This is a genomic window from Gracilimonas amylolytica (assembly GCF_002911695.1).
Lineage (GTDB): Bacteria > Bacteroidota > Rhodothermia > Balneolales > Balneolaceae > Gracilimonas > Gracilimonas amylolytica.
The window spans coordinates 1-115,343 of sequence record NZ_PQBS01000027.1 but is presented as its reverse complement, the minus strand read 5'-3'; the positions used below and the strand labels follow the sequence as shown (position 1 = coordinate 115,343).

Genomic DNA, 115,343 nt, shown 5'->3' with positions numbered 1-115,343 from the left:
GGTTGGTATTCTTGTTTGATCCACAACTGATCAAAGCTTCTTCTCAGTTTCCATTTGGTGTAGATGCTGAAAAACCGAATATAAAAGGCAGATTCATTGGCGGGAATAAAATTCAAAGCAATCTTTTTTGGTTATAATAGGGGCTTGCACCTTATCTTTCAATCATGAAGAAGCATAGAAAAAAGCACAGCGTTCAGATAACCGACCCGCAAATTGAGGAGTATGCTCTAAATTTCACTTCTGAAGAGTCCAAAGAGGTAAAAGAGGTGGTAGCTTCATCTGATGAAGAACTCGAGTATATAGACATGTTAAGCGGAAATATGGTCGGTATGCTATTAAAGTTGCTCATCTCAATAAGCGGGGCTCAAAGAATTTTAGAGGTCGGTACCTTTACCGGGTATTCAGCCCTAATGATGGCGGAGGCTTTAGAGGGTAGGGGTCAGATCAAAACCATTGAAATGAATATCAGGTATCAGGAATTGGCTGAGACACATTTTAAAAAATATGATAAACATGGTGTGATCGAACTGATCAAAGGAAACGCGCAGGATATTCTTCCGGAGATTGAAGGGATCTTCGATCTGATCTTCATAGATGCAGATAAGTTGAGGTATGAATTCTATTTTGAAGAATCGATCAATAAGCTAAAAAATGGAGGTTTGATCATTACCGATAATGTGCTTTGGAACGGAACAGTTTTAGAGCCGAATGACCACAAAGCTGAAGCACTTCATGCATTCAATAAAAAAGTAGCTGAAGATAAAAGGGTTGAGCAGGTACTCCTTCCGATACGTGACGGACTTATGATAGCAAGAAAGTTATAACAATGGGAGTGGTTTCTGTCATAATTCATTGAACACCAATCATTAAAAGCGAATATATAATTCATTTATTAGATATAGATCATGCCCACTAAGGTACTAATTATAGGGAAAGTATGGCCGGAACCCGGGTCATCTGCGGCCGGTTCCAGGATGATGCAGATCATAGATCTGTTTCAAAATGAAGGGTGGGATATTACCTTTGTGACGGCTGCAACTCACAGTCAATATGCGGCAGACCTGGAAGCATACGGTGTTCAAGTAGAGTCGATCAAACTTAATGATTCAAGTTTTGATGCTTTCCTAAAAAGGCAGAATCCCAATGTGGTTATGTTTGATCGGTTCATGACTGAAGAGCAATTTGGATGGAGGGTAAGAGATAATGTACCCGAAGCGATGACTATACTTGATACCGAAGATCTGCACTTTTTACGGGAGGGACGCCAAACAGCCTGGAAAGAAGGGCGTGACTTCAGGGAGGAAGATCTGTACAGTGACATGGCCAAGCGGGAGCTGGCCAGCATTCACAGATGTGATATTTCACTGATCATTTCAGAGTTTGAGATGGGAGTCCTGAAAGAAACTTTTGGTGTCAGTTCTGACAAGATCGTTCATGTTCCTTTCTTACTTGATGCCATATCTGAAAATGAGATAAATAATTGGAAACCATATGGTAAAAGAGAACACTTTGTAAGTATTGGCAACTTCTTGCACGAGCCAAACTGGAATGCTGTCCTCTTTTTAAAAGAGGAGATCTGGCACCTGATACGTGAGAGGCTTCCGGATGCTGAACTTCATATTTATGGGGCATATCCTTCACAAAAGGTCAAGCAGCTGCACAATGAAAGTGAGGGTTTCATGATCAAAGGTAGGGCAGATGATGCAAAAAAAGTGGTTGAAGGATCAAGAGTTTTACTGGCACCTTTGCGGTTTGGGGCCGGGCTAAAGGGTAAGCTCATAGAGGCTATGCAATGCGGTACGCCAAGTGTAACAACACCGATAGGAGCTGAAGCTATGCATGGAAAATTAATATGGCCCGGAGCCATCAGTGATGATCCGAAAGATCTTGCAGATCAGGCTGTTGAATTATATACCAATGAAAAAAGATGGCATGAGGCACAATGTTTGGGAACAGATATTATCAACAGATTGTACCAAAAAGAACTACATGGTAAACGACTTATAAAGCGATTAATTCAGACCAAATTAAATCTGTTAGGTCATCGCAGGCATCATTTTACAGGAGAGATCTTACATTACCATACGCTTGGAAGTGCCCGCTATATGAGTAAATGGATAGAGGCTAAAAACAAGGATCAGTAAAGCTCGTACTCAAGGAGTCGGGCATCGATAGTTGAGTTATAGAATTCAATTCTTTGATTGGTTCTCAGTCCGATCTTCTTAGCAAGGTCAAAGTTTCCTGTGAATACATATCCCCAATATCCGGTAGCTTCTTGTTTGAAATAATCTCCAATACCTTCGTAGGTAGATTCAAGTTCTTTCACATTACCGATCCGATCTCCGTAAGGGGGATTCAGCATGATGACACCGGTCTTATCGGATGGAATCTCCGTTTCACTGAATTCACATTTACTTATTTCAATATGATGATCCAATCCAGCTGTCCGGGCATTCTTTCTTGTGGCATTTACGGCCCTTACATCATGATCGGTTGCTATTATCCGGCCGTCAAATGATTTGAGTGTCTTGTTGTTTAAGTCTGAACGAAGATCATTCCAGCGGTCCTCATCAAACCCAAGGATATGTTTGATCCCATAATTAGGTCGCAATAAACCGGGGGCTTTATTTAAAGCCTGAAGCGTTGCTTCTATCGCTATTGTTCCGCTACCGCACATAGGGTTAATAAAATGCTGCCCCGGCTCCCATTTGCTGGCCATGATCAACGCTGCTGCCAGCGTTTCCTGCATAGGTGCTACACTCGTTTGTGTACGATATCCTCTTCGTGAAATGGATTCTCCGGAGGTATCAAGATAGATCTGTGCCCGGTCATTTTTCCAGAATACAAACACAACGGTCTTATTCAGGTTGGAACCTGAATCCGGTCTGATTCCTGTTTTCTTGCGAATTCTATCCACAATGGCATCTTTCACCTTTAAATTCGCAAACTGTGTGTTGGTAACTGTTTTATTCTTAATGAAGGATGTTACACTGACATACCCATGCTTATCGATGTATTCTTCCCACGGAATTTTAACCAGCTCGCTATACAGTTCCTCTGCATTTTTAGGGCGACAATCCTTTAGTCTGTAATGAACCCGGTGTGCCGTCCTAAGGCTTAGATTCAGAAGCATGCAATCGTTTAAGGTCCCTTCCGTTTCAATTCCTGCATGTCTGACCTTGTTGATCGGAAATCCCAGATCTTGTAATTCCTGTTTAAGATAGGGTGTGATCCGTTTAGGGCAGGTAATGGAAATAGTACTTTTGGTATCGAAATTGGCCATGGGATTAGGTGAGGTTCAGAAATAAAAAATGGAGTTCCTCTTTAGAAGAACTCCATATGAAATGTAGTTAAATGAAGATCAGTTTACGATCTCAACCAATTCAATATCAAACACCAGGTTTTTACCTGCAAGTGGGTGATTGGCATCAATTGTGATGTTCTCTTCTTCCACTTGAGTGATCTGAACCGGTACAGGCTGTCCATTTGGCTGATTTAACTGAAGCTGCATGCCTACTTCAGGCTCAATGTCTTCAGGAAGCTGAGTACGCTCTATAGACAATTCAAGGTCTTCTCTGCGCTCGCCGTATGCATCGCCAGATTCAATAGTCGCTGTAGTCTTATCTCCAACTTCTAAACCAACTACGGCCTTTTCAAAACCGGGAATCAATTTTCCTTCCCCGAGTGTAACTTCAAGTGGATCTCTGGATTCTGATGTATCAAATACAGATCCGTCTTCTAATTTTCCTGTGTAGTGAACTTTTACGGTATCACCGTCTTTTACTTTAGACAAAATAACTGTTGTTTTAATTGTGAATATATTGTTCTTGCAAATATACGTAATATTCGAGACAGATGAGGATCGTAAACACCTATAACCATGATCAGTGATAACAAAGACATTAGAGCATTACTAGAAAAGGCAAAAACCATCGCGATGATCGGTTGCTCTCCAAATGAATTCAGAACCAGTAATTATGCTGCAAAATACTTGTCTGAAAAAGGGTACAGGGTGATTCCCATTAATCCTGAAGCCGATGAGATCTACGGTGAAAAAGCTTACGACAGCTTTGTGGAGGTACCTGAAGACATAGAGATCGACATTGTCAACGTGTTCCGGAATTCAAAATATGCAGCTGATGCAGTTCGTGATGCCAGGGACAGAAAAGAGAAGACGGGGCAAAATCCTGTTGTCTGGACCCAGCTGGATGTGTCATCTCCGGAATCGGAAAAGGTAGCCACTGAAAATGAGATACCATATGTAAGAAACCGTTGTATTATGGTTGAATGGGACCGGAATTTTAAATCCTGATGTGGAACTGACTTGAATACCTTAAGTGCACTCACTTCATATTAACGAATTGAAGAGGTACGCCCATATCTTTTGCTTTCAGGTGTTTGATCACAGCCTGTAGTTCGTCGATCTTTTTGCCGGTCACCCGAACCTGATCGTCCTGTATTTGAGGCTGAACTTTCAATTTCATGTTCTTTATCTCTTTGGTGATCTTTTTAGCGGTTTCTTTATCAATGCCTTCCTTTAACAGGACGTCCATCTTAAGGTGTCCCTGGGATGTTCCCTGTGGTTCCTTGAAGTCCAATACTTTAGGACTGATATTTCGTTTGATAAAATTCTTGATCAGCATGTCTTTTACCGCTTCCAGTTTCATACTTTCAGCTGCCACCAAATGGATCCTGTTTTCTTTTTTATGAAATTCGACCTCGGTGTGAAGTCCCCTGAAATCGTACCGGGTATTGATCTCTTTCAGTGTATTATTAATGGCATTATCTACTTCCTGAGTATCTACTTTATTTACAATATCAAATGAGGCCATATTGGTATTTTATAAATTCAAAAATTCTTAGGTGGTGATTGATCCCGGTAAATTCCGTAATTCGATCATACTTCTTCAAATTCGTCATTTTCGAGTTTTTCGGCAATCTTTTTAGAGAGGGTTTTTTCCAAAAAGAGTTCATCTTCTTCTGGAACCATGGTCTTGAAGCTTTTAATGGATCCGTTATGTTTGTATTCGATCTCTATCACCCCTTCAGAATACCAGGAGTAGGCCATAAAATCCTCCCAGCTGATCATCCGGTCAAGCAGTATCAGGCCCTTATCCCTGAACTCGGGGACCAGTCGAATCGTAAGTCCATATAATCCGACAGCAATAATGGATAATCCCGATGTAATACGAATGGGGGTAAAGGGAAGATCTGAGAGTATGGAAGTTCGTTGAATCCCAAACAGGATCACTCCAAGAACTATTACATTGGGTAGGATATCAGTCCAGAAAGATCGATTTACGTACAGGATCTTTCCGGCTTCCTTTTTTTGATTGAATTGCTGTATGGCCGCCCCAAAAAAGAAACCGAATAATGAAGCGTACACATTGGCCATCGTAAAACCGGCGGCTGCTTCCGGAAATAAACCGATCCTGTGCATCCATTGAAGGATCAGGAACACAAATAAAACCAGTAGGAGTGAGATCGATAGTCGCCTTAGGGTAACCTGATCGATGTGTAAAAGGCGGGAATGTCCGGCATAAATACTGATCAAAGAAACGGTAATTGTGGAAACAACTATCCAGAGCATTGGTTAATTTTGGTGCGGTTAAAATTTTAAATACAACGATCGATGGACGAAACAGTAACACCCACAGGTATTGAAGTTAGTAATAAAGATCAGGTTCTGGAAATTACATGGAATGATGGAAAGGTTTCAAGATATCCCTTGTATGGGCTAAGAGCGAATTGTCCGTGCGTGATGTGCCGTGGGGGACATGGAAGTATGGGGGATTTTGAACCGGAGGCCTTCTTTGAGGAGAACCCACCTAGGATAGAGATCCGGAATATTGAGCAGGTCGGTAATCATGCCATAAAAATTACCTGGGGTGACGGACATAATTCCGGTATGTACCAATGGAAGACTCTTAGATGGCTCGATCCGGAAAATCATGTATCATAAAGCATCTGTGGTGTGTTTTACAAATCCGCAAAATTTAATTTAGATTCTATCTAAATAAAGCCTTAGTTTTGAATCATTCTAAACAACGAATGTAATCTAAACTAAAACGTATACCATGAAATCTTTTCTATTTTCGATCATTGCTGTTGCAATGCTCTTTGTTTCTTGTTCAAGCCAACAGGAAGTAAATGTTTATTCAGCCCGTCATTATGATACCGATCAGGCTCTTTACGATCAGTTTACTCAGGAAACCGGGATCGAGGTGAATCTGATCGAAGGAGGATCCGATGAACTCATTGAACGCGTAAAAAGTGAAGGACTCAATTCACCTGCAGATATTCTGATCACTGTGGATGCCGGTCGCTTATGGAGAGCCGAGGAAGCAGAGATTCTTCAACCTTTTGAGTCTGAAACACTGGAAGAACGTGTTCCTTCTTCATTCAGGCATCCTGAGGGACTTTGGGTAGGCCTATCCAAAAGGGTAAGAGGACTTGTTGTAAACCCGGATGCTGTTGATAATTATGAGGAATTGACCTACGAGGATCTTGCTGACCCAAGGTTTGAAGGTCGGGTTTGTATCCGCTCATCCAATAATATTTATAATCAGTCATTGGTAGCCTCCATGGTTGAAACACTTGGGGCTGAGGCAACGGAAGAATGGGCCAAAGGGTTGGTTGCGAATATGGCTCGCGAGCCACAGGGTGGCGACCGTGATCAGATCCGCGCCGTGGCTGCGGGTGTATGTGATGTGGCTGTAGCTAACCATTATTATCTGGCGGTTATGATAACAGGTGATGATGAAGCTGATCAGGAAGCCGCTTCAAACGTTCAGTTTGTGTTTCCAAATCAGGGTGAAGACGGAAGAGGTGCTCACGTTAATATCAGTGGAGCCGGAATTCTTAAAAATGCACCGAACAAAGCTAATGCGGTTCGTTTTCTGGAATACCTGACAACCCCTGAAGCTCAAAAATACTTCATCAGTGGAAACAACGAGTATCCGATCAACGACAATGCTGAGGTTGCTCCGGTACTTCAACAGTTTGGTGAATATAAGAGCGATGCCGTAAATGTATCGGCTCTGGGAAGCAACAATCCTGAAGCTATTCGTATCATGGATCGTGCCGGCTGGAAGTAAAAGACCTGTAATATAATATTTAAGATCAAAGCCTCGGTGAAATGCATCGGGGCTTTTTCTTTGCTTTAATCCTGATACACTCTTTTTGAAGTTACTCGGTTTCCGACTTTCTGGATCGGGCAATGGTTCGGCTGATGATGATGACCGGTATAATTCCAACCAATACGATCATCAATGCGGCTCCTGCTGATTCTGCTAACCGTTCATCAGATGCATACCGATATACCTGTACAGCCAGCGTATCGAAGTTAAAAGGGCGTACAATGAGGGTGGCCGGCAGTTCCTTCATCACATCTACAAATACAAGAAGAGCAGCGGTAAGCAGTCCACCCGACATCATGGGAATATGGATCTTTCTCAAAACCTTAGAAAACCGGTAACCCAATCCGCGTGCAGCTTCATCCATATTAGGCGTGATCTTTTCCATACTAGCTTCAACCCCTCCGTAAGAAACAGACAGAAAGCGAACGAGGTAAGCGAAGATCATTGCAAAGATGGTTCCGCTCAATAAGAGTCCGGTTGAAAAGCCAAATTGCTCTCTGAAGAACCCGTCAATGGTATTATCAAAAAGACCAAAGGGGATAAGAACCCCAACAGCGATCACTGAGCCTGGAATCGCATAACCAAGAGAGCTTATACGGTTGAATATTTTTACGTATCGGTTTGGATTTAATCTGGCTGAATAAGCCATAAGCAGTGCAAGCAGAACTGCCAGAAAACCGGTTATGGCTGAAACAGTAAAAGAATTCAATGCAAGCTCAATGAATTTAAAGTCGAGTACCTCAAGGTTTGAGAAAAACATTTCCAGTAAAAGGATCACAGGAACTACAAAACCTACTAATACAGGAATAAAACAAACTATAAAAGCCAGGGCTGACTGAATGCCTTTTAATTCAAACCGATTGAGTCGTTTGAAGCGTGTGGAATTTGCTTTCTCGTTGCTGATCCTGTTTCGTGACCATCGTTCAAGAATGATTAGAACTACTATGAATGCCAGTAAAAAAGCTGCCAGCTGAGCTGCTGCAGGTCGTTCTCCCAATCCGAACCAGGTTCTGTAGATCCCTGTGGTAAAGGTCTGTACTCCAAAGTACTGTACCGTTCCGAAATCATTCAGGGTTTCCATGAGGGCAAGTGCCAATCCGGCTGCAATACCGGGTCGGGCTACGGGCAAAGCCACTTTAAAGAAACTTTGCCAGGTGGAATACCCCATGATTCTGCTGGCTTCCAGAAGCGTTGTGGATTGTTCCAGAAAAGACGACCTGGCCAACATGTACACATAAGGATAAAACGCCAGTGACATGATGAGAATGGCTCCTTGCACGGATCGAATATTAGGAAACCAGTATTCGTCAATTCCAAGACCAAAGACATTTCGGATCATATTCTGAAGCGGCCCGGTGATGTCCAGAAAATCAGTATAGATGTAAGCAAGCAGATAAGCCGGAATAGCAAAGGGAAGAATGGATGCCCATTCAAATACTTTTCTACCCGGGAATTCGGTCATGGTGATCAGCCAGGCGGATGAAACCCCGATCAGTATTACTCCGGCAGAGACACCTGTGATCAATAACAGGGAGTTTTTGATGTAGTCATCAAGCACGGTGTCAGCTAAGTGACTCCATACATCTCCCGCCGGTGTAAAAACCGAGACCACTACAGTTAGTATCGGAATGGATATCAGTAAAGCGACACCCAAACTCAGATAGGTCCATTTACCGGAGGAGCCCTTAGGGCGGTCAGTATCAGATCTCAGATTTTGAATCGATGTATGCAGCGTTTTTAGCATGCCTGAAGATAAGCTTATATCAATTCAAATTTTAGAGATATGAAACTCATTTTTCAGGACAGATCGAGCCGCATGATACCCGGACATTCCGTGTACTCCACCACCGGGTGGTGTGGAAGAGGAGCAAATGTATAAGCCATCGGAGGGAATTTTGTAAGGGTCCCACTTTAAAACAGGTCGCCCAAAAAGTTGAGTGATCGTTTGTGCCCCTCCGTTAATATCTCCACCGATGTAGTTGAAATTATACTGCTCCATCTCCATGGCATGAATGGTATGTTTACTGATGATCGTGTCTTTGAACCCCGGGGCATAATGCTCGATCTGATCCTCAATGATCCGGCTCATATCTTTCTCTGAACCGTTTGGAACATGACAGTATGCCCACAGTGTGTGTTTACCTTCTGGAGCTCTTGAAGGATCGCAAACAGTGGGTTGCGAGACCAAAACATATGGATGCTCAGAATGCTCTCCGTCCCAAACGGCCTGTTCAGCTTTTGCGATCTGACGAAAATTACCTCCAAGATGCAATGTGCCAGCTTTCCTTGCAGCCTCATTCAGCCATGGAACCGGTTCAGATAAAGCCCAGTCCATTTTAAAAGTACCTGGTCCATATTTGTAGTTTCTGAGCTTGTTGAGATATCCTTTTGGGAGTTCATTACCTGAAATTCGAGCAATTTGATGTGGGGTCAGGTCAAACAGTACGGCTTTTGCTGGAGGTATATCGGATAAGGATGAAACCGTATGGTTCGTAATGATCTCCCCACCAAGTGATCTAAAAAGACCTGCCATAGCTTTGGTGATATTTGCCGACCCACCTTTAGCAACGGGCCAACCAACAGCATGTGCAGACGCACCAAGTACCAGTCCAAATGAAGCTGTGAATGATCGGGTCAAAGGCACAATACTGTGGGCCGCACATCCGGTAAACAACGCTTTCGCCTTTTCGGTTTTAAACAATGAATTTCCCAGAAGTTTGGCAGAGAACATGCCATACCACCCAAATTTGGCCATTAGCAGAGGATGTTTGGGAATGCGTAAGGACCCAAAGATATCCTGTGACAGGTAACTCCAGTCATCTGCAAACTCATTATATAACTTGATATAAGCTTCCTTGTCAACTCCTAAACCTTCGGCTGTTTTTTCGAGCGACCTGAAAGCTAAAGCGGCGTCACCATCTTCAAGAGGATGGGCGTAGGCGATCTCGGGTTGAATGAACTCAAGTCCAAACTTATCAAGCTCTAACGTACTTAAAAACGGAGACCCTACGGCTGTGGGGTGAACCGCTGAACATACATCATGCAAAAAACCCGGTTCGGTCAGTTCGATAGTGCGCGTTCCCCCGCCAATGGTCTCCTTTGCCTCAAGAACCAAGACTTTCAGGCCTTCCTGAGAGAGACGAATGGCAGCACTCAGTCCGTTTGGACCGGATCCTACAACTACCGCATCATAATGATTTGCTGATCCACCCATAGAGTTTGGTTACCTGGTGAGTTCTTCAGCTGTTTGAATAGCGGTATAGGCATTGATGATACCTCCGGTTGAAGACAATTCAGAGAAGGAAACCGGACTCATGTCACCAGGCTTATAAACGGTCAGATCAACTTTACTAACTGAAGTTAAAAGGATGTCTTTGATCTGAGTGGTGGTCAGTTCAGGATAATAGGCCATCATTAAAGCAGCAATACCTGATACAACCGGAGCTGCCATACTTGTACCGCTGTTCATCTCGTAATTATTTTCGGGATAAGTAGAATACACATCTACACCGGGGGCAAAAATGTCAACTGTATTTTTGGCATAGTTGCTGAAACCGGCTACCAAGGTAGAGTCTGTTTTCCAGGAAGTAGCACCAACGCTTAGAAAGTGCGTGGCTCGACCACCATCATTGTAGGATCGGGTGGGGTAGGAGTCAGTTTCGTCAACATTCTCACTGCCATTTCCGGCACCTGAAACCAAAAGTACGCCTTGTTCATCTGCAAACTTAATGGCTGCATCCACATATTCTTTTTCCGGAGAGTAACCTTTACCAAAACTCATATTGATCACCCTGGCTCCATTTTCAGCGGCATAGCGAATAGCGTTGGCAACGTCTTTATCTCTTTCATCGCCATCAGGAACGGTTCTGATGATCATCAATTCGATATGATCTGCTATTCCCTGCGCCCCAAGATCATTATTTCGAATCGCTCCCACAATTCCGGCTACGTGGGTACCGTGATCACTTCTTGGGCCTTTTACATCATTATTACCGTAAAATCGGTCACTCAAATCGTCGTAATCATCGCCCACAATGTGTCGGGGATCAAAATCAGGGTTAAGGCCATATTCAGCCAGATCGTTAAGCTGCTGATTGTATTCTTCCAGATCTTCAAGATCACGTTCTTTCGCCCCGTTCATTTTAAGACTGCTTATGATCTGTTTGGCCTGAAAGGTCTGCTGATCTTCATCACCGGTTAGTTGCAGACTGTCCTGAGTTATATCATCAATACTGTTGATCCCAAGGGTGTTTTTAGCAAACTGAACCGCCATTCTGATCTGAGTTATTTGCTGTAATTCCTGACTGTTTTGATTGACCCGTGTTTGATAGGCTTCTTTAATATCAAGAAAGTACTGATAGTCATCCATTTTGTCTGAAGGAATATCTGATGGTTCTTTGCCTTCAAATTCATCTCTCATCTCAGCATAAAGTCGGGTCACTTCATATGTATCTTTGTCAACATGACTACCGTCCGGACCTCCGATGAAATTCCACCCGTGAATATCATCCACATACCCGTTATTGTCATCATCTTTATTATTCCCTGGAATTTCATCCTCATTGACCCAGATCTTGTCTGCAAGATCCTCATGTTCGATATCTGTTCCTGAATCGATGATCGCAACGATCACTTTTTGTTTTGGGGATCTGTTTGAGAGAATTTCTGTGTAAGCCTGTTCTACACCGGTTCCCGTATAAAACTCATCGGTGGCAGGGGTTAGGTGCCATGTGTCATTTGGCTCATCAACAGTGGGTTTGAATATAGAAATGGTTGTGGTGCTGACTGAAGGCAAATTGTCTGTTTCGCCTGTAACACTTTTTGAATTACTGCAACTAACCGTAAAGATCAGAATGGCTGTTACATACAATGCCCTGTAGAAATATCTCATAATGTTTATATGATAAATTAAGTTAGTAGGTTTTTTTTAACCGGATCAAGGTGACGTCTAGCAAAAGAGTGATTCCAATAATTACAGAAATAACAAGTAAACTGGCTATTGGTTCCCATATGATCAATCCCCCAAAAGTACCCAAAACAGCACCTAAATACTGAATGTATTGGAGCTGATCATTACTGGCGTTTTTTATGAGGGTTTCCAGCTTTTTCTCGTCGTATTGTCTTAGGTTATCTTCCACCAATGCCTGAACATCTAACTGATTAATGAGTTTATACAGCATCTTTGTGACTAACTCTTCGATCACAGAGCCATTTTCATCCAGTTTTTCAGGGAGTTCATCCAGAAAGGTATCCATTTTGTTTAGACTGTTCTCAATACCAGTAGGTAATTTTAACAGAGCGCTTTCTACCAGATCCTGCATTTCCTGTCCTTTAAAAAAACTGTAGGCTTTGAGAGCCACTTTCTCAAACGATTTTTCATCAACCGCCTCATCGATCTGTTCGATCAGTTTTCTGGCAATATTAGACCTGACTTCAGGATCAGCGATCATCTCATCCACATAGCCTACAACGATCTGCTTCAGGTTGAACCGGAATTCAGGATCATCAATGATCTTCTTAATATACACGGTGGCTTTTTCCCGGTATTTGGCAATGGCCTGCGACTCATGGATCTTTTGCTTGATGATCTCCGGATTGATGAGGTCTTCTGATACTGCCCGGGCGAGGCGGTAGGCAATCCGGTCTTTTTGTGCGGGGATCAGTCCCTGACCGAGTATGGGCCGCCGGTGAGTAGGGCGGAAGAGCATGGTAATGGCGATCCAGTTCGTTAAAAAACCGATCAACCCGCTAATACTGACGATCCTAAGAATGCCTTCAAAATAAAAGGTATGATCCAATACAGTGGCTTCGTAACCACTAAAATCCCAGTAAAAAGAGAAAATAAAAATGCCAAGCAACAGGTAGGGAATTACGAAAAGCAGATTCAGTAACCAGCGGTGGTCAGTAGTTTTTCTGGGGGGTACCTCACGATGATGGTCAGGCAGGTCTTTAGCACTGTGTTTATCAACCTGATCCCGCAGCAGATCCCACAGCTGCAATCCAAAAGCCTTGGTCTGATCCTTGATGATATTTGGTTTATTCTCTGTGCTCATTCCATTTTTGGAGTGATGTACGAAAAAGCAGCCTATTTGTTCTCTTGAAACTGACTCAGATACTTATCTTCAAGTTCGGTCATCCGCTTTTTATCTTCGGCGGTCTGATCATCATACCCGATCAAATGAAGTAGGCCGTGGATCAATATTCTTCTGAATTCATTTTCCGTGGTTTCACCAAACTCCTCTGCTTGCTCAGAGATTCGGGGGGCACAGCAAAACAGGGTGCCTTCAATTCCACTATTTCCTTCAGGGCTTTCGTCGTACTTGAATGAAATAATATCGGTGACATAATCCCTGTCAAGGTGGTCCATGTTGATGAGCACGATCTCATCTTCATCCACATAAACAACTTCAACAAATGCAAAGGTGACCTCTTCCTGTTCCTCTATCAAAGAAATGATCTTTCTGGCTGAAGCTTGATCAAGTGGAATACTGACCGAACTCTCATTAAATATTTGCAGAGTCGGTTCATTCATGGGCAAGGAGGGGTAGGTTAGAATGAGAAATCATCGTCCATTGACTCAGTGAGCGATAAAGCAATACCACACATCATAAGGTCTTCCGGAAGTTGGGTAAAATCTCCATTCAGGATGGCTTGATCAACATTAGCGTATAAACTACAGCCGGCCGTCTTTTCAACGATCAGGCCGGAGGTTTTATCACCGGAGCGGCCGAAAAAGGTTACCTGTTGAAGCATGTCACTGGCTACAAAAGCGGTGCAGTTATGAAGCTGCAGGAAAGTATTGAAGGCATAAACGGACACCATGTTCATGGGGTTTCCGTCAACTTCGAGTCCAAGATGAACCTCGAGAGCGAGTTTACGGGGATCGTCCTCATTTTTCACTTCGAATCGAAAAACATCATTTCCAAGTGGTTTAGGAGAGGTGCCAAGAACCTTGGCGATTTCGTCTATATTCTCTTTTGTAAATTTGTGAATCATAACTGCTTGTTAATATGCTTTAAATATAACATACCGTAGTGTTTAATTAAACAGGCCTATTCAATACCTAATCCATAACGGTCTATCTCTGCAATACTCTCTTCTTTCGATGCCGGCATAGCAGGGAAATCGGGTCCCATCAGTGTGTCAATGTCCATGGCCAGCTGTTCTGCTTTTTCCGTTTCATCTGCCATGTAATAGGCGTATTGAACAAGAGTAAGGGATTGCCTGACTGTTCTGACCTGGGTGAGGTATTCCTGAGCATCTTCATTTAACCGATTTAACTCTGAACGAATTTCTCGCTGACGGCTTATATTACCCTGACTTCTTGCACTTTCAAATTCAGTTCGTAATTCGTTGAAATTTGTTTCAACCCGAACAAAATTATTGAGGCTGGTTTCAAGGTCGTTCAGCAGTGCATCATCTGCAGTGTCTGCCAGTCTTGCTGCATCCTCACCGAGTCCAACCTGTGCATATCTTACAGAGTAAAGTAATTTGATCGATTCGTTATTCTCATCAGCCCTGAATGGGATCTTGTCCTCACCCCATTTAAGCCAGTAACCGGCACTGTCAGGTTCTCCTTTTTCCATGAATTTCATAGCCAGTGACATGAAATTGAATCGGTAGTTACTCATCATACGTCTGATGTTCTCATCCAGATATACATCCGGGTTATTCCACTCACGAAACTGGAAATTATTCAGTCGATCAATGAATATCTTAGTATCAATATAACCATCCTGACCGGCTCCAAAGTTTTTGGGAACCACACGGTAGGCTTTCCCTTCGGTTCTGAAATAGTCCTGAAGATTCAGCTGACTTTGTGATGAAACCGTATTGGCAAAATAAACAGGTCGCAGCCATTTATTGGTTCGGAGTATATCAAGGATCAGGTGGTCCTGTGTTTGCAGGTAGTAAATTCGGTTACCTTGCTGATCCTGTCCGTAAAGACGTCCATCCAGCTGCCAACTCATTACGTCATCCAGAGAGTCGACCGGCATTTCAAAATCAATTCCCTTTCTCAATACCTGAAGGGAGGTATCCTGAGGCACACCAATGGATTCCTTGTAGGTTCTGTCATCAGAAAAAGCCTGTTTAAGCATGTCTTTATCAACAGGGATCTGTATCTGCTGTGGCTGCCATTGTGATAGTCCGGCAGTAACGCGTTCGATCTCTTCATCTGACAGTGAAATAGGGAGTGGGGCAGATTCATGCGACCACTGATCCCGTAATTGCTTGATATACCAGTCAGTATTCAGCAAACTCAGACATACGATACGAACATCTGTTCTGACGCCTTCTACTTCCTGAAGATACCACAGAGGGAAGGTATCGTTATCGCCATTGGTAAACAGAATGGAGTTAGGTGCGGTCGATTCCAGAAGATTCCGTGCATAATCGGGAGCAACATATCGTCCACTTCGGTCGTGGTCATCCCAGTTCTGATAACCCATCCAAACAGGGGATGCCAGTAAAGTTAGCATCAAGACACCAATGCCGGCCCATCTGTTTTTGATCGAGTTGGTGACCAGTTCCACTAATCCGGTCACCCCCAAACCGATCCAGATCGAGAAGGCAAAGAATGAACCCACGTAAGCATAATCCCGCTCACGTGGCTGATAGGGGGTTTGATTGAGGAAAACAATGATGGCCAATCCTGTGACTATGAATAAAGCCAGCACAGCAAATGCCCGTTTCCAGTCTGAGTTAAAATGATAGATCATGCCAAACAGACCGAGCAGGAATGGAATAAAGAAATAGGCGTTACTGGCTTTGTTGCTGGGGTACGCCGGGGCGCTGAAACCGGATTGCCAACCGGCATCCTGAACGTCTGCAGATCTACCTACAAAATTCCAGTTGAAATACCGAATGTACATGTGGTTGACCTGATAATCCCAGAAGAAATCCCAGTCAGAATTATAACGTGAATAATAATCAATATGGTTAGGAGCCGGGGAATAACGCCGTGGAAACAGCTTTTCATCGTCTCTGGTGATCTGTCCTGTATTTTCATCGTAGTAATTCCCTTTCAGGATCGGTGTGGCCCCATACTGTTCCCTTTTCAGGTAACTGATAAACGCTTCAGTGGTTTCAGGGTCATTTTCGTCGATGGGGGGATCCGCAATAGAACGGATCATGATCACTGAATACGAAGAAAATCCGATCAGTATCATGGCATAACTGATGGCAATAATGTTAGCCAGGTGCATCTTCTTGATATGGGTGTAGTAGATGCCGATCGCAACCAGGATCATAACAAGGAAGATGAAGGTCATAGGACCGATCAATCCGTAGGTAGCCTCATCCACTCCGTTGGCTATGGTCGGAATATTTAGGATGGTGAACGGATAGATCGCAAAAAATGAGACCACAGAAATGGCACCCATCGTCAAAAATGACTTCCACTCAAATTCATATAATTTGAAGTAGACGATCAGAGCCACAAAGAAAAGTGCCAATAAGTTCAACAAGTGAACACCAATGGCGATCCCAAACATGTAGGCGATCAAGACGAGCCAACGTTCATTGTAATCTTTGTCGTAGTTTTCGGCCCATTTCAGTGCCAGCCAGACTACAATTGCGGTAAAGAACATAGACAAGGCATAAACCTCAGCTTCTACTGCATTGAACCAAAAAGTGTCAGTTACGGCAAAGGTCATAGCGCCTATGAAGGCACCGCCATACATACCGATCTGATCAAAGAAATTCATGGTATCCGGCTCACCTTTCCATTCCCGAACCAAACGAACGATAATAAGGTAAAGCAACATGATGGTAAGGGCAGAAGAGAGTGCACTGATAAAATTAATGCTCACTGCAACATATGCCGTTGGCATAAACATAGAAAAGATCCTTCCCAAAAGTGAGTAGAAGGGAGCTCCCGGCGGGTGATTAACCTGAAGGCCGTGGCCAACCGCAATAAACTCACCTGCATCCCAGAAACTAGCAGTTGGAGCCAGTGTCAGTATGTAGATGATCAGAGAGGCGAGGAATGCTAATAGTGCTAAGTACTTATTCGTTGTCTTGTGATCTGAAAACATAAAAAAGGGTTAACGGCTCAAAAAGGTTTTGGAATATTGTTGAATACACTTTATGATTGGCTCGCAATGATAAGCACAGCCTTATATTAATCAAAATAAGATACATAAGATTTTAGACATCTCGCAGCTAAAACGGATCCTGAAGTTTATGTATTGTAACTGAAAATCAAACTTTTATGCCTTCATCATCGAAAGAACGGTTCTCATCAAAAATGGGGATGATCTTAAGTGTATTGGGAATAGCCGTAGGAACTGGAAATATTTGGCGCTTTCCCCGAATTGCTGCTCAAAATGGTGGAGAAGATGGAGCTGGTGCATTCTTATTTGCGTGGATCTGTTTTCTTTTATTATGGTCCATTCCGCTTATTATTGCCGAATACGGCATGGGACGGCATGGCCGTAAAGGGGTTGTAGGTTCATTTGTAGCTCTCATCGGTGAAAAACGAGGCTGGTTAGGCGGATTTGTTGGCTTTGTTGCCACGGCCATCATGTTTTATTACAGCGTAGTGGCAAGCTGGTGTTTATACTATCTTATTACTTCGATCACCACGGCACTGCCCGGCGACCTTCAACAGGCTAATGCCATCTGGGAAGGATTTCAGGGCTCAAACTGGCCACTCATTGGGCATGCTTTTGTAATGGGAGTGGGAGGATATATTGTTCTGAAGGGGATCTCTTCCATCGAAAAAGTGAATAAAGTATTAATACCATCATTACTATTGGTTCTGGTCATTTCCCTTTTTAAAGCCCTTTCGTTGGAAGGGAGTGGACTTGGTGTTGAGTACCTGTTTACCCCGGATTGGTCAACCCTGAAAAAACCGGGTATCTGGCTGGAAGCGTTGACTCAAAATGCCTGGGATACCGGAGCAGCCTGGGGTTTGATCCTGACCTATGCAGCTTACATGCGAAAAAATGATGATGTGACCGTCAGTGCCTTTCAAACGGGTATTGGGAATAACATAGTCTCACTGGTTGCAGCTATTATTATTTTCTCTACTGTTTTCGGAACCTTAAGTCCGACTATGGGCAGTGGAGAGATCCTTGATGTTATGAAAACTTCAGGACCAGCCTCAACCGGATTAACTTTCATATGGATGCCACAGCTGTTTGCCACCATGGGAGGCGGAGGTATTTTTGCCATCTTGTTCTTCCTGGGGCTTACCTTCGCTGCTTTCAGTTCACTGATCTCCATGATCGAGCTGGCTGTTAAGGTATTCGTGGATATGGGTGCTGTAAGAAAAAGAGCGACGATTGTTATTTGCCTGGCCGGATTTGGTTTCGGGATGCCATCAGCCCTAAACCTGGACTTCTTTGCTAATCAGGATTTTGTTTGGGGACTTGGTCTGTTGGTTTCAGGGGCACTCATATCTTATGCTGTGATTCAATATGGCACTAAAAAATTCCGTGATGAGCTGATCAATACAGAAGAACGTTCAGCCACACTCGGTAAATGGTGGGAGATCATTATCAAATACGTGGTACCGGTTGAGGTTGTAACCCTGCTGGGATGGTGGATGTATCTTTCTGCCGCTGAATATGCCCCGGATACCTGGTACAATCCACTAAGTCCGTTCTCTGTTATGACAGTAATTGTTCAGTTTGGTATTGCCTTGTTCCTCGTTTGGTTCTTTAGAAAGGGATTAATGGGGAAAAATAAGATCAAAAAGGAGACTTCATAAGATACTGTCGAGCTATGAATGTACACACTTGAGTCTAAGGGTACATTGTTAGCACGAACTATCTTTCATAATAAACGTGACTCAATGTTTTGTCTTTTGAGTTATGATACAAGGTGAAGATAAATTGAGTATCACTTTCTATGGTTGTTTTATTATTAGGTGTAAAATAACCGGCGTACCATTCGGCCTCTTTAGATAAGAAATTTATGATCTGATCATCGGTTGTTTCAGAAAACCCATCTAATACTTTGATCTGAGTTACCTGAAGGTCTGTGTTAAAATGGATCAGATAATGAGCCGTTGATTGTTCAAAAGATCTTCCTTCATAGGATTTCAGGAATTCAAAAAGTTTGACCCGATCTGTAGAGATGATCTCCTTTGAGTGAATATCAGGAGCGTGCTCCCTGAAAAACCGCAATTGTTCCATATAGTGTTTAGCAGTTTTGTATCTATGTCCGCGGTTACCCTTTTCATCCAGTAACCTGATCGGTCCATCGCACTGTCCCAGTATGAATGGAGTGTTTGAACGGTCATCTATATAAATAAGCCATTGCTCTCCTTTTCTGACTGGTACTTCGCATTGACTGCTATACGATTCTTTCACTGTACCGCCAATTTTGATTTGAGCGGGAGGGGTTCCTTTAAAAGTTTCTATTTCTCTTAGATTTGCTGTGTAAAATCGTTTGTTTTCTTCGTTGTCGAACAACCCTTCAATTTCAACAACCCCTATAAAATCAGATATTAAATACCGGTTATTGATATCAACATTGGCACATGAGCAGGCAAAAACTGAATTCAAGGGAAGAATTAATAAACAAACAACAAAGAAGAGTTTTTTCATAGGGCCCAGAAACAAATTTAGCGGTCCACAAAACATTAATTATGATGTCACAGTCCCGTCCTTCAGGGCGGGGATCAGGAACCAAGATAAAAAAGCTTCGCCCTTAAACAAGTAAAGGCTGGATGGTATTTCGAAGCTTTGGCTTTGATGCTTTACAAGCATATTGCCTAACCATGCGGTAACCTGATTGGCTAAACACACACCAAGCCTTGGGTTTTATCAGGTACAACTAATTACCCCGCCCTGAAGGACAGGGATATATTTTCGAAATACAAACATAGGGTTCATAAAAATCCTGCCACAATCCTGCAAATCCTGGTTCAAAACCGGAAAGTTGGTATCCCGAGTGCATATTGAATATATAAGGCAAATACATTGTAAATCGAGCCTGCCTGCCGATGAGGTAGGGGGTCTCAAACACTACACTGGGTACTGGATGCGAATGAAAGATCCTTTGCAGTAAGCATAATAACTCCTTATAACCTCAAGTTCACTGAACCTGATCATCTCAAAACTTAAAACAACAGGAAGGGATATGCTTTGGGAACAGAGAAGGTAGCTATAACTTAATTTTTTAGTCGGTTCGATTATGCATCATATAGGATTTCGTACCATAAATTAAAGGTTAGTTTAACAGCTCCTTTCGTATGATGTAATCCTTCTGTCGCTCCGACCCCATTTTAAAATAGTGGTATCCGGTCCTTGTAAATCCCTTGTATTCGTAGAATGCAATAGCATGTTCATTATGCTCCCATACACCCAGCCAGACATATTTTTTGTTCTTGTTTATGGCAATATCGATGGCTTTATCCAACAACGTACTTCCCAATCCATGACCCTGAAATTCCTTTTTGAGATAAATACGCTCGATCTCTAATCCATCCGGATCCTGAAACTCAGACTGCGCTTTATTTTCGTTGAGTTTCAGATATCCGGCAGTTTGGCCTTCAACCATCAAAAATAAAAACAACGAATCGGGATTTGATATCTCCTTTTTGAGTTGCGTTGTATTGAAAGCTTCTTTGAGGTAAGTCGCCATCGTTTCAGCACTATTCATATCAGAAAAGGTTTCTGAATAGGTTTCACGGGCTAACTCAGAAAGTTGGGCAATATCAGAAAGAGTTACCGGTACAAATTCAATATTCATCATGTGTATATCAGTCTGGTGAGGAGAATGTTACATCGAGTTTGGATAATATTCCTCTATGATCTCAGAATAGATCTTAAGCATCTGGCGAAGTTGATTATTGCTCCAGCCATCGTAGGACAAGCTTTCCGTTTCCTCGTCATCATACCTTTTTAATGATAGGAGTGAATCGAACAGTTGAGGATCTGCGTTTGTGTATTCGCGAAGGGCCTGAATGCGTGCTTCACGATTTTCACCAAAAATTTCCATCAGTTCAGCCAGCTCAGTATTCAATAAGAGAAGACAGGCTGAAGCTCCCGTGAGGTATCCATGCTGTAAACAGGCAGCGGCTTCCTCATACAAGTCCTGCAGACTCTCGGGAGCATTATCGCTTATCTTAAATTCTGAAGATGTCATAGAAAAGTTCTTATTCGGTATCCTTTTGTTGACCAAACTCAAACTCTTTTGGCGGATCCACATGCTTCAGATGTTTCACAAAGTAATCCCACCGCTTGCGCATCATGTAATCTTCGCTGTAGTAACCGTGACCCCGATTTGGCAACATGATCATATCAAAATCTTTGTTGGCCTCTATCAAGGCATTTACAACCAATAAGGTGTTATATGGCGGTACGTTACTGTCGAGAGTGCCATGAGTGATCAATAGTTTGCCTTTTAGATTCTCAGCCAAAAGCTGATTAGCCTGATTGTCGTAGTTGGTAGCCTGATCGTCAGCCACTCCATCGTTATTGGTGCCTTTCAGCAATCCCTGCCATTTTTCACCCCAGGCATCGGCATAGTTGCGGTTATCATGGTTTCCGGCACCGGATACGGCCACATCGTAGAAATCAGGATAGGCAAGTAGAGCACGTGTTGAGGCAAATCCACCGCCTGAGTGTCCAAAGATGCCAACCCGTGAAGTATCCATCCAGGAATGATGGCTTCCAAGCTCACGGATCATAGCGATCTGATCCGGAATCCCGTTGTCACCCATGTTTCCATAATAGAAATCATGAAATGCCTTGGAACGGCCTGGAGTACCCTGTGCATCCACTTCCACTACAATAAAACCAAGTTCAGCCAGTGCCTGTTTGTCGGAACGGGAGGTTCTAAATGCACGGCTTCCCACACTGCCTGATTGGGGTCCGGGATACAAATAATTTAGCACCGGATATGATGTTGAGGAATTGAAGTTGGATGGTTTGTACAGGAGCCCATAAAGGTCGGTTTGTCCATCGCGGGCTTTAACGCTAAACGGTTCCGGAGCAACCCATCCGGCTGCTTGCAGGTCGCTAATGTCGGCTTCAGCCAATTCGGTAATGATCTCTCCATCCATCGCTCTTAAAACGGAAACAGGGGGAGTGTTTGGCGTAGAATAGGTATCGACAAAATAATTACCCGATTCAGATATACTTACCTGATGATGAGCGAACTCAGGTGTTAAAAGTTCAAGCCCTGAACCGTCAAAATTGATGCTATACAGGTAATTGAAGTATGGGTCCTCACCATCGCGACCGCCACCGGTGAAATATATTGTGCGGTCATCTTCATCTACTTTTAAGACTTCGAGGACGGTCCAGTTTCCGGAAGTGATCTGATTTTTCAGATCTCCTGTTTCAAGATCATAGAGGTACAGGTGTCCCCAGTTATCGCGCTGAGAGAACCAAATAAATTCATTGGTGTTTTCCAGTAATCTCCAGCTGATGCCATCCACTCCCGATTCAAAGAAAGTGTCCGTTTCTTCCCGATACACAGACCTGACGGATCCGGTATTGGGATTTGCCACAAAGAGTTCTGCATCCTGATGATCTCTTGAAACAGATACAAAGGCAAGCGTACTGCTGTCATCACTCCACTCATTATCCAGGAACCTTCCGGACCAATCAGCTACATGATCTGTGATAGTTGATCTTTGGGAATCAGGACTCTTTTGAAGAGGTACCACTTTTGGTGATGGCTCAAGATTGATCACCACACGATTCAAACGAAAGATGAGGCTATCGCCGGGAAGGGGGTATTTCCACATTTCTAATTCAGGGTGACCAACTTTGGTGGATGCCAGATACATATCCTTGACTCCACGGGCATCCTGTTTGAAAGTTGAAATACGTTTTGAGTCTGGTGACCACAAGACCACCGGGCTGTCTCTTTTTACCCACCCGGCATTATTGGTTGCATACCCAAAGTTTTCTTCGCCATCGTAAGTAAGTTGAGTGACCCTTCCGGTTTCAAGATCTCTCATATAGAGGTTATGATCCTGAATGAAAACGGCCTTAGTGCCATCCGGAGATACAGATTCATTCCAGTTACGCCCATTTACATCCCCATTTGAAGTACATTCATAATCGTTGAGATCACAGGTAAAGGTTTCTCCTTTTGCTGAAAAGCTAATGGATTGTCGGTCATCCACGTAATCGAACGTTCGGAAAGGAAGGTCCAGTGGCTTCACGTCCTCATCCAGAATACCGGACAATACTTTAGCAAGCCGGTCATGGTCGAATGCGCGCTCTGCGGTACCGGTCGCAGGGTCTGCTTTCATGAACTCGGTTCCATCTTTAAGCGTATGCTGGTACAGGAGCACGTCATCATCAGTCCAGCGTTGTCCTGAAATGGTGTTATAAACAAGATCTGAAGTGTAAGAGGAGAGAGCCCGTTCTGCTCTTAGATAATCCTCTTCGGTGACTTTCTCAGTGTTAAAGGAGCACGCGGTAAGTATAACTGACATGACCGCGAAAATGAAAATGTTGGATATCCTGAAATTCATATACGTTAGATTAATTATCGACTTGGTGCGAATATATAGATTAGTGAGATTGAAACAAGTAAAATAGTGTCACTAATTAAAACGGAACACAACCCACAGCTTTATGATCATGTCATAAAATCATGGTAAATTCAGCCTTCCGGATGAACTATCTTATGCCATCATTTATTCTGTTTGGTAAAATACATTATGAAAAAACTATTTCAATTCTACATTCAAAGCAGTATTCATGTGGCATTAGCTGTCGTAGCTCTAACCGCAGTAACTTACGCGGAGTTTAACCTGAAAGCAGATGCCTGGGTGTATGCTTTTGTAGGATTGGGGACCATTGTGGGGTATAACTTCGTGAAATATGAAGGCGTTGGAAACCGGCATCACCTTTCAATTACCGCTAATATTAGAGGTCTTAGAGTTTTCACCTATCTGGCTTTGGCGGGACTGATCTATGTAGCAACACAAGTTCCTCAAAAAGTAATTTACTATGGAATCGGTTTTGGCTTATTAACTCTATTCTATGCCATACCGGCTTTTAAAGGTAAGAATCTGAGGATGGTAAGAGGATGGAAGATCTTTGTGATCGCTGCAGCATGGTCAGGGGTTTCGGTGTTATTTCCTTTGGTAGACACAATTGATTTAGTTCAACCATCGGTGATCCTTGAAATGATTTCAAGGTTCGCATTCGTGCTCGCATTGACGATCCCTTTTGAGATCAGAGACCTGAAATATGATGAAAAGGAGTTAGGAACTCTGCCACAGATATTAGGCGTAAAAGAAAGCAGGTTACTTGGTTCAGGCCTGTTGCTTGTATTTATATCGCTGCAATTTCTGAACCCAAAAATATCTGAAGCTGAGATGTCGTACACGGCTTTGATCGCTGTGGTCACGCTGTGGGCGATCTGGAAAGCCAAAGAAGATCAGCATCCTTACTATGCTTCTTTTTGGGTGGAAAGCATTCCGATAGTGTGGTACGGACTGTTTTTGTATAACAGCTTTTAGTCTTTGAGTGTCAGCTTGGCAACGGCTTCAATGTGGTAGGTCTGTGGGAACATATCCACAGGTTGTACCATCTCGATGTCATAAACTTCCTTCAGCTCTTTCAGGTCCCTGGCCATGGTTGAGCTGTTGCAGCTCACATACACTATTCTGGGTACTTTGAGCTCACAGAGCCGCTTCACTACATCCGGATGCATACCTGCCCGGGGTGGATCTGTGATCAGGACATTAGGGGCTCCGTACTCATCTACAACCTCTTGTGTAAATACGTCTTTCATGTCTCCCTTGATAAAAGAGACATTATCTACTTCATTTTCTTTAGCATTGAAGCGTGCATTTTGAACGGCAACGTCCACAAGTTCGATACCGAGTACATGTTGGGCTTTACGGCTCATGTACAAACTAAGGGTTCCCACACCGCAGTACAGGTCATATACAATGTCATTTTCCTTGATCTCAGCAAAATCCTTAGCTACATCGTATAGTTTTTCGGCCTGAGCGGTATTGGTCTGAAAGAATGCGTTCGGATGAATTTTAAAGGTGAATTCACCAATCTTATCAACAATAAAGCCGGGTCCGTGCAATACTTTTTCGTAGCGGCCTTCTGCGGTCGGACTTTTAGTATCGTTTACGTTATTAACGATGGTGGTAATGAATGGGAATTCAATGAGCAGGGCATCTTTCAGTTTTTCCATCACCGACTGATCATCCTGATAAGTCACCAGGTTCACCATGAAATCATCCGTGTAATGGGAATTTCGGATCATAATGTGTCGCATAAATCCGGTGTTTTCAAGTGTATCGTACGGTTCTATGCCGTGCTCAATGCAGTAATTACGAATGAAGTCCAGGATCTGATACGACTCAGGAACTTGTAAATGGCATTCTTTTAAATTCAGGATCTTATCAAATCTTCCGGGAGCATGGAGTCCGGCCGCAAATGCTGAGTCATCCACATAGGCATCACTTTTGATCTCTTCCTCAGTCAGCCATCGCCGTGAACTGATACTGTATTCCATCTTATTCCGGTAGTAGAACTCTTCATCTGAAGCAATGGCCGGCTTAACGATCTCTCCATCCAGGTGGCCGATCCGTGCGATATGATCCTTGACCTGTTGCCCCTTATATTCCACTTGTTTTGAGTAGGGGATGTGCTGCCAGCTGCAACCACCACATACATTGGCATGCTGGCATTTAGGGTCGATACGATGTTCACTGGGTTCAAGGATCTCCAGTAATTTGGCTTCCCGGTGTTTCTTTTTCTTTTTGATGATACGGGCTTTGACCTTATCGCCGGGGGTGGTTCCGGGAACAAAGACGGCGAGACCATCCACCTTGGCTAAACCTTTTCCTTTAAATGCGGCGTCAATGATATCTAATTCTACTTCCTGACCTTTTTTTAGTGCCATAAATTAAACTGATTCCTCTGAGGTATCTTCGTAATAGGATTGAATTTGTAAATTAAGTGCGGTCTGTTCGTCGGCTACTTCCGATAGTTTTTTGGTGGTTACTTCAAGTTGTTTGAGAGCTTTGTTCGTGAGGGTTTGCAGAAATTTTACTGCAATTTTGGGGTGCCGATCTCTCAGTACTTCAAAATCTGGCTTAAAAAAACCGAGGAGCTCACAATCGGTCATGCACCTGGCTGAGGTCTTTCTTCTGAGGTTGTAGCCTATCGACAAGGCCCCAAAGCTATCCGGGGAGTAAAGTTCAAGGGAATTCGGTTTATCTTCATCATTAGAACTGCTTTCCGGTTCACCAACCGTCAGTTCAATGGTGCCGTCTTCTATGAAATACATGCCGGTTCCGGGGTCATTCTTATAAAACACATATTCTCCTTCCTTATAGCTTCTTCGATGACAAAGTTGCAGAAATTCATAGCGCTCTGCCGGATTCAGGTTCGCCAGGAATTTAGATTTAAAAACAATGTTGGACTGATCTTTCAGTCGTTTTAATTTGTCGAACATGGCTTCTGGATTGAGTTTAGAAGGAGTGACCGATACCGAAGTTAAAATATACTTGCTTATTGTTTAACCAACCAGACTGAAGGTCGTGCAGCCTGAAGGCAAAATCAAACCGAACCACAACGTATTCCCAGTCAAGGCGCAGGCCGGGGCCACCTGCAACGGCAATCTGATTATAGAAATTATCAAACCGGAAACGGCCTCGATCCAGCCTGTCCTGATTGTTTTCATCCCTGAAATCGTTTCTGGGTCCATACCAGATGTTACCGGCATCCGCAAAAAGAGCGGCAAACCAGTTTGCTCCGAGAAAATCACGAATAAAAGTTTGCCGTACTTCTGTAAAGGCAGCCAGTTTAATTTCACCACCAGGAATATTCACGTTGTCAGTGGAGATATCTCCGGGACCAAGCTGAAAAGGGGCCCAACCGCGAATATCGTTACTGCCACCGGCAAAGAAACGCCGGTTCAAAGGAATAGAGGTGGAGTTCCCGTAAGGATGGGCAAAGCCACCGTACAGTCTCCATGCAAACACCCCGACGGCTGAGATGGGATAATATTTTCGGTAGTCAGCCGATAGTTTTATATATCGGCTGTAACTGAGACTGTTGTCGCTCAACCCAAACAGAGAGGGAAGATTGCCTTCCAAAGTGCCCGGTGTGGTTAAATAATTATCGATGAGGTAGGGAATGTTACCACCAACGGCTACAGAATATTCACTGAAATAGCCTCTGTTCCTTTTGATGAGGTCAGTATTTTGACTTCGGAACGTATATCTGATAGTAGAAGAGATCTGCGGATTGAAATCCTCCAGGATTCGCTGTAATTCAAAAGCATCCACGATGGTGCCATCGTTCAGTGTATCTGTCCCGAATTCATTTCGGAGATTCCGGATATATGCGGAAGATGGGTTCGTATCCACCAGGTCAAGCTCGATGAGATCAAGAAAACTGGAATAATTAGGGGTATGATTCACCTCATACCGCATGTTGAAACCCACATCAGAATTGATATCGAACAGAAGCTGATCGGAGCGGCTGTAGCTGAGCAGGTAGCGGGTCACCCCACTGGTAAAACCGGGCCTGTTATCCAGAAAGGAAAAGGGGAAATTCAATCGTGGAACCGAATAATCAGCGGTTAATTCATAGCTTCTGAACACCGACGATTGAGTAGCGGTGGTGTCGATCTCTTCCAAAACCGAGGGACTTACAAACTCAAAGCTGGCATTGGCACCAATACTCAGGTTCTCAGCATTGCCAAATACGTTGTTATTGGTGTAGTCTATGCCGATACCGGTACCGTAACCATACCTTTTCATTCCAAACAGTTCTGTGGATACACTATGCTTGGTCAGGGTTTGCAGGTCAAAATAAGTCGGTATTTCCTCCCTGGTAAAATCGGGTTGAACCTGATCTTCATTCTGACTGAATCGCTGAATGTAAAGCATCCCCAGGTTCTGAAACTCATTGACGGTTTCCAGATAAAGTGAGTGATTGTATAGTTCTCCGGGTTTGAACAGTAACTGATCCGATAATAAGCGGAACTTGGATTGTGCACCGGATTCCTTAAAAAGAGAGATAGTGTAAGTGGAATCCGTGGTGTGTGGCGGTCCGCTTAACGTGTCAGTTTCATCATAATTGACAGGCGGTTCGGTGTCACTTAGCCTCACCCTGATATCCCCAAATTTGTACTGTCCCCCGGGTTTGATACGGTACATGACATCCAGTGAATTTGAAGATGTGGTATCTTCTTTTACCAATGCGATCACTGAATCTCTTTGTACTGAAGCATACCCATTGTCTTTTAGGAATGTTATGAGCCGTTGTTGTTCGGTACTCAGTGCCTGAGAGCTGTATGGCCGGTTTACCGTGAAGGTGGTATCATTGATCCTGCCACGGGAGAAGGCACCTTCCTGTAGAAATTCGAATCGCTTATTAGGCTCAGCAAAGCCGGGAAACCCACTGTAGGTAACTGTGTTGACCCGATATTGTGGACCTTCCTGAATGATAAAAGAAACCTCGATCTTATCGGTTCTGTATTCAGAAATGGAGGTATCTACCGCTACATCAAAATACCCAAGAGATTCATAAAACAGCGTGATCCTCTCGATATCATTTGCAACGGTCTGCCGGTCTAGGTAAGCCGGTTCCTCCCCAAATCTTCCCCCGGATAATTTCCATAAGGAATACCATGGCGTGAAATGTGGAATACTTAAAAACTCACGATTTGTTCGGGTTCGAACCAGGGTGGTAAGGGTGCGATCTTTAATATCATCATTACCCGAAAAACGAACTCTGCGAACCACATCTTCAGTATTTTCCTCAGATTGTGCGTCCTGAGCCTGAATGTTTGCGGGATAGAGTGATCCAACCCATGTTATAAAACACAGCAGAAATGCTGATATGAGCTGTCGGAGATCAGGTGTTTGCAAGGCATCTCAGAATGAAGGGTTACGAAGGTCGGACTCGGCCGGCTACATTAAAATAAGTAACCGCAACTTCTGCCTAAAGAGTCTGTCATTTAAACGTCGTCGTAATCGAATCCTTCATCTTCTTCATTGTGAAAGAAATCCTCTTTTCGGATGTAGTCGGGCCAGATATCTTCAATGCCTTCGTAAACCGGTTCCTCACCTTGTTCAATTTCTTCAAGTTCTTCAAGATTGACGATCACCTGATTAGGCAGTCCGTTTCTTTCGGCCCACTCTATAAGTTCTTCTCGTGTGGCCGGGAAAGGGGCGTCGTCTAATGCAGCTGCTAATTCTACAGTCCAGATCATATGTATGTAATTATTTTAAAATGAATGAGTGTAATAAACACAAGTGTCATTAAAACACAAGTGAATAAATTAAATTTTTGTTCCAAATTCGTGCCGAAAATATTGTTATCTTCGCACAAATACATCAACTAAATCCTGAGAGGATTATTTTTATGTTTAACAGTTTAGGCGCCCCTGAAATTCTAATTATTGCTATTGTAGTTTTGGTTTTATTTGGAGCTAAACGAATTCCGGAACTGGCCCGAGGATTGGGACAAGGTATCAAAGAATTCAGACAGGCTTCAAAGGATATCAAAAAGGAAATAGAGGATAGTTCCCGCGATATCAACGACGCTGCAAATCACGAAGAAACCACCTCTAAAAGCAATTAAAAGCAGAAATTGAATTACATGACTATTTCAGAGACTCGCGAAAAAGTCTTAAGCGGAGAAGTACAACTTAACGATATTGTAAACCATTATATCTCACGTATTGAAACCCGAAATGATGAAATAAATGCCTATGTGGCTACGGATTTTGAGGCGGCCAAAAAGCAAGCCGAAGAGATCCAGAAAAAGATCGATAAGGGTGAAGCCGGTAAACTAGCCGGTGTGGTTTTGGGTATAAAAGATGTCATTTCTGAGCGAGGAAAGAAGCTGACTTGTGCGTCAAAGATGCTCGAGGACTTTGAAAGTGTGTATGATGCCACGGTAATTGAACGCCTTTTAGCCGAAGATGCCATCCTCATCGGACGATTGAACATGGATGAATTTGCCATGGGTTCTGCCAATGAGTACACCAACTTCGGCCCGGTTAAAAATCCTCATAACACTAATAAAGTGCCTGGTGGATCGTCCGGTGGTAGTGCCGCGGCTGTTGCTGCTGATATGGCTATGGCAACGTTAGGTTCTGATACCGGTGGCTCTATTCGTCAGCCTGCGTCTTATTGCGGAGTGGTTGGACTTAAACCTACGTATGGACGTGTTTCCCGTTATGGACTTGTAGCCTTTGCTTCTTCATTTGATTGTATTGGTCCGCTGGCTCATTCTGTTGAGGATACAGCAAGAATTCTGGATGTGATCGCGGGATTTGATGAAAGAGACAATACATCTTCTCAGAAAGCGACCGGCAATTATGTGGATGCTGCACTGAATCCCAATAAGAATATAAAGATCGGTGTACCGGAAGAGTTCTTTGGGGAAGGACTGGATCCCGAGATTAAGGAAGGCATCGAAAGTTTACTAAAAAAACTTGAAGCTGACGGAGCCGAGCTGGTTCCGATCAAACTGCCCTATACAAAATACGGTATTGCTACTTACTACGTTTTGGCAACGGCTGAGGCGTCTAGTAATCTTGCCCGTTATGATGGGATCAGGTATGGTCACCGTGCCGATAAGGAAGAAGTTTTGGATGAACTGAAAAAAGAGGAAGAAGCTCTAAGGCAACAATTTGAGTCAGCTACCGGAGATGAAAAGATCGCTCTGCAGGAGCAGTTGACCAAAATGGATTCCGCACTGATCCGACTTTACAAGAAATCAAGAACTGAAGGATTTGGGCAGGAAGTTAAAAGAAGGATCATGCTGGGGACCTATGTGCTTAGTTCCGGGTATTATGATGCTTATTATGGAAAAGCTCAAAGAGTACGACGGCTTATTCAGGATGATTACAAAAAAGCCTTTGAAAAGGTGGATGTGATCGTAAGTCCAACGGCACCGACCACAGCTTTTGATATTGGTGACAAACTGGATGATCCGGTTCAAATGTATCTGAATGATGTTTACACGATCACAGCTAATCTTGCGGGGATCTGTGGGATAAGCGTGCCTGCCGGAACACACAGTGATGGAATGCCATATGGTATTCAGTTTATGGCAGATAGTTTTCAGGAAGAAAAAGTGATCAATGCCGGTCGTTTAGCAGAACTTCATACTAAATAAAAACAAGGCATAGCATGAATCGACTTCAGGGCAAGACAGCTGTCATAACCGGTGCAACTGCCGGGATCGGAATGAGCACGGCCATTCAAATGGCGGATTCCGGTGTCGATCTGTACCTCACGGGAAGAAGAGAGGAAAAGCTGAATCAGCTTAAAGAAGATCTCGAATCCAGATATGGGGTAAGCGTCACCCCGGCTGCTTTTGATATTCAGGACTCAGATGCCTGCGTCAAATTCGTTGATTCGATTGACAAACCGGTGGATATCCTGGTTAATAACGCCGGTATGGCTAAAGGAACAGATCCTGTTTATTCTGCTTCTTTTGATGACTGGAATACCATGATCGATACCAACATCAAGGGATTACTGTATCTCTCGCGATTGATCTCGGCTCAAATGAAGGAACGTAATGCAGGGCATATCATCAATGTTGGGTCCATTGCCGGACATGAATCTTACCCGGGAGGTGTGGTTTACACAGCCACTAAACATGCGGTTAAAGCAATTACCGAAGCAACGAAGAAGGACCTGCACGGTACGAAGGTCAGAGTAAGTATGGTCTCACCGGGACTGGTGGAAACGGAATTCAGTGAGGTTCGCTTCAGTGGAGATAAAGAAAAGGCAGGCAGCGTTTATAAGGGCATGCAACCACTGGTAGCTCAGGATATTGCAGAGATCATCCTGTTTATTGCAAATCGCCCTGATCATGTTAACATCATGGATACCATAGTCTTTCCTGTTGATCAATCTTCATCTACCATGGTACACCGTGATGAATAAATGGTTGATTCTGTTGTCATCCCTAATCCTCATTGGTTGTGGTGAGGAAAGCGAAACGGGACTTTCATTCACTGAAAAGGGAAGAACAGTACCTGCATTCAATGTAGATTCGGCATATCAGTTTGTCAGTGATCAGGTAGAGTTGGGGCCAAGGGTTCCGAATAGTACCGCCCATCAAAAAGCGATCGATTATTTTGAACAGAAATTAAGATCATACGCCGGAAACAACGCTGTTTTTGTTCAGCGATTTGAAACAGAAGGTTATGAAGAAACCTTACAGCTTGGCAACGTGATCGCCGCATTCAACTTGAACGCCTCAGACCGCATTATGTTAAGTGCGCACTGGGATAGTCGTCCGCGGGCCGATATGGATTCGACGGATACTGACAATCCTATTTTAGGTGCCGATGACGGAGCCAGTGGAGTTGGCGTATTGTTGGAACTTGCAAGGATGTTCAGGGATAACCCACCACCGGTTGGTGTAGATATTGTTTTATTTGATGGAGAAGATTATGGTGAGTCAGGTGACCTTAGCCGGTATTTTCTCGGTTCCAGATATTGGTCTCAAAATCCCCCGGTACCCGGTTACAGTCCTCGTTTTGGCATCTTGCTGGACATGGTAGGGGGAACCGGAGCTCAGTTTCCCAAAGAACAGTATTCAGTGAATTATGCTCCCAATCTTGTTAATGAAGTATGGAATATTGCGGGGGAAAAAGGGTATGGAGATCTGTTTCTGGATGAACAGGGCGCAGCTGTTTCAGATGATCATGTGATCGTGAATGAACAGGCAGGAATTCCCATTATTAACATTATCCATCACTACCGAAAACCTAATGGAGTGGCTGAATTTCCTCCTTACTGGCACACACAAAATGATGATATGGACATTATCAGCAAGCAAACCATGCAGGCTGTGGGTAATGTTTTAGCAGAATTAATTTACAACAGGTTATAATGGATTACATAGAACTGCGTATTTCAGTAAAAGATGATTATCAGGAATTACTGATAGCAGAACTTCTGGAACTGGATTTTGAAGGGTTTGAACAATTAGATGATGTATTGGTCGCAAGTATTCCTGCAAACCGTTTTGATGATACCAAGAGGGAAGAGATCGAGCAAAAGATAATGGCTTATGGTGAGGAATCTTCCATTTTGAGTGAGCAGGTTCTTACTCCAAAAAACTGGAATGAGGAATGGGAAAAAACCATAAAACCCCAAACGATCGGAAAGTTTTATGTGCATCCAACCTGGAGTTCATTAGAAGGAGATCTCGGGGATAAGATCGACTTGATGATCGATCCCAAAATGGCTTTTGGAACCGGTTACCATGCCACAACAAGGGTGATGCTCGAATGGCTGCCGGAAGTAGTGATCGAAGGGGATACGGTGCTGGATGCGGGAACAGGAACCGGAATTCTCGCCATTGCGGCCCTCAAACTTGGTGCCGACCGTGCCTTTGGATTTGATATCGACGAATGGAGTGAAACCAATGCCAAAGAAAATATCCTGCTGAACCAGGTTGATAATTTTGAGGTTAAACTCGGTTCAACAGAAGTCATTCCTGAAGGGGACAGTTACGACCTGATCCTTGCAAATATAAACCGAAATGCGCTGATCGAATTACTGCCTGAACTTGTGAAACGCTTAAGTGGGGGCGGTAAACTGCTCCTTTCCGGACTTCTGGAAGAAGATGAAAAAACTATCAAAGAGCAGCCGGCAGTAGGATCCCTAACATATAAGGGAACCCGCCAAAATGGAGAGTGGATCGCAATTCTGTTTGAGAAATGATCAGATCTGCTATTGATATCGGGACCAATTCTGTGCTGCTATTGGTGGCGGAGAAACGTTCGGGGGGAATCATCCTTCCATTGCATGAGGAGCAAAGACTGCCTCGCTTGGGTAAAGGGGTGGATGCCCAAAAAATGATCAATGAAGCTTCAATGAATAGAGTCATAGAGGCACTCCTGGTTTATAAAGAGATCCTGGATTCATCCTTCCCGGAAGCTGCCAAACCGGTGGTAACAGCCACCAGTGCTGTCAGGGATGCCCTGAACCGTGACGAATTCATACTGAACGTAAAGCAGCAAACGGGCTTTGATATCCGTTTACTTTCAGGGAAAGAGGAAGCAAAATGGACGGCGGCCGGAGCATTATCCATGATAGAGAAGCCCACATCCGGTCGCGGGGAATACCTGATACTTGATATTGGTGGAGGCAGCACTGAGGTAGCTCATGTCAGAGATCAGTACATGGTGGATAAGTATTCATTTGATATGGGTTCGGTCCGCTTTACTGAACGGTTTTTGAGTTCAGACCCACCGACAGAAGATGAGATCAAGGCTTGCCGGGATTACGTTAAAACAACGTTCAGAAACCGATTTTTTCACAATAACTCCTACTTCAAAGCGGTAGGTGTGGCGGGTACGGTTACTTCACTTGCGGCAATTGTGATGGAAATGGATAATTTCGTTGTGGAAGAGATCAATGATGTGATCCTTGAAAGAGATGAGATTCGGGACGTGATTCAGCGTTTTTCTAAGATGAGAACCGAAGAGATCCTGAAAGAACACCCTAACATTCTGAAGGGTAGGGCAGATATCATACTGGCCGGACTGTTGATATTGGATGGCTTCATGGAGAGATTTGAAAGAAAAGAATTGACGGTCTCAACAGGCGGGATACGACACGGTGCCATATTGAACACCAAATAAAAAAGCGTTGCTGATCTTCTCAACAACGCTTTTGATGCTTGTAACAGCAAAGCTACTAACTGTTTAGAAAGGGAACCTTAGACCGGCACCAATGTTTAGCTGATCAGCATCACTGATGACAAATTTGGCTTCAGCAAACAATTCGGCAAAATCAAGATTGTACTCCAAGCCTGCCCCCAGATTTAATCCGGTTTCGTTACTAGAACTGCTGCCAAATCCATCGATATCTACCGATACATTAAAGAAGTTCAGACCGGCTAAGGCATAGGCGTTCAGTCCCTGATCAGGATCAGAGAAGAACATATAGTTACCATTCAGGTTAAGTTCCCAGTAGTTAATACTACCGCCATTCATATCTTCAGGAAAGTAATAGCCGAAATCAGCTACACCTCTGAATTGCTCATTGATCGTGTAAACCCCGTCAACACGAATACCCAGTTGTTCAACCTCAGTACCGTACATAAGTCCAACACCGGCTTTAAATTGTGCCTGTGCACTTTGTACAGCTAAAATTGAGCAAAGTACCAAGAATATAGAAGTAGTTAGTTTTTTCATGAGTATTTATTTTTGTTGTTATTATAGTTGTTGCATAAATGCTTCAACCATTAATGCGTAAAGTGTACTAAAAAAGGTTCATATTTAAAATTATACTTAAAAAAAGCATTTTCATTTAGCACAGGCTTTGTATTTTAAGGGCTGAATTTAATTCGGATATGGCAGAAGAAAACTCAGAATTGGAAAATAACTCACCACGTAAAAATGCGTCTGCGAGCAGTCTGGAAGATGATGCTTTGGTAAGTGAAGCACTGGCCGGCAGGGAAGATTCTTACAGTAAACTTGTAGATAAATATCAAAAGCCGCTCTATTTCCATATCCGGAAGATGATAAAAGAGGTGGAACTGGTTGATGACCTGGTTCAGGAGGTATTCATGAAAGCCTTTCATAACCTGAATTCCTATAGTAACGAATATGCATTTTCGACCTGGATATATCGCATTGCTACCAATCACACCATCGATTATCTGAGAAAGAAAAAACTCCAAACCCTTTCCATCGATCAGCCTTATAAGACCAAGGATGGAGATATGGAAATTCAGCTGCCGGATGAAAGTTTCTCTACCGATGAACCGGTCATGAAAAAAGAACGTAAAGCCATCGTTCAGGAGGCAATTGATGATCTCCCGGAGAAGTACCGATTGGTCATTGAGATGAGACATATGGAAGAAAAATCTTACCAGGAGATCGCAGAAATACTTGATCTTCCATTAGGGACCGTAAAAGCCCATATTTTCAGAGCCAGGGAGTTATTGTACAAAGCCCTTATCGACAAGAGAGATAAAATTTAATATTTCGGGTGACCCATTTTTCTTCTGTTTTTCGCATGTACTGATACAAGTATTAACCAAAAATCGGTACAACATGAAAAACTATACAATTCGACTGTTTACAGTCACACTACTACTGTCATTATTTGTATGGACATCCTGCGGCAGCGATGATCCTGTTTCAGGGATGGATGAAGATCCTCCTGCCATTCCAACCTTTGAAGATGCAGAGCCGGACCTGTCCTACTTTATGGATAATAATCCAAAGCTTCAGACCACCAATAACTTCTATGATGGGAAATCCTACGCGTTGGGCCTGATGACCTTTAGTCAATTTGGGCAGATCTACAGTTCTTTCTTTAGCTCGGCAGACACAGAAGAGGCGGAGTTTGATAACGGAGTCTGGACCTGGACGTATTCGTATGCGTACGAGGGCGAATCTATATCCATCGTATTGACGGCTCAGGAACTGACAGATTCTATTCGCTGGGAGATGAACTGGTCCTATGATGATGGACAGGGTAACTCATTTGAAGATTATACTATGATTGAAGGGACGATGGCTAATGATGGTTCATATGGGGACTGGACCTTCAACTCCCTGAATCCTGATACAAATACTGAAGAACCGTTAATGACCTCGGAATGGACACGGAGTGGAGATGATCAGTTTGAACTCGAAACCCGTTTATACGGTGATTCAGGTCAGGAAGGAGAGGAGTTTTACACCTTTGTTCAGGATGGTACTTCATTTGATATGACCTACACGTATGGAACCGAAAATATATATATCCATTGGGATACCTCAACTGAGACCGGATATTATCAGATCGGTAATGATTCAGGTAACCGTTATTGCTGGGACAGTCAGTTTCAGGACGTGAGTTGTGGGGTATAAATTACTTCATAACTATTGATTCAACCTCAGTTGGTTGATCATGGGTTAAAGCCGGCCTGTTTTGCAGGTCGGCTTTTTTTATACATTTTAATCTAAATGATCTGTTTTTGGACTTTATGTCGTATATAGGTGTGAGCAATCTATAAATCTAAAAAGGTGACAGGTATGAAAATCATTAAGTTTTTTGCGGGTGTTTTACTGATAAGTTTTTCAATGAGTGCAGTTGCAGAAGCGCAGATCTGGAAAAAGATCAAAGAAAAGACAAAATCGAAGGTTGAGAATCGGGTTTCGGATAAAATTTCAGAACGGGTAGCCGATGCTGTGGTTGATAAGGTTGATGTCCAGTTCAAGTCTGAGAATAATCCTTATGGAAGATCGGAAAGAACCTCTAAACCGGAGAATTTGCCTTCCGATTATTCATTCGATTGGAAATTCAAGATGAAAATATCCAATGCTGAAATGGATGATGATATGTTTTTTGATTATTACCTCACCTCAGGCGGTAATTATGTGGGATATGAGATACCCGAGGCGGAGGGAATGTTTATGGTTATGGATGGAGACCTGGGCAGTATGATCTCATTTGTAGAACAAGAGGAAAACAAAATGGCCATCACGTATTCACTTCCGGATGATGTTGAAACCTACGACGATTCAGAAATGGATAATGAAGAGTTTGTCATTACAGATCTTCCATCCAAAACAATTCTGGGTTATGAAGCACAGGGAAAGCAGATCGAGAATGATGAATCAACGGTCGTCATGTATTATACAAATGAGATTGATATGAGTTTTTCAGGAATGTTTCCGTCCTTCAAAAACAATGAAAAGACACCGGACTACGGTTACCCGGATGATATGCGGAATGCCTCAGTTCTTTATATGAAAGTCACAGAAAAAGAAAGTGGTGATACATTTACCATGGAAGGGGTCTCAATTGATGAAACTAACCGGCGTTTAACAACCGGGGATTATCAGTTCTTTTGATCCATCTGAGTAATGTTCTTGGATACCACTGAAACATTGTGGCTGAATTTATCAAACTTGGCTCGCCGAATGGCGCTGCCTTCAAAAATGGAATCGTATTGGTCCTGAGTGAGATCTTGCCAGAACTTAAGATCATGGTCAACCACATAATCTCTGGGGTGAAGATCAGTGAAGGAGGCTATTTTAGCTTTGCTGTTCCAGGGGCATACATCCTGACAAATGTCACACCCATAGATCCAATTTTGGATTCCATCCTGTTCTGAATCTGCAATTTCATCCTTAAGCTCTATGGTTAGGTAGGAGATACATTTGGTGGCATCCACGCGGTAAGGTTCGTAAATCGCATCGGTAGGGCAAGAATCTATACATCGGGTACATGTACCACAATGGTCAGTTTGGGGAGCATCGTAATTCAATTCTGCATCAATGATCATTTCACCGATAAAGAAGAACGAACCGATGTCTTTGTTTAGTAAATTGGAGTTCTTACCGATCCAGCCAAGTCCTGCCCGCTGTGCCCATACCTTATCAAGAACCGGGGCTGAATCCGTAAATATACGTCCCTCCAGTCCACCAAATTTATCTTTAGTAAACCGGAACAACTTTTTCAGCTTCTTTTTCAAAACCTTATGATAGTCACGTCCCTGTGCATATTTAGATATCAGTGGATGTTCGGTGTCACCGATCTGCCGGGCATGGGATGGATGCCAGTAACTGGCTAAAACAGAAACAACAGTCTTCGAACCGGGAACAAGCAGTGTTGGGTCGACCCGTTTTTCAAAATGGTTTTCCATCCAGCTCATCGTGCCATTTCTGTCCTGATCAAGCCATTCACCTAACCTGCGTTCTTCGTGGGGTAAGTGCTGTGCCCTAGCGAAACCACAGGCGTCAAATCCTAATTCAAGAGCATAAGCCCTGATCTGCTCCGTCAATTGTTGCTGATCGACCATCATTCAAATTAGGTCTGAAGGGGATTGAAATTATTTGACAGGAACCAGTTTATCGCCTTTCCAGACAAGATCCTGTGTTTTGCCATTTACCATACGCACGGTTCTTGCCTTATACTTTTTGACCACGGCATAGTCGTGAGTGATCATGAGTACGGCCATACCACGATTGTTAATGGTTCTGAGCAGCTCCATGATCTCTTTTGTAGCCTTGGGATCGAGGTTACCTGTTGGCTCGTCGGCCAGCAAAATGCGTGGTTCATTGGCAAGGGCACGGGCAATCACTACCCGCTGTTGTTCTCCACCTGAAAGGTCTCTGGGAAGATGTTTTCTTCGGTGGCTTAGTCCAACCATGGTCAAAACCTCAAGCACCCGTTCTTTTATGAATTTCGGTTTCTCACCGGTTACCTGAAGTGAAAAAGCCACGTTATCAAAAACATTACGGTCTTTCAGTAACTGAAAATCCTGAAATACAATACCAAGCCGTCTTCGCAGCATAGGGACTTCGCGTTCACTGATCTTGTTAACAGGGTATTCTGTGACACGAACCGTTCCGGAATCAGGGACCACATCTCGATATAAGAGTTTAAGGAAGGTACTTTTACCGATTCCGGTTGGACCGATAAGATATGCGAACTCCCCGTTATGTAGTTTGAAGTTAACGTCGTCCAAAACCCTGTTCTTATCGTAGTTCAGGGTTACATTTTTAAGTTCAATTACGGCTGTTTCTGACATTTAAGAACCATTGTTACGCGTGCACTGTTTTCGTCTGCATCAACCAAATCAAAATCTTCGTATTTGGCAACCTGATGATAGGGCGTTTGAGCTAAAATTGACAACATTTCGTCAAGAGAATACACTCTTTGTTTGTGAACCTCCTGAAAACTGTCTGCAACGGTTTTTCCGTCTTCTTTCATGTAGTCAATATCAAAGATGTTGTAGTGAAAATTATTGTGTGGATCGTATTTGCTTCTTCTGAAATAACGGTAGGATCCGAAACTCCCTTCTTCGTTATTCAGATAATCGACGGCTTCCAGAGAGTTTTTTGGAGTTGAAAAATCAAAAATAAGAAGTCCGTTTGGCTTTAAGATCTTATGACATCCTCTCAGCATTTTCAGGATATCGGCTTTATCATGCAGATAATTGACGCTATCGAAGACCGAAAATATGATATCGAAGGTCTGTTCGATGTCAATATCTAAAAAATTCATACTTCGAAATTGCACATCGAGTTCCCGTTCGGCGGCTTTTTGACGCGCTTTCTCGATCATAGCAGGAGAGAGATCGGTGCCGGTCAGGTTGTATTCATCGAACCGTGCCAGGCAAAGCGAGATAGCACCGGTTCCACAGGCGAGCTCCAGCACATCGATCGGATTGGGATGATGGGTTTGTATGACCTCGTCAATGAAATCAGCCCACATTTCATAATCGACATCATCCATCAAGGTATCATATAATTCAGCTAAAGCCGTATATATTGGTGTTGTATCAGTTTTCACGCAATTTCTTATTTGAAAGTTCTACAGCCAGATCGTAGGCTTCTTTGAATGAGGAAGGATTGGCCACACCTTTGCCGGCAATATTAAAGGCCGTTCCATGATCCGGAGAGGTTCTGATGATAGGGAGGCCGGCGGTGAAATTAACTCCTTTCCCAAACGAAAGTAACTTAAAGGGAGCAAGTCCCTGATCGTGATACATGGCCAGAATACCATCATAATTTTCATACATTTTTTGGCCGAAAAAGCCGTCAGCCGGGTACGGACCATTCACCTGAACGGATTCGTAACTGTCATTTATTTCTTTGAGTGTTGGAATGATCATATCCAGTTCTTCCCGGCCGATCACTCCGCCATCACCGGCGTGAGGATTCAGCCCAAATACGGCGATCCTGGGTTCCCTGATACCAAAATCCTTGATCAAACTTTTGGCCAGCAGATCCACTTTATCTTTAATGAGTTCCGGATCAATGGATTTGGCTACGTCCTTTATGGGAATGTGAGTGGTAACGAGGGCAACTCTTAAGGAACCACTGACCAGCATCATCAGAACTGATTCAGTATCCGTAGAGGAGGCCAGAAATTCGGTATGGCCCGGAATATCATATCCGGCAAGGTTTACGGACTCTTTAGATATCGGGGCCGTTACAAGGGCATCCGTCTTATGTTCAAGGCAGAATTGTATCCCGGTTTCAATGGCTTGCATCGCCACCTTTCCACTTTCTTTTGAAAGGGTACCGGGGGTTATAGAAAGGTTATTGGTTTGTATCGGATAAACGTTGATCTCATCAGTGTGAATATCAAGATCTTCATTTAAGACATTGAAATTGATATCCTGATTTAAGAGCTCTTTATAATATTCAATAACCCCAACCGGTGCGATAATGACCGGAGTAGAGGTATGCAGGGCAGAAGAAACACTTTTGAGTACAACTTCCGGACCAATGCCATTGAAGTCGCCAATTGATATCGCAATTTTAGGTTTTATTTCTGATTGCATAAGTAGCTGAAATTACAACTTAAACCGTGTAATCCATAACCTTACTGTTTTCCGATAAGTTTGAAATCACCGAATCCTGAAACGGCTTCAAACACAAAGGTTTGGTTTGGGTATTTCCAGGTTTCACGGGTCTTTCCACCGGGTGGGAAGACTCTCTCTTTTGAACTTGGCGGTCCAAATTTTATATAGATCTCTCCACGGTCACTTTCATGCCCCATGGGTTCCTGCTGGCTACCAAACTCCTTAAAGGCGTGATCTATTCTGCGATAATATTCAGCCATCAGTTCATTAAACACCGTATTAGGGGTTGGATCACGGCTATCCCAGAATTCCCTGAATTTTTGTTCTTTTTGTTTATCTGAGCCCCGTCCAAGTTGCTCAACTTCATCTTCCGGCAAAATGAATTTCAACATGTTGATGGCAATATCAAGGTTATACAGGCTGGCCGGCATATTCTGCCAATATGTTTGAAACTTGCGCTCTGCCACGGTGCTGTCTGTTTTAGTGTCATTAAGCACAAGTGTATAACTGGAGTTATCAAATTGACTGGATGGGATAGGTATAACGGCATAGGTGAAGGGTCCTGATTCGTTCAGGATCAATGCAGGGTCTGTGTCTTTATGGATACTCAGAGAAGAATTGGTAAAAAATAGCTCGTTCGAGAGCTCTTTTTCGTACATAGGATCTGAATTCCGGTCTTCAGAGACTTTCCGAACTTCAACTGAATAATTTTTATCCGGATCATAATCTGGTAATCTGACCAGGGCCGTGAAATCTTTTCCAAATTCAATATTGTCTTCCATATTCATTAGCAGGAATTTCGTTCCTGTGGGAGATTCATCTACTGACCGCACAAGGTAGATCTCTCCTTTATCCTTCCCGGAGAGCACAGGGACTTTGATCTCCCTGCGTTGGGTACTTCGTTCATTGATTTCCTGCAGCATGGAAAGCTGTAGCACGTAATTATAGGTACCCGGTTCAAGTGTTGCAGTCAGTGCACCGGATGCATATTGGTTATTGGTCTGTGTTTCTTCAAAATTTTCAACAAAAAGGGTATCGGTCCAAGTATCTCTGCCGGCTGTGTTTGTGGCCGGGCTGTTTCGTTTCTTTATGGTACCCTCAAATACCTCAGCACTGAACCGGAGTGTAGAGTAATACTCTGCATTCTCAGGAGCCTGACTGATCTCAGAGACTTGAACTCTTCTGAAAGGAATGAAATCGTAGTTGAACCGAAAAGAGAACATTAGGGTTGAAGCACTGTCACTATGCGGTATAACGATGTCGTTAATAAATATCTGCGGAATTTCAGACCGGTTCACCAATTGGGGATAAGAGACTCTTTGAGCCGTGGTAGAATGAGATATCCCAAGAAAGACCAACAGCACTGCAATAAACTTATACATACTTTAAAACCTTTTGAATGAATTTATTGAATATCGGGGTTTACTGATTAAATATAATCCCTATTTTCAACGCACCATTTCATTAATCATTATAAAAGTAAATTTCAGCTGTTTATGAGTACATCAACCGGAAGCGCTACCAAAAACTGGCTTCACCAACTAATCGAAGAATTTGGAGAAATTGAAGGTCAGATCAAACTGGGTGGAGGCCAGAAACGTATTGATAAGGAACACGGCAAAGGTAAGCTAACAGCCAGAGAACGCATTAAGCTTCTAACTGATGAAGACTCAGATTTCTATGAACTTGGTCTTTGGGCCGGGTATGAAATGTACGAAGAGCAGGGTGGTTGTCCTGCAGGTGGAGTGATCACCGGTATCGGAGAGGTAAGTGGCCGAAAGTGTATGATCGTTGCGAACGATGCCACAGTGAAAGCCGGAGCCTGGTTCCCGATCACAGCCAAAAAGAATTTGAGAGCGCAAGAGATCGCCATTGAAAACCATATTCCATTGATCTACCTGGTAGATTCTGCCGGTGTGTTTTTGCCCATGCAGGATGAGATCTTTCCGGATAAGGATCACTTTGGCAGAATGTTCAGAAATAATGCGGTGATATCTGCTAAAGGCATTCCTCAGATCGCAGCGATCATGGGAAGCTGCGTGGCCGGTGGAGCATATCTGCCTATTATGAGTGATGAAGCGCTGATCGTGGATGGAACCGGGAGTGTATTTCTGGCTGGAAGTTACCTCGTGAAAGCCGCTATTGGTGAAGACGTGGATAATGAAACTCTGGGAGGGGCTACCACTCATACTGAGATCTCCGGCGTAACCGATTATAAAATGGAGGATGACGAGGAATGCCTGGCCACCATAAGAGACCTGGTTGATAAACTTGGGCCTTTTGAGACTGCAGGCTTCAATCGTAAGGAAGCAAAAGAACCTAAACGTCCGGCCAGCGATATCTTTGATATTCTTCCTGAATCACGAACCAGCCCCTATGACACCTATGACATTCTGGATTGTATCGTTGATGAAGACAGCTTTACCGAATTTAAGAAGGGATATGGGCAAACATTGATCACCGGTTATGCCCGGATAGATGGCTGGAGTGTTGGGATCGTCGCCAATCAGCGAAATATCAACCGAACCAAGCAGGGAGAGATGCAGATCGGCGGAGTGATCTATTCAGACAGTGCTGATAAAGCTGCCCGGTTCATCATGAATTGCAATCAGAAAAAAATTCCATTGATCTTCTTTCAGGATGTGACCGGGTTCATGATCGGCAAGCGCAGTGAACATGGCGGGATCATCAAGGATGGAGCCAAAATGGTGAACGCCATGAGCAACAGTACCGTACCTAAGATCACCATTGTGACAGGTAACAGTTACGGTGCCGGTAATTATGCCATGTGTGGTCGGGCGTATGATCCACGGTTCATGTATGCATGGCCAACGGCCAAGATCGCAGTTATGAGTGGGGCATCTGCTTCAAAAACTTTGATGCAAATACAGGTAGCTGCGATGAAGAAGAAAGGCAAGGAAGTCAGTGAAGAGGAACAGGAAAAGATCATGAAAGAGATCAGTGATCGCTACGACCATCAGACGGATGTCCGATACGCCGCCTCACGTTTGTGGGTAGATGGGATCATCAATCCCCTTGAAACGCGGGATCGTATTTCCAAGGCCATAAGTTGTGCTAATCTGAATCCGGAGATCGAGGAATTCAAAACCGGTGTCATTCAAACATAGAGAACAGTGACCAAGAGCAAACCTACTCATTGAATTACGACCTGTATAAAGACCGTAATATTGTATTTCTGGGAGTCGAATCCAGTTTCACACTGATCGACTTCCTGCTCTTTTTTTCGAGTTTTATACTTGGGTTTGTGTTTGCTCTGTTCTTTTTCATCTTTGCTTTTGCGGTGCTGCAGAAGATCTTTTCACGGTATGAATTTGAATTCGATACTGATAGCTACACGATTACCAAGTACTATAAATTCTTCGGTTACTTTCGTTTGAAAATTCAGACCTTAGGATTCGGAGAGATCGATGAAATTTTACTTTCGAATTTGGACAGTGGTCGGGCATTATTTGGAAAAGGCATGAAGCCAACCGAGTGGTTTACGTTAGACCTGATCACCAAAAATGGTTACGTTCGAATTGTGAAAGCAGAAGATGAGGAACTCGAAGATGTTTACGAAATTTTCGATGTGTTAAAGGAGAGGCTTGATATTTACTTTAATTTCAGGATTGAGTTCATTGAGACATGATCGTACACACCAAGGCAATTATTTTAAGGGCCATAGATTATCAGGAATCAAGTAAGATAATTACGGTTCTGTCTGAAGAGCACGGAAAGATCGCACTCATTGCCAAGGGGGCAAAAAAGCCAAAAAACAAGCTGGCCGGGATTCTGGAAACCGGGGCAGTACTGGATGTGGTTTACTATTATAAACAATCACGTGGGGTTCAAACCCTGACAGAAGCTTCCATTTTCTATTCAGATCAAAGTTTCAGAACCGATCTGGAAAAGACAGCAATTTTATATGCCACCCTTGAGTTAATATCACAGGTTGTTCATGAACATGAAGTAAATGAACCGGTCTTTGATTTTGTTATGACCTTCATAAAGTGGCTTGGTAGCTCGGAAGAAACCTATGCCTCTCTTTTTGCGTACGTGCAGATCAGGTTAGCCGACATAATCGGTTTTGGCCTGGTAAGCAGCATGGAGGAAATTCCTGCAAATGCGTACCTCAACATATCGAGCGGTAATCTCTCGGAACATTCTGAGGATGAATTATCTTATAAACTAACAGTTGCCCAAACTCATTTTATGGTCTTGGCTATGGCCGGCAGAAACAGTAAAATATTTGACGTTCATTTTGGCAACGGAGAGTTGAAACAACTTGTTCATCATTTAGATGTATATTTTAAATATCATATTGAAGGATATCAGGAGCGAAAATCTGATTCTATCTTCGAGCAGATGCTATTAATCTGATTTATTATGAAACGAAAAGATCTGATCCTTACAGGAATTTTATTGCTGATGATAGGTGTCACCATAGGCACTTTGATCGCATTGTATTCTATAAACAAAGAACTTGCTCCATTGTCAGAAGTGCGGGTGACTGAGATCAACCGAAGTACCGATCCATTTATCAGTGATGAAGCCCTTGAAAATTCTGATGCCCGTTTCCTATTCCGTAAGATTGCGGAAGAGGTTACGCCTACCGTAGTATATATCGAAGCGATCGTCCCAATTGAGGGAACCATTCCTAATGATGAAAATCATCGGTTCGAGGAAGAAGACCTGGAAGACGATGAAAGTATCTGGGATCGGTTGATGCCTCAGCGAGCACGAACCGTTGGCTCCGGAGTTTTGATCACATCTGACGGCTACATACTGACCAATCATCACGTCGTAGAGGGAGCTGTTGAAAATGGACTGAATGTAGTGCTGAGTGACAAGCGTGAATATCCGGCACAGATGATCGGTTTTGATACCAGTACAGACCTTGCGGTCATTAAGATCAACGGGACGGATCTTCCAAAAGTGACCGTTGGTGATTCTGAAACGATCGACGTAGGGGAATGGGTGTTAGCTATTGGAAATCCATTTCGATTACGCTCTACCGTAACGGCCGGTATTGTCAGTGCACTAAGCCGGGATGTTCAGATCATTAATGACAGAATGCGTATCGAAAGTTTCATTCAGACAGATGCAGCCATCAACAAAGGAAACAGCGGTGGGGCTTTGGTTAACACGAGTGGCCAGCTGGTAGGTATTAACACGGCCATAGCCTCACAAACCGGAACCTATCAGGGATATGGGTTTGCGGTACCAAGTAATCTTGCCATTAAAGTTGCTCAGGATATCATTGAATATGGTCAGGTAAGGCGGGCACTATTGGGTGTATCCATTGCGGCCATTGATTATAACCGTGCCGTAGAAAAAGGAATGGAAACAGTAAGAGGCGTAGAAATTTTATCAGTCAGCAGAGATGGAGCAGCCTCTGAATCGGGGTTGATATCCGGTGATGTGGTGCTTCGTGTAAATGGAGTTGAAGTGAATGAGGCGAATCAACTTCAGCAACAGGTGGCTGTTTTGAGTCCCGGTGAAAATGTAAGGCTAACTATCTTACGGGACGGCGATATCTTCGATCGTGAAGTACCACTCAAACTTCAGGAACCAGAGGAAATTCCTGAAATAGCTGCCAATGAAGAGAACCTAATACCGAATGAAATACCCGAAGGCAATAATGGAGGTATTGAGTACAAGGAATTTGAACTTGGGTTCAGGCTGATCGGAATTGCTAATCCCGAAGATCCGGCAGAGCAAGACATCTATGTGCATCATGTGTACAAATATTCGGAAGCCTGGAACCGGGGAATGAGAGAAGATCATCAGATCACAGAAATAGATGGAAAAAAGGTTGAGAATCTCGGGAGATTAGAAGAACTTCTGACCCAAAATTTAACTTCAAACCGATCGGTAACCCTTCGTTACAAAGATGATGAAGGAGCGTCAGGCTATATCCGGTTAGAAAAAGATCAATGATAAAAATTTTCAGACTATTCATCGTCATAACGGCTCTAACTGTTGCAGTATCAGGCTGCGCATCCACAGAAACCACTACAACACCTCAACAAACCGAACCGGATACACCGGATTTCCCATCTTGGTATCAAACCAAAGCTTTTGAGTCAGATTCCACATCCTTTGCCGGTTATGGTGAAGCCGTTGCAAGTGACTCGATCTCAGCCATTAGAAATGCAGAGCTTCAAGCCCGTGCAAATCTGGAAACGGGTGTGTCTGAGTTGGTGGAAGAAACCCGCAAATCCATTTCTGAAAGCGGAAATGTCACGGTTGACTCACCTGAATTTTTGATCATGTTACGAAATGCCGGTCAGGCTATTGAAGGTGAAGGTGCTGTATCTAACAAATCAGCTGTTGAGAAAGAGGGATACTTCAGGGGATATGTTAAAGTTTCGATCTCAAAGGCAGATGCAAAAGATGTTTTCAGATCGGGGCTTAGTCCCAATCCCAATTACTGGCAGGTACTTAACTCAGCATCGTTGTTTGAGTGATCTTGTATTTTGTCACAACCTTATTTCTTTTGAGTGTTTATAGAGGTATTAATGGCAAGATCTAAGAGATTTATTGACCTGACCATGCCTATGGGATGATGTGTTTTTGAGAGAGGCAAACACACAGCAAATAGTTTCATATTAATGCCTTCCGCTGCATTATCATCAATATTTTGAATTTAGATCTTTGGTTTACATTTGTTGGAACCTATTAAAAAAGCCCGTGAATATAACTTCACAGGCTTTGATCGATGTCTCCATTAAAGACAGTCACTTCTTATTCTCACTGAATGGCAGAAGATCCACCATCTATGACAAATTCTGCTCCTGTAGAAAATGAAGATTCATCGGATGCCAGGAATAAAGCCATATTTGCTACTTCTGATGGTTTACCCATTCGACCTAACGGATATGTAGAATCAAGTTCTTCTTTTGACAGGTTTGTTATTTCTGATGCATAATCAGCCATTTCAGTGGTTATATACCCCGGGTGTATTGAATTTATTCGAATTCCTTTGGAAGCATACTCAGCTGCGGCATCCTTGGTCATCACACGAACGGCACCTTTGCTTGCTCCGTAGAGAGTATGACCGGGGGCACCGGTTAGACCAGCTAATGAGGAAGAGTTAATTACTGATCCTGCCTGTTTTTTCTCCATTTTAGGAAGTACATGTTTAAGACCAAGAAACACACCTGTCACATTGATACTCATTAAACGGTTCCAGGTCTCGATATTAGTTTCCGGAATTGATTTGATGATGTAAATCCCGGCATTATTAAACAGGATATCAATTTTATTAAATTCTTCAATTATTTTAGCGACAACTTGTTTCCAATCTTCTTCCTGACTGACGTCATGTTTAAAGAATAGAGCCTCTGTGTTTATCTGTTTTATTTCATCTAAGGTCTCATGGCCCTTTTCTTCATCAATATCAGTTATCACAACCTTTGCACCTTCTTTTGCAAATAACAAAGCTGTTTCTTTACCTATACCTGCTGCTCCTCCGGTTATTAGAGCCACTTTATTTTCTAATCGTTTCATAATATTCACCTTTATTTTGGTTTAGATTTAATCATTTATGCTGGTATTAATCTACCTCAAGCCCCGCCAATTCTCCTTGACTTCTGCTAAGAAATACCCTTGATATTTGTCATTAAAAAAGCCTGTAAGTACTTTCTTACAGGCTTTACTAAAATAGGATGCGCTCTTTTTTATTTTGCAAAGAGTCCATTTCGGCTGTAAGGTGCTTTCTCATTCAATGCAAAAAAGACCAGGTCTGAATTCCGGTTACTTTTTAGGATTAGCTTCTCATCTTTAATCACAATAGAATCACCTTTTTCAATGGTTTTACCGTTGTTTTCTATAGTGAGATTTCCATTAAATACATACATAAATCCGGTATTATCATTTAGATCCGGCGTTTGTAAGATTTTGTTCTGTTCCAGGCGTACATCATAAAAAAGAACCTCACTTCTGAAGATCATAGGTGCCTCAGAGCGTTCATGTCCGGCTAGCAAGCGCCAGGCATTCAAGCTATACGTACTGCCGGGTTCATGAAACTGGATCTTTGGTTTGAGCCCGTCGGCTTTCGGACGAATAAAGATCTGCAGCATTTCTACGGTTTCATCGCCTTCCTGAACTCCTTCTTCATGATAAATCCCGCTTCCGGCATTCATCAGCATGAAGTAGGTGTTATTAATACCCAGATCGTTTTCATTACTGTCTTTATGATGCATGGTTCCCTTTCGTAAATAGGATAAGATCTCCTCATTTTGGTGCATGTGCATGGGTACCAACGCACCGCCTTTAAGGGTGGCGTGTTCCAGTCGTCCGATCTGGGCAAGACCATGGTCATCCAAATCTTTCAAAGGTGTGCCGAGTGGCAGGAACCGTGAAGTAAACGGTCCCCGATTCACTACGCGTCTTTTATCGGCTTTGGTAATATGAGTCATAGCAAACGTATTAAGAGGCGGTTTGAACTATGTTTTTCACTACAGCAGGTTGTACATCATCATCCAATCTATGAAGGGTATAATATGAGACCCCTAAAATCCCAAGCATCACAAGTGGAGTTACTGATGCTGAAATAGGGTCTCCCAGTGCCGCATGTGCGATGCTTCCTGAAATCATATTTATCGTGAATCCGGCATAGACCCATTCCTTTAGGAGTCCGTAAAAGGGAGCAAGTAAAAGAAGAACACCGATATACTTAGCTATACCTAATTCCACTCGAAAATAATCCGGGAATCCTAAGTGTTGAAAGGTCTGTGACATTTCAGGGCTGGTAAAATACATGGTTGCGCTGAATAGCATCATTCCGCTAAACAGTAAAGTAGAGATCCAATAGGTTAGTTTTAATTTTTTCATAATGGTAAGTAAAGCTTTGTTTTTAATATTTGATATAAAAAAGGTTAACAGATGATCACTCATCCAGTTCTTTAAGAAGACCTTTTAGGTCTAATGGTTTGGTAACCATATTTATTGAGCCATCTTCACTGTACTCCCAATTTTCTTTGGGACGGTCCCGATAAAGCTCAACTCCGTTTCCATCAGGATCCTGCAGGTAAATGGCTTCTGAAACACCATGGTCACTTGCTCCACCAATGGTATAACCTTTATCGATAAGTCTCTTCAAAATGATTGCAAGATCCTTTCGGGATGGGTACAAAAATGCTGTGTGATACAAACCCGGGCTATTGCGTGGGGCAGGGGATTGGTCTTTGCTATGCCAGGTATTTAATCCGATATGATGGTGGTACCCACCGGCTGACAGAAATGCAGCCTGATCCCCATACATTGTAGTCAGCTCGAAACCCAGCAGGTCCCTGTAAAACTCAAGGGCTTTGTCGAGGTCTGATACTTTCAAGTGCACGTGCCCGATGCGGGTTTTAGGTGGAGCCGTGTAGGAGTCTTTCATGATTCTTTGTAAATAGTTTGAACATCAATTAAAAGAAGCCTCAAAGATTCATCTTTGAGGCAACTAAAAAGGTTTTCTTAAGTCAGTTAGTTTTCTTCTTTGATAAATTCACCATCAGCTTTGATTCTCACATCATTGCTGATCATAGGTGGGGGGAATCCATTACCAAGGTCAAATTCTGAACGGTCAATGGTTCCGGTAATTTGAATACCGGCTTTCAGAGCGCCATAGGTCATTTCATTTTGGACTTGTCCGCGGTAGATCATGTCAACAGTTACTTGTTTAGTAATACCATGCAAGGTCAGGTCACCGGTTAATTTGTAAGTATGCTCGGCGATTTTAGAGATGCCGGTACTTTTAAAAGTCATGGTTGGGTACTGCTCTACATTAAAGAAATCAGCACTTTTAAGGTGATCATTACGCTGATCAACCCGGGTATCGATGGAGGCGGTTTGAACGATAAGTTCAACTTGTGCATCACTGAAGTCCTCTTCTGAGGAGGTAATCGTTACTTTGTAATCATTGAAATGGCCCGGAACATCAGCGATACCCAGGTGAGTCACAGTAAATCCAAGTTTGGAGTGAGCCGGATCTTCTACCCAGTTATCCTGAGCGAAGAGGCTGAGCGGCATTACTAAAAGTGTAAAAATGAATGTTAGTTTTTTCATTGGTGTATATAGGTTGTATTTGTTTTATGGTTGATTAAATAAGTTCTTTGATAAACTCGTCGAGTCCGGTAGGTTTACGCCCGAGCAGCTCTTTCATATCATCAGAAGTGAATTCCAATGCCCCGTTTGCGAATGTTGTTGCCGTCATCAGACTCATTGCTATTTGTTCTTCAGAGAGTCCAATTTTTTGAAGGGCGTTCCTGAAGTCAGTTACCGATATATCTCTGTACGAAATGTTACGGCCTGCCACTTCATTAAGTAAATGCGTGATTTCCGTAAGTGTATATGTTGTACCTGAAGTAATTTCGTAGGTTTTATTTTTATGATTATCCGCTTCTGTCAATCCATACGCTAATACTTCAGCCATCTCTGAACGTAAAGCAAGGTTTATGGCCTTACCGTCTGATGGGAAAGCCCACTCCCCGGTTTCAAAGGCATTGCCTAAAAACAGGGGTAAAAATTCCATGTAGAACGTATGGCGATATATGGTATAGGTAATTCCTGATTCTTTAAGAAGATTTTCCGTTTCGGCATGGTCAGAAGAAAGGGGACTTAACTTTTGATCAGCTTTTACGATGCTGGTATATAAAATGTGGTTTACCCCAACCTCCTTTGCAGCCTCAATCACGTTCTGATGCTGCTGTACTCGTCCGTCTAATGTACTGGATGAAATTAAGAGTAAGGTATTAACACCCTGAAGGGCAGATATCATGCTATCATAATCGGCATAATCACCAATTCTGATTTCTATACCTTTATCTTTAAGGTCAGCCCCTTTGCTTTCGCTTCGCACTAATCCGGCAATTTTAGTAGGGGACTTTTTTTTCAGTAAAAAGTCAATGGTTTGAGTACCCAATTGTCCGTTTGCTCCGGTTACAAGTATCATAGATCTTTAATTTTGTTTTAGAATTTATCGGCAGCTTAGTTGTGTAGTATTTTCCACCCGGCATGCCATTCATAGTCATTTTTGATGGTCAGTTGCATCAACATAAGCTGCATGCGTTCAAGTGTTCTGCTTACTGTCAGATCGCCTGCAATTACTGGGTTGAATCCTGCGGTTTCTACAAGTTCACTAACCATTCTTAGGGCCGCCTTGTCATTACCGGCAATAAAGGAATCGGTTTGCTTTCCATCGATGACCGGCTGCTCAAAATCAGCAGCGAAGGTGGTATTGAAGGCTTTAATGACCTTAGAGTGAGGGAGCCACTCCTGCAATTCTTCAGCCGCACTGGTGTCAGGCCTGGTCGTAAGGTTCTCAAAATCTACATCCACAGGGTTAGCAATACTTATTACAACCTTTTGGGTAGCTACATCCCTGATTTGTTTAGCCAGTGCTTTTTCAGCAGAATGGGGAACCGCGAAAATGATTATATCCGCTTCCCAGCAGGATTCATGCGAACAACTCATAGGTTCAAGATCAGCAGCCGAATGATTTCTTTGAATGATCTCTGAGAGAGAGCCTAATTTTTCAAGGTCTGTGTCAAACAACAAGAGTCGGTAATTACCATCAGCCAGGCTTTTTGCAATAGCTGAGCCCATGGATCCACCCGCTCCAATAATGGCAATAGTTTGTTTGGTTATAGACATATTGGTCTTTCGTTTACAGTTGAATATTAATTTCAATGCAAACTTACCGGTCAAAGGGCTTGAAACCATTGATATGTGATAGGAAAAACTCTTGATATATATCAATGAAAAAGCCTGTGATGTTTATTTCACAGGTTTTTGTATAGGGAGCTAAAATATTCTCATTTATGGACTTAACCATTAAAAAGAACTGGAGCTCCACTTATATTCTATTTATTTATCATTATCGGACACTCATACCGCCATCAATTATTTGTTCGGTTCCTGTCATGTATGATGACTCGTCAGAAGATAAGAGCACAACCAAATCACTGACTTCATTGGGTTCAGCTAATCTTCCCAAAGGAATCATACCGGTTGCTTCTCCTCCTTCTTCATCAGTTGCGGCAGCCATCATAGGAGTTTTAATAAAGCCGGGGTGTACCGAGTTTGCCCGAATATTTTTGGATGCATATTCAACGGCTACGGCTTTTGTCATTCCCCTTACCGCAAATTTACTACCCATGTAAGCCAAGCTGGGATATCCGTATATAGCTACAATTCCAGCAATAGACGAAATATTTACAATGGATCCAACACCAGATTTCACCATTGATGGTAATACATATTTCATTCCATAAAACACAGCATCCTGATTTATTGAAATAACATCCGAGTATTCATCCTCAGTCAATTCGATAGCCTCGGCGATTGGTCCTAAAATACCCGCATTATTTACCAGTACATTAACAGGCCCGAATGCGGCTTCACTTTGGGCAACAACATTTTCCCATTCCCCAGGTTTAGTTACATCATGTTTAATAAAGATAGCGTTCTCGCCAAGTTCATCGGCAATTTCAGAACCCCGCTTTTCATTGATGTCTGTCATGATGACTTTGGCGCCTTCAGCTATAAATCTTCGAGCGTGTGATTCACCCATTCCCTGAGAGGCTCCAGTAATGATCGCTACTTTGTTTTCTAAACGTTTCATAATAAAATCCTATTTATTTTCTCATTTATGTAAAGGTTTGACGTTTTGAATTGCAGCACATTCTAAAAATTGTGTGGAGTGCTAAACTTTAAACTCGTCTAACCGCTTAATCTCTAGTCATAGTATATGATTTGAGAAGCAAGGGCATTGATATTTGCTAAGGAAAGGCGTTGACAAATATCAAGAAACAAAGGGTAAATACTGAAAATAATTAATGTGGAGTGCAGAAAACTTCTTTAGACTAACGGTTATAGTTACCCCGTACCCGGCTCAGTGTTTCAGGGCTGACACCGATATAAGAAGCAATCAGGTTTTGTGGAACCCGATTGAGAAAAGCCGGACTTTCTTGAATTAAGCGTTCATATTTTTCTTCTGCAGTTAACCCCAGGGCATTTTCCACGCGGCGCTGCAGAGCCACGTAAGCATTCTGTAAAATAATGCGATGATACCGTTCATAAGCAGGGATCTTCTCAAGTAGTATTTGGTGATTTTTCTTGTCTAACATGAGTAATTCACTATCCTCGAGAACTTCGATGTTCAAACGAGTTGGTTCGCCTGTAAAAAAACTATGTAGATTAGCCATCCACCATCCATCAAAGGCAAACCGAATAACGTGCTTATTGCCAGACAAGTCTAAGGTATAGGAGTAAAGTGCTCCCTTTTCAACAAAAACCAATTCCCTGCATACGTCGCCTTCCTGCAATAAAAACTGTCTCTTAAGCATACGTTTTGGGCGGAAATTATGTTTGCACAAATCCCACTCTTCGTCGGTAAGCGTAATATGTTGTTGTAAACTCCTTTTTAGCTGTTCGTACATGTATGCCATCTTTACTGGGTTAAGCATGAAAGCAAAAATGTACTGTGAAATTAAGAAAATAAAAAAGCGGATATCCTGCTAAGGAGTATCCGCTTCAGGTCATCATCAATTATATTGCTTTTAGCTTTGAATAAATTGAACATTCAGTTGCAATTTGATCTGGTCGCCAACAACAACATTTCCGGCTTCAGTAACTGCACTCCATGTTAAGCCAAATTCTTTACGATTGATAGAGCCACTTATCTCGAACCCGGCTTTGGTTTGTCCATAAGGATCAACAACAGTTCCGCCATGAACTACATCCAGTAACACTTTTTTGGTAACGTCACGAATAGTTAGATCTCCGGTTACCTTGTATTCACCGTCTTTGAACTTCTCAAAATTCACGGATTCAAATTTTAACTGTGGATATTCTTCAGCATTGAAGAAATCATCGGATTTCAGATGCTTATCCCGGTCTTCGTTGTTGGTTGAAATGCTGTCAATATCTGCCGAGAACGTGGCTTTAGCATTTTTAAAATCGTCTCCATCCGTTTCGATCGTGCCTTCAAAGGAATCAAAGCTTCCGGTTACAGTCGAAATAACCAGGTGCTTTACTTTAAATTGCACTTCAGAGTGCGTGGGGTCAATTTTCCATAGGGCTTTAGTTGCAGTAGTCATAGTATGTATGATTTGGTGTTATTCATTTTGTTCACGAATAACATAAAAGAGTATAAAGCCAGCACCATTGATATAAGACAGGAAATAATCTTGATATATATCAATCTGAATTATTTAATATGAGTTAGATCTACCTGTTCTCAATTCGGTAGTGGTATTCATCAAAAAATTCCCGACCAAACATATCCGTTACCCTAACAATGAGGGTGTGGTCGCCTTCAGGTAAATTTTTCGGAATTCGGGCTTTCCATAAATGACAGTATTTAATGGCATTATTGGGACGCTTTCCGTTGATGAGTGTATCAGACATATCCCATTTATCACGCAAAGAGGTTACAACAGGTCCCTTTATCTTGTCCACAAAGTTAGTAATTGAGGCAGCTTTATACAGCTCTGGATACATAATCATGCCTCTTAATAGAGTGGGTATTACAGATAACATGAATGATGATCAGTCATAATTAAAGTGCTGCAAAATTTAATCATACCAATCCTTTTTAAAGGCCTTCTGTAACCATGTATGTTTCGATTCATAAAAGGGCAGCGAGGCAGGCTATGCATAACATTTACAAAATTTAGATAGGATGTCCTTTATTACTATCAAATTAATGCAGTTATTTCGATGATTCGAAACTTTAACTTTATCGTCTGCTATGAGAAAAACATTTCTAATAACAGCGCTGTTATTTTTGGGGATGGGAGTGCAGCAAGTATTTGCACAAACCACACCGGCACATGCGCTGAAGAACGTGACTATTCATAATGCCGACGGCTCCGTTACTGAATCCGCCACAATTGTCTGGCGGAATGGTGTGATCGAAGCTGTTGGAACCAACCTAACTATTCCATTTGATGCCTATGAGATCGATGGAGGAGACAGCCTCCATGTGTATCCGGGTTTTATTGATGGATACTCGATCTGGGGAAGTCCTGAACTGCCAAGAAATTTACCTGATCTCGATGATCCGGGTAATCCACCCTATGACCGTGCAGGCATTCAGCCGGAAAGGAACCCTTCAGAATTGCTTACTGAAGACAAAAGTTTTGAAGCGGCTATCAAAGCCGGTTTTACAACCGCTGCTTTGTATCCAAACGGATACATGCTTCCGGGAAGCGTAGAGATCTTCTATCTGTCGGATGATCATAATAGTGTTGAGTTGTTATCTGATAAGGTGGGCATGGCCGGTTCATTTGATACAGCTCCCGGTGGCTGGGGCAGTGGTGCCTATCCTTCCACCTTAATGGGAGTGATGGCCAAATTCAGACAGGTGATGTTTGATGCAACAGCCCTTCAACAGCACATTAAATATTATTCTCAAAATCCTGAAATGCCGGCACCTGACAGAAGTCGCGTGTTGGAAGCTCTTTTCCCTGTGATCAACAATGAAGTACCATTGTACTTTGAAGTAGATCAAAAAGAGCATATTGAGCGCCTGTTTAAGCTGCAGGATGAATTTGGGTTCGATCTGGTGATCGTTTCCGGAAAGGAGGCTTATGCCAAAGCTGATGAGTTGAAGCGAAGAAATATTCCGGTACTGGCCAGCGTAGATTTTACGGATGCTCCGGAATGGTATAAGGATATGAAGAAAGAAGAAGAGTCTGATGATTCTGATTCAGATGAAACGAACGAAGAGATTTCAGAAGAAGAACAGGCCTATCGCGATAAACAACTGGAAGCCTGGAAATTGGAAGTCGCCAACATCAAAAGCTTGATGGATGCCGGGGTTCAGGTTGGCTATGCCTCTGCGGGACTGGAACTCAAAGACCTGAGTGGTAAACTTGAAACCCTTCTTGAAGAAAGTGGAATGAGTGAGCAGAACCTTGTTCAGGTTCTTACCGGCAATACGGCTGATATCCTGGGTATCAGTAACACTCATGGAAGTATTGCAAAAGGTAAGAATGCCAGCTTCTCAGTGTTTGATAAGCAAATGTCTGAAGAGAAGGCAAAAGTTCTGCACAATATCACTAACGGAATTATTCACGAATTAATTGGAGAGTAACACAATGAAGAAATTACTAACACTTTGTGTGATGGCAGTTACCTTTGTTGTCACTGTCCATGCACAGGAAAAAGGATCTGTGCTGATCAAAAATGCAACTGTGATCACGGTAACGAACGGTGATCTTGAAAATACCGATGTATTGATCCGGGATGGGGTCATTGAAAATATTGGTAAAGACCTCAATGCTCCGAGAGGAGTAGAAACCGTTGATGCGACCGGAAAATTTGTGATGCCGGGTATCATTGATGCCCATTCACATTTGAACGGGGTTGATATCAACGAAGCCCGCAATCCGGTGACCGCCGAGGTGACCATGGAAGAATCTGTGGACCCTAATGAGGTTGGGATCTATCATGCCCTCGCCGGTGGAGCAACAACGATTCACCTGATGCATGGTTCTGCCAATGTAATAGGTGGTCAGGGTGAGACCCTGAAATTGCGTTACGGTACCACTCAGGACGGCATGCGTTTTGAAGGAGCCAAGCGTACCATTAAGTTTGCCCTTGGTGAGAACCCAACAAGGGTTCATGGTCAGGGTAATGGCATTCAGCCTCGAACCCGAATGGGTGTAGAACAAGTGGTTCGTAATCATTTCGATGAAGCTCTCGATTACAAACGTAAGCGGGAAGCTTACTTGGAGGTAAAAGCTGAGTATGATCGTAGAGGACGTGGAACACCTCCCGTACCGGTAGCAGAAAACCTGCGTTATGAAGTACTCAATGATATTATTGAAGGTGAGATCTACGTACACTGTCACTCATACCGTGCCGATGAGATCCTGATGCTGATGCGTGTCTTTAACGATTACGGCATCAAGAATTATACTTTTCAGCATGCTAATGAAGCCTTCAAAGTGGCTCCTGAATTAGCAAAGAACGGAGCCATGACCTCCGTATTTTCTGACTGGTGGGCCTACAAGTTTGAGGTATATTACTCAACCGCTTACAACGCCTCTATTCTGAATGCCAATGGTGTGATAAACAGTATCAACAGTGACAACAATCAGCTGCTGAGAACTTTAAATCATGAAGCCGCTAAAGTAGTGAGATATGGAAACACTACGGTCAATGATGCCATCAAAATGATCACCTTACACCCGGCTATGCAGCTTGGTATAGATGATTATGTGGGAAGTATTGAGGAAGGTAAACACGGTGACGTGGTAGTTTGGAGCGGACACCCACTCAGTATTTACAGTATAGCTGAAATGACCTTTGTGGATGGTAAAAAATATTTTGACCGATCCAATGATCCGGACGATATGCGTATTGATATCAATCCCGGAACCGATTTCGAAGACGGAGCAAATTTCCGTGAAATCGTGACCCGCCGTGATGAAGATGCCTGTCTGCAGGACGCTTTCATCCTCATGCAAAATAATACCCAGAACTAAACAGGAGAACAGAACATGAAGAAGCTAAATATTTTTGTTGTAGCCATTGCTCTGCTGTTTGGTTTAACAGCAACAACACAGGCTCAGATCACCGAGAAACCTGAATATGGAAAATTTGCCATCACAGGAGCCACCATTCATACCGTTACTAACGAAACCATTGAAGATGGTGTGATACTCATTGAAGGAGAAAAGATCGCTTATGTTGGAAACAACATTCGTGTAACAGGCGATTACAAGCGCATTGATGCGACCGGAAAACACGTTTATCCGGGATTCATTGATGGCTGGACCGGACTCGGGTTGGTAGAAATATCTGCCGTACCGGTCACTGTGGATGATGCAGAAGTTGGGCAGTTCAATCCCAATATGTACGCGTTTACGGCTTTCAATCCGCACAGTGCTGCCATTCCTGTAACCCGTGTAAGCGGTGTTACAACAGTACTTGCCAAGCCAAGATCGGGCAGTATCTCCGGAAAAGCGGCCGTTATGGATCTCTGGGGATATTCTCCGGATTCAATGGCTGTCAAGAAAAGTGGTGCACTGGTTATGAATCTGCCATCATCAACCGGTGGTGGCTGGTGGGATAACCGCAGTGAAGAGGAGATCAAAAAGCAGTACGATCGTCAGATCAAAGAGATCAACGACTTCATTTCAAAAGCACGCTTTTATGATAACATGATGAAAGCTTACGAATCAGATCCATCCGGAAAAACTAAACCGGACCATGATCCAAGAATGGAAGCTATGCGAGAAGTTCTTAGCGGTGATGTACCAGTTATCATCACTGCAAATAGTGAGCAGGAGATCCTGGATGCTATTGAATGGGCAGGACAACAAGAAGGCATGAATTTTATTCTGGCCGGAGCCAACGAAGGCTGGAGAGTAGCTGATGAGATCGCTGAAGCTGGAATGGGTGTGTTAACGACCACACTGTACACTCCAAGCCGTGATTATGATAATTATCAGCGTCCCTACCAAAACCCGGGACTGATGGCCGAAGCCGGTGTTAAAGTAGCCATCGTGTCAGACGACACTGAGAATTCCAGAAATACAACATTTGAAGCGGGATATGCAGCTGCCTATGGCATGGGCACTGAAGAAGCTCTTAAAGCTGTGACCATCAATCCGGCTGAGATGTTTGGTGTAGCCGATAAGATCGGTTCCCTGGAGGAAGGCAAACAGGCCAATTTGTTCATTTCTGATGGTGATCCGTTCGAACCGTTAACCAACATCGAACAGGTGTTCATTAAGGGATTCAAGATCCCAATGCAAAGTCGCCACTCTCAATTATATGATGAGTTCCTCGACAGGGATGCAGTGAACAAATAATCAGAGATGATTAAAACCTATTAAAACCAAACCCTGCTTTATAAATAAGCAGGGTTTTTTATTTCACAAGCAGTGAAAATATCCCGATATTCAAAATCTAAATCTAAGCTGTTATAAATTAGTATTTAAATGAAAGATTTTATCCGTATTGCGTCAGGACAAGGATTCTGGGGCGACCTCCCCAATGCACCGGTTAACCAGGCTAAAAAAGGTCCCATTGATTACCTTGTGATGGACTACTTGGCTGAAGTAACCATGTCGATCATGCAAAAACAACGTATGCGTAATCCTGATTGGGGTTATGCCCGTGATTTTGTATCGGTGGTGGAACAGGTTCTTCCGGAGATCAAAAATGATGGCATTAAAGTGATCAGTAATGCCGGAGGGGTTAATCCCATGGCCTGTAAGGATGAGATCCTTAAAATAGCTAAGGAAAAGGGATACACAGATCTGAAAGTAGCCGTGGTTGATGGAGATGATATTCTGGATCAGATCGACGAACTGATCAAAGAAGGCCACACCCTTAACAATATGGACAATGGAAAGTCCATAGCTGAAGTTAAGGACGAGCTGCTAAGCGCCAATGTTTATTTTGGTTGTTGGCCAATTGTGGAAGCGCTTCGAACGGATGCTGATGTTATCATAACCGGTCGCGTGACTGATACCGGACTCACTTTAGCTCCAATGATCCATGAATTTGGATGGGAAGCCGATGATTTTGATAAAATGGCTGTGGGGACCATTGCCGGACACATTATTGAGTGTGGAGCTCAGGTATCAGGAGGTAATTTCACGGATTGGGAAAAAGTGGACGATTTTACGGAGATCGGTTTTCCGATCATAGAGGCTTATCCCAACGGAGATTTTTATGTAACCAAACATGAGAATACCGGAGGGTTGATCAGTGAAATGACTGTAAAAGAGCAGCTGTTGTACGAAATTGGAGATCCCTCTGAATATATCACACCTGATGTGATCGCAGATTTTACTTCTATTCAGGTTGAAGAAACCGATACAAACAGGGTGAAGATCACGGGTATAAAAGGTCACCCGGATACCCCAACATACAAGGTCTCTGCCAGTTATAATGATGGTTACAAACTTTCTGCTACCTTGGTGTATTGCTGGCCCGATGCGCTGAAAAAAGCCGTTAAAGGTGCTGAGATACTGAAAAGTCGAGCAGAATTACTTGACCTTGAATTTGACGCATTCCACAGTGAATACATTGGTTACAACGGGAATTCTGAGATTCCCGTAACGGATGAAGCTCTTGAGAAAGACCATGACGAGATCCAGCTTAGGGTATCCTTGTCAGGTAAAAGTAAAAGGGATCTGAATCGCTTTGGCATGGAGATCGCACCGTTGATCCTGACAGGTCCGAGTGGCGTAACGGGTTTTGCCGGTGGCCGCCCCAAAGCGAGTGATGTGGTAGCCTACTGGCCGGCATTGCTGGATAAAAAAGCTGTTAAACCGCGGGTTACTCTTTATGAGATCGATTAAACAATTCGGGCAATCGGTCTGCTAACAGTAAAAATAGAAGCATGAAAATTGCTGTTATTGGTGCGGGTATGTCCGGTTTGATCGTTGCCAGGGAGTTAAAAAAGGCCGGACATGAGGTCTTTATCCTTGAAAAGAGCAGGGGTTTTGGTGGAAGAATGGCCACACGGTATGTCAATAATGATAAAAGTTTAAAACTTGATCATGGAGTGCCCGGTTTTACCGCTGATTCATCAGAATTCAATTCTTTTGTTGAGGCTCTGATTAAAGCGGATATCGTAAAGCCGTGGACCGGCTCAATCACTTCCATACATTCAAAAGATGATCGAGCTGACGGCAATGCAAGATCGCAAAGATACTTTGCTCCCGGAGGTATGAACTCGATCGGAAAGTATTTAGGCAAAGATCTTAAGATTCACAATCAGCAAAGGGTTGTCAGGCTGGAACAAATTAATGACGATCATGACAATTTATGTTGGCAGCTGAAATGTGATTCCGGTTTGTTGATTGAAGCTGAGGCTGTGGTAATATCTTGCCCGGCACCACAAACTATTGAAATTCTCAAAACGCCCGAAGATCAGGAGAACATATCGGGCCTGATCAAAAAGCTGCAGACAGTGAAGTATGACCCTGAGTTTGCTTTAATGGTCGTCTATGATGGAATTGAACCATTAGAGTGGGATGTTTTAGATGTAGAGGATACGGTCATAAAGTTTATTTCAAATGAGTCTAAAAAACGTGATCTTGGAAAGGTGTCTTTAGTTGTTCATTCAACGACTGATTTTGCGATTTCAAATATGGATAAGGAAAGGGAAGAGGTTGCTTTATTGATGTTAAGGCAACTACACTCAGTACTTGGCGAATGGGCTGAAAGCCCAAACTGGAAACAGTTACATTTTTGGAGATACAGTCAGGCTAATAAATGGTTAACAAACGATTTTATGGAAATCAGTGGAAACGGCACTCCTTTAGCTTTGGTTGGTTCCTATATGAATGGTAACTCGGTCGAGGCCGCGTATCTTTCCGGAATGAAACTCGGAAAACATTGGGCAGAACATTTGCCTGCAAACAAATAATAACTCATAAGCCATAACACCTTGAAAGGTTTGGGCGCAATAAAAGAATTAAATAAGTACTTAAAGAGATACAAGAGCACCATGATATGGGGTGTTCTGTTTTTAACTGCTTCAAACTTTTTCCTCATTTGGATCCCGGTACTCATCCGGCAAACCATGGATGAAGTTGAATCTCTTTCTGATGCCGGATTTCAGATCCCTGAAAACATCATCAAGACTCTGTTTAATACAGAAGCCTCTCTTGTTTTAGCACAGAATTCTCTGATATTGATCGGTACGGTTGTGTTGTATGGGATTTTGTTATTTGCAACTAGGCAAACTCTCATTGTTACTTCAAGAAAGGTGGAGTTTGATATCAGGAATGATATCGTTAAAAAACTCATGGATCTGCCACAGCGTTTTTTCACTGAAAACTCCTCCGGTGAGATCTATGTAAGGGCTACAGAGGATGTTGGTAAGGTACGTGATTATTACGGTCCTGTGATCATGTATAGTGTAAACACCGTGACAAGAGCCGGATTCGTGTTGGCCATGATGTTCATTGTCAACACAGAGCTTACTTACTGGGCCTTAATGCCTTTACCACTGATCTCGATCTTTGCCTACTGGATCACCGGGTACATTCATACACATTCAACCATTATTCAGGAACAATACTCCAGAATGGCAGGGCGTGCCAAAGAAACATTTTCTGCGATCCGATTGATCAAATCCTTTAATCGAGTGGATCATGAGCAGGAGTTATTTGAGAATGAAAGTGAAGATTACCGTAAGAAGAAACTCAGGCTGGATATGATCGAATCCATGTTTCACCCGGGCCTGAATTTTCTGATCGGAATTTCATTGTTGATCGTGATCTGGAAGGGGGGTGAAATGGTGATCGAAGGCACCATAACCGTAGGTAACATTGCAGAGTTTTTGATCTATGTGGCATATCTGACATGGCCGGTTGCCGCTTTGGGTTACACAACAAACCGGTTTCAGCGATCCCTGGCATCCTGGGATAGGATCAAGGAATTGCTGGATGAACCGATCGAAATTGAAAGCAAGGAAGACAAAGTCGAGGATGAGATCAAAGGGCGCCTTGAATTCAAACATGTAAGTTTCAAATACCCCGAATCAGAAGAATATGTTCTGAAAGATGTATCATTCACTATTGAACCCGGAGAAAATATCGCCCTGGTTGGCAGGACAGGGGCCGGTAAAACCACCCTGGTTCAGCTAATTCCAAGATTATTTGATCCGTCCGAAGGACAGGTATTGATAGACGGCCATGATCTTAAGGATTGGTCGTTAGACAAGATTCGGGAATCCATTGGTTTCGTCCCACAGGAAACATTCTTATTTTCAGATACGATTGGCGATAACATTGCTTTTGGAGTAGATAATGCCTCTGAAGAACTTATAGAACTTGCAGCTGAAAAAGCTCAGGTAAAAGAGAATATTTTGGATTTTGAGAAAAAATTTCAGACTATGCTCGGAGAACGAGGAATTACTCTTTCCGGAGGACAAAAACAAAGGACAGCTATTGCAAGAGCATTGATCAAAGATCCTAAAATATTGATCTTTGATGATTCATTAAGTGCCGTTGACACAAAAACAGAGGACGCCATTTTAAAACACTTAAGGCAAGAGCTTAGCGGAAGGACAACAATTATGATCAGTCATCGCATTTCAACTATTAAAGATGCGGACAAGATCTACTATTTGGAAGATGGGAAAATAACAGAAACAGGTACCCACGAAGAACTGTTAGCTCAAGAAGGCAAATACACCGCCATGTATAACAAACAGATTCTAGAACAGGAATTGGCAGAAATTTAAATAACATAAAAAACAGGGCTATTTGTTTGAAAGCAATGCCCATAAAAATCATATCTCACGGGAGAACATAAAATGATTGTAGTACCATTAGGAGTAGCATCAGCAACACCAACAGCCGTTCGGCATTTACCATCCGTTGCATTATGGAGAGAGGGCAGTGTCTTTCTTTTCGATTGTGGTGAAAATGCTCAAATGCGCATGTTACAGGCAGGAATCAAGAGATCAAAAATTGAAGGGATCTTCATCACTCATTTTGATGTAGATCACTATTCAGGACTGCTTGGCCTGTTGGCTACCCTTCAATTACAACGAAGGGAAAAACCCCTTACCATAACCGGTCCGGTTGGCATTAAAGAATTTGTAGAGTGGAATCTTAAATTTGCGGACATTCAGCCAAATTATGAGATCATATTCCATGAGATCAAAGACGATATTGACGTTGATCGTGTGATGGATGCTGATGAATATTATGTGGAAGCCCGCCCACTAAAGCACAATAAATTTTGCGTAGGCTACCGCTTTCAGGAAAAAGACAAGCCCGGAAAAGTAGATGCTGACAAGGCTGAAGAAATGGGCATTTCCAAAGACGAGCAATACAAAGAACTTAAAGCCGGAAATGATGTTACGCTTGAAGATGGAACGGTCGTTCAGTCTTCGGATATTGTAGGACATCCGCGCCCGGGTGATAGCTTTGCTTACGTCACAGATACAGAGTACACACCAAACGCAGTGAAACTGGCAATGAATACCAACATTTTGTATCACGAAGCTACTTTTGGTAAAGACCTGGATGATAAAGCCAGTGAAACCGGGCATTCTTCAACCGCAGACGCTGCCCGAGTGGCCACTGAGGCACAAACCAAATTATTGGTCATTGGTCACTTCTCAGCTCGTTACACCAACGCACACGATCTTCTGAAGGAAGCCCGTGAAGGATTCTATCCGGCATGGCTTGCAAACGAATTGCGCCCGATCTTCACCGATCCAATGCACGAAAGAGGCATTATCACTCCGAAAGTTGAGATCAACGAACTGGACGATAAATCAGGCGGCAAGAACTACAAGGGTAAGAAAAACCACAAAGGCGGAAAGAAAAAATTCCGATCCCGTAAAGGTGGGCCTAACCGTGGTAAAAGTAATTATCGCGGGAACCGAAGCAGCAGCTCAAATCGTTCTGATAGCCGCGGAAGCAGTAATTACAAACGTAAGACCTACGGTAGCAGCACATACAGTGCCAATATTAAGGATAAGAAAGATGATTCAGATTCTGAATCTTCACACCGTAACATTACTCCAAGGTCATCTTATGATGATTTTGACAGATTTTAATGAACTGAATAAGTGAGTAAATCTAAAAATTCTGAAGCCGTCGATACCACTTTGATTCGGCGGCTTTATTTTTTTCTAAAACCCTATAAGTGGTTCATTCTGTTAGCCATTGTGCTAACGTTGTCAGCCTCTTATTTAGGTACGATCCGTCCGAAACTGACTCAGATCGCAGTAGATGAGTATATCGCTACGGATGATTTTGAGGGGCTGTGGTGGATCATAACCCTACTTGCCGGAGCCTTACTTGGGGAGTTTATTCTGCTTGTATTCAATACTTATATCACGCGCTGGTTTGGTCAGAATGCACTCTTCTCTTTACGTAATACTGTCTTCAAAAAGATCCAGACGCTGAATGTTCAGTTTTTTGATAAGAACCCGATCGGAAAATTGATCACAAGAACCACCAGTGATATTGAGGCCCTGAGTGAATTGCTTTCAGACGGGGTGGTGGCTATCATTGGGGATATGTTCAGGATCATTTTCATCCTGTACTTCATGTTCAGCATGAATTGGGAGCTGAGTTTGGTGACCCTTACCGTTCTGCCCATCCTGTTTTATGCTACATTCTGGTTCAAAGCAAAAGTTCGTGTTACATTTTTGGAGGTCAGGGATAAGATCGCACAGCTCAATTCTTTTGTGCAGGAACACATCAATGGGATCGATGTTGTGCAGTTGTTTAACCGGGAGAAAAAGCAGCGCGAAAAGTTTGAGAAGATTAACGCAGGGCACCGGGATGCCTACATTGATACCATATTCTACTTCGCCATTTTCTGGCCGATCGTTGAGATCACGGCAAGTTTAGCTATGGCTTTAATTGTGTGGTACGGAGGCGCCAGAGCCCTAATGGATGGAGTGACCTTTGGCGTATTGTTGGCATTCATTCAGTATGCCCGGCAGTTCTTCCGGCCTATTCAGGGATTATCTGAGAAGTTCAATACCCTGCAATCAGCACTGGCATCCTCTGAACGGATCTTCGGTGTTCTTGATACGGAAACTCAGGTTGTTGAAACGGAGAACCCTAAAACGATAAAAGACCCCAAGGGTAAGATCGAATTTCAGAATGTATGGTTTAAGTACAATGAAGGGGAAGATCACGTTCTCAAAGACATTTCTTTTACAGCTGAACCGGGTGAGGATATTGCCATTGTAGGTGCCACAGGAGCCGGGAAGACGACGATCATTAATTTGTTACTGAGGTTTTACGACATTGAAAAGGGAAGTATCAAGATTGATGGAGTCGATATCAGAGACCTGACGCTAAATGATCTTCGGTCTCATTTTGGGTTGGTGCTTCAGGATAATGCACTTTTTTCAGGTACTATTCTGGATAATATCACCCTTGGTCATCCCAATATCACAAGGGAACAGGTCATAAATGCAGCTCACAAAGTTGAGGCTCATCGGTTCATAGAAAAACTTCCCAACAGTTATGATTATGTGCTGAAGGAACGGGGAGCATCCCTTTCCATGGGGCAAAGGCAACTCATTTGTTTTGTGAGGGCCCTGGTTTACAATCCCGAAATACTTGTGCTTGATGAAGCTACCTCAAGTGTGGATTCTGAAACGGAAGCTTTGGTTACTGAATCAAGTCGCCTGATGATGCAGGGCCGAACCTCCATTGTTGTTGCTCACCGGCTATCAACCATTCAACATGTGGATAAGATCCTTGTGATGCACAAAGGAGTTATCCGGGAGATCGGAAGTCATCAGGAGCTCATACAGAAAGAAGATGGGATCTATAAAAAGCTCTACGAACTGCAGTATAAAGATCAGCTTGTTGCAGGGGAGTAATTAAATTCAGAACAGCTCTGATTTTAAAAGAAATACGTCAACTCCTCTTACACATTTAGCTTGTGATTTTGTATTTTGAAGTAACTCAAAAAGGAGGAATTATGGCTACTGATAAAAAGAATTCCAAAGTTAAAAAAGACATCGAAGAAACCATCTACGATACCACAGAAGCTCTTCAGGATAAAGCAGAAGAAACTTACGATGCTTTACTGAACAGACTCAAGTATGAGCGCGATGGATTGGAAAGAGAACTTAAACATGAGTACAGAAATGCCCGCCGGTATGTAAGAAAACATCCGGAACAAGGTCTCGGTGTAGCCTTTGTAGCCGGTTTAGTATTGGGTGCGCTGCTTACTCGCAGATAATATTTTATTTACTATAACAGATGGCAATAAACTCAGATCGCTTGAACGAACTCTATGAGCGTATTGACGCGCTCAGGGGGTATCTTTGACTACGAAAAACGCAAAGTCAGAATCATAGAACTTACTGAACACACGCAGGATCCGGCTTTTTGGAATGATCCGTCTAAGGCTCAGTCCATAATGAAGGAACTGGATCACGAGAAAAGCCTGGTTGAAGGCTGGGATAAACTCAATGATCTGCGGGAAAGCATCAACGTATTTCTTGAATTTCAGGAAATGGGTGAAGATGTGGAAAGTGATCTGGATGCTGAATACAAAAAGCTTGAAAAGGCTTTGGAGGAAATGGAGCTCCGCAATATGCTTAGCGGACCTGATGACCATCGGGATGCTATTGTTACCTTCAATCCGGGAGCAGGGGGAACCGAAAGTCAGGATTGGGGACAAATGCTCTATAGAATGTACACCCGATGGGCTGAGAAATCCGGATTTAAGGTTTCAGTTGTGGACTATCAGGATGGAGATGTAGCCGGCCTCAAAAGTGCTACCATCGAAGTTTCAGGAGATAATGCATACGGCTTTTTAAAAGCAGAAAGTGGGGTACACCGTTTGGTTCGCGTATCACCATTTGACAGTAATGCCAGGCGGCATACTTCATTCTGTTCGGTTTTTGTGGCTCCACTCATCGATGATACCATCGAGATCGATATCAACGAAAGTGATGTAGAATTACAACGCTTTCATTCAAGTGGTGCCGGTGGGCAGAATGTGAATAAGGTGGAAACCGGAGTGCGTTTGGTGTGGGAAGGAGAGCTTTCTGACGGAAGAACCGAGCGGGTAGTTGCAGAATGCCAGCAGGAACGGTCTCAGCTCCAAAACCGGGAAAAAGCCATGGTATTGCTGAAATCCAGGATCTACGAGCTTGAAAAAGAAATTCAGGAAGCTGAAAAAGCTAAACTGGAAGGCTCCAAGAGTAAGAACGAATGGGGCTCACAGATCAGGAGTTATGTGTTTGATGACCAACGCGTAAAAGATCACCGTACCAACTACGAGACAAGTGATGTGGATGGCGTGATGGATGGAGATCTGGATGAATTCATCAAAGCTTACCTCCTGCAGGAAGTCGAAAACTAAGAGATGAAAATACCGATATCATGATCAAAGTTGGGATAACAGGTGGTATCGGTTCAGGAAAAACAACCTTCTGTAAAGAATGGGAAAAGCTTGGAGCGTTTGTACTCTATGCTGATGATTTCGCAAAACAGCTGATGACAGAAAATGAAGAGCTTAAACTAAAGATCAGAGAGGTCTTTGGGGAAAAGTCATATACTGAAAAGGGGGAATTGAACCGTTCTTATCTTGCTGAAGAGGCTTTTGCCAAAGGAAGGGTTTCAGAGTTAAATGAGATCGTGCACCCGGTGCTGTGGAAAGAAACGGATAAGCTGGCGGATCAAAAAGAAAAAAAAGGGGTTCCGGTATTTGCCAAGGAAGCGGCTATTTTGCTGAATAATGGCCGTCCTGAAGATATTGATTATGTGATCTTACTGTTAGCAGACAAAGATTTGAGAGTTAAGAGAACCTCAGAGAGGGACGGCGCAGCAGAAAAAGCAATTATTGATCGGATGACAAAGCAACCTGATTTTGAAAGCCTGACCCATTTAGCGGATTATATCGTAGAGAATAATGGTACGGTTGAAGAGCTTAAAACAAAGGCACGGGTAATCTATAAAGAGCTTAAAGGCCTGGCTCTCAATAATTAGTGGATCTTAAAAGATATTTTCTGATAAACATTCTTATATTTACAAAAAAGCGCTTCCAAAAACTTAATTAACACATGGTCAGTTCAAAAAGCAAAAGGCTTGAAACCTTAGAAGAATACATCATTCAGTCTCAAAACAGATTTCCGGGGGCAACAGGGGAATTATCACAATTATTGAGAGATATCAGTCTGGCTGCTAAGATCATTTCCCGGGAAGTAAACAAAGCGGGCATAACGAATATCCTTGGAGTTGATGGCTCCACCAATATCCACGGTGAAGCTGTTAAGAAACTGGATCTCTTTGCAGATCAGCAGCTTATTTCTGCTTTGGATCGTTCCCTGATCACCTGTATGGTTATTTCTGAGGAAAATGACGGTATTGTCAAACTCAGCAGTAAGGGGGGTAAATATATTGTGTATCTGGATCCGCTGGATGGTTCTTCCAACATCGATGTCAATGTTTCCATCGGAAGTATTTTTTCTATTTATATGAGAGAAGCCAGGTTTAACGGTAACCTCAGGGAAGATGACGCCCTTCAGCCCGGTACCAAACAAGTAGCAGCGGGATATGTGCTATACGGTTCAAGTACCATATTGGCATACACGACCGGACTTGGAGTATCGGTTTTCACGCTGGATCCCAGTATTGGAGAGTTTATTCTGAGTGACCGGGGAATCAAGATGCCTGATCATGGAGCTATTTACAGTATCAATGAAGGCAGCTATAATTCATGGGATCTTGGCCTGAAGAAATATATTAAATATTGTCAGGAGGAAGACCCTGAAACCGGACGACCATATTCAGCAAGGTACATTGGCTCTATGGTTGCCGATATTCATCGCACCCTGATCAAAGGTGGTATCTTTATCTATCCTCACAGCAGTAAATATCCAAATGGTAAGCTTCGCCTGATGTATGAGTGTAATCCACTTAGTTTCATAATTGAACAGGCAGGAGGTAAAGCCACCAACGGTTCAAAACGGATCATGGAGATCGAACCCACTTCGATCCATCAGCAAACTCCTATTTACATTGGTTCAAAAGATAATGTAGATAAAGTCACAGAGTTTCTTCAGCAGTATAAAGAAACTGAAGCTGTTTAAGACGAATTAGAATCTGATCCTGTAACCTTCACGAATGTCGTTGGATACGGCATAACCTCCGTTTGTTTCCACAACATATTTTGCGGGAGCATCACTGGGTAATTGTTTGCTGTCAAACGGAGCTGTGTTGTGATGAATCCGAACAATAACACTGTCTGCATTTACAAACATGATATCGAGGGGCAACGGAGTATTGGCCATATAAAAACTAAGCGGTTCCTCTTCCGGAAATATAAATAACATGCCTGCATCGGCGGGCAGGTCATTAACATCCATCAGTCCCTGATTTCTCTCGTCCTGATCATCTGCCAGTGCTACTCTTACCTCAGATACTTCGTTTCCGGAGGGATCCAGAAAGGTAACTGACTCCGTTAGGTCTAAAACCCTGCCTTTTTTTGTGTCCTTTTGAGCTTTGTTGTCGGAAGAACAGGAAACTCCTGTAAATACTAATAACAGGGTAATGATAGAAAAATATGACGTTCTCATAAGCAGATTGATTTCTTGAACCGTGGGTTTGATTGATTGAAGAGTTTACAAATTAGAGTAAAAGAGAATCATAATAAAATGATTATATTCTCAATCTCGTTGATTCGTTGAAATTTAGGCGAAATAAGCCTACCTTTAAACAGCAGTGAGCGTCGGAAGGCACTCGCTTTTTTTTGTTTCAGAATTTAGTGTACATGCAGATAGATATCATTAAAAATATTAAAGACTTAGCTGAACCTCTTGCAAAGGAGAAGGGTCTTTTTGTTGTGGATGTTGAACTTAAAACAGGAAGTGGTCAGGCCGAACTTTGGGTTTTGCTTGACAGTGAAGAAGGTGGAGTCAACATAGGCGCATGCTCAGATATCAGCAAGGAACTCGGTTTTTTGATCGAAGCCCATGAACTTTTTGACAAAGGTTACAGGCTGAATGTATCATCTCCGGGTTTAAGCAGGCCATTAAGTGATAAACGTCAGTATAAAAAGAATGAAGGGCGTGTGGCTACCATTAAATTCAAGAATACGGAAGGCGAGTACAAGAAAATTGAAGGTGTCATAACCGGCATCACGGATGATACAGTTGCCATCACGGACGAAGAAGAAGTTGAAACAGATATCCCGTTCGAGGCCATTGTTGAAACCAAAATTATCCCCGTAATTTAACTAAACAAGACTAATGCAGAACGAATTATCAAAACAGATCATCTCCTCGTTTGCTGAGATTGCCCATGAAAAGGGCATCGATCGCGACATGTTACTTTCCATTCTGGAAGATGTATTCAGGACGATGATCAGAAAAAAATATGAGTCTGATGAAGCATTTGAGGTGATCCTGAATGCTGACAGGGGAGAGATACAGATCTTGCACGTGCAGGAAGTTGTGCCGGCTGATGAATTAACGGATCCTGTTGCTGAGATCTCTTTTGAAGATGCAAAGAAAATTGATCCGGATATTGAATTGTATGATGAACTGGCTCAGGAAATTCAGATCACTGACTTTGGCCGTCGTGCTGTTACCATGGCGCGTCAGCAACTGGCCCAGCGAATCCGCGAGATCGAAAAAGACAATATTTACGAAGATTACACAGATCGAGTAGGTGAGATCATTCTGGGAGATGTTTATCAGGTTCGCCAGAATAAAGATATTCTTGTAAACCACAACGGCGTTGAGCTTCTGCTTCCTAAAAGTGAGCAGATCTATAAAGACCGTTTCAGAAAAGGGGATACCATACGTGCCGTTGTAACGGAAGTTCGTATGAAGAATGGTAACCCAACGGTCATTATTTCCAGAACATCTGAATTATTCCTCGAAAGATTATTTGAAAACGAGATACCTGAAGTATTTGACGGAATCATTGAATTGGTACGCATTGCCCGTGCACCGGGTGACCGCTCAAAAGTAGCCGTGCTTTCACACGATGAACGTGTGGATCCGGTTGGTGCCTGTGTGGGGATGAAAGGAATTCGAATTCATGCTATCGTACGTGAATTACAGAATGAGAATATTGATGTGATCAACTTTACACCCGATAAGTTCGAATTTATAAAACGTGCTTTACAACCAGCTGAGGTATTAAAAGTTGAGCTTGATGAAGAGAACAAGCATGCCAACGTACTGGTGCCTGCCGATGAAGTGTCTAAGGCGATCGGTAAGGGAGGCGTTAATATTCGACTGGCTTCAAAATTAGCCGGTGTTGAAATTGACGTGTACCGTGAAGTGGAAGCAGAAGATGATATCGACATTGATGAATTTGCTGTTGATTTCGGTGAGGAAGTGATCACCATGCTTCATAACATCGGTTGCGATACGGCACGAGCCGTACTCGAACTGAGTGCAGAAGAATTAGTTAGCAGAACGAACGAAGAAATAGATCCTGAGCTTGCTGAGAAAATTATGAGCGTAATTGCATACGAATTTGAGGACGAGGCTTAAATCGGCAATTACGAATAAAAATTCTTAGTTTAATAAGCTCACATTCAAAATTTATATATGACGTCTAAAAGACCTAAACCATTATTTAAAGTTGCATCTGAATTCAATGTAGCCACACAATCGATCGTGGATACGCTGACAGAGAATGGATTTGATGCGGCAAACCGTCCGAATTATAAAGTAACACCTGAGATGTACGAAGTGCTGGATCAGGTTTATGGAGACGATAAGGCTAAGAGTGCGGATCACGAAAAAGCAAGAGAAGAGTACGAGAGCCGCAGAAACCAGATGATGAACAAGAGTAACGACAGCGTTACGATTGATAATGTTCTGGAGCCTATTGAAGATAGTATTGGTTTGGAGCCTGAAGACGATACGCCTGACCTTGAACCTGAGGAAGATCTGCAGCCTGAAGCAGACCTGGAATCTGAGGAAGTTGAAGATGTCGAAGAGACTGAAGAAGCAGAGGCTGAAAAAGAAACTGCCGAAGAGGATGAACCGGAAGTTGAAGCAGAGCCTGCTGAAGAAGTAGAGGATGACACTGCTGGTGAACCTGAAGAAGAGAAGATCGCAGCTTCTGAGGAAGATCAGGATGAAACGGACTCTGAAGATGTGGATGATGAGGACGAGGACGACGACGACGACGACGAAGATCTGGAAGAGGATGATCTGGACTCTGATGAAGAAGAGGACGATGACGATGACGATGAAGACGAAGACGAGGATGCCGACGAAGAGGAAAGTGAAGAAGAGATCATTCGTGGTTCTGCCGGTAAATTAAAGGGAACTAAAGTATTAGGTAAAGCTTCTTTCACGTCTGATATCGCTCAAAGAAAACCTCGTAAGAAGCGTAAGAGAAGAAAAGATAGAAAAGACGACGATTCCTCTAAAAAAGACGATAGTAGTTCTAAGAAGAGTTCCAAGAAAAAACGTAAGCGTAAAACAGAGATCGACGAGACTGACGTTGACAAGATGATGCGTGAGACCATGAAGAAGATGCAGTCTTCTAAAACGGTTGGTAGTAAGCGTGCGAAACGACGTCGTGAACGAAAAGAGGAACGTGAGGAAGAACTGCAAAAGCAGCAGGAAATGGAAGAACTCGAGTCCGATATTATCGAGACTACCGAGTTCATTACTGCCAACGAATTGGCAGACCTGCTTGATGTTGGAGTAAATGATATTATTTCCGTTTGTATGTCCATTGGGTTAATGATCACCATTAACCAACGTCTGGATGCAGGTACCATAGAATTGGTGGCCGAAGAATTTGGTAAAGAAGTAGAATTCATTGATGCTGAAGAGATCGATGAAGAACTCACCATACCTGAAGATGCAGAAGAGGATCTTAAACCACGTGCACCGATCATTACTGTAATGGGTCACGTTGATCACGGTAAAACCTCTTTACTTGATTACATTCGTGAAGAGAAAGTAGCAGCCGGAGAGGCCGGTGGTATTACTCAGCACGTTGGTGCTTATCAGGTTGTACATAATAAGAACGAGATCACTTTCCTGGATACCCCGGGTCACGAGGCCTTTACGGCTATGCGTTCCCGTGGTGCTCAGGCTACCGATATTGTAATTCTGGTAGTTGCGGGTGATGATTCTGTGATGCCCCAGACGATCGAGGCGATCAATCACGCGAAAGCAGCCGGTGTGCCAATTGTAGTGGCCATCAATAAGATGGATAAGGAAGGAGTAAACCCGGACCGAATTAAGGCCGAACTGGCTGAACACGATGTTATCGTTGAGGAATACGGTGGACAAGTACAGTATGCTGAGGTTTCAGCTCACACCGGACAGGGTATTGAAGATCTGCTTGAGAAAGTATTGATCGAGTCAGAATTGCTTGAATTACAGGCTAATCCTAACCGACGTGCGGATGGTGTGGTACTTGAAGCCCGCTTGGATAAAGGAAAGGGAATTGTAGCAAACATCCTGGTTCAGGGGGGTACCCTCAAAGTTGGCGATCCGTTTGTAGCAGGACCTTGTTTCGGTCGAGTTCGTGCCATGGAAAATGACCACGGTCAGCGTATTCAGGAGGCCGGACCTTCAACTCCTGTACAGCTTATGGGTTTTGATGATATGCCACAGGCCGGTGATAAACTGGTAGTAGCTGAAGATGAAAAAATTGCCAAAGAAGTTGCAAACGAGCGTATGCAGATCCGCCGTGAGCAGGCCATGCGCAAGACCAAGCATATGACGCTTGATGACATTTCACGTCGCCTTGCACTTGGTGAAGTATCTGAACTTAATGTGATCGTTAAAGCGGATGTGGATGGATCCATTGAAGCCCTTTCCGGTTCACTTCAGAAATTAAGTACAGATGAAGTAGCGGTTAATATCATTCACACCGGAGCCGGTGCCATTTCAGAATCCGATGTTCTGTTGGCCTCTGCATCTGATGCCATTATCATTGGTTTCCAGGTCAGACCAACCGCTCAGGCACGTAAACTGGCTGAAGAGGAAGAAATTGATATTCGACTGTTCAGCGTGATATACGATGCCGTTGATGAGGTTAGAGATGCTCTTGAAGGGCTTCTTTCACCTGAGATCAAGGAGCAGATGATGGGTGTGGTAGAAGTTCGAGAAACCTTTAAAGTCTCTAAAGTTGGTACGATTGCCGGTTGTTATGTGACCGAAGGTAAGATCGAGCGTAACAATCCGATCCGATTGGTTCGGGATGGCGTGGTGATCTATGACGGAGAGATCGATGCCCTGAAGCGCTTCAAAGACGATGTAAGAGAAGTAACTTCCGGTTACGAATGCGGTATCAGTATTAAAGGATACAACGATATCAAAGTCGGAGATCAGATCGAAAGCTACAAGATCACTGAGCAGAAGAGAACACTTGAAGACTCAGCCGGTTAATATTTATACAAAAGGTCCGGTTGAGCTTTCAATCGAATCCTTTCAATTCATTTCATACGAATCACTCACTTAATATTTCAGTAATGGGATTCAGGCCAGAACGATTAGCTGCAGTAATCAAAAAAGATCTGGGACAGATCATTCAAAGGTCCTACCAGCCCGACGGTACGTTTGTAACGGTAACCAATGTGATCATGACAGATGATCTTTCGATAGCAAAGGTGTATCTAAGTGTATTTGCACCCGGCCGTGATGACAAACCTGTGTATGAATATCTGGATGATAAAACATCCGAGATCAGATATGAGTTGGCTTCAAAAATTAAAAATCAGGTCCGCAAAATTCCTGAACTGCACTTTTATCAAGATGATACCGCCGAATATGTGAACAAGATCGAGCAGGTCTTTAAGAAGATCGACATTCCTGAAGGGGAGAAGGATAGCTCTGATTCTGAATAAATGGCGACAGCACTTCCATTAGAGGATATACCGGTTTTTGGTAAACACAATTTACCGAACAAAGAAACGGACCTGCCAGCAGGAGCTATTTTTCTCATCGATAAACCATTGGAATGGTCCAGTTTTGATGTGGTTAAATTTCTCAGAAAGCGGATTAGGGTTAAGAAAACAGGTCATGCCGGTACTCTTGATCCACTCGCCACGGGACTGCTCATTTTATGCTGTGGGAAAGCCACAAAATCGATATCCATGATACAGGATCTGCCAAAGACCTACCTGGCAGAGATAACCTTCGGGAAATCAACTACAACCTATGATGCTGAGGGTGAGATCGACGAGGAAGCAGGGTGCGAACATATTGATGAGGAGCTGATAAACAATATTCTGGAATCAGCATTTAAAGGCACTGTCGATCAGATCCCGCCCATGTATTCTGCCCTAAAGTATGGGGGTAAGAAATTATATGAACTGGCCAGGAAAGGTGAAACAGTAGAACGCCCACCCAGGCAGGTAACCTTTCATGACTTTGAGATACTTGATTTTCAAAGTCCAAAACTAACACTCAGGGTTAAATGCAGTAAAGGTACTTACATTCGTTCACTTGCCAGAGATCTTGGAGAAGCTTTAAATTCAAAAGCCTATTTGAGTAAACTGGAACGAACCGCTATCGGACATTATTTAGCAGATGATGCCCTTACACCACATGAAATGGGAGACAGGTTGAAAGAGATATGGCTAGACTGATCGAACTTAAAAATATTGAGCATGTACCAAATACTGTGGTAACGGTTGGTACTTTTGATGGCGTTCACAGAGGTCATCGGGCACTTATTGAGACAGTAGTTGATAAAGCCAGAAAAAGAAATGCCCGCAGCGTGGTTGTAACATTTGACCCACATCCCAGAGAGATCATCAATCCCGGTAAAAGTGGGATTCAGATGTTAACCTCACTAAAAGAACGATGTGAACTCTTGGAAGATGTTGGCGTTGATGTGCTTTTGGTGATTCCATTTGACCGTGATTTCTCATTATTAACTTCTGAAGAGTTTGTTCGAGAAGTGATCTACAAAAAGGTCGGAGTTTCGGAGTTTGTGATCGGATACGATCATCAATTTGGCAGAGATCGGGAAGGAAGTATTAAAACCATTGAAAAGCTGGGCAAGGAATTGGGATTTGCCTCATACGTCGTTTCTAAACAGGAAATGGGTGATGTAACCATAAGCAGTACCCTGATTCGTAAAACTTTATCAGAAGAAGGCGATGTTAAAAAAGCGGCCGATTATCTTAACCGGCTTTACCTGTTAAATGGAATTGTAGCGCACGGAAATAAAAGGGGAAAACCCATTGGCTTTCCGACGGCCAATCTGAAGCCTGAACATGAAAATAAGGTCATTCCAAAGAATGGGGTTTACGCAGTAAAGGTACGGGTTGAAGGTAATTGGTATGGAGGTATGATGAATATTGGTATCCGGCCAACCTTTGAAGGACAAGAGCGAACCCTGGAAGTGAACATATTCGATTTTCATGATGATATATATGGTCAAACCATTCAGGTGCGCTTTATTGACAGGATCAGGGATGAAATGAAATTCGAAGGGATCGAGGATCTCAAGGCACAACTTTCAAAGGACAAACAAAAGACTTTAGAATTATTAGGATGAACCGGTGTTATCCATGAATAATTAATAGGGAGTAGGATTGTCCATTACGCTAAAAACCCCTATCTTTCAAAACTATAAATCGATTTATACAAGTACTAATTAAACCATTGCAATGAGCATAACCGCAGAAGAAAAAAAAGAAATCTTTAAGAAGTATGGTAAAAGTGAAACCGATACCGGTTCCACTGAAGGACAAATCGCCCTTTTGACCAAAAGAATTAACGATCTGACTGAGCATTTAAAAGACAACAAGCTTGATCACGCATCACGTCGTGGATTGTTGAAAATGGTTGGTAAAAGAAGAAGATTGTTAAACTACCTCATGAAGAACGATATCGAGAAGTACAGAGAACTCATCAAAGACCTCGGTATCCGTAAGTAATTTATACGCTATAAAAGGCTCCTGATGTTGGAGCCTTTTTCAATTTATCCTGCCAGTCCTTCATATCTTATCTGTTGTTGGCAGGGTGTAGTAAATCCAAAAGACAAAGAAGACAAATGAAAGAAGAAATAAGAAGTGTAGAATTTGCACCGGGAAAGGTGCTATCAATTGAAACAGGCCGGATTGCCAAGCAAGCCGATGGCGCTGTAGTGGTTCGTATGGGAGATACCCAGGTATTATGTACTGCTGTGAGTGCAAAAGAACCTAAGCCGGGTCAGGGATTCTTCCCGCTGGTTGTAGATCACAGAGAGAGTTTTTCAGCCGGTGGACGATTCCCCGGTGGTTTCATGAAGAGAGAAGGTCGTCCTTCTGAAAAAGAAGTACTCGCAAGTCGCCTGATCGACCGCAGTTTGCGTCCTCTTTTTCCAAAAGGTTATTTATGTGAAACACAGATCATCTCAAGCGTACTTTCTTCAGACGGAGAAAATGACGGTGATGTTCTTGGTGGATTTGGAGCTTCAGCCGCTCTTCATATGTCTGATGTTCCATTCGATGGTCCAATGGCCGAAGTAAGAGTTGGACGTGTGGATGGTGAATACGTGATTAACCCAACCCTTTCTGAGCTGGAGAATAGTGACATCGACATGATCGTTGGTGGTACTGCCGATTCTGTTCTTATGATGGAAGGTGAAATGGGTGAGATCTCTGAAGATGAAATGCTTGGAGCGATCAAAGCAGCTCATGCTTCTATTATCACCCTGTGTGAATTTCAGGAAGAATTAAGAGAAGAATACGGTAAGCCTAAGCGCGAATTCGTGCCTGAAGGTTATCCTGAGGAAATCGAAAACAAAGTTCGTGAACTGGCGACTGACAAGATCAAGGAAGTTGTAAATATTGGTCTTGGTAAAGAAGAATACAGTGAAAAGCTCAACGAAGCCAAAGATTCTGTAGTAGCAGAGCTTGAGGAAGAATACGAAGAAGAGATTGGTACCATTAAGGATATTCTTGGTGATATCGAGAAGGAAGAACTTCGTAACATGATCCTCGAGAAAAAACGACGCATTGATGGTCGTAATCCTGAAGATATTCGTGATATCTGGACTCAGGTTGGATATCTTGCAAGAACTCACGGTTCAGCGATATTTACCCGTGGCGAGACCCAGGCTCTTGTTTCCGTAACACTCGGTACCAAGAAAGATGCTCAGGGTGTTGATACCTTATTTGACGAAGAAGACAAGAAATTCTATCTGCACTACAACTTCCCTCCATACTCTGTTGGAGAAGCCGGATTCCTCAGAGGACCCGGACGTCGTGAGATCGGTCACGGTCATTTGGCTGAACGTGCCCTGAAAATGATGATGCCATCGTTTGATGATTTCGGATATGTGATCAGGATCATTTCTGACATTACCGAATCTAACGGTTCATCTTCAATGGCTTCAGTTTGTGGTGGTTCTATGGCCCTAATGAGTGCCGGAGTTCCCCTCAAAAAGCCGGTTGCAGGTATTGCAATGGGAATGATCGTTGGAGAGAATAATTCAGTTGTTCTTTCTGATATCCGTGGCGAAGAAGATTTCATGGGCGACATGGACTTTAAAACTGCCGGTACCGCTGATGGTATCACAGCTTGCCAGATGGATATGAAAGTGAAGGGAATTTCTTTCGAAGTGATGGAAGAAGCCCTGAAACAAGCTCATGCCGGACGTATACATATTCTTGGTAAGATGGCTGAGACCATTTCAAAACCAAGTGAAACCCTGTCAGAATATGCTCCTCAGTTCATTAACATGACTATCGACGGAGATATGATCGGTGCGGTTATTGGTCCAGGCGGTAAAGTGATCCAAACGCTACAAAAAGAAACAGATACTGAGATCTGGATTGAGGAAGACGAAAGTGGAAAAGGTAAGATCACCATTTCTGCAGACAGTCTCGATAAAGCGGAAGACGCTCAAAACAGAATTAAAGCAATCACAGGTCAGCTCGAAGAAGGGGCAACTTACAAAGGAGAAGTGAAGTCTATCAAAGACTTTGGTGCTTTTGTTGAGATCGCTCCGGGAAGAGACGGCTTGCTGCATATTTCTGAGATCGACCATTCTCACGTTAAAAATGTAACTGATTACATGAACGTAGGTGATGAGATCGAAGTTAAACTGCTCAAGATCGAGCCGGGTAACAAACTCAGATTATCCAGAAAAGCACTGCTGGCTAAAGACGAAGAAGAGTAAGTCTTTAGACTGAAAGCTTATTATATTTGCTCCGCTCATAAACAATGAGCGGAGCTTTTTTATTTAAAGATTATTCATGAAGATGGAAAATACACGCGAAGTAGATTTTGTTAATAAAAGCACCCTTCCAAACGGTTTAAGGATCGTAACCGAACATATAGAAAGTGTTAAAAGCGTAACCGTTGGAATATGGGCTAAAACCGGGGGGAGGCATGAATCAGCCGATAAAGCCGGGGTAACTCATTTTTTGGAACACATGTTGTTCAAGGGAACCGACAGCCGGTCTTCTTATGATATTGCACTAAGTATGGAATCGGTTGGCGGTTATCTGAATGCGTTTACCTCCTCAGAATACACCTGCTATTATTCACGATGTGTGAACACCCAGCTTGAAAAAGCGCTTGATGTTCTATCTGATATGGTGCTTCATCCAGCCTTTCCGGAGGAAGAAATTGAGAAGGAAAAAAAGGTGGTCATTGAAGAAATGAAAATGTACCGCGATTCCTCTGATGATTATCTTTTTGAAGCTTTCAACAGTAAGATCTTTGAAGGGCATGAACTGGGCCGGCCTGTTCTTGGATTCGAGGAAACCGTTTCTGCCTTTAGTCGACAAGACCTGTATGATTACATGAAGGACAGATACTATGCGGGTAATCTGTTGGTATCAGTAGCAGGAAATGTAGATCATGACAGGGTAGTAGAGTTAGTTACTTCCTATTTTGAGAAGCTTGAAACTGAAAACAGGGATGAAAGTGAGCAACCCCTTCCTGAATTTAAAAAAGAAGACCTTCGGTTATCGAAGCCGATTGAACAGACTCACTATATTTATGGTCGCAGAGGACTGAATTATGATCATGAAGACAAATACCTGCTGTTGTTAGCCAATACGGTTCTGGGTGGAGGTATGAGTTCCCGATTACATCAGAATGTGAGAGAGAAGTATGGATATTGCTACTCCATTCAAACCTTCAATCAATCCTATACCGATACCGGTCTGTGGGGAATTTATGTAGGTACCGATAAGGATTACGTGGATCATGTAAGGGAATTGATATTAAAGGAATTGAAGACCATGCAAAACGAGCGTATTCCTGAAAAAGAACTGGCTGAGGCTAAATCACAACTAAAAGGTAAGTTGTTGCTTTCTCAGGAAAGCACCAGTAACCGAATGACCCGCCTTGCAAAAAGCGAGCTCTATTTTGGAAGGTTTGTTACCTTAGATGAATTAGTGGAGAATATCGATTCAGTTACATCCGAACAGATCAGAGACTTTGTGCAGGAATTCTTTGAAGATGAGCATTTTATGGAAGCCATCCTGTTACCAGAAAATTAGTAAACCGGTATAATATTGGGATAAAGCTTAACGCACAGGTTTTAAACTTTTGTTAACCGTTTCAACTTAAAACATATTTAATCATTATAGCATCAATACAATGACTTACATCAAGAATCTTTCAGAACACGTAGATCAAGAAGTAACTCTAAAAGGCTGGGTTTATAATTTCAGAAGCAGCGGAAGTTTGGTTTTCGTTGAAATGAGAGACGGTTCAGGCCTGACCCAATGTGTCATTGCAAAAGATGATGTACCGGAAAATGCATGGGAAGCAGCCACTTCACTTAAGCAGGAAAGTTCACTGGAAGTAACCGGAACGGTTAAAGCGGACGATCGGAGTGTTGGAGGACATGAGATCCATGTTTCTGATGTCAAGGTCATTCAGATCGCTGAAAATTACCCGATCACTCCCAAAGAACACGGGGTTGAGTTTTTGATGAACAACCGTCACCTGTGGCTGAGAAGTCAGCGACAGTGGGCCGCAATGCGGGTTAGAAATGAGATCATCTTTGCTATCCATACTTTCTTTCAGGGGCGTGATTTTGTTCAAATGGATTCCCCTATCTTTACCGGTAATGCGGCTGAAGGCAGTACCACTCTGTTTGAAACCGACTATTTTGAGGAAAAAGCCTATCTGGCTCAAACCGGTCAACTCTACGGTGAAGCCTTGGCTATGGCTCATGGATTGATCTACACGTTTGGGCCAACCTTCAGGGCTGAAAAGTCTAAGACACGACGCCACCTTACAGAATTCTGGATGATAGAACCGGAAATGGCTTACTACGATTTGGAGATGAACATGGATCTGGCTGAAGATATGATCAAGGCGATCGTAAGCCGGGTACTGGAAAATTGTAAGAATGAACTTGAGATACTTGAAAGAGATATCAATGCCTTAGAAAAAATAGCTGATAAAGCCTTTGAACGTATGACTTATACAGAGGCCGTTGATATTTTGACGAGTGATGAGACGGCTGATATGCTGGATGAAATGGCTGAATCGAGACGTCAGGAAAAGATCGATCTTGAAAAGGAAGAAGAAGAGATCAAAAAAGAACATGGTTCGGCTAAGAAATGGAGAAAAGCTCAGATCGATCAGCGCATCAAGGACATTCACGCCCGGGTGGATCAGATAGACGAAGATCTGCGTAATATTCCAAGCTGGAAAGAATCAGCCCGAAACTTTGAATGGGGCAATGATTTTGGCGGAAGTGATGAAACCGTGCTCATGATGCAGTTTGATGTGCCGCTTATCGTTACCCACTGGCCGGCTGAGATCAAAGCATTCTATATGAAACGCGATAAAACCGATAAGTTAGCACTGGGAATGGACATTTTGGCTCCTGAAGGCTATGGAGAGATCGTAGGAGGGTCACAGCGGGAAGATGACCTGGGAGTACTTGAAGAACGAATTGCAGAAGAAGGACTGGACAAAGAAGTCTTTGAGTGGTATCTGGATCTGCGACGCTTCGGAAGTGTACCTCACTCAGGGTATGGACTGGGACTTGAGCGTACTGTAGCCTGGATTTGCGGACTTTCTCACGTAAGAGAGACCATTCCCTTCCCAAGAATGATGGGACGCCTTAAACCTTAAATTTGAAACGGATCGGTTTTTTAGTTCTTGGAAAAGATCTTACCCGATCCGGATTTTTCGTCTTTTGATTTTTCCTTATCCGATGAATCGGATGAGGATGAAGAGGTAGTCTTAGAAGTTGGTGTGCTCGAAGTATCCTCGATAGATACATTAGGACCCACATGCAGAGATCCTTTGATCTGTGCACCATCCTCGATCGAGATCTTTTTAGTGTAGATCTTGCCTTCAATAACGGCTGTTGACTTCAGGGTCAGTTTATCCTTTACCCGTACATCACCGTTAACGGTACCGGCGATTTCAGCTTCCTGGGAATGAACCTTACCATTAATAATGCCAGAGTCATTGAGTATGAATTTCATTTTAGAATGAACCTCGCCTTCAATGGTGCCGGCAATTCTCAGGTCTTCATTACAGTTGATATCACCCGTAATTTTGGTCGGTTTATTTATAAACGAGATCGCAGGGGATTGGTTACTCACTTCAGTATTCACGTTGGTTGATTTTCTATTTAGTATCATACCAAGGCAAACTTCGTTCATCAGAAATTGTTCCACATAAATTCACCCGAATAAGACATTTCATTAAAACGAACATTCCTTATCTTAGCCACCGATGGCACGAAAACAGAACAGTAATCAGATCTATCAGACGGTACTGGGAGAAATAAATTCCGGTAAACTCAAGCCGGTGTATTTCCTATGCGGTGAGGAAGAGTTTTATCTGGATCAATTACTGGATCAGTTTTCTAAGGTTATACCTGCTGAGCAAAAAGATTTTAATTATGACCTTCTGTATGGTCAGGATATCACTCCGGCTAAAGCTCTTTCCATTGCCCGGAGTTTTCCTATGATGGCAGAAAAGCGGGTACTTATTATCCGAAATTTTCTGCAATTAGGTAAGGGTGGAGGTGATGAAAGCTCTCCGGGTGGTCACATCAACGATTTTGTAGATTATTTTGAAAATCCGAACCCAACTACGCTGCTCATTTTGTTTGATGATAAAAAGCCGGCAGGGAATACCAAAGTTGGTAAAACCTTAAAGAAGAATCAGAATTGCGGGTACTACGAATTCGAAAGGATGGCAGATTACCTGATCCCGGATTGGGTGATCGATTGGGTAAGAAGTCATCATTCCAAAAATATTGAACCTGCCGCGGCACAGCTTCTATCTCAGTTTGTAGGTAACAACCTGCAGTTACTGTCCACTGAAATAGATAAAGTGTGCACTTTTGTAGACACTTCTGATACGGTTACTGAAGCCGATGTTAAAAAAATAATAGGCTCATACCGCGAATTTACGGCCATAGAGCTTAAAGACGCCATCATTGCCCGGAATATGGAGCAGGCACTCTACATTTCGGAACAGATGTTGCAACACACTAAATCAGACACGGGAGAATTGATTCGTCTCGTGGGGTTCTTTACAAGTGTGTTTACCAATGTCTGGCAAATTTTACGACTCTCTGAAAAGGGGATTGCTAAGAATCAGATCCAGAGTGAAATGGGTATCGGCAGTAGCTGGTATTTCAATAAACTCTGGGATGATGCCTCAAACTTTCGTTATGCTGAAATGCCCCGGATATTTGAAGCTCTTTTGGATGCAGATCGCTCCATAAAGGGATTCAGCACACTAGACTCCACTTCGATCTTATTCTTCCTGGTTAAGCGAATTATCGGATAATCCGGTTCGCGATTACTTAGTTAATCGGAAAATAAAATTGGAGTTTAGTGATGGATGCATTTCAAGCTGTATCAGTAAAACAGTATAGCGATGAAGATCTAATGGAGTATTTCCAGAATGGAAAAGAGGCTGCTTTTACAGAATTAGTGAGTCGATATCAGGACCGGTTGCATAACTTCCTGTATCGTTACACACACAATCACCAGGACTGTGAAGATCTTGTTCAGGAAACCTTTCTCCGGGTCCATAAAAGCAAGCATTCATACGAGCGGATCGCGAAATTCTCTACCTGGATGTATACCATTGCCCTGAATCTGGCTAAAAGCCTGTACAAGAAAAAGCAGCGCATGTATAAGGTTTCGATCCACAAAGATGAATCTGATCCGGATGACAGAGAGATGCATATAGAAGACTCTAACATCCTTCAGGATGATGCCCTTCATGAAAAGCTTTGCATGGAACAGCTGGAAAAAGCTCTGATGGAACTCCCCGAAGATTTTCGCGAAGTTATTATTCTTAGAGACCTCCAACAGCTTTCCTACGAGGAGATATCTGAGATCACTGAAATTCCAATGGGGACTGTAAAATCCCGAATTAACCGCGGAAGAGCCCAAATTCAGGCGCTGATCGAGGATTACGTTCAGTTGGGAACAAAATAGTTTGACCGAACTAAAAGGGAGTGAAGCATAACTTAGCAAACTCCCTTTATGAAGAATTACTTAGATAAAGAATATCATCCTGTCATCGAGGATTACATTTCAGATTATTTGGAAGATCGCCTTGATACGGTAGAGAAAAATACGTTTGAAGAGGTATTGGTTCACGATGATGATCTGCGTGATCTGACATTTTCTGCGAAAGAAGGAAAGAAGCTGTTGGATCAGTATCGAGAGATCAAGGCCAGAGATGGGTTCATGGAAAGATTAAATGAACGAATTGCCTCACAAAATTAAAGCTCTTGTGATCACCACAAACAGAATGGCTGCTAACAGAGATATGAAATTCCCGATCAGGAAGTAATCATTCGAAACTTTATTATTCTTTTGAAAACGGGTGCCGATCTTCAATGCCCCAAAGGCTATGATCACGTGAGGGAAGCCCGTTAAAAGACCTGTGACAAGAAATAACCTTTCTAACACACCTTTAAATACTTCCCTTCTGCGTTGTACCTTGCTGTCGCTGCTATTTTTTAGCCATCTGATGATAAAATGAAATGCAAGATTGATGGATAACTCCATGATCGCATAGGAAATGATGAGTAGCCAGATCCAATTCATAAGTGTTCGGTGGAGGTTACTATTGATTCTTTGATCAAATTGTATTCATGAACCATAAGGGTTTTACGGCGTTTCCATATTTGATCCCTGTTCTTGCCATGCTTTTCGCCAACTTCAGCATTATTATCATTATTGATCATATCCAGGATCAACTGATAATCATCCATTTTCCATGAACGAATAATACTGTCCATGACTTCAAATAACCGGTTTAGCTGTTGGGTCAGAACGGTGTTATCCAATAGGAATTGAAATCGTTTTCTGTCTCTTTTCTTGCTACCCAATAATTCCCGTGCTTGTGTTAAACCGGGTCCCATCATTTCATAAGCGATCTCCGGATTGATCTCAGTCTCTATCTTACCATAATGAACCACATAATGGAGTTTGAAATTAAGATTTTGGCGTAAACACTCTTCCTCATAATAAAATAGGGTACGTATTGCGGTTAGCAACGAATTGGGTATTCCTTGAAATTCGTCACCCAGGGTTATGGTATAAGGGGAGAGAAGGTCGTCCCTCAAAGCGTTATTACAACTTTCTGTAATATTATCCAGTTGCTTTTGCAGGGTTTGTGAATCGTAATCCTTGCTCGAAACAACGTCACCCATTAATATGTAGTGCATATTTCCCATTTTGAGAGGTGCTTTTATGGATTATACAATAGTTTCAATTAAAATGAAACAAATATAAATGTTTCAATAATAATGAAGCAGATGGTTTGGTGGCACTTTCTCTGAAACGATGATAGCAGGAAGTTATCGGGTTATTCTGTGTTGGTAGGTTTACAGAAGGCCGATAATGAATCCGGATGAAGGACACATTAATACTTCAATAGCTTGTCAAGCTGTTCTTCAAGCTTGGAATCTGCCATAAAGCCATTTTCAAGATTCTTATCGTGGGGGATAGGGATATCCATTGACGCACACCGCATGACCGGTGCATCCAGCCACTCAAAGCACTCCTCAGATATGATCGCAGAGATCTCGCTAAGCGGACCTAAGGTCAGTGAAGGCTCTTGCAGCAATAATACTTTACCGGTTTTTTGGACGGTGTTTCGAATAGCTTCCTTATCCAAAGGCAGTAAGGTTCTGAGGTCTAAAACTTCAATAGAGATTCCTTTTTCGGCATATCTATCTGCGTACTGCAGGGCCCATTGCAGTCCCATTCCATAGGTGATAATAGTGGCGTCAGTTCCTTCCCGGCGAATTTTGGCTTTACCCAGAGGCTCGTAATTAGCTTTATCAGGAATCTGATCTTTCAGGCTCCTGTAGAGTTTTTTATGCTCAAAGAATAGTACCGGATTGGGGTCGTAGAGGGAACTGTAAAGTAAATTCATGGCATCCTCAACGGTACCCGGAACCACTACTTTAAGTCCCGGTATTTGCATGAACCAACCTTCCACAGATTGGGAATGAAAAGGTCCGGCTCCTACACCGCCTCCATGTGGGGCTCTTATGGTTATATTCAATGGTGGAGCCCATCGGTAATGTGACTTGGCTATATTATTTACGATCTGATTGAATCCACAGGATATGAAATCAGCGAACTGCATTTCAACCACTGGCTTGAATCCTTCAAGAGCCAAACCCATAGCAGCACCTAATGCACCGGATTCAATAATAGGAGTGTTTCGTACCCGGTCTTTTCCAAATTGACCCAGAAATCCTTCCGTGATCTTGAAGACGCCCCCGTACTCTGCAACATCCTGTCCCATGATCAGATAACTACTGTCTTCTTCAAATGCCTGACGTAAGGAGGCCTGAATGGCATCCACAAAACGGTGTTCGTAGGTCACTCCGTTTTTATGTTCCGGCAAGGTATCGGGTTCGGGTGCATATACCCTGTTTAATTCTCGTTCTTCATCAAAAACGGGATCGGCAGCTTTTAGGGCCTTATTCAGGTCTACTTTGAATGATGCATCGACTTCCCCGGTGATCTTCTCAAAATCTTCTGTTGTAAACAATCCTTCAGCTTCCAGATACTGTTCAAATCTATGGATCGGATCTTTTTCGGCCCAGTTTTCAAACAGTACATCAGGAACATAATGCGTACCGGATGCTTCCTCGTGACCTCTCATACGAAAGGTCTTAGCTTCGATCAGAACCGGTTCACCCTGTAATGCAAGTTCCCTTGCCTTGCCTACCGTTTCCATAACCTCAAAGATGTTATTTCCATCAATGTTAAAGCCATGCATTCCATACCCTTTGGCTCTGTCAGAGAGGTGCTCACAGGCATACTGTTCTGACGTAGGGGTTGAGAGCCCGTATCCGTTATTTTCTATGATAAACACCACAGGCAGTTTCCAAACAGCGGCCAGATTCAAGGCTTCGTGAAAATCACCTTCACTTGTGGCTCCATCTCCACAAAATGAGAAAGCCACACCGTTTTCCTGCTTCAGTTTCTTGGCAAGTGCAAGTCCGTCAGCTACCGGCATCATTGCGGCAAGGTGTGAGATCATGCCTATGATCTTTTGGTCTGGGATCCCAAAATGAAAGGATCGGTCTCTGCCTTCAGTGAATCCATCGGCTTTGCCAAATAACTGACAAAAAAGAGGGTAAAGGGGGACATTTCTTGAAGTAAACACCCCAAGATTCCGGTGCATCGGTAAGATATAATCTTCCGGTTCTGTGGAAAGTGTAACACCTACACCTACAGCTTCCTGACCAATGCCGGAAAACCATTTACTGATCTTATTCTGCCTCAGTAACATCAGCATACGTTCTTCTATACGCCGGGGTAATAGTAACTTTTTGTAGATGTAAAGTGCTGTCTCTTTGGAAATCTTCTTGTCGGTAATAGCCACGCCGGAATCAAATTTGTGTTAAGTTTTACCAGCCCAATAGGTAAGCAAAAATTAGCGGAGCCACAATAGTAGCATCTGATTCGATTATGAACTTTGGAGTGTCTATTCCCAGTTTACCCCAGGTAATTTTTTCGTTGGGCACAGCTCCTGAGTATGAACCGTAACTCGTGGTTGAATCACTGATCTGACAGAAGTAAGACCAAAGGGGAGTGTCTGTCATCCCAAGGTCCTGTTCCATCATCGGCACCACGCAGATCGGGAAATCACCGGCAATACCACCACCGATCTGAAAGAAACCGACCCCGTTCGATGAGTGGTTCTTGTACCAACCTGCCAGCATCATCATGTACTCAATGCCCGATTTAGTGGCAGATGGCGTCGTTCTTCCCTCAATGCAGTGGGAGGCAAAAAAGTTACCGCAGGTAGAATCTTCCCAACCGGGTACAATGATAGGGATATTCTTTTCAGCTGCTGCCAGTAGCCAAGAGTTCTTAGGGTCGATCTGATAATCATCCTTCAGGTCACCACTCAGTAAAAGATCATAAAAGTATTCATGTGGAAAATAACGCTCCCCATTTTCACTTGCTTTCACCCATCGTTTCACCAGGTGTTCCTCAATACGACGCATAGCCTCTTCTTCAGGAATACAAGTATCGGTTACGCGATTGAAGTGCTGGTCCAGAAGTTCCTGTTCATCCTCCGGACTCAGATCCCTGTAATTCGGAATTCGTTTATAATAATCGTGAGCTACCAGGTTGAAAACATCTTCCTCCAGATTTGCTCCCGTGCAGGTAATGATCTGAACTTTATCCTGCCGTATTATTTCGGCCAATGACAGTCCTAATTCTGCTGTACTCATGGCACCGGCCAGGGTGATCATCATCTTTGCACCGGAGTTTAGCTGATCTTCGTAAGCCTTTGCGGCATCTACAAGTGAGGCTGCGTTAAAATGTCTGTAATGATGGGTAATGAATTCTGAAACAGGTCCTTTTTTACTCATGAGTTCGCAAATTTATAGCTTAGCATTTTGTAGTATAATTTGGCAGCAAGAAATTGAGGGGCTTTGATATTTTCGATCGGGGCAAGCTCCACAATATCGAAACCGATCACATCTTTTTGGGTAAATACTTTTTTGAGATATCTGATCATGGTGTTCCAGTCCATTCCGCCGGGCTCAGGGGTTCCGGTGGCCGGCATAATAGAAGGATCGAAAACATCCAGATCCAGGGTGATGTAAACCTTGTCCGTCATTTTAGATATTGACTCCTGCATCCATTCAGTTTGGCCATACATGTGTTCTGCAAAAAAGCATTTCTCACGATCCAGATAGGGAAGTTCTCCGGAATCCATGCTTCTGATGCCGACCTGAATCAGGTTTGCATTTTGAGAGGCATCATACACCGCACAGGCATGATTGTAAGGGGAACCGTGAAAATCCGGCCGTAAGTCTGTGTGGGCATCCAGTTGGAGGATCGTCACGTCAGGGTGAGCCTCATAAAATGCCTTGATCACACCAATACTGATTGAATGTTCCCCGCCAAAAAAGGTCAGGAATTTATCGGTCTTTAGAAGTTCTTTTGTTTTACCGTAAACGGTTTCAAAAACAGCCTCAGGGGAGGAATCCTCGATGATAGGTTCCAAAATATGAACTCCCTGTTCATAAACCTCACTATCGGTTTCAATATCGTAGATCTCCATATTCTCGGAAGCATCCAGAAAAGCTTCAAAACCTTTATCAGCACCTTTGCCCCAGGTGCTTGTGCCGTCATAGGGGATGGATTGAAGAAGCACTTTGGCGTTCTCGTAATCGTTGTGATCCCCTTCAATTCCTACGTAAATGTAATTATTCTTAATCATTGTAACCCAATATGTTAAGCATGTTGTCAACGGTTTGTTCATCACGGTACACATAATCAAACAGGTTACCGTTTTCGTCTTTATCTACCACAATGTGTTTTGGTGATGGGATGAGGCAGTGTTTGATACCGCCATATCCGCTGATGGAATCCTGATAGGCTCCGGTATGGAAAAATCCTATGTACAGCGGTTCGTCTTCATCGTTTGAATAGGCCGGCAGCAATACCTGCTGGTTGAGTTCTTCTGAATTATAGTAATCAGAATGGTCGCAACTGATCCCTCCAATATTGACCCGTTTATAGGGATTCTCCCATTTATTGAGTGGAAGAAGTATGAATTTTTCATTGATCGACCAGGCATCGGGAATGGTATTCATCAGGCTGTTATCAACCAGGTACCATAATTCTGTGTCATTTTGCTGCTTTTGTTCCAGTACCTGAAAGATCACCGCGCCGCTTTCACCCACGGTGTATTTACCAAACTCGGTGTAAATGTCAGGTTCCTCAACATTCGCATCCTGGCATGCTTCCTGAATGTTTCGAACAATTTCTCCGGTGATGTATTCATAATCAAAATCGAAACTCAGACTGTTCTGAATCGGAAAGCCGCCGCCAATATTAAGAGCCTTCACTGAAGGTACCAGCTGTTTGATCCGGGTGAATTGGTTCAGCGCCTTTTTGAACTCATTCCAGTAATACATGCTGTCATTGATACCGGAGTCCACGAAAAAATGAACCATGACCAATTCCACATTGTCATTATCCACGATCTTTTCTTTCACGAAATCAATGATCTCCCGTTTGTTGATACCAAGTCGGGAAGTATAATAGGACGCCTGAGGATCCTCTTCGATGGATATCCGTAACCCGATCTTGACCGGATGGTCGGTTTCCAATTCAGATAGCTTATCCAATTCGCGTGCATTATCCAGCACTGAAATGGAGTTTTTAAACCCTGCATTGATCAACCGGCCGATCTTCTTGATGTAATCATCCGTTTTATAACCGTTGTGCACAATGGTTTTGTCTGTGTTGAAGACGCCTTTGTGATATAGATTCTCGATCAGGTCGATGTCAAAAGAGGAGGAAGTTTCCAGGGAAACGTTTTCCTTGAGGGCGGTGCGTACAACGTGATTGAAGTGACAGCATTTGGTGCAATAACAAAACTCGTACTTGCCGGAGTAGTTATTCTCCTCAATGGCTTTATTGAACCACTGCCTTGCCTGCCCGATCCTCTCCCTGATCTTGGGCAAATAGGAAACCTTGAAAGGGGTTCCGTATTTTTTGATCAGTTTGTGGAGGTCTACATTGTTAAAATGCAGGGTGCCATCAACCAGTTCAAAGCCGTTTTGCGGAAAATGGTAGGTCTGGTCAATGAGGTCAAAATAATTATTCTTCATCAGGCAGGTACAGGTCGTAAGTAATTAATGGGATAACGGGGTCAAAAGAATACAAATATACGAGTTAATTGCAATGGATTAACTATGAGTTGAAGTTTTTTTATAAACGATCGTTCCGGAACTCAGGCTTTATGAAATTAGACATTCTCTTTCCATCTGCACTAAAGCTAAAAACAATGTAGATTTGATCCATGGTTAGTAAAACAGTCGGTGTAATTTTATGGATGATGCTATTCCCTGCAGGCTTTGTTTATGCTCAGGAGGTTAATTTTCGGGTTTATGAAGGAACCTCAGAGATCTCAATTCCCGATTCGGTTCAGCAAAAATTATCCGATAAAACAATAAGCCCCGAGATTCATTTATTGCAATGGTTTTCAGCTGAAGGTTACCTGAAAGCCAGGATAGATTCCATCACTCAAAACAGTGCTTTAGTCACCCGAAATTGTGCATTTGATCTTAAGGACCTGAGATGGCAGTACTCAGGGGCCAGAGACTCAGTGATCGTTCAAAATATTCAGCGGCCATATTCGCAGAAACTAATGCAGCAGATCATTGGATCCCATTTAATTGAATTGGCAGATAAAGGCTTTCCCTTTTCAAAAGCTGAGATCATACAAGTCAACCCTCAGTACGATGAATGCGCTGTTTCTGTGGAGGTAAATGTAGAAACAGGGATCAGGGCAACTTCAACGGATATTTTTTTTACAGGTCTCACGACTAACTCGAGGGAGTATGTTAAAAAGGTTTCGAGGTTTCAGGAAGGGCAGGTTATCACCCCGCATTACCTGCGTTTTATTCGCTCTAACCTGTTTGCAAGTGGGCTATTTAATTTTGCAGGGGAGGGACAGATCCTGTTACGGGATGGGCAGCCCGTGGTCGTGTTTGAGGTTCAGGAACGCTCTATGAATCAATTTGATGGATTACTCGGGTATGTGCCGGATGTGAATGGCAACGGGCAAATAGTGGGTGATGTGGAACTGGGTTTATGGAATGTATTAGCTGAAGGGAATGGACTGAATTTTCAATATCAGCGGCTGAAGCCGGAAACAAGTGAACTGGATGTAAGTGTGTCTCAGGACTGGCTCGGAGATATCCCCATAGGGTTGACAGCAGGATTCGGGTTTTATCAGAACGACACCACCTACCAATCACGACAGTTTGAATTTGGAGGCAGTTATAGGCTTTCAGGAGGGTTAAGGCTCATCGGTGGCATCGAATTGCAGTCTTCCATATCAGGAACCAATATTCCGGTTATTGTGGAACCTGATGGCAATAAACGAACAGGTCGGCTTGGTTTTGAGTACTCTAATTTAGACCGGTATGATGTGCCAACCTCAGGACATGCTTTGTCATTAAGCTACGGGATTTCAAGAAAGGACCTAAACGATGATTCGGTCGAGGTATTTGTACAAAACAGCTTAGATCTTGAAGTCAGGCAGTACATTCCGGTTATGGATCGGAGCGTGATCGCTCTTTCCATGCAGGGTTATTTTCTGGAAGCAGACCGGGTAACCTTGAACGATCTGTTTCGTTTTGGCGGAGCCAATTCCTTTCGGGGTTATGGGGAAGAACAATTCAGAGCCGGTCAGCTGCTTTGGGGCGATATGGAATATCAGTTTCTGATCGACAGAGAATCCTATCTGTTTGCCTTTGGAGCCTACGGTGCGTACCACCGGCCGCAGTTAATCACTGAAACTAACAATAACTTAAAAGTAACCAAGTCGCTGTACTCCATAGGATTTGGACTGAGTTATCAGACCCGGATCGGCCGTCTGAAGTTTACCTACGCCATCTCCCCGGAAGAAAGTTTAGCCAACGGAAAGGTACATTTCGGGATCAGGACGGAGTTATGATATTAAACGTTTGACACAGATAAATCTGTTTGCCCCATGTTGGAATATCCAATAACCAACCTACCTCGTCGGCAAGCAAACAAGGAATCATTGATATCCAAGTTTAGGTTATGGATATAGTCGATTGAATCTTCATGATCAGATACGGTTCTCTTGTTGCTCTGCGTGTTAACATGCTTTATATTCCACATGAATTTATTGAATGCTTATAGAGAAAGACTGAGGGATGGGCCCGATGACGTCTTGGCAACCACTTCTGCAACAGGAGGCAGGTGCCAAATCCCACTCTTCATATAAAAATTATGTGAAGGGAAAGATAAGCGAGCTGATCACTCTCCAACTCTTTCTGTATAAGCCAATCTAACTGAGAAAGAGTGAATTTAGAACACGCATTACAAGAAAGAATACTGATCCTTGACGGCGCCATGGGTACGATGATCCAGCGTTATAAACTAAAGGAAGCCGATTTTCGTGGTGAACGCTTCAAAGATCACCCGGATGATCTGCAAGGGAACAATGACCTGCTGAGTCTCACAAGACCGGATATTATCAAAGCCATTCATGAAGAATACCTGGAGGCCGGGGCAGACCTGGTGGAAACCAACACTTTTAGCGGGACCAGTGTGGCACAGGCGGATTATGGACTGGAATCGGTCGTATATGAACTGAACAAACGATCAGCAGAGATTGCTAAAGAAGCGACTACAAAATACACGAAGAAGAATCCCGATAGGCCAAGATTTGTGATCGGATCCATGGGACCGACTAACAAAACGGCCTCAATTTCGCCGGAGGTTACCGATCCGGCATTCCGGGCAATTACCTTTGATGAGCTGGCAGCAGCTTATAAAGAACAGGCTCGGGGACTTATGGATGGTGGAGCAGATGCGTTACTGGTTGAAACCATATTCGATACCCTCAATGCAAAAGCCGCCCTGTTCGCCATTCAGGAACTGTTTGAAGAACGAGGAGAGAAAATCCCTATCCTGGTTTCAGGAACTATTACAGATGCATCCGGACGAACTTTGTCCGGACAAACGGTAGAAGCCTTTCTGATCTCTGTGTCACATGCCCCTATACTGAGTGTGGGTTTCAATTGTGCATTGGGAGCCAGGCAACTCAAGCCTTACTTAAAGAACCTTTCAGATAGATCCCCATTTTATATCAGTGCCTATCCCAATGCCGGCTTGCCTAACGAATTTGGTGAATATGATGAGGGGCCTGATGAAATGGGTGGGCAGGTGAAAGAATATCTGGAAGATGGTTTAGTAAATATTCTCGGTGGATGTTGTGGAACCACACCTGATCACATAAAAAGAATGGCCGAAATGGCGCAGCATTACAAACCCCGAAAAGTTAAAAGAACGGAAGGAGTGCTCGTTAGATGATTCATTTCAATGTGGGAAATACTAAAACTCCATGTACCTCTGTAAACTCTGTAGTTAATTAATATGAAGACACTACCTCTCACGCTCAGCGGACTTGAACCTCTTATCATCACTGAAGACTCCAATTTTGTAAATGTTGGGGAGCGAACCAATGTAACCGGTTCAAAGAGATTTCTGAACACCATAAAGAACAAAGACTACGATCAGGCACTGAAGATCGCCCTGGATCAGGTGCAGGGTGGTGCTCAGATCCTGGATGTGAATATGGATGAAGGAATGCTTGATAGTGCACAAGAGATGACGCACTTTCTCAATCTGATCGCTTCAGAGCCGGATATCGCAAAGATCCCGATCATGATCGATTCTTCGAAATGGGAAGTGATACTGGCCGGACTCAAATGCCTTCAGGGCAAAGGTGTCGTCAATTCCATAAGCTTGAAGGATGGGGAAGAAGAGTTTCTAAGGCGAGCTAAGACCGTTCGTCGTTTTGGAGCCGCAGTGATCTGCATGGCTTTTGATGAAGATGGTCAGGCCGATACCCTGAATAGGCGAAAAGAGATCTGTGGGAGAGCATATAAGCTGTTGACCAAAGAAGCAGGATTTCATCCCTCAGACATTATTCTTGATCCCAATATCTTCCCGGTAGCCACAGGTATGGAAGAACATCGCCGTAATGCCCTTGATTTCTTTAAGGCAGCCAGGTGGATCCGTGAGAACCTGCCCGGAGCTCATGTGATCGGTGGGGTGAGTAACGTCTCATTTTCATTTCGAGGCAATAATCGCGTTCGGGAAGCCATTCACTCTGCTTTTCTGTATCACGCCATAGAACACGGTATGGACATGGGCATCGTGAATCCGACTCAGCTCGAGGTGTACGATGATATTCCGGAAGAACTTCTGACGAGAGTGGAAGATGTCCTATTCGATCGCAGGGAGGATGCCACGGAGAGATTACTTGAACTGGCGGAAGAGTATAAAGGGGAAAGTTCGGCTTCCAAAGATAGAACAGATCTCGAATGGCGATCGAGAACAGTGGAGGAACGCATTAAGCATTCTCTGGTGAAGGGTATCAATGAATTTGTGGAAGAGGATGCAGAAGAAGCCCGGCAAAAGTATGGGAGTCCGCTGCAAGTTATCGAAGGTCCGCTCATGGACGGGATGAATGTGGTGGGTGATCTTTTTGGGTCAGGAAAGATGTTTCTGCCCCAGGTGGTAAAAAGTGCCCGCGTCATGAAGCAGGCTGTAGCCTATCTGACACCCTATCTCGAGCAGGAAAAAGCCGATAACCTGGATACATCTGAACAGCCTAAAGTTCTCCTTGCTACCGTTAAAGGGGATGTGCACGACATCGGCAAGAATATTGTGAGTGTGGTTTTGGCTTGTAATAACTATCAGGTGGTTGATCTTGGGGTGATGGTCCCTGCAGATAAGATCCTTGACGAAGCCGAAAAGCATAAAGTGGATGCCATAGGATTGAGCGGGTTGATCACGCCTTCACTGGATGAAATGATCTACGTGGCTCGCGAAATGAAGAAACGTAAGATGGAACTGCCTCTGTTGATCGGAGGAGCCACAACTTCACGCCTGCATACTGCGGTCAAGATCGATCCGGAATACGAAGGCTCTATAATCCATGTATTGGATGCCTCAAGAGCTGTAACCATGGCTGGCGATGTGATCAACCCCAAGAAGAAAGAAGGGATCAGGAAACAGATCAAACAGGAATATGTGGACCTAAGGGAGCAGCATGAATCCCGACAAACGGCCAAAAAACTGATCACTTTCGAAGAAGCCAGGGCTAATAAGATCAGCATAGACTGGGATGATTATGAACCGGTTCAGCCCTCATTTCTTGGAAATAAAGTATTTGATGATTACCCGATATCAGAGTTGCGGAATTACATAGATTGGTCGCCGTTTTTCAGAACCTGGATGCTCACCGGAAAGTACCCCGATATCCTGAATGATGAAGAAGTCGGGGAGCAGGCAACAGCGCTTTTTCATGATGCTCAATCTCTGATAGATCGTATTATCAAGGGTAATCTACTGAAAGCGAAGGGAGTGATAGGTTTCTACCCGGCAATGTCTTACGGCGATGATATCAGGTTAATTACTGATGATATCGAAAATGCTCCAGACATAACCTTTCACTTTCTAAGGCAGCAAAATCAGAAAAGAAGAGGGCAACCCAATTCATCATTAGCCGATTTCATTGCACCTCATGATTCCGGAATAAAGGATCACATGGGTTTCTTTGCGGTAACGGCCGGGATCGGTATTGAAGAGTTGATCAAAGAATTTGAAGCAAAACACGATGATTATAACATCATTCTTGTGAAAGCGGTGGCTGACCGCCTGGCTGAAGCTTTTGCTGAACGAATGCACGAACGTGTTCGCAAGGAGTTCTGGGGGTATTCGAATGAAGAAACCTTCACAAATGAAGACCTCATTGCAGAAAAGTATTCAGGCATACGTCCTGCACCGGGCTACCCGGCCTGTCCGGATCATACCGAAAAAAGAACGCTGTTCGACCTGCTTAATGTGGAAGACGAAGTTCAGATCGAACTGACGGAATCATTCGCTATGTACCCGGCTTCGTCGGTTAGTGGATTCTATTTCTCACATCCTCAATCCCGGTATTTCAGGGTAGGAGGGATCGGTGAAGATCAGGTTGCCGATTACGCAAAACGAAAATCCGTTTCAAAAGAGGAAGTCGAAAAGTGGCTTTCATCAATTATCGACTATCAATAAACGTCACATGAAAGTTACTGAACACATACAAAAAGCTAACGGTAACACCTTATTCTCTTTCGAAGTGTTACCCCCACTCAAGGGACAAAATATCCGTTCCTTATTCGATCACATGGATCCACTCATGGAATTCAAGCCACCGTTTGTGGATGTTACCTACCACCGGGAGGAGTATGTGTATAAGAAGCGGGGAAATGGTCTTTTAGAGCGAAAAACCGTACGTAAACGTCCCGGTACCGTAGGTATCTGTGCGGCGATACAAAATCATTATAAAGTGGATGCGGTGCCTCACATCATTTGTGGTGGATTCACCAAAGAGGATACCGAAAATGCGCTGATTGACCTTAATTTTCTTGGTATTGATAATGTACTTCTCATTCAGGGAGATACCCGAAAGCCGGAGCGGGAATTTGTACCTGAACCCGATGGTCATGCTTATGCATCTGAGCTTATTGAACAAGTGGTAGACCTGAATAAAGGGGTTTACCTGGATGAGGAATTGGAGAATGCTCAGCCTTCCGACTTTTGTATAGGAGTGGCCGGTTATCCGGAGAAGCATTTTGCGGCTCCCAACATGCAAACCGATCTCAAATACCTGAAGCTTAAGCAAGAAAAGGGAGCTGATTACATCGTCACGCAGATGTTCTTCGACAATAAGAGCTATTTTAATTTTGTGGATAGATGCAGAGAAAATGGTATCACATTGCCGATCATTCCGGGTTTGAAACCGATCACATCTATCAAACAGCTGACGATACTTCCACAGCTGTTTCACGTTGATCTGCCTATGGAGCTGACAGCTGAACTCGAAGCATGCAATAACAACGAAGAGGTTCGTCAGGTAGGGATCGAGTGGACCATTTCACAATCAAAGGAACTCATGCAGTATGGCGTGCCAAGTCTTCATTATTACTCAATGGGGAAATCGGCTTCGGTCTATGAAGTGGCAAAAGCGTTGTTTTGATAATGGGAATCAGTAATGATCGATCTCTTTTTCGAGGCAGCGTTCCAGAAATCGGTGTAGATTGGTCATTTGCTTGTGCCCCAGGCGCTGACCAAAATAGGCCACCAGATACAGGCTCAGAAAAACAAGCAAAAGAACAGGAACGAGCCATAAGAGTGTTGCCGGCTTACCCAGCGACCAATACGAAAGACCGATCATGGATATGATCATGATGGCAAAGCCAATGGCTGCATAGAAAAAGACAAACATGGTCCATACTGAAGGTTTGGGGCCATATAACCCACGAATGCATGTTTTTTCTTCCTCATCATCTGTATCAAGGGTGATGGTGAGTTGTGGCGACCAAAAATGCTGTTCCTCTTCAGGTGGACAAATAGTAGCATATCCCTTAGTCGATTCCCCGCTGCAAAGCCTGCCTTCATCCCTGAGCTGCTGTCGAATTCGCCGGTTCACTTCCTCAGGGGTCAAAGGGGTTTCGATGTAGATCCTGGGTCTGATGCGTTTGAATTCAATTGGCTCACTCATGGGTCAGATCCAGCTTTGGTCCTCTATAGCCACTGTTTTTTTAGTTTTAGCTGAACCGGTGTGTAAGGTATGCTTCGGTTCAACCAGCATAACCCAGCACTCCTCTTCGGCTAAGGGTAAATGATCAACTCCGGCCGGAACAATGTACATGTCGCCCTCATTTAGCAGAACATCTTCTCTGTCTCTGAATTTAAGAAGGAGAGTACCTTTGACGATGTAAAACAATTCATCCTCATTTTCATGATCATGCCAGATGAATTCACCTTTAAGCTTGGCAAGCTTCACATACTGATCATTAAGTTCACCTACGATCTTGGGTGTCCAATACTCATCAAAGAGTTGAAATTTTTCTTTCAGGTTAGCTTTGAGCATCCGAGAATATTGTCTTTAGTTTTGTATTCAGATCTGTTTCAAGCTGAGGCTTAAAAGGATCTCCGGTGAGCATTTCGAACAATTCGGCATAGCGTTCAAACACCTGCATTCTGAATTCATCGGGGAGATCCGGTAGTACCTGTCCATCCAGTCCCTGAAAATCATGCTCCATCAGCCATTCTCTAAGAAATTCTTTGGATAATTGCTTTTGTTGCTCTCCCTTTGCCTGACGCTCTTCATACCCATCCAGATAAAAATATCGGGATGAATCCGTGGTATGCACCTCATCGATCAGAGTCAGCTCACCCTCATACACTCCAAATTCATACTTGGTATCCACAAGGATCAATCCCTGTTCGGCAGCAACCTTAGTTCCGCGTTCAAAAAGTTTAAAGGCTTTATCCCTGATCTCACTCCAGAGCTCAGAAGATACAATTTCCCGGTTCAGGATCTCTTTTTCCGAGATATCCTCATCATGACCTTCCTGAGCTTTAGTGGCAGGCGTCAGGATGGGTTCGGGAAATTTATCATGCTCTTTAAGGCCTTCAGGCATCTCAACTCCGCATAGCATGCGTTCACCTGAACGGTACACACGCCAGGCATGTCCGGTAAGGTAACCGCGCATGACAACTTCGATAGGGATAGTGTTACATTTTTTGGCAATAGTGACATTTGGGTGAGGGATATCAATGATATGTGTAGCCACGATATCCTTCACTTTATCGAACGAAAAAGCGGCCAGCTGGTTCAGAATTTGGCCCTTAAACGGAATGGCCTGCTTCATGATATGATCGAAGGCAGAAATGCGGTCTGTAACAACAATGCCGAGTTTATCGGAATCCAACTCATATACATCCCGAACCTTACCTTTATAAGGTTCCTTGAAATCGGGGACCTTGGTATCGGTGATGCAGTGGTTTAATGCCTCTTCAGCTGAAAAATCTAAATTCACTTCTTGTTCTTATTTTCGGTTGAGCCTCTTTGAATTAACACAGGGTTGATTGTGGTCTGATAGACTTCTTCATCCGGATTCTTAATGATCTGAGCAAGTCTTTTGGTAGCTTCCACACCAATGGTGTACATCTTTTGGTCTATGGTGGTCAGATCCAGGTACTTGGTCAGTTTGATGTTATCATAACCCATGATCGCAATATCATCCGGTACCTTCATGCCCAGTTTTGACAGGGCGTATAAGGCACCAACGGCCTGTGTGTCGTTTGAGCAGAATATAGCATCCGGAAAATCCCCTTGTTTATCAAATTTGTAAATTGCTTCAAAACCGGCTTCTTCTGTAAAGCCCCCGTGTTTGGTCGTGTCGCCGGTTTTAAAAAGGGATTCATCAATGGGCATCTTATAATTTTTAAGGGCATCCTTGAAGCCACGTAATCTTTCCTTGGAAGTCTTGGAGGTTACGATACTTTGGATCATACCAATTCTTTCAAAACCCTGCTTAACCAGATGCTCACCGGCCATGTAGCCACCCTGATAATCATTAAGCATAAAGTAGTTGTAGGCAGGGTGAGAGGAATTCACAAGTACGGCGGGAGTATGGGTAGCCTTTAGCCGTTGGTGAACGTCATCACTAATATCGATTGAAAGCAGGATTACGGCATCGGCGGTGCCACGGTCAAAGAAGTTCTGCACACCTTCCTCGGGATTCTTTGAACCGGTGTTATACAATATGATATCAAGGTCCATTTTTTTGATCTCATCTTTCACACCTTTCAAAACCTCATTGAAATAAGGGGTAGTGAAGGAGGGAACCGCAATGGCCAGCATCTGAGGCTGCTTACTGGCAAGTTTCCGGGCACTAACCTGAGGACGGAAATTCAGCTCCTTGATCGCTTTTTCCACTTTATTTTTTGTGGCTTCAGATACGTTCTCTGAACCATTCAGCACCCTCGATACGGTAGATATGGCAACCTCAGCTTTTTTGGCTACCTCATATATTGTTACTTTTTTATTCATTATACCTTAAAAATTTAATAGGAATTTAACAACAAGCTAATATCTTTATCCTTGTTAACCATTAGTAGGAAATCAATTTTAAGTTCCAATTATAAACATCAATATCCTAAAATGTTAGCGGTAATACGTTTATTAATTTCATAAAGTCAGGAACTTTTTAAAGTCAATTTAGGCTTTGTAAGTGAAATGGCACAATTATGACAAACATACTCAGATATCCATATCACGTTATTCGTCCGTTGTACGAGAAAACCACGTTTCACACATCTGTAATAGATGATGTAAAGGATGAATCCCTTAAGGAAGCTTACATGCACTGCCGGTCTATTACCAAAAAGCATGCGAAGACCTTTTATATGGCCACCCGTTTTTTACCTAACGATAAGCAGCGGGGAATCTTCGCTATCTATGGCTTATGCAGATATCTGGATGATCTGGTAGATGAAGCGGAAGACCTGATACATGATAAAAAGATCACCATCGATCAGATCGATGAAAAACTTGAGATGTTCAAACAAAGGCTCATTGATGTGTATGATGGCAAGATCGTGAACGATCCGATCCTCTCTGCCTTTTCAGATACCCTGAAGAAGTATCACATTTCAATGGACCTCCCGTTTCTGTTAATGGATGGGGTAAAGACCGACCTGGTAAAGGATCGCTTCGAGACCTTTGAGGAAGTATATGACTACTCCTATAAAGTTGCTTCTGTGGTAGGTTTGATGACGTCAGAAGTATTCGGTTATACCAACAAGGATGCACTGACCTATGCGGTGGATCTGGGTATCGCCATGCAGCTTACAAATATTTTAAGAGATGTAGGTGAAGACCTGGAACGTGATCGTATCTACATTCCGCAGGAAGACCTTAGAAAATTTGGTATCACTGAAGAAGAACTCTTCTCGAAAAACCTTGATGATAAATTCAGGGAGATGCTAAAATTTCAGATCGATCGGGCCAGAAAATTCTATGAAAGGTCAGACAGGGGTATTGCACTTCTGAACAGTGATAGCCGTTTGCCGGTGTGTCTTGCTCGCCACAACTACAGCCGCATCCTGAATAAGATCGAGGAAAACGATTACAATGTATTTGATACGCGAGCCTATCTGAACTACACCGAAAAACTCTCGATACTTCCCCGCATTTTCATTGATATGAAATCAGCGAGTTAATTTAGGTTTCACTTGGAGAATCTTGCTGTAAAGTCCTATCATTAGGCAAAAATTCATAAACAGGATTCTATGGCTGAAATCAAGAAAGTATTAGTTGCTAATCGCGGTGAGATCGCACTCCGAGTTATTCACACCTGTAAGGAATTAGGGGTCAAAACAGTGGCGGTTTACTCTCGTCCCGATGCTCATTCTCCACATGTTCTGCACGCAGACGAATCTGTATTTATTGGTGAGGCGGCTTCCTCAGAAAGTTACCTGGTGATCGATAAGATCATTGATGCTGCCAAACAAACCGGAGCCGATGCCATTCATCCCGGTTATGGATTTCTCAGTGAAAATGCAGCTTTTGCCGAACGCTGTAAAAAAGAAGGAGTGATCTTCATAGGTCCCGAGCCCAAAGCCATTAGTTTGATGGGGGATAAGACCGTAGCACGTGAGCTGATGAGCCAGCATAATGTGCCTACACCTCCCGGCTTGAAAAGTGAATTGAAAGATATCGAAGAAGCCAGAAGAGTTGCTGACGAGATCGGCTATCCCATTCTGGTGAAAGCCGCAGCCGGTGGTGGTGGAAAAGGGATGCGTATCGTTCATAAGAAGGAAGAGTTTGAAGCAAGTATCAAAGGGGCAAAATCGGAAGCCAAGAATGCGTTTGGGGACGATCGTATCTACATCGAGAAGTATTTAGAGGAACCACGCCATGTGGAATTTCAGATCATGGCAGATACGCACGGAAATGTGTTGCACGTATTTGACCGTGAGTGCTCGGTTCAGCGCCGACATCAAAAAGTGATCGAGGAAGCCCCTTGTGCGTTACTGACTGATGAACTCCGTGCTGAAATGGCTGAAGCGGCCATTAAAGCGGCTAAAGCCTGTGATTATGTAGGAGCCGGCACCATTGAGTTTTTGGTGGACAAACATTTGAATTTTTATTTCCTGGAGATGAATACCCGTCTGCAGGTTGAGCATCCGGTTACAGAGATGATCTCGGGGGTGGACCTGGTGGCCTTACAAATTCTGGTGGCTGAGGGTAAAGAACTGCCATTCAAACAGGAAGATCTAAAGATCAACGGTCATGCCATTGAATGCCGTATCTATGCGGAAGATCCGGCTGATAACTTTCTGCCAAGTACCGGTTTGCTTAAAAAGCATCGCGTACCAACCGGGTCCGGAATTCGTGTGGATGCCGGGGTTGAAGAAGGGCAACAGATCACGATCAATTATGACCCGATGATCTCCAAATTAAGCGTACACGGGCCTGACCGCGAAATAGCTCGAAAAAGAATGCTTCGGGCGCTGGACGAATACGAAATTTCAGGTTGTAAAACGACCATTCCGTTTTGTGAATTCACGCTCAATCACCCCGCCTTTATAGAGGCAAAGTACGACACTCATTTTGTGCCTGACCATTTTGACCCTGAGAATATGCAGGAAACATCCAATGAAGCAGAAGTAGCTGCATTGGCGGCTTCACTGCTCAAAGGATTTGAAAGCGATGACGGCTCTAATACCGTGGTGAGTACTAATGGATCCTCAGAAAGCATGTGGTGGAAAACCCGCAGGGAGTGATCAATTTGAGTTCTGAGACGGATAAACAAAAGCTCTTCAAGCAACTGGAAAAGCTAAGCACAGAAGAGAGAAATCCGAAGACCCGGGAGATCGATCTGGCTTCTTCCCGGGAAATTGCCACGCTCATAAACAATGAAGATCAGACGGTTGCTCTTAAGATCGAGGAGAAACTGGATGAGATCGCCGAGGTGATCGATCTTCTTGCAGATGCCTTTCAGATAGGAGGTCGGTTACTCTATTTTGGTGCCGGTACCAGCGGACGTTTAGGAGTGCTGGACGCTGCAGAATGTCCACCTACTTTCGGAACCTCACCGGAACAGGTACAGGGATTTATAGCCGGTGGTAAGGAAGCCATGTTCGTAGCCCAGGAGGGAGCCGAGGATTTCGAGGAAAATGGTGCAAGAGATATTGAAATGGCCAAGGTTGCACCACCCGATGTGGTATGTGGACTGGCAGCAAGCGGCCGAACCCCTTATGTACACGGAGCCATAAAGGAGGCTGCAAAAAGAGGCTGCAAGACCATATTGGTAACCACGGTGCCGGCAGCACAGATAGATCTTGAAGTAGATCATTTGATCGATATTCCGGTTGGACCGGAAGTTATCATGGGAAGTACACGAATGAAAAGTGGAACAGCTCAGAAAATGGTGCTCAATATGTTCACAACCGGAGCCATGATCCGACAGGGAAAAGTGTATGAAAATGTGATGGTCGATCTTATGCTGACCAATAAAAAACTGGTTGAACGGGCCAAACGGATCCTGATGATATTTACTGGAGTTGATTACAAAAGAGCCTCTGAACTTTTAGATGTGGCAGAGGGACATGTTAAAACGGCTCTTCTTATGGAGCTTGGAAATGTGGATCTTGAAACCTCAAAACATTTATTAATGCAACACAACGGTTTTGTACGCAAAGCACTGTTAAGTCTGTAAAATTATGCGATTACTATTCAGTATTTTTGTTTTTACCTATTTCAGTTTTCTGTTTCTCACTTTCTTTATCATTATTTCTATCGTTTTTTTGCTGACCTTTCCATTTGATAGATACCGGAAAGCTCCAAATTTTACCTTATCGATCATGGCTCGATTTATGATGAAAGCGAGTCCATGGTGGAAGATGTCATTTGATGGTGAGGAGAAATTCGATCCATCCAAACCCACGATCTTTGTATGCAATCATCAGAGCTTTCTGGATATGGCGTTCATCTATCACTTGCCATGGAAAATGAAGTGGGTTTCAAAGCGGAGCCTGACCTACATTCCGGTGATGGGGTGGCTGGTCTGGCTTACGGGACATTTGACGATCAACCGAAGCAGTAAAACGGCGCTCAAAAAACTGGATAATCTGGTTGCTCCCTTAAAAGATCTTGTGCCGGTCATGATCTTTCCTGAAGGGACACGCACAATGGATGGTAAGCTGAAACCGTTCAAGAATGGAGCTTTTCTTTTGGCTAAAGAACACGGCTTCAGAATTCAGCCGATGGTCATTGACGGCGGATACCATGCGATGCCTCCGGGATCCGGATACCTGAATCCAAAAGTAAACTTCAAATTAAAAGTGTTGGAGGTGATCGAATCCGAAGATTTTGAGGATATGAAAAGCCTTAAAGATCACACATATCAACTCATGAAAGAAGAATTGCAGAAATTGAAAGAAACTTGATCCAAAGATTTGTCGAAATATATCTGAATGACCTTGATCATGCTCAAAGGTACATGATCGCACTGATCGGGTCACTTATGATCATTTTGGCATGTTTTAAACTGTGGCCGGTTTCACCACCCGAAAAGGCAGAGTTTCAGGATTTCAGTTCCAATGAGGAGATCCTCATCGATAATGCGATCATAACGCAGCAAGCTGATTCTCCGCCACCACCGCCCAAACCGATGGTTCCTGTACCGGTTCCCAATGATGAGATCATACCGGAAGAAATTGAGTTTCCGGATATCGAGGATTTTTCGCCTGAAGAATCACTTTCTGAATTACCCGGAAGGGGAGAAACCTCAGGGAAAGCTCAACTCGTGGGGGATCCACAAACCGCTCCGATGTTACTTAAGATCGTAGAACCTACCGTCCCTCAAGCTGTCAAAGACCGAAACATCAAGGCACAGATCGATGTTACTTTTCTGGTTGGAGCCGATGGTACCGTTGAGGATGCCTTTATTTCAGAGATCCGGTTATTTGAAGGGGATACCTATCGCGTGGTGGAACAGATCGGATACGGCTTGTTAGAAGCAACCGTTGAAGCAGCGTTGAAATGGAGATTCACCCCAGCCCGACAAGACGGTGAGCCGGTCAGGACTTACGTGGAAAACAGTTTCAACATTGGATTTTAGTATTTAGCCTGAGTTCGACATAAACCTAACCCTTGGTTGTCACCCTGAGCGTATTTAATTAAGATTCGGTAAATGTTGTATTTCGCGAAGGGTCTCAAAGGTGGAGCTATTCGGTTGAATGATAAGTTGAGATCCTTCGCGTTAAGCAAATTCATCAAAAATAGCTTTTTTATACGCTCAGGATGACAACTTCAGATGAATTATCAAGTACTCACGTTCATTAATGAGTCTCACTCCATCATTCGGCTCATTCAAATTATGGCTTAATATCCAATTCTACCCGAGCCGGGTGATGGAATGCTAGATATTAGCCATTCAATTAATTTTGGTCATCCTGAGGAACCGAAGGATCTTGCCTTGTAGGACACTCAGTATGATTTGTAAAACCATTCAGCTACTTTCTCGTTGGTAAATATTTCCTACAACCACGCTCCGCTAAAGGCAAGGTTCATCGTTTCACTCTGAATGACTCTTTAGCTAGTTTTATAAATAAGATTTAAGTACCTCATTAACCGCAGAGAGCGCAAAGATTTCGCAACGAGCGCAGAGGGGATTTTCTTAGCGAACTCAGCGCCTTCTTTGCGCTCTCTGCGGTTAAAAAATTCCCTCGTTCCGGTGCTCTGCTCCGGAACGTAATATTGAGGCTCTGCCTCACATTCAGAACAGAATAATGGATCCAATAAAGAACCAATTTTCACCCACCAAAAATAAATCCTAAAACCGGCACTAATATCATTGATATAGGATTCAAATACTTATATCTTAGGCGCCCTTCGACGGACTATCATCGAAACACAAACGGAGAGGTGCCAGAGCGGTCGAACGGGCTCGCCTGGAAAGCGAGTGTATCCTTTACGGGATACCGAGGGTTCGAATCCCTCCCTCTCCGCATTCAAATTAGTTATTATACACTGCCAGTCAATTACCGAACTGTAATTTGTATGACAACAAAAGGGAGGGATGAGAAGCCTGTCCCGCTTTCAACCCAAATGGATGATGAGGATAATATTCTGCGGGAAATCCCTCCCTCTCCGCATTCAAATTAGTTATTATACACTGCCATTCATTTACCAAACTATGATTTGCATGGCAACAAAAAGGAGGGATGAGAAGCCTGTCCCACTTTCAACCCAAATGGATGATGAGGATAATATTCTGCGGGAAATCCCTCCCTCTCCGCATTTTGCCCACCTGTTGAGTATTATCTTTCAAATTCTGTATCCTTCAGCTGACCAATTTATCTTTACCCATGCAGATCATTGATACTTCACATATTGAAGGATGTCCATCTAAAGTAACTTTAGGCTGTGCTGCTATTTCTGATGACTATACCACTCACATTCTTTCTGAAAAGGAAAAAGCAGAATACAGACAATTTAAAAATCCGGGTCGGCAGGCAGAATATTTAACTGCCCGTCATTTATTTCGTTTTATTGCTGGTAAATTGGAATTGAATATTGATGTGATCCAACTGTATAAGGAAGAGGGAGGGAAGCCTTTTGCTACAGAGGTTAATAAGCATCTATTCGTCAGTTTTACTCACAGTGAGGATAAGGTCTTTTGTGCAATTTCGGAATCTCTTGATATAGGAGTGGATGCAGAAAGATTAAGCCGTCGAATTCCTCAGAGGGTACTGGATCGGGTCCTGAATGAAACAGAAAAACAGGCCTTAAAAGAATTGAAACCGCTGCAGATCTGGACCTTGAAAGAAGCGGCTGTGAAGTGCCTTGGAACCGGCTTGCGGACTAATCTAAATGAGGTCGTGCTCTCTATCAAAGACAATGGAGAAATTTCTACAAGATTTAATAATGATAAATTCATTGAAATTTGTAGTTTTAAGGCAACAGATCATCAGATAGCCTTAGCTTATCACAGCACTCATATTTGATAGAACAACAAAGCCCAAAGAAACCATTTTATGTTGGTACAGGAATGGTGTCTTTGGGCTTTTTTATATTCTGTAAAGAGATAATTCAATCATCGCATGCGGCTTTATGAATATTGAAACCCTTTCTAAACAAGAGATAAGAACGCACATTGAAAATGCCGGAGATTTAAATACCGGTTCAGAGCACGTCAGAATGCTTTTTGTGCCTAATCATATTGATGAAGAAAACTTTGGTGAGCTTTGTGCCACCTACAAAACTGTTTTAGGTCAGCAATTTGATACCATCGTAGTGATCGAATCGTATACCGGTCAGCTTCAGAAGAAACTGGCCATGCCTTCTAATACAACCTTTGAATCCCGTTTTGGGGAGGTGCCGGTCAATGATTATCTGCGCAACGAATTTTGTGATGAAGAAGATGATTTTTTCATTGCCGATGAAGGCTATAGTAAGGAAATGAGCCTTTACACGCAGTTGCCTTTTCTTCAATCGGTGTTTGATGGTTTTGATCTGGTCAGTTTGCAAATTGGTGATTATGATCCGGCCATCATCCGAGAACTGGCTTTTACCCTGGATGAGTTGTTGCTGAATAAAAACGCCCTGATCGTTTACTGCTGTGATGTTCCGGCAAGCAGCCCTGAAGAATTGGAGCACCTTAGATCACTGGTAGTCAAGAATAATGAATCGGGTCTGATGCATTACCTGAACAGTAATGATAAAACGGTGAATGGCGCCCGGGCCTTTATGAGTGGTATTCTGGTTGCCCGTTCGTGGGGATTTGATGTGGAATTTCTGGATCACATAGAAACGGCTTCCAATATCTGCGGATACGCCAAGCGCGGTAAAATGCAGGCGGTTTAACATGAACAGACCAACCATTTCCATTATCGGGCTTGGTAAGGTTGGCACAGCTCTGCTTAAAGTCCTTTCATCACACGGTTATCAAATTATATCAGCCGTTTATAAACATACCGTTTCGGAAACTCTGCGTACGGCTCACCCCAAAACGAAATTTTCAGAAGCCATTCCTGACGCGCTTGATGACCTGGGTGATCTTATTCTCATTACGGTGCCGGATGATACGATCACAGAAGTAGTAAATGAACTGGATCAAACATTTCCTTCCTTGAAAACTAAGTCCGTGGCACATTGCTCGGGGACTCACTCATCCATCATTCTAAAGCCGTTAAGTGAAAAGGGAGCCAAGATTGCTTCCTTTCATCCTAACCAATCGATCACTGCGTCTGCGGCAACCTTTAAAGGCACATGGTTTGATGTGGAAGGTGATGAGGAAATGATCACAAAGTTAAAAACAATTGCAGATGATCTGGAAGCGGAACTCATCAAGATCAAAGCTGAGCAAAAGCCTTATTTACATGCATCGGCGGTTATTGCCTCTAATTATCTGGTCGTACTTGCAAACCTGATGACCAAGGCTTCGAAGTTAGGAGGAATGAATGAGGAGATCTCGCTGAAAGCACTGATCCCGTTAATGCGCAATACGCTGGATAACATTGAAGATAATGGGGTTGAAGATGCCTTAACGGGTCCCATTGCAAGGGGAGATATGAACACGGTGAAAGGACACATTGAGCTCATTTCTTCCGATCCTGTTTTGTCGGAAATGTACAAAAGCCTGGGCAGAGAGGCCTTGAAGCTATCAAAGCTGGAAACTACCGATCCTGATACATTTGTAGAATTACAAAGCCTGTTATCTGCTCATTTCCAAAAGTGAACTTTATATCGGCTTTATGTATTATGGCACATGATCAAAATCGGTTCAAAGAAATATTTAATAATTTGAAAACGACGCTTTTACTTTGCATTTCGCTATCCCTGATGATCACTACGATGGCTTTGGGGCAGGGTTCATTGAGTTTTAGTGCTTCAATACCACTCGGTGACCAACAGGTTGAAGATACCTCAGGGCGTAACATCTCGCTTCAGTCGGCCGCAGATAACAATGGGTTGATCGTTATTTTTTCATCCAATACATGTCCCTGGGTGGCTAAATGGGAAGATCGCCTGATCGAACTTTCGACTTATTCCACAGCCAACGATTTTGGAATGATCGTACTCAACTCCAATGAACGGATCCGTGATCGGGGAGAATCCCTTGAAGACATGAACCGGCGGGCACAAAAACAAAGCTATAATTTTACATATGCTTTGGATGCCGGTCACGAGATCGCGGATGCTTTTGGGGCTCAGTACTCTCCCGAGGTATTCATCTTTGATACAAACTTACAGCTGGTCTATCACGGTGCGATCGATGATAATCCAAATAATGCCAATACAGTCTCAAAACCATATGTAAAGGATGCACTGGACGCTTTGTTGGCCGGGGAATCGGTTCCAACCAGAAAAACCCGCATCATTGGATGCAGCATCAAGCGATCTGAGTAATTATCCAAAAAAAACCGTAATTTTGGTCATGCCACACATGTGGCATTTTTTATTGCATCAAGAGGCAAGATAACGATCATAAATTAATTACGGATAATGCCAACCTGGACACTACACACCGAGTTTAAATTCGACGCAGCTCATTACATAGACGGCTATGATGGGAAATGTGGGCGCATGCATGGTCATTCCTATAAAGTGAAGATGACGGCTAAATCGAATAAACTCAATCCCTCACAATACCTTGATACCCCAGATATGGTCTGCGATTTCAAGGAGTTGAAATGGGCCGCCAAAGATTCAGAAAAAGGAGGGTTTGATCATGGCGTGCTAAACGAACTGATCTCTGAAAATACAACGGCAGAGAGAATTGCTGAATTCATACATAAGGAAACTAAAAATCGTATCCCGGAAGGCATCGACCTGACCGTCACCGTTTGGGAAACGGACACCAGCTGGGTTGAATACACCGATCAGGATGTTTAAGACAGATACACAGATCGCAAAAGAGCATACCGAGCAGTACCTGGATGTCGTATATCCGGTCATGGAGCATTTTTACACCATACAGGGGGAAGGAGCACATGCCGGGCGTGCCTCTTATTTTATCCGTACAGCCGGTTGTGACGTGAACTGCTGGTGGTGTGATGTGAAAGACAGCTGGGAAGAGGAAGGGCATCCAAAATTGACGGTACGAGAACTGGTCAAAGCAGCCAAAGAAAGCGGTGCTCCTTTTGTGGTGATCACCGGGGGTGAACCGCTGCTTCATGATCTGCTGCCTTTGACGCTGGGACTTAAATCAGCCGGACTGCAGATTCATATTGAAACCAGTGGATCCTCGCCCTTGTCCGGTTCATTGGATTGGATCACACTATCCCCAAAGCGTTTCAAGAAACCGACCGATGAAGTCTATTCCAATGTGGATGAACTCAAAGTGGTGGTACTGACCAACAAAGACCTGAAATGGGCTGAGGAAAATGCCGCCAAATGTCCGGAAGGAACCCGATTGCTGCTGCAGCCTGAATGGGACACCCCCAAATCCATAGAACTTATCGTGGATTACGTAAAAGAAAACCCGGAGTGGGGTATTAGCCTACAAACCCACAAATTCCTGAAGGTGCCATAACGGCTAATATTGCAGTCATTCAGAGCGGAGCGAAGAACCTTGCCTTTTGCGGAGCGTGATAGAGTGTACGATTTACCAAACAGAAAGTAGCGGAATAGGTTAATAGATCACACTGAGTGCCTTATATAGGCAAGATCCTTCTCCGCCAGCCGGCGGATCAGGATGACCGAATTGGAGCGAGAAGGCCTTAATTACATCCCCCTGTCATTGAACTGAAGTTCAATGCCGATCCCTCTTCAAAGAGGGAGTTCATTTCTTCGGGCCTTTTATTTGATGCGAGTTCAAAGTATAGTATGGGTTTATTTTGAAGTTGGTTGACAAATTTAATGTAAGCCAAGAGAAACTCTCCCTTAGAAGGGAGACAGATTTTAAGCTTCAGCTCTAAATCAGAGGGATGTGAGTCAGTTCACTCATCTACCAAATCACTTAACACCAACCGGCTCAACCCTAAATATATTTTCCTCAGAACTTTGACTGAACCGAAGGATGGGGTTACCTTGAGGCTGTTCAATTAATTTTATCATCTATGGCATACAAAGACGCAGCGGTACTGATCACAGGCGGGAGTAAGGGAGTAGGTCTCTCTATTGCTAAAGTATTTGCCAGGGAAACCAACCGACCTATTATTTTGATGGCAAGGAATAAAGAAGACCTCAATAAAGCCAAAGAACTTTGTTTGAAGGGAGGAGCTACATCGGTTCATACCATTGCCGCAGATATCACCGATGAAAAACAGCTGCAAGATTCCGGAATTAGTGACCATGAAATAGGCATACTGGTTAACAACGCCGGACATTTTTTATATAAACGCACCCAAGATACTACTACTGAAGAATTCAGGTCCCAGTTGGAGGTAAATACTATTGGAGCCTTTAATGTAACCCAGGCCGTATTACCCTCCTTATATAAGTTGGACAGGGGACTGATCGTAAACATCAGCTCTATGGGGGCACTTAAAGGATTGGAGGGAAGCGGAGCTTATTCAGCCTCCAAACATGCACTTTTGGGATACACCCGATCTTTGCACAAGGAATTAATGAAGTCTAATATTGCGGTCTCGGCCATAAATCTGGGGCAAACGGACTCCACATCCTGGGATGGAGTGGATATTGATCCCCAAAAACTCATTGATCCGGATGATGTGGGTCGGCTCATTCTAAGCGTATCACAACTCTCCAAGCGATCGGTGGTTGAGGAAATTATACTGATGCCGCAGGGTGGGGAAGTGCCGCCGATGTGAAAAATGTGGCCTAATGGCCTGAAAGGCAATGAAATAGGTTTTTAAGAGTATTTTAATAGTAACTGTCCTGCAATCTTGAGTAACATGAAGGTAGATCAAACACCACAGAGGTTGATCATTGACGTACTGCTTTAAACATTAATTGTGGAATATTAAAATTTATTAATATTTTATTTTGGGTCTTATGAAGTATAGCATGTTATAAAATCTTGTAACATATTGCTATACAATGAATAACAAGTATTATAAACGGTCACATATTTCAGAAGCTAAATTTCGGCATCTGATCAAGTGTTTTTCGTTAGATTTAACCGCAACGGAAACGGCTGAGTTAACCGGCATTTCATTGCGATCGGTTACCGTGATCTTTGACAAACTGCGCCATCACATCGCTCGATGGTCTGAGCAATCGGCTCGGATCCAAGGCATCATTGAGGTTGACGAGTCTTATTTTGGTCCACGACGAATTCCTGGTAAACGAGGACGAGGAGCTTCGGGTAAAACCATTGTCTTTGGCATTTTCAAACGTAAGGGCAAAGTCTATACCGAAATTGTCCCTGATGCAAGAAAAAAGACACTCCAGTGTATTATACGTGGAAAAGTGGCCCCGGCCAGTGTGATTCACAGTGATGGTTGGCGAGGCTATAATGGCCTAGTGGATGTGGGCTATGACAAACATTATCGTGTTCAACATGGCCAGGATGAATTCGCCAATTCCTCGAGTCACATTAATGGCATTGAATCTTTTTGGAGTTATGCCAAACGCCGGTTGGCTCAATTTAATGGGGTATCGAAATCTCATTTTTATGTGTATTTAAAAGAAACTGAATATCGCTTTAATCATCGAAATCAAAACTTATACAAGATCTTACTG

Annotated in this window: 113 protein-coding genes, 1 tRNA gene and 1 riboswitch (1 of these 115 running past the window's edge); of the genes, 65 read left to right on the top strand and 49 right to left on the bottom strand. The window is 43.2% G+C overall.

Translation table 11 applies throughout. From position 1 onward, the window contains the following. Positions 1–116: the 5' end (the start) of a lysophospholipid acyltransferase family protein gene (locus C3B73_RS06690; protein ID WP_232803051.1), read on the bottom strand. It extends 550 nt beyond the left edge of the window; only the first 116 of its 666 coding nucleotides appear in the window; its start codon is at positions 114–116; its stop codon lies off the left edge, out of view. Between the two features lie 48 nt (positions 117–164). Between C3B73_RS06690 and C3B73_RS06685 the strand changes: the two genes are divergently transcribed. Both C3B73_RS06685 and C3B73_RS06680 read left to right on the top strand, forming a co-directional pair. Next, positions 165–824, top strand: a complete 660-nt coding sequence (locus tag C3B73_RS06685) for an O-methyltransferase (protein ID WP_103664823.1) — start codon at positions 165–167, stop codon at positions 822–824. Positions 825–905: 81 nt separating this feature from the next. Then, positions 906–2,144 (top strand): glycosyltransferase, encoded by a 1,239-nt coding sequence (locus tag C3B73_RS06680; RefSeq protein WP_103664822.1) that lies wholly within the window; start codon positions 906–908, stop codon positions 2,142–2,144. Here the strand turns inward: C3B73_RS06680 and C3B73_RS06675 are convergent. Continuing rightward, complete coding sequence (locus C3B73_RS06675) at positions 2,138–3,283, bottom strand: THUMP domain-containing class I SAM-dependent RNA methyltransferase (RefSeq protein WP_103664821.1); 1,146 nt, start codon at positions 3,281–3,283, stop codon at positions 2,138–2,140. The genes C3B73_RS06680 and C3B73_RS06675 overlap by 7 nt on opposite strands. Before the next feature lie 78 nt (positions 3,284–3,361). Continuing rightward, complete coding sequence (locus tag C3B73_RS06670) at positions 3,362–3,793, bottom strand: FKBP-type peptidyl-prolyl cis-trans isomerase (RefSeq protein WP_103664820.1); 432 nt, start codon at positions 3,791–3,793, stop codon at positions 3,362–3,364. A gap of 87 nt (positions 3,794–3,880) precedes the next feature. On the opposite strand from C3B73_RS06670, the gene C3B73_RS06665 reads away from it, so the two are divergent. Beyond that, positions 3,881–4,312: a CoA-binding protein gene (locus C3B73_RS06665; RefSeq protein ID WP_103664819.1), complete on the top strand. Its 432-nt coding sequence runs from the start codon at positions 3,881–3,883 to the stop codon at positions 4,310–4,312. Between the two features lie 31 nt (positions 4,313–4,343). Here the strand turns inward: C3B73_RS06665 and C3B73_RS06660 are convergent, their stop codons facing one another. Together C3B73_RS06660 and C3B73_RS06655 are read right to left on the bottom strand one after the other, a co-directional pair. Beyond that, positions 4,344–4,832: a YajQ family cyclic di-GMP-binding protein gene (locus tag C3B73_RS06660; protein ID WP_103664818.1), complete on the bottom strand. Its 489-nt coding sequence runs from the start codon at positions 4,830–4,832 to the stop codon at positions 4,344–4,346. A gap of 65 nt (positions 4,833–4,897) precedes the next feature. Beyond that, positions 4,898–5,590: a hypothetical protein gene (locus C3B73_RS06655; RefSeq protein WP_103664817.1), complete on the bottom strand. Its 693-nt coding sequence runs from the start codon at positions 5,588–5,590 to the stop codon at positions 4,898–4,900. Positions 5,591–5,632: 42 nt separating this feature from the next. Here C3B73_RS06655 and C3B73_RS06650 point away from each other — a divergent pair, with 42 nt between their 5' ends. Then, positions 5,633–5,962 (top strand): gamma-butyrobetaine hydroxylase-like domain-containing protein, encoded by a 330-nt coding sequence (locus C3B73_RS06650; RefSeq protein ID WP_103664816.1) that lies wholly within the window; start codon positions 5,633–5,635, stop codon positions 5,960–5,962. Positions 5,963–6,077: 115 nt separating this feature from the next. Further along, positions 6,078–7,097 carry a Fe(3+) ABC transporter substrate-binding protein gene (locus tag C3B73_RS06645; RefSeq protein ID WP_103664815.1) on the top strand — a complete coding sequence of 340 codons (1,020 nt, stop codon included), beginning with the start codon at positions 6,078–6,080 and terminating at the stop codon, positions 7,095–7,097. A gap of 91 nt (positions 7,098–7,188) precedes the next feature. Here C3B73_RS06645 and C3B73_RS06640 read toward each other — a convergent pair whose 3' ends face one another. From C3B73_RS06640 to C3B73_RS06610, 7 genes are read right to left on the bottom strand one after another with little or no spacing between them, the layout of a single operon-like run. Continuing rightward, positions 7,189–8,883 carry an ABC transporter permease gene (locus C3B73_RS06640; RefSeq protein ID WP_103664814.1) on the bottom strand — a complete coding sequence of 565 codons (1,695 nt, stop codon included), beginning with the start codon at positions 8,881–8,883 and terminating at the stop codon, positions 7,189–7,191. A gap of 24 nt (positions 8,884–8,907) precedes the next feature. Beyond that, on the bottom strand, positions 8,908–10,353 hold the full coding sequence (locus C3B73_RS06635; protein ID WP_103664813.1) for a phytoene desaturase family protein: 1,446 nt from the start codon (positions 10,351–10,353) through the stop codon (positions 8,908–8,910). Positions 10,354–10,362: 9 nt separating this feature from the next. Continuing rightward, positions 10,363–12,030 carry a S8 family peptidase gene (locus tag C3B73_RS06630; protein ID WP_103664812.1) on the bottom strand — a complete coding sequence of 556 codons (1,668 nt, stop codon included), beginning with the start codon at positions 12,028–12,030 and terminating at the stop codon, positions 10,363–10,365. Positions 12,031–12,052: 22 nt separating this feature from the next. Beyond that, entirely contained in the window at positions 12,053–13,192 is a 1,140-nt protein-coding gene (locus C3B73_RS06625; RefSeq protein WP_103664811.1) for a DUF445 domain-containing protein, read from the bottom strand. 32 nt (positions 13,193–13,224) lie between these two features. After that, positions 13,225–13,671: an rRNA maturation RNase YbeY gene (gene ybeY / locus C3B73_RS06620; RefSeq protein WP_103664810.1), complete on the bottom strand. Its 447-nt coding sequence runs from the start codon at positions 13,669–13,671 to the stop codon at positions 13,225–13,227. 17 nt (positions 13,672–13,688) lie between these two features. Beyond that, positions 13,689–14,135 carry a hypothetical protein gene (locus C3B73_RS06615; protein ID WP_103664809.1) on the bottom strand — a complete coding sequence of 149 codons (447 nt, stop codon included), beginning with the start codon at positions 14,133–14,135 and terminating at the stop codon, positions 13,689–13,691. Positions 14,136–14,191: 56 nt separating this feature from the next. Beyond that, positions 14,192–17,176: a glycosyltransferase family 117 protein gene (locus tag C3B73_RS06610; RefSeq protein WP_103664808.1), complete on the bottom strand. Its 2,985-nt coding sequence runs from the start codon at positions 17,174–17,176 to the stop codon at positions 14,192–14,194. Positions 17,177–17,352: 176 nt separating this feature from the next. Between C3B73_RS06610 and C3B73_RS06605 the strand changes: the two genes are divergently transcribed. Then, entirely contained in the window at positions 17,353–18,855 is a 1,503-nt protein-coding gene (locus C3B73_RS06605) for a sodium-dependent transporter (protein ID WP_103664807.1), read from the top strand. Positions 18,856–18,913: 58 nt separating this feature from the next. On the opposite strand, the gene C3B73_RS06600 is transcribed toward C3B73_RS06605, so the two are convergent. From C3B73_RS06600 to C3B73_RS06585, 4 genes are all read right to left on the bottom strand, one after another. Beyond that, positions 18,914–19,654: a hypothetical protein gene (locus C3B73_RS06600; protein ID WP_103664806.1), complete on the bottom strand. Its 741-nt coding sequence runs from the start codon at positions 19,652–19,654 to the stop codon at positions 18,914–18,916. Between the two features lie 667 nt (positions 19,655–20,321). Then, positions 20,322–20,846, bottom strand: a complete 525-nt coding sequence (locus C3B73_RS06595) for a GNAT family N-acetyltransferase (protein ID WP_232803050.1) — start codon at positions 20,844–20,846, stop codon at positions 20,322–20,324. A gap of 27 nt (positions 20,847–20,873) precedes the next feature. Beyond that, a complete protein-coding gene (locus C3B73_RS06590; RefSeq protein ID WP_103664804.1) occupies positions 20,874–21,239 on the bottom strand; it encodes a hypothetical protein in 366 nt (121 codons plus the stop codon). A 10-nt stretch (positions 21,240–21,249) separates the two neighbouring features. Then, positions 21,250–23,547, bottom strand: coding sequence for a S9 family peptidase (locus tag C3B73_RS06585; protein WP_232803049.1), 2,298 nt, complete (start codon positions 23,545–23,547; stop codon positions 21,250–21,252). Positions 23,548–23,775: 228 nt separating this feature from the next. Between C3B73_RS06585 and C3B73_RS06580 the strand changes: the two genes are divergently transcribed. Next, the gene (locus C3B73_RS06580) at positions 23,776–24,582 is read left to right on the top strand and encodes a hypothetical protein (protein ID WP_103664802.1); all 807 of its coding nucleotides are present in this window, start codon (positions 23,776–23,778) and stop codon (positions 24,580–24,582) included. Here the strand turns inward: C3B73_RS06580 and rlmD are convergent. From rlmD to C3B73_RS06560, 4 genes are all read right to left on the bottom strand, one after another. Beyond that, a complete protein-coding gene (rlmD, locus tag C3B73_RS06575; RefSeq protein ID WP_103664801.1) occupies positions 24,579–25,988 on the bottom strand; it encodes a 23S rRNA (uracil(1939)-C(5))-methyltransferase RlmD in 1,410 nt (469 codons plus the stop codon). The two genes, C3B73_RS06580 and rlmD, sit on opposite strands and share 4 nt — an antisense overlap. Positions 25,989–25,991: 3 nt before the next feature. Next, the gene (locus tag C3B73_RS06570) at positions 25,992–26,543 is read right to left on the bottom strand and encodes a cyclic nucleotide-binding domain-containing protein (protein ID WP_103664800.1); all 552 of its coding nucleotides are present in this window, start codon (positions 26,541–26,543) and stop codon (positions 25,992–25,994) included. A 16-nt stretch (positions 26,544–26,559) separates the two neighbouring features. Next, positions 26,560–28,968, bottom strand: a complete 2,409-nt coding sequence (locus C3B73_RS06565; RefSeq protein ID WP_232803048.1) for a BamA/TamA family outer membrane protein — start codon at positions 28,966–28,968, stop codon at positions 26,560–26,562. An 89-nt stretch (positions 28,969–29,057) separates the two neighbouring features. After that, positions 29,058–29,312 (bottom strand): DUF2795 domain-containing protein, encoded by a 255-nt coding sequence (locus tag C3B73_RS06560; protein WP_020402200.1) that lies wholly within the window; start codon positions 29,310–29,312, stop codon positions 29,058–29,060. 152 nt (positions 29,313–29,464) lie between these two features. Here C3B73_RS06560 and C3B73_RS06555 point away from each other — a divergent pair, with 152 nt between their 5' ends. From C3B73_RS06555 to C3B73_RS06530, 6 genes are read left to right on the top strand one after another with little or no spacing between them, the layout of a single operon-like run. Then, positions 29,465–29,683: a Sec-independent protein translocase subunit TatA/TatB gene (locus C3B73_RS06555; protein ID WP_103664871.1), complete on the top strand. Its 219-nt coding sequence runs from the start codon at positions 29,465–29,467 to the stop codon at positions 29,681–29,683. An 18-nt stretch (positions 29,684–29,701) separates the two neighbouring features. After that, positions 29,702–31,228, top strand: coding sequence for an amidase family protein (locus C3B73_RS06550; RefSeq protein ID WP_103664799.1), 1,527 nt, complete (start codon positions 29,702–29,704; stop codon positions 31,226–31,228). 14 nt (positions 31,229–31,242) lie between these two features. Beyond that, positions 31,243–32,007, top strand: a complete 765-nt coding sequence (locus tag C3B73_RS06545; protein ID WP_103664798.1) for an SDR family NAD(P)-dependent oxidoreductase — start codon at positions 31,243–31,245, stop codon at positions 32,005–32,007. After that, on the top strand, positions 32,000–32,962 hold the full coding sequence (locus C3B73_RS06540) for a M28 family peptidase (RefSeq protein ID WP_103664797.1): 963 nt from the start codon (positions 32,000–32,002) through the stop codon (positions 32,960–32,962). The genes C3B73_RS06545 and C3B73_RS06540 overlap by 8 nt, the downstream gene beginning before the upstream one ends. Then, positions 32,962–33,798 (top strand): 50S ribosomal protein L11 methyltransferase, encoded by an 837-nt coding sequence (prmA, locus tag C3B73_RS06535; RefSeq protein WP_103664796.1) that lies wholly within the window; start codon positions 32,962–32,964, stop codon positions 33,796–33,798. Before C3B73_RS06540 ends, prmA begins: the two co-directional genes overlap by 1 nt. Further along, positions 33,795–34,721, top strand: a complete 927-nt coding sequence (locus C3B73_RS06530) for a Ppx/GppA phosphatase family protein (RefSeq protein ID WP_232803047.1) — start codon at positions 33,795–33,797, stop codon at positions 34,719–34,721. The genes prmA and C3B73_RS06530 overlap by 4 nt, the downstream gene beginning before the upstream one ends. Before the next feature lie 63 nt (positions 34,722–34,784). Here C3B73_RS06530 and C3B73_RS06525 read toward each other — a convergent pair whose 3' ends face one another. Then, positions 34,785–35,276 (bottom strand): outer membrane beta-barrel protein, encoded by a 492-nt coding sequence (locus tag C3B73_RS06525; RefSeq protein ID WP_103664795.1) that lies wholly within the window; start codon positions 35,274–35,276, stop codon positions 34,785–34,787. 158 nt (positions 35,277–35,434) lie between these two features. Between C3B73_RS06525 and C3B73_RS06520 the strand changes: the two genes are divergently transcribed. The 3 genes from C3B73_RS06520 to C3B73_RS06510 all read left to right on the top strand — a co-directional run bounded on the left by C3B73_RS06520 (position 35,435) and on the right by C3B73_RS06510 (position 37,931). Continuing rightward, the gene (locus C3B73_RS06520; RefSeq protein WP_103664794.1) at positions 35,435–36,067 is read left to right on the top strand and encodes an RNA polymerase sigma factor; all 633 of its coding nucleotides are present in this window, start codon (positions 35,435–35,437) and stop codon (positions 36,065–36,067) included. A gap of 73 nt (positions 36,068–36,140) precedes the next feature. Further along, a complete protein-coding gene (locus C3B73_RS06515; protein WP_103664793.1) occupies positions 36,141–36,944 on the top strand; it encodes a hypothetical protein in 804 nt (267 codons plus the stop codon). Between the two features lie 165 nt (positions 36,945–37,109). Then, positions 37,110–37,931, top strand: coding sequence for a hypothetical protein (locus C3B73_RS06510; protein ID WP_103664792.1), 822 nt, complete (start codon positions 37,110–37,112; stop codon positions 37,929–37,931). Here the strand turns inward: C3B73_RS06510 and queG are convergent. Genes queG through C3B73_RS06485 form a run of 5 tightly spaced genes read right to left on the bottom strand, consistent with a single transcriptional unit; the run spans position 37,919 to position 42,777 of the window. After that, positions 37,919–38,881, bottom strand: coding sequence for a tRNA epoxyqueuosine(34) reductase QueG (gene queG, locus C3B73_RS06505; protein ID WP_103664869.1), 963 nt, complete (start codon positions 38,879–38,881; stop codon positions 37,919–37,921). The genes C3B73_RS06510 and queG overlap by 13 nt on opposite strands. Positions 38,882–38,911: 30 nt before the next feature. Continuing rightward, positions 38,912–39,613 carry a cell division ATP-binding protein FtsE gene (ftsE, locus tag C3B73_RS06500; protein ID WP_103664791.1) on the bottom strand — a complete coding sequence of 234 codons (702 nt, stop codon included), beginning with the start codon at positions 39,611–39,613 and terminating at the stop codon, positions 38,912–38,914. After that, entirely contained in the window at positions 39,595–40,377 is a 783-nt protein-coding gene (locus tag C3B73_RS06495; RefSeq protein ID WP_103664790.1) for a class I SAM-dependent DNA methyltransferase, read from the bottom strand. The genes ftsE and C3B73_RS06495 overlap by 19 nt, the downstream gene beginning before the upstream one ends. Further along, the gene (gene pdxA / locus C3B73_RS06490; protein ID WP_103664789.1) at positions 40,367–41,374 is read right to left on the bottom strand and encodes a 4-hydroxythreonine-4-phosphate dehydrogenase PdxA; all 1,008 of its coding nucleotides are present in this window, start codon (positions 41,372–41,374) and stop codon (positions 40,367–40,369) included. Before pdxA ends, C3B73_RS06495 begins: the two co-directional genes overlap by 11 nt. 41 nt (positions 41,375–41,415) lie before the next feature. Beyond that, positions 41,416–42,777 carry a GWxTD domain-containing protein gene (locus C3B73_RS06485; RefSeq protein ID WP_103664788.1) on the bottom strand — a complete coding sequence of 454 codons (1,362 nt, stop codon included), beginning with the start codon at positions 42,775–42,777 and terminating at the stop codon, positions 41,416–41,418. 114 nt (positions 42,778–42,891) lie between these two features. Between C3B73_RS06485 and C3B73_RS06480 the strand changes: the two genes are divergently transcribed. Genes C3B73_RS06480 through C3B73_RS06460 form a run of 5 tightly spaced genes read left to right on the top strand, consistent with a single transcriptional unit; the run spans position 42,892 to position 47,865 of the window. Then, the gene (locus C3B73_RS06480) at positions 42,892–44,523 is read left to right on the top strand and encodes an acyl-CoA carboxylase subunit beta (protein ID WP_103664787.1); all 1,632 of its coding nucleotides are present in this window, start codon (positions 42,892–42,894) and stop codon (positions 44,521–44,523) included. Between the two features lie 29 nt (positions 44,524–44,552). Further along, on the top strand, positions 44,553–45,044 hold the full coding sequence (locus tag C3B73_RS06475) for a hypothetical protein (protein ID WP_103664786.1): 492 nt from the start codon (positions 44,553–44,555) through the stop codon (positions 45,042–45,044). Beyond that, a complete protein-coding gene (gene recO, locus C3B73_RS06470; protein ID WP_103664785.1) occupies positions 45,041–45,775 on the top strand; it encodes a DNA repair protein RecO in 735 nt (244 codons plus the stop codon). The genes C3B73_RS06475 and recO overlap by 4 nt, the downstream gene beginning before the upstream one ends. Positions 45,776–45,781: 6 nt before the next feature. Further along, positions 45,782–47,335: a trypsin-like peptidase domain-containing protein gene (locus tag C3B73_RS06465; protein ID WP_103664784.1), complete on the top strand. Its 1,554-nt coding sequence runs from the start codon at positions 45,782–45,784 to the stop codon at positions 47,333–47,335. Continuing rightward, positions 47,332–47,865, top strand: coding sequence for a hypothetical protein (locus C3B73_RS06460; RefSeq protein ID WP_103664783.1), 534 nt, complete (start codon positions 47,332–47,334; stop codon positions 47,863–47,865). The genes C3B73_RS06465 and C3B73_RS06460 overlap by 4 nt, the downstream gene beginning before the upstream one ends. A gap of 283 nt (positions 47,866–48,148) precedes the next feature. On the opposite strand, the gene C3B73_RS06455 is transcribed toward C3B73_RS06460, so the two are convergent. The 11 genes from C3B73_RS06455 to C3B73_RS06405 all read right to left on the bottom strand — a co-directional run bounded on the left by C3B73_RS06455 (position 48,149) and on the right by C3B73_RS06405 (position 55,888). Then, on the bottom strand, positions 48,149–48,907 hold the full coding sequence (locus C3B73_RS06455) for an SDR family NAD(P)-dependent oxidoreductase (RefSeq protein WP_103664782.1): 759 nt from the start codon (positions 48,905–48,907) through the stop codon (positions 48,149–48,151). Positions 48,908–49,077: 170 nt separating this feature from the next. After that, positions 49,078–49,818, bottom strand: coding sequence for a pirin family protein (locus C3B73_RS06450; protein WP_103664781.1), 741 nt, complete (start codon positions 49,816–49,818; stop codon positions 49,078–49,080). Between the two features lie 10 nt (positions 49,819–49,828). Continuing rightward, on the bottom strand, positions 49,829–50,233 hold the full coding sequence (locus C3B73_RS06445; protein WP_103664868.1) for a DoxX family protein: 405 nt from the start codon (positions 50,231–50,233) through the stop codon (positions 49,829–49,831). 55 nt (positions 50,234–50,288) lie between these two features. Beyond that, the gene (locus C3B73_RS06440) at positions 50,289–50,783 is read right to left on the bottom strand and encodes a VOC family protein (RefSeq protein WP_103664780.1); all 495 of its coding nucleotides are present in this window, start codon (positions 50,781–50,783) and stop codon (positions 50,289–50,291) included. A gap of 86 nt (positions 50,784–50,869) precedes the next feature. Then, entirely contained in the window at positions 50,870–51,451 is a 582-nt protein-coding gene (locus tag C3B73_RS06435; protein ID WP_103664779.1) for a YceI family protein, read from the bottom strand. A 34-nt stretch (positions 51,452–51,485) separates the two neighbouring features. Further along, positions 51,486–52,337, bottom strand: coding sequence for an SDR family oxidoreductase (locus C3B73_RS06430; protein WP_103664778.1), 852 nt, complete (start codon positions 52,335–52,337; stop codon positions 51,486–51,488). Positions 52,338–52,372: 35 nt separating this feature from the next. Next, complete coding sequence (locus tag C3B73_RS06425; RefSeq protein WP_103664777.1) at positions 52,373–53,038, bottom strand: NADPH-dependent F420 reductase; 666 nt, start codon at positions 53,036–53,038, stop codon at positions 52,373–52,375. Between the two features lie 223 nt (positions 53,039–53,261). Beyond that, the gene (locus tag C3B73_RS06420) at positions 53,262–54,008 is read right to left on the bottom strand and encodes a glucose 1-dehydrogenase (protein ID WP_103664776.1); all 747 of its coding nucleotides are present in this window, start codon (positions 54,006–54,008) and stop codon (positions 53,262–53,264) included. 241 nt (positions 54,009–54,249) lie between these two features. Beyond that, positions 54,250–54,834: a Crp/Fnr family transcriptional regulator gene (locus tag C3B73_RS06415; RefSeq protein ID WP_232803046.1), complete on the bottom strand. Its 585-nt coding sequence runs from the start codon at positions 54,832–54,834 to the stop codon at positions 54,250–54,252. Positions 54,835–54,945: 111 nt separating this feature from the next. Beyond that, a complete protein-coding gene (locus C3B73_RS06410) occupies positions 54,946–55,485 on the bottom strand; it encodes a YceI family protein (protein ID WP_103664775.1) in 540 nt (179 codons plus the stop codon). Positions 55,486–55,615: 130 nt separating this feature from the next. Next, entirely contained in the window at positions 55,616–55,888 is a 273-nt protein-coding gene (locus tag C3B73_RS06405; protein WP_157939440.1) for a hypothetical protein, read from the bottom strand. 250 nt (positions 55,889–56,138) lie between these two features. Here C3B73_RS06405 and C3B73_RS06400 point away from each other — a divergent pair, with 250 nt between their 5' ends. The 12 genes from C3B73_RS06400 (at position 56,139) to fbp (ending at position 70,955) form a co-directional block, all read left to right on the top strand. Beyond that, complete coding sequence (locus C3B73_RS06400; protein ID WP_108722913.1) at positions 56,139–57,485, top strand: amidohydrolase family protein; 1,347 nt, start codon at positions 56,139–56,141, stop codon at positions 57,483–57,485. A gap of 4 nt (positions 57,486–57,489) precedes the next feature. After that, complete coding sequence (locus tag C3B73_RS06395; protein WP_103664772.1) at positions 57,490–58,881, top strand: amidohydrolase family protein; 1,392 nt, start codon at positions 57,490–57,492, stop codon at positions 58,879–58,881. A gap of 15 nt (positions 58,882–58,896) precedes the next feature. Next, a complete protein-coding gene (locus C3B73_RS06390) occupies positions 58,897–60,213 on the top strand; it encodes an amidohydrolase family protein (RefSeq protein ID WP_103664771.1) in 1,317 nt (438 codons plus the stop codon). 129 nt (positions 60,214–60,342) lie between these two features. Then, positions 60,343–61,713, top strand: a complete 1,371-nt coding sequence (locus tag C3B73_RS06385; RefSeq protein WP_103664770.1) for an acyclic terpene utilization AtuA family protein — start codon at positions 60,343–60,345, stop codon at positions 61,711–61,713. 41 nt (positions 61,714–61,754) lie between these two features. After that, positions 61,755–62,786 carry an NAD(P)/FAD-dependent oxidoreductase gene (locus tag C3B73_RS06380; RefSeq protein ID WP_103664769.1) on the top strand — a complete coding sequence of 344 codons (1,032 nt, stop codon included), beginning with the start codon at positions 61,755–61,757 and terminating at the stop codon, positions 62,784–62,786. Positions 62,787–62,867: 81 nt separating this feature from the next. Then, positions 62,868–64,610: an ABC transporter ATP-binding protein gene (locus tag C3B73_RS06375; protein WP_103664768.1), complete on the top strand. Its 1,743-nt coding sequence runs from the start codon at positions 62,868–62,870 to the stop codon at positions 64,608–64,610. A gap of 72 nt (positions 64,611–64,682) precedes the next feature. Then, a complete protein-coding gene (rnz, locus tag C3B73_RS06370) occupies positions 64,683–65,939 on the top strand; it encodes a ribonuclease Z (RefSeq protein WP_103664767.1) in 1,257 nt (418 codons plus the stop codon). 12 nt (positions 65,940–65,951) lie between these two features. Beyond that, positions 65,952–67,730: an ABC transporter ATP-binding protein gene (locus C3B73_RS06365; RefSeq protein WP_103664766.1), complete on the top strand. Its 1,779-nt coding sequence runs from the start codon at positions 65,952–65,954 to the stop codon at positions 67,728–67,730. Between the two features lie 101 nt (positions 67,731–67,831). Continuing rightward, positions 67,832–68,095, top strand: coding sequence for a DUF883 family protein (locus tag C3B73_RS06360; RefSeq protein ID WP_103664765.1), 264 nt, complete (start codon positions 67,832–67,834; stop codon positions 68,093–68,095). Between the two features lie 20 nt (positions 68,096–68,115). After that, a protein-coding gene (prfB, locus tag C3B73_RS06355; RefSeq protein ID WP_108722912.1) for a peptide chain release factor 2 occupies positions 68,116–69,226 on the top strand; the annotation gives its coding sequence in 2 pieces (ribosomal slippage) (positions 68,116–68,181 and positions 68,183–69,226; 1,110 coding nt in all). Positions 69,227–69,246: 20 nt separating this feature from the next. Further along, on the top strand, positions 69,247–69,852 hold the full coding sequence (coaE, locus tag C3B73_RS06350) for a dephospho-CoA kinase (RefSeq protein ID WP_103664763.1): 606 nt from the start codon (positions 69,247–69,249) through the stop codon (positions 69,850–69,852). 74 nt (positions 69,853–69,926) lie between these two features. Beyond that, positions 69,927–70,955: a class 1 fructose-bisphosphatase gene (fbp, locus tag C3B73_RS06345; protein ID WP_103664762.1), complete on the top strand. Its 1,029-nt coding sequence runs from the start codon at positions 69,927–69,929 to the stop codon at positions 70,953–70,955. 6 nt (positions 70,956–70,961) lie between these two features. Here fbp and C3B73_RS06340 read toward each other — a convergent pair whose 3' ends face one another. Next, positions 70,962–71,441, bottom strand: a complete 480-nt coding sequence (locus C3B73_RS06340) for a DUF192 domain-containing protein (RefSeq protein ID WP_103664761.1) — start codon at positions 71,439–71,441, stop codon at positions 70,962–70,964. A gap of 194 nt (positions 71,442–71,635) precedes the next feature. Here C3B73_RS06340 and C3B73_RS06335 point away from each other — a divergent pair, with 194 nt between their 5' ends. The 10 genes from C3B73_RS06335 to C3B73_RS06290 all read left to right on the top strand — a co-directional run bounded on the left by C3B73_RS06335 (position 71,636) and on the right by C3B73_RS06290 (position 83,897). Then, the gene (locus tag C3B73_RS06335; RefSeq protein ID WP_232803045.1) at positions 71,636–72,100 is read left to right on the top strand and encodes a ribosome maturation factor RimP; all 465 of its coding nucleotides are present in this window, start codon (positions 71,636–71,638) and stop codon (positions 72,098–72,100) included. Positions 72,101–72,113: 13 nt separating this feature from the next. Next, a complete protein-coding gene (gene nusA / locus C3B73_RS06330; protein ID WP_103664760.1) occupies positions 72,114–73,370 on the top strand; it encodes a transcription termination factor NusA in 1,257 nt (418 codons plus the stop codon). A 57-nt stretch (positions 73,371–73,427) separates the two neighbouring features. Continuing rightward, positions 73,428–76,241, top strand: a complete 2,814-nt coding sequence (gene infB, locus C3B73_RS06325; protein WP_103664759.1) for a translation initiation factor IF-2 — start codon at positions 73,428–73,430, stop codon at positions 76,239–76,241. An 83-nt stretch (positions 76,242–76,324) separates the two neighbouring features. Further along, a complete protein-coding gene (gene rbfA, locus C3B73_RS06320; protein WP_103664758.1) occupies positions 76,325–76,699 on the top strand; it encodes a 30S ribosome-binding factor RbfA in 375 nt (124 codons plus the stop codon). Then, positions 76,700–77,443, top strand: a complete 744-nt coding sequence (gene truB, locus C3B73_RS06315; protein ID WP_103664757.1) for a tRNA pseudouridine(55) synthase TruB — start codon at positions 76,700–76,702, stop codon at positions 77,441–77,443. After that, positions 77,431–78,360: a bifunctional riboflavin kinase/FAD synthetase gene (locus C3B73_RS06310; RefSeq protein ID WP_103664756.1), complete on the top strand. Its 930-nt coding sequence runs from the start codon at positions 77,431–77,433 to the stop codon at positions 78,358–78,360. Before truB ends, C3B73_RS06310 begins: the two co-directional genes overlap by 13 nt. A 112-nt stretch (positions 78,361–78,472) precedes the next feature. Next, positions 78,473–78,742, top strand: a complete 270-nt coding sequence (rpsO, locus tag C3B73_RS06305) for a 30S ribosomal protein S15 (protein WP_103664755.1) — start codon at positions 78,473–78,475, stop codon at positions 78,740–78,742. Positions 78,743–78,858: 116 nt separating this feature from the next. Continuing rightward, positions 78,859–80,970, top strand: coding sequence for a polyribonucleotide nucleotidyltransferase (gene pnp / locus C3B73_RS06300; protein WP_103664754.1), 2,112 nt, complete (start codon positions 78,859–78,861; stop codon positions 80,968–80,970). 82 nt (positions 80,971–81,052) lie between these two features. Then, positions 81,053–82,303 carry a M16 family metallopeptidase gene (locus tag C3B73_RS06295; RefSeq protein ID WP_103664865.1) on the top strand — a complete coding sequence of 417 codons (1,251 nt, stop codon included), beginning with the start codon at positions 81,053–81,055 and terminating at the stop codon, positions 82,301–82,303. Between the two features lie 100 nt (positions 82,304–82,403). Next, positions 82,404–83,897, top strand: a complete 1,494-nt coding sequence (locus C3B73_RS06290; RefSeq protein WP_103664753.1) for an asparagine--tRNA ligase — start codon at positions 82,404–82,406, stop codon at positions 83,895–83,897. 20 nt (positions 83,898–83,917) lie between these two features. Here C3B73_RS06290 and C3B73_RS06285 read toward each other — a convergent pair whose 3' ends face one another. Then, the gene (locus C3B73_RS06285) at positions 83,918–84,415 is read right to left on the bottom strand and encodes a bactofilin family protein (RefSeq protein WP_198597297.1); all 498 of its coding nucleotides are present in this window, start codon (positions 84,413–84,415) and stop codon (positions 83,918–83,920) included. A gap of 94 nt (positions 84,416–84,509) precedes the next feature. Here C3B73_RS06285 and holA point away from each other — a divergent pair, with 94 nt between their 5' ends. Genes holA through C3B73_RS06270 form a run of 3 tightly spaced genes read left to right on the top strand, consistent with a single transcriptional unit; the run spans position 84,510 to position 86,530 of the window. Beyond that, positions 84,510–85,577, top strand: coding sequence for a DNA polymerase III subunit delta (gene holA / locus C3B73_RS06280; RefSeq protein WP_103664751.1), 1,068 nt, complete (start codon positions 84,510–84,512; stop codon positions 85,575–85,577). A gap of 50 nt (positions 85,578–85,627) precedes the next feature. Next, positions 85,628–86,236 (top strand): sigma-70 family RNA polymerase sigma factor, encoded by a 609-nt coding sequence (locus tag C3B73_RS06275; RefSeq protein WP_103664750.1) that lies wholly within the window; start codon positions 85,628–85,630, stop codon positions 86,234–86,236. Positions 86,237–86,284: 48 nt separating this feature from the next. Continuing rightward, complete coding sequence (locus C3B73_RS06270; RefSeq protein WP_103664749.1) at positions 86,285–86,530, top strand: hypothetical protein; 246 nt, start codon at positions 86,285–86,287, stop codon at positions 86,528–86,530. Here C3B73_RS06270 and C3B73_RS06265 read toward each other — a convergent pair. From C3B73_RS06265 to C3B73_RS06240, 6 genes are all read right to left on the bottom strand, one after another. Beyond that, the gene (locus C3B73_RS06265) at positions 86,519–86,854 is read right to left on the bottom strand and encodes a hypothetical protein (RefSeq protein WP_103664748.1); all 336 of its coding nucleotides are present in this window, start codon (positions 86,852–86,854) and stop codon (positions 86,519–86,521) included. The two genes, C3B73_RS06270 and C3B73_RS06265, sit on opposite strands and share 12 nt — an antisense overlap. After that, positions 86,851–87,477, bottom strand: coding sequence for a SatD family protein (locus tag C3B73_RS06260; protein WP_232803044.1), 627 nt, complete (start codon positions 87,475–87,477; stop codon positions 86,851–86,853). Before C3B73_RS06260 ends, C3B73_RS06265 begins: the two co-directional genes overlap by 4 nt. A 197-nt stretch (positions 87,478–87,674) precedes the next feature. Further along, entirely contained in the window at positions 87,675–89,657 is a 1,983-nt protein-coding gene (locus C3B73_RS06255; protein WP_103664746.1) for an alpha-ketoacid dehydrogenase subunit alpha/beta, read from the bottom strand. 25 nt (positions 89,658–89,682) lie between these two features. Continuing rightward, positions 89,683–90,657, bottom strand: coding sequence for a deoxyhypusine synthase family protein (locus tag C3B73_RS06250; protein ID WP_103664745.1), 975 nt, complete (start codon positions 90,655–90,657; stop codon positions 89,683–89,685). Continuing rightward, the gene (gene speB, locus C3B73_RS06245) at positions 90,654–91,514 is read right to left on the bottom strand and encodes an agmatinase (RefSeq protein ID WP_103664744.1); all 861 of its coding nucleotides are present in this window, start codon (positions 91,512–91,514) and stop codon (positions 90,654–90,656) included. Before speB ends, C3B73_RS06250 begins: the two co-directional genes overlap by 4 nt. Continuing rightward, positions 91,507–92,913, bottom strand: a complete 1,407-nt coding sequence (locus tag C3B73_RS06240) for a type III PLP-dependent enzyme domain-containing protein (protein WP_103664743.1) — start codon at positions 92,911–92,913, stop codon at positions 91,507–91,509. Before C3B73_RS06240 ends, speB begins: the two co-directional genes overlap by 8 nt. Positions 92,914–93,104: 191 nt before the next feature. Between C3B73_RS06240 and C3B73_RS06235 the strand changes: the two genes are divergently transcribed. From C3B73_RS06235 to metF, 4 genes are all read left to right on the top strand, one after another. After that, complete coding sequence (locus C3B73_RS06235; protein ID WP_103664742.1) at positions 93,105–94,766, top strand: BamA/TamA family outer membrane protein; 1,662 nt, start codon at positions 93,105–93,107, stop codon at positions 94,764–94,766. A 203-nt stretch (positions 94,767–94,969) separates the two neighbouring features. Further along, positions 94,970–95,089: riboswitch (SAM riboswitch) on the top strand. 51 nt (positions 95,090–95,140) lie between these two features. Continuing rightward, a complete protein-coding gene (locus C3B73_RS06230; protein WP_103664741.1) occupies positions 95,141–96,154 on the top strand; it encodes a homocysteine S-methyltransferase family protein in 1,014 nt (337 codons plus the stop codon). 63 nt (positions 96,155–96,217) lie between these two features. Further along, complete coding sequence (metH, locus tag C3B73_RS06225) at positions 96,218–98,905, top strand: methionine synthase (protein ID WP_103664740.1); 2,688 nt, start codon at positions 96,218–96,220, stop codon at positions 98,903–98,905. Positions 98,906–98,912: 7 nt separating this feature from the next. Then, complete coding sequence (metF, locus tag C3B73_RS06220) at positions 98,913–99,869, top strand: methylenetetrahydrofolate reductase [NAD(P)H] (protein WP_103664739.1); 957 nt, start codon at positions 98,913–98,915, stop codon at positions 99,867–99,869. Positions 99,870–99,878: 9 nt separating this feature from the next. Here metF and C3B73_RS06215 read toward each other — a convergent pair whose 3' ends face one another. From C3B73_RS06215 to C3B73_RS06200, 4 genes are read right to left on the bottom strand one after another with little or no spacing between them, the layout of a single operon-like run. Next, complete coding sequence (locus tag C3B73_RS06215) at positions 99,879–100,394, bottom strand: hypothetical protein (protein ID WP_103664738.1); 516 nt, start codon at positions 100,392–100,394, stop codon at positions 99,879–99,881. Positions 100,395–100,397: 3 nt separating this feature from the next. Further along, positions 100,398–100,766: a cupin domain-containing protein gene (locus tag C3B73_RS06210; RefSeq protein ID WP_103664737.1), complete on the bottom strand. Its 369-nt coding sequence runs from the start codon at positions 100,764–100,766 to the stop codon at positions 100,398–100,400. Next, a complete protein-coding gene (locus C3B73_RS06205) occupies positions 100,753–101,718 on the bottom strand; it encodes a phosphoribosylaminoimidazolesuccinocarboxamide synthase (RefSeq protein WP_103664736.1) in 966 nt (321 codons plus the stop codon). Before C3B73_RS06205 ends, C3B73_RS06210 begins: the two co-directional genes overlap by 14 nt. Next, a complete protein-coding gene (locus C3B73_RS06200; RefSeq protein WP_103664735.1) occupies positions 101,715–102,734 on the bottom strand; it encodes a LacI family DNA-binding transcriptional regulator in 1,020 nt (339 codons plus the stop codon). Before C3B73_RS06200 ends, C3B73_RS06205 begins: the two co-directional genes overlap by 4 nt. 197 nt (positions 102,735–102,931) lie before the next feature. On the opposite strand from C3B73_RS06200, the gene C3B73_RS06195 reads away from it, so the two are divergent. The 15 genes from C3B73_RS06195 to C3B73_RS06130 all read left to right on the top strand — a co-directional run. Next, positions 102,932–103,906: a phytoene/squalene synthase family protein gene (locus C3B73_RS06195; RefSeq protein WP_103664734.1), complete on the top strand. Its 975-nt coding sequence runs from the start codon at positions 102,932–102,934 to the stop codon at positions 103,904–103,906. Positions 103,907–103,975: 69 nt separating this feature from the next. Further along, entirely contained in the window at positions 103,976–105,472 is a 1,497-nt protein-coding gene (gene accC / locus C3B73_RS06190; protein WP_103664733.1) for an acetyl-CoA carboxylase biotin carboxylase subunit, read from the top strand. Then, on the top strand, positions 105,451–106,407 hold the full coding sequence (gene murQ, locus C3B73_RS06185; protein ID WP_232803042.1) for an N-acetylmuramic acid 6-phosphate etherase: 957 nt from the start codon (positions 105,451–105,453) through the stop codon (positions 106,405–106,407). Before accC ends, murQ begins: the two co-directional genes overlap by 22 nt. 4 nt (positions 106,408–106,411) lie before the next feature. Continuing rightward, the gene (locus C3B73_RS06180; RefSeq protein ID WP_232803040.1) at positions 106,412–107,137 is read left to right on the top strand and encodes a lysophospholipid acyltransferase family protein; all 726 of its coding nucleotides are present in this window, start codon (positions 106,412–106,414) and stop codon (positions 107,135–107,137) included. Further along, positions 107,134–107,811 (top strand): energy transducer TonB, encoded by a 678-nt coding sequence (locus C3B73_RS06175; RefSeq protein WP_103664731.1) that lies wholly within the window; start codon positions 107,134–107,136, stop codon positions 107,809–107,811. Before C3B73_RS06180 ends, C3B73_RS06175 begins: the two co-directional genes overlap by 4 nt. Positions 107,812–108,611: 800 nt before the next feature. Continuing rightward, a tRNA-Ser gene (locus tag C3B73_RS06170) sits at positions 108,612–108,700 on the top strand. Between the two features lie 197 nt (positions 108,701–108,897). Next, a complete protein-coding gene (locus tag C3B73_RS13925) occupies positions 108,898–109,074 on the top strand; it encodes a hypothetical protein (protein ID WP_157939439.1) in 177 nt (58 codons plus the stop codon). Continuing rightward, positions 109,061–109,699, top strand: coding sequence for a 4'-phosphopantetheinyl transferase family protein (locus C3B73_RS06165; protein WP_103664730.1), 639 nt, complete (start codon positions 109,061–109,063; stop codon positions 109,697–109,699). The genes C3B73_RS13925 and C3B73_RS06165 overlap by 14 nt, the downstream gene beginning before the upstream one ends. 106 nt (positions 109,700–109,805) lie before the next feature. Continuing rightward, on the top strand, positions 109,806–110,558 hold the full coding sequence (gene amrB, locus C3B73_RS06160) for an AmmeMemoRadiSam system protein B (RefSeq protein ID WP_103664729.1): 753 nt from the start codon (positions 109,806–109,808) through the stop codon (positions 110,556–110,558). Position 110,559: 1 nt separating this feature from the next. Next, positions 110,560–111,432: a Rossmann-like and DUF2520 domain-containing protein gene (locus tag C3B73_RS06155; protein WP_103664728.1), complete on the top strand. Its 873-nt coding sequence runs from the start codon at positions 110,560–110,562 to the stop codon at positions 111,430–111,432. Positions 111,433–111,497: 65 nt separating this feature from the next. Beyond that, on the top strand, positions 111,498–112,103 hold the full coding sequence (locus C3B73_RS06150; RefSeq protein WP_232803038.1) for a redoxin family protein: 606 nt from the start codon (positions 111,498–111,500) through the stop codon (positions 112,101–112,103). Between the two features lie 96 nt (positions 112,104–112,199). Continuing rightward, the gene (locus C3B73_RS06145) at positions 112,200–112,589 is read left to right on the top strand and encodes a 6-pyruvoyl trahydropterin synthase family protein (RefSeq protein WP_103664726.1); all 390 of its coding nucleotides are present in this window, start codon (positions 112,200–112,202) and stop codon (positions 112,587–112,589) included. Further along, a complete protein-coding gene (locus C3B73_RS06140; protein ID WP_103664725.1) occupies positions 112,582–113,229 on the top strand; it encodes a 7-carboxy-7-deazaguanine synthase QueE in 648 nt (215 codons plus the stop codon). Before C3B73_RS06145 ends, C3B73_RS06140 begins: the two co-directional genes overlap by 8 nt. Before the next feature lie 526 nt (positions 113,230–113,755). After that, a complete protein-coding gene (locus tag C3B73_RS06135; RefSeq protein ID WP_103664724.1) occupies positions 113,756–114,469 on the top strand; it encodes an SDR family NAD(P)-dependent oxidoreductase in 714 nt (237 codons plus the stop codon). 229 nt (positions 114,470–114,698) lie between these two features. Further along, positions 114,699–115,343: IS1595 family transposase (locus C3B73_RS06130; protein WP_103664703.1), on the top strand; the 645-nt coding region annotated here is incomplete at its 3' end.

What these genes read in the sequence shown, in the direction of transcription:
- C3B73_RS06285 (WP_198597297.1), bottom strand. Translation starts at nt 84,415, where the DNA reads ATGATACTAAATAGAAAATCAACCAACGTGAATACTGAAGTGAGTAAC.
- C3B73_RS06390 (WP_103664771.1), top strand. Translation starts at nt 58,897, where the DNA reads ATGAAGAAGCTAAATATTTTTGTTGTAGCCATTGCTCTGCTGTTTGGT.
- C3B73_RS06445 (WP_103664868.1), bottom strand. Translation starts at nt 50,233, where the DNA reads ATGAAAAAATTAAAACTAACCTATTGGATCTCTACTTTACTGTTTAGC.
- truB (WP_103664757.1), top strand. Translation starts at nt 76,700, where the DNA reads ATGGCGACAGCACTTCCATTAGAGGATATACCGGTTTTTGGTAAACAC.
- accC (WP_103664733.1), top strand. Translation starts at nt 103,976, where the DNA reads ATGGCTGAAATCAAGAAAGTATTAGTTGCTAATCGCGGTGAGATCGCA.
- C3B73_RS06335 (WP_232803045.1), top strand. Translation starts at nt 71,636, where the DNA reads ATGCAGATAGATATCATTAAAAATATTAAAGACTTAGCTGAACCTCTT.
- C3B73_RS06570 (WP_103664800.1), bottom strand. Translation starts at nt 26,543, where the DNA reads ATGTTCGACAAATTAAAACGACTGAAAGATCAGTCCAACATTGTTTTT.
- C3B73_RS06595 (WP_232803050.1), bottom strand. Translation starts at nt 20,846, where the DNA reads ATGATGAATATTGAATTTGTACCGGTAACTCTTTCTGATATTGCCCAA.
- C3B73_RS06145 (WP_103664726.1), top strand. Translation starts at nt 112,200, where the DNA reads ATGCCAACCTGGACACTACACACCGAGTTTAAATTCGACGCAGCTCAT.
- C3B73_RS06400 (WP_108722913.1), top strand. Translation starts at nt 56,139, where the DNA reads ATGAGAAAAACATTTCTAATAACAGCGCTGTTATTTTTGGGGATGGGA.
- C3B73_RS06395 (WP_103664772.1), top strand. Translation starts at nt 57,490, where the DNA reads ATGAAGAAATTACTAACACTTTGTGTGATGGCAGTTACCTTTGTTGTC.
- C3B73_RS06250 (WP_103664745.1), bottom strand. Translation starts at nt 90,657, where the DNA reads ATGAGTAAAAAAGGACCTGTTTCAGAATTCATTACCCATCATTACAGA.
- C3B73_RS06260 (WP_232803044.1), bottom strand. Translation starts at nt 87,477, where the DNA reads ATGCACTACATATTAATGGGTGACGTTGTTTCGAGCAAGGATTACGAT.
- nusA (WP_103664760.1), top strand. Translation starts at nt 72,114, where the DNA reads ATGCAGAACGAATTATCAAAACAGATCATCTCCTCGTTTGCTGAGATT.
- rbfA (WP_103664758.1), top strand. Translation starts at nt 76,325, where the DNA reads ATGGGATTCAGGCCAGAACGATTAGCTGCAGTAATCAAAAAAGATCTG.
- rpsO (WP_103664755.1), top strand. Translation starts at nt 78,473, where the DNA reads ATGAGCATAACCGCAGAAGAAAAAAAAGAAATCTTTAAGAAGTATGGT.
- C3B73_RS06655 (WP_103664817.1), bottom strand. Translation starts at nt 5,590, where the DNA reads ATGCTCTGGATAGTTGTTTCCACAATTACCGTTTCTTTGATCAGTATT.
- C3B73_RS06480 (WP_103664787.1), top strand. Translation starts at nt 42,892, where the DNA reads ATGAGTACATCAACCGGAAGCGCTACCAAAAACTGGCTTCACCAACTA.
- C3B73_RS06240 (WP_103664743.1), bottom strand. Translation starts at nt 92,913, where the DNA reads ATGAAGAATAATTATTTTGACCTCATTGACCAGACCTACCATTTTCCG.
- C3B73_RS06215 (WP_103664738.1), bottom strand. Translation starts at nt 100,394, where the DNA reads ATGAGTGAGCCAATTGAATTCAAACGCATCAGACCCAGGATCTACATC.
- C3B73_RS06135 (WP_103664724.1), top strand. Translation starts at nt 113,756, where the DNA reads ATGGCATACAAAGACGCAGCGGTACTGATCACAGGCGGGAGTAAGGGA.
- C3B73_RS06195 (WP_103664734.1), top strand. Translation starts at nt 102,932, where the DNA reads ATGACAAACATACTCAGATATCCATATCACGTTATTCGTCCGTTGTAC.
- C3B73_RS06555 (WP_103664871.1), top strand. Translation starts at nt 29,465, where the DNA reads ATGTTTAACAGTTTAGGCGCCCCTGAAATTCTAATTATTGCTATTGTA.
- coaE (WP_103664763.1), top strand. Translation starts at nt 69,247, where the DNA reads ATGATCAAAGTTGGGATAACAGGTGGTATCGGTTCAGGAAAAACAACC.
- C3B73_RS06290 (WP_103664753.1), top strand. Translation starts at nt 82,404, where the DNA reads ATGACTTACATCAAGAATCTTTCAGAACACGTAGATCAAGAAGTAACT.
- C3B73_RS13925 (WP_157939439.1), top strand. Translation starts at nt 108,898, where the DNA reads ATGGCAACAAAAAGGAGGGATGAGAAGCCTGTCCCACTTTCAACCCAA.
- C3B73_RS06630 (WP_103664812.1), bottom strand. Translation starts at nt 12,030, where the DNA reads ATGAGATATTTCTACAGGGCATTGTATGTAACAGCCATTCTGATCTTT.
- C3B73_RS06635 (WP_103664813.1), bottom strand. Translation starts at nt 10,353, where the DNA reads ATGGGTGGATCAGCAAATCATTATGATGCGGTAGTTGTAGGATCCGGT.
- C3B73_RS06610 (WP_103664808.1), bottom strand. Translation starts at nt 17,176, where the DNA reads ATGTTTTCAGATCACAAGACAACGAATAAGTACTTAGCACTATTAGCA.
- infB (WP_103664759.1), top strand. Translation starts at nt 73,428, where the DNA reads ATGACGTCTAAAAGACCTAAACCATTATTTAAAGTTGCATCTGAATTC.
- C3B73_RS06165 (WP_103664730.1), top strand. Translation starts at nt 109,061, where the DNA reads ATGCAGATCATTGATACTTCACATATTGAAGGATGTCCATCTAAAGTA.
- C3B73_RS06580 (WP_103664802.1), top strand. Translation starts at nt 23,776, where the DNA reads ATGAAAAAACTATTTCAATTCTACATTCAAAGCAGTATTCATGTGGCA.
- C3B73_RS06520 (WP_103664794.1), top strand. Translation starts at nt 35,435, where the DNA reads ATGGCAGAAGAAAACTCAGAATTGGAAAATAACTCACCACGTAAAAAT.
- C3B73_RS06375 (WP_103664768.1), top strand. Translation starts at nt 62,868, where the DNA reads ATGATATGGGGTGTTCTGTTTTTAACTGCTTCAAACTTTTTCCTCATT.
- C3B73_RS06485 (WP_103664788.1), bottom strand. Translation starts at nt 42,777, where the DNA reads ATGTATAAGTTTATTGCAGTGCTGTTGGTCTTTCTTGGGATATCTCAT.
- C3B73_RS06685 (WP_103664823.1), top strand. Translation starts at nt 165, where the DNA reads ATGAAGAAGCATAGAAAAAAGCACAGCGTTCAGATAACCGACCCGCAA.
- C3B73_RS06405 (WP_157939440.1), bottom strand. Translation starts at nt 55,888, where the DNA reads ATGTATCCAGAGCTGTATAAAGCTGCCTCAATTACTAACTTTGTGGAC.
- C3B73_RS06435 (WP_103664779.1), bottom strand. Translation starts at nt 51,451, where the DNA reads ATGAAAAAACTAACATTCATTTTTACACTTTTAGTAATGCCGCTCAGC.
- C3B73_RS06560 (WP_020402200.1), bottom strand. Translation starts at nt 29,312, where the DNA reads ATGATCTGGACTGTAGAATTAGCAGCTGCATTAGACGACGCCCCTTTC.
- C3B73_RS06440 (WP_103664780.1), bottom strand. Translation starts at nt 50,783, where the DNA reads ATGAAAGACTCCTACACGGCTCCACCTAAAACCCGCATCGGGCACGTG.
- rnz (WP_103664767.1), top strand. Translation starts at nt 64,683, where the DNA reads ATGATTGTAGTACCATTAGGAGTAGCATCAGCAACACCAACAGCCGTT.
- ftsE (WP_103664791.1), bottom strand. Translation starts at nt 39,613, where the DNA reads ATGTCAGAAACAGCCGTAATTGAACTTAAAAATGTAACCCTGAACTAC.
- C3B73_RS06455 (WP_103664782.1), bottom strand. Translation starts at nt 48,907, where the DNA reads ATGAAACGATTAGAAAATAAAGTGGCTCTAATAACCGGAGGAGCAGCA.
- C3B73_RS06140 (WP_103664725.1), top strand. Translation starts at nt 112,582, where the DNA reads ATGTTTAAGACAGATACACAGATCGCAAAAGAGCATACCGAGCAGTAC.
- amrB (WP_103664729.1), top strand. Translation starts at nt 109,806, where the DNA reads ATGAATATTGAAACCCTTTCTAAACAAGAGATAAGAACGCACATTGAA.
- C3B73_RS06660 (WP_103664818.1), bottom strand. Translation starts at nt 4,832, where the DNA reads ATGGCCTCATTTGATATTGTAAATAAAGTAGATACTCAGGAAGTAGAT.
- pnp (WP_103664754.1), top strand. Translation starts at nt 78,859, where the DNA reads ATGAAAGAAGAAATAAGAAGTGTAGAATTTGCACCGGGAAAGGTGCTA.
- C3B73_RS06430 (WP_103664778.1), bottom strand. Translation starts at nt 52,337, where the DNA reads ATGATACTTGTAACCGGAGCAAACGGACAATTGGGTACTCAAACCATT.
- C3B73_RS06640 (WP_103664814.1), bottom strand. Translation starts at nt 8,883, where the DNA reads ATGCTAAAAACGCTGCATACATCGATTCAAAATCTGAGATCTGATACT.
- C3B73_RS06265 (WP_103664748.1), bottom strand. Translation starts at nt 86,854, where the DNA reads ATGAATTGGATCTGGCTACTCATCATTTCCTATGCGATCATGGAGTTA.
- C3B73_RS06380 (WP_103664769.1), top strand. Translation starts at nt 61,755, where the DNA reads ATGAAAATTGCTGTTATTGGTGCGGGTATGTCCGGTTTGATCGTTGCC.
- C3B73_RS06615 (WP_103664809.1), bottom strand. Translation starts at nt 14,135, where the DNA reads ATGATTCACAAATTTACAAAAGAGAATATAGACGAAATCGCCAAGGTT.
- C3B73_RS06545 (WP_103664798.1), top strand. Translation starts at nt 31,243, where the DNA reads ATGAATCGACTTCAGGGCAAGACAGCTGTCATAACCGGTGCAACTGCC.
- C3B73_RS06295 (WP_103664865.1), top strand. Translation starts at nt 81,053, where the DNA reads ATGGAAAATACACGCGAAGTAGATTTTGTTAATAAAAGCACCCTTCCA.
- C3B73_RS06340 (WP_103664761.1), bottom strand. Translation starts at nt 71,441, where the DNA reads ATGAGAACGTCATATTTTTCTATCATTACCCTGTTATTAGTATTTACA.
- C3B73_RS06360 (WP_103664765.1), top strand. Translation starts at nt 67,832, where the DNA reads ATGGCTACTGATAAAAAGAATTCCAAAGTTAAAAAAGACATCGAAGAA.
- metH (WP_103664740.1), top strand. Translation starts at nt 96,218, where the DNA reads ATGAAGACACTACCTCTCACGCTCAGCGGACTTGAACCTCTTATCATC.
- C3B73_RS06665 (WP_103664819.1), top strand. Translation starts at nt 3,881, where the DNA reads ATGATCAGTGATAACAAAGACATTAGAGCATTACTAGAAAAGGCAAAA.
- C3B73_RS06530 (WP_232803047.1), top strand. Translation starts at nt 33,795, where the DNA reads ATGATCAGATCTGCTATTGATATCGGGACCAATTCTGTGCTGCTATTG.
- C3B73_RS06525 (WP_103664795.1), bottom strand. Translation starts at nt 35,276, where the DNA reads ATGAAAAAACTAACTACTTCTATATTCTTGGTACTTTGCTCAATTTTA.
- C3B73_RS06210 (WP_103664737.1), bottom strand. Translation starts at nt 100,766, where the DNA reads ATGCTCAAAGCTAACCTGAAAGAAAAATTTCAACTCTTTGATGAGTAT.
- C3B73_RS06450 (WP_103664781.1), bottom strand. Translation starts at nt 49,818, where the DNA reads ATGACTCATATTACCAAAGCCGATAAAAGACGCGTAGTGAATCGGGGA.
- C3B73_RS06275 (WP_103664750.1), top strand. Translation starts at nt 85,628, where the DNA reads ATGGATGCATTTCAAGCTGTATCAGTAAAACAGTATAGCGATGAAGAT.
- C3B73_RS06270 (WP_103664749.1), top strand. Translation starts at nt 86,285, where the DNA reads ATGAAGAATTACTTAGATAAAGAATATCATCCTGTCATCGAGGATTAC.
- C3B73_RS06310 (WP_103664756.1), top strand. Translation starts at nt 77,431, where the DNA reads ATGGCTAGACTGATCGAACTTAAAAATATTGAGCATGTACCAAATACT.
- prmA (WP_103664796.1), top strand. Translation starts at nt 32,962, where the DNA reads ATGGATTACATAGAACTGCGTATTTCAGTAAAAGATGATTATCAGGAA.
- C3B73_RS06410 (WP_103664775.1), bottom strand. Translation starts at nt 55,485, where the DNA reads ATGACTACTGCAACTAAAGCCCTATGGAAAATTGACCCCACGCACTCT.
- C3B73_RS06675 (WP_103664821.1), bottom strand. Translation starts at nt 3,283, where the DNA reads ATGGCCAATTTCGATACCAAAAGTACTATTTCCATTACCTGCCCTAAA.
- C3B73_RS06605 (WP_103664807.1), top strand. Translation starts at nt 17,353, where the DNA reads ATGCCTTCATCATCGAAAGAACGGTTCTCATCAAAAATGGGGATGATC.
- recO (WP_103664785.1), top strand. Translation starts at nt 45,041, where the DNA reads ATGATCGTACACACCAAGGCAATTATTTTAAGGGCCATAGATTATCAG.
- C3B73_RS06625 (WP_103664811.1), bottom strand. Translation starts at nt 13,192, where the DNA reads ATGAGCACAGAGAATAAACCAAATATCATCAAGGATCAGACCAAGGCT.
- pdxA (WP_103664789.1), bottom strand. Translation starts at nt 41,374, where the DNA reads ATGCAATCAGAAATAAAACCTAAAATTGCGATATCAATTGGCGACTTC.
- C3B73_RS06385 (WP_103664770.1), top strand. Translation starts at nt 60,343, where the DNA reads ATGAAAGATTTTATCCGTATTGCGTCAGGACAAGGATTCTGGGGCGAC.
- C3B73_RS06590 (WP_103664804.1), bottom strand. Translation starts at nt 21,239, where the DNA reads ATGACATCTTCAGAATTTAAGATAAGCGATAATGCTCCCGAGAGTCTG.
- C3B73_RS06235 (WP_103664742.1), top strand. Translation starts at nt 93,105, where the DNA reads ATGGTTAGTAAAACAGTCGGTGTAATTTTATGGATGATGCTATTCCCT.
- C3B73_RS06425 (WP_103664777.1), bottom strand. Translation starts at nt 53,038, where the DNA reads ATGTCTATAACCAAACAAACTATTGCCATTATTGGAGCGGGTGGATCC.
- C3B73_RS06515 (WP_103664793.1), top strand. Translation starts at nt 36,141, where the DNA reads ATGAAAAACTATACAATTCGACTGTTTACAGTCACACTACTACTGTCA.
- C3B73_RS06540 (WP_103664797.1), top strand. Translation starts at nt 32,000, where the DNA reads ATGAATAAATGGTTGATTCTGTTGTCATCCCTAATCCTCATTGGTTGT.
- C3B73_RS06465 (WP_103664784.1), top strand. Translation starts at nt 45,782, where the DNA reads ATGAAACGAAAAGATCTGATCCTTACAGGAATTTTATTGCTGATGATA.
- C3B73_RS06415 (WP_232803046.1), bottom strand. Translation starts at nt 54,834, where the DNA reads ATGGCATACATGTACGAACAGCTAAAAAGGAGTTTACAACAACATATT.
- ybeY (WP_103664810.1), bottom strand. Translation starts at nt 13,671, where the DNA reads ATGAATGAACCGACTCTGCAAATATTTAATGAGAGTTCGGTCAGTATT.
- C3B73_RS06585 (WP_232803049.1), bottom strand. Translation starts at nt 23,547, where the DNA reads ATGTCAGTTATACTTACCGCGTGCTCCTTTAACACTGAGAAAGTCACC.
- C3B73_RS06155 (WP_103664728.1), top strand. Translation starts at nt 110,560, where the DNA reads ATGAACAGACCAACCATTTCCATTATCGGGCTTGGTAAGGTTGGCACA.
- fbp (WP_103664762.1), top strand. Translation starts at nt 69,927, where the DNA reads ATGGTCAGTTCAAAAAGCAAAAGGCTTGAAACCTTAGAAGAATACATC.
- queG (WP_103664869.1), bottom strand. Translation starts at nt 38,881, where the DNA reads ATGGTCGATCAGCAACAATTGACGGAGCAGATCAGGGCTTATGCTCTT.
- C3B73_RS06645 (WP_103664815.1), top strand. Translation starts at nt 6,078, where the DNA reads ATGAAATCTTTTCTATTTTCGATCATTGCTGTTGCAATGCTCTTTGTT.
- metF (WP_103664739.1), top strand. Translation starts at nt 98,913, where the DNA reads ATGAAAGTTACTGAACACATACAAAAAGCTAACGGTAACACCTTATTC.
- rlmD (WP_103664801.1), bottom strand. Translation starts at nt 25,988, where the DNA reads ATGGCACTAAAAAAAGGTCAGGAAGTAGAATTAGATATCATTGACGCC.
- C3B73_RS06460 (WP_103664783.1), top strand. Translation starts at nt 47,332, where the DNA reads ATGATAAAAATTTTCAGACTATTCATCGTCATAACGGCTCTAACTGTT.
- C3B73_RS06650 (WP_103664816.1), top strand. Translation starts at nt 5,633, where the DNA reads ATGGACGAAACAGTAACACCCACAGGTATTGAAGTTAGTAATAAAGAT.
- C3B73_RS06510 (WP_103664792.1), top strand. Translation starts at nt 37,110, where the DNA reads ATGAAAATCATTAAGTTTTTTGCGGGTGTTTTACTGATAAGTTTTTCA.
- C3B73_RS06680 (WP_103664822.1), top strand. Translation starts at nt 906, where the DNA reads ATGCCCACTAAGGTACTAATTATAGGGAAAGTATGGCCGGAACCCGGG.
- C3B73_RS06550 (WP_103664799.1), top strand. Translation starts at nt 29,702, where the DNA reads ATGACTATTTCAGAGACTCGCGAAAAAGTCTTAAGCGGAGAAGTACAA.
- C3B73_RS06180 (WP_232803040.1), top strand. Translation starts at nt 106,412, where the DNA reads ATGCGATTACTATTCAGTATTTTTGTTTTTACCTATTTCAGTTTTCTG.
- holA (WP_103664751.1), top strand. Translation starts at nt 84,510, where the DNA reads ATGGCACGAAAACAGAACAGTAATCAGATCTATCAGACGGTACTGGGA.
- C3B73_RS06420 (WP_103664776.1), bottom strand. Translation starts at nt 54,008, where the DNA reads ATGAAACGTTTAGAAAACAAAGTAGCGATCATTACTGGAGCCTCTCAG.
- speB (WP_103664744.1), bottom strand. Translation starts at nt 91,514, where the DNA reads ATGATTAAGAATAATTACATTTACGTAGGAATTGAAGGGGATCACAAC.
- C3B73_RS06200 (WP_103664735.1), bottom strand. Translation starts at nt 102,734, where the DNA reads ATGAATAAAAAAGTAACAATATATGAGGTAGCCAAAAAAGCTGAGGTT.